Genomic DNA, 114,359 nt, shown 5'->3' on the forward strand with positions numbered 1-114,359 from the left:
TTCATGGTTCAGGCCCAAACCACTCAACGATCAGGCGGCGTTTTCTGCTCATCGGCTATGCCGCGGCTGATGCCTGGCCACTTCTGGGCTGTGGCAACTATGGGGATTATGAAAGCCTCATGGTCTCTGGCCGATCCACCGTATTCCCGCGCATGGTGGAACTCCCTTTGACTGTCCCGTATCCGTTGTCGATGTACGGTGATCGCATCTTTGAAAGTCAACGAGCTTTGACTCAAAAGTACTACTGAAGTCTTTAACTCACTGAGCTCATAATGCAAGTTTTTACTCTGTTTTCGAAATTCAAGAAGGCGTTAACGCGCGCCATTCTTGCCTTTATCGCCACAATCATAGTGTGCACACCCGCGCAGGCAGCTGAGGTTGTCAATGGTAAACTTCACCTGCGTTTTGCAATTGCGCCGGTGCGTCCAACGCCTAGCCAGACCATCAAAGAGTTTGAGCCGATATTCAAGTATCTCGCCGACCAGCTCGGCGCGACCTATGAAATCGTCTCCCCGGAAAGCTGGGCGGCAATATCTGTGGCAATGACAAATGGCCATGTCGATGTGGGCTGGCTCGGACCCTGGGGCTATGTCTTGTCGAATAAAAAGGCCGGCACCGAAGTGCTTGCAACGGCCAAGTACCGCGGGGAGCCGTTCTACAAAGCCCTCATTGTCGGTCGCGCCGATCTGCCGATCAAAAAATGGCCCGAGGACGCGAAGGGTTTGAAGCTGTCACTCAGTGATCAGGGCAACACTTCTGGCTGGCTCATCCCGATGGCGTACTTCAAGAGCATCGGCATCGACCCTGCGAGCTATTTTGAATATCGTGAAGGTGCCACGTTTGGCCAGAACGAATCACAGATTCAGCACGGACTGATCGACCTCGGATCCGATATGGATCGGGGCCGGAACGGGATGATCGAAGCGGGTCAAATCGATCCTTCGAAGTCCAAGATCGTGTGGGAATCCAGCAAGCTGCCGAACGACGCGATATCCGTGCCGAAGGATTTTGATCCTGCTCTGAAAGCGCGCATCACGGAAATACTGACGTCCTTGTCCGAAGAGAAAGCACAGTCGCTGATGGGCTCGGGCTATAACGGCTTCGTGAAGGCAAAGCACAGCGATTACAAGGTAATCGAAGACGCCGGCCGCATCCTGGGAAAACTATAAAGCACGAGGGGTCCGTTCTTGGATGAGGGCAGCGGACGACAAGGTGGACTGACGCACGCCAGCTCCTTGTCTCCGCTGCACGAACATACGGGCGCGCATCGCGATACCACAGAGGATGAACCAATGAATCAGCGAATCGAAGAAGTCATGCTGGCTAATGTCAAGAGGGACGTAGCCAGGAGAAAGCAGCATTTTGCAACGTCGGTCGTAGTACTCAGTTTGCTGGCAGTGGCCTGGTACGTGTGTCAGATAGAATTCCAGAAGCTAGGCGCCGGTTTACCGAGACTATGGTCATTCGTCGTGCAGATGTTTCCACCCGACCTGAGCGACCTGGACGTCATTCTAAAAGGGGCTGGCGAGACGCTCGCCATGGCGACGATTGGCACGATATTCGCCACAATCATGGCATTTCCGCTGGCACTCATGGCTGCGCGTAATACCTGTCCGAACAAGTGGACCTATCGGGTATCCCGCGCCATCTTGAACGCCAGCCGCGGCACGGAGACATTTGTCTATGCACTTGTATTTGTAGCAGCAGTGGGCTTCGGTCCGTTCTCCGGCGTACTGGCCATTACTTTCCACATGGTAGGGGCAATCGGCAAAATGTTTGCTGAAGCCATCGAGCCCGTTGACCAAGGGCCATTGGATGCGCTCGCCTTGACCGGTGCCAGCAGGGCAAAGATTATCCGCTACGGTCTGATCCCGGATGTTATGCCGCACCTGATCGCGAGCGTTCTATACATTTGGGAATTCAGTGTCAGAACGTCCACAGTACTGGGCATCGTAGGCGCAGGTGGAATTGGGCAGACCCTGAAAGATACTGTGGACTTGTTGGAATTCAACAAGATGATTACGGTACTGGCGGTTGTATTGCTGATGGTGTCGGCAATCGATTTCATCAGTGACCGGCTCAGGTACTTGATATTGGACACAAAACGCGAGGGATTCGAAACTCTCCCTGCGAATAACTGATTGCTTCACGTATTACTGGAAGGGCGGTTCGCAATGAAAGATGTAGCGTTGCAGTTAAAGAATGTCGGTAAGTCATACGGCAATAAAGTTGTCCTGGAATCGATTGACTTCGAAGTACGTCACGGCTCAATGGTTGCCTTGCTCGGCACAAGCGGGGCAGGGAAGTCGACGCTTTTCCGATGTCTCACTGGCCTTGAGCCGATTGACTCCGGTTCTATCGTGGCGCTCGGAGAATCCATACATGAACTGTCTCCGGCGCGTCTGCGGGCAGTACGTGGCCAGATCGGGTTCGTGTTCCAACAACTGCACCTGGTGAAAAGGTTCTCAGCACTCGAGAATGTATTGGGTGCGCGTCTGGCAGAGATGCCCATTTGGCGCGTCACATTGAAAAGCTTCAGCCGGGCTGACAAAGTGCTCGCGTTCGAATGTCTGGACCGGGTCGGCATGCTCGATTATGCAAACACGCCTACGCAACTGCTGTCAGGCGGTCAGCAACAGCGTATTGCGATAGCGCGAGCCTTGGCGCAGAAGCCCAAGATTATTATTGCGGACGAACCCGTCTCCAGCCTCGATCCGCTGACGGCGCGCTCGGTTCTGCAAACGCTGAAAGCCGCGGCTACAGATCTTAATGTCGCGGTCCTGTGCAGCCTGCACCAGGTAGACCTGGCACTTGAAGTGTCTGATCGAGTCGTGGGATTGCGGGATGGGCGAATCAGTTTGAATATGGCTAACCAACCGAATAATCAAGGCATGATGCAAAAGATACGATCCATTTATCAGCAGCGTGCCGTACACAGCGACAGAGACGAGCCGTTGCAGCGGCATGTCGCGTAGTTCGTTCCTCAGAGGTCCCATGAAACCAAGAATCGTAACAACGCATCGAATCCACCCTGACACGCTGGCCCTCCTTGAGACCGCCGCTGAAGTAATTTCCAATCAGTCCGATTCAACCATGTCGCGGGAAGAGGTACTGTTGCGCACCAATGATGCGGACGGGATGATGGTGTTTATGCCGGATAGCATAGATGCGGATTTTCTATCCGCGTGCCCCAATCTGAAGGTCATCGGCGCCGCGCTTAAAGGATATGACAACTTTGATGTCGAGGCATGTACCCGCCATGGGATTTGGTTTACGATTGTTCCTGATTTGCTTACGAGTCCCACAGCTGAACTAACGATTGGCCTGTTGCTGAGCATCACACGGAATATGCTGCAAGGTGATAATTACATTCGATCACGCCAGTTCAATGGTTGGACCCCGCGGTTTTATGGCACAGGTTTGACGGGTAAAACCGCCGGCATCATTGGGACGGGAGCGGTCGGGCGGGCGGTCGCAAAGCGGCTGGCCGCCTTCGATATGCAAATTCAGTACACGGATCCGCAGCCTTTGCCGCAAGAGTCGGAAAGGGCATGGAATGCGAGCAGAACATCGCTGGACCAGCTATTGGCGACAAGCGATTTCATCATTCCCATGCTGCCGATGTCGTCAGATACCCACCACACCATAAATGCTCGGGCATTAGACCGCATGAAGCCCGGTGCGTACCTCGTCAATGCCTGTCGCGGCTCCATCGTAGATGAGCGGGCCGTGGTGCATGCGCTTCGGACGGGGCATCTGGGCGGTTACGCCGCAGACGTCTTCGAGATGGAGGAATGGGCGCGTCCCGACAGGCCGCATTCTATTCCTGACGAATTGCTTGATCCTGCTTTACCCACATTCTTTACGCCTCACCTGGGTTCGGCGGTCAAATCGGTACGGATGGAAATCGAGCGTGAAGCCGCCCTCAGTATCCTCGAAGCGTTGCAAGGGCGCATTCCACGCGGAGCGGTCAACCATGTTGGAGCGGGGAGATGACTGAGTGATTAATCTCGATCACGTTGAGAGTTTTCTGGCCGTAGTCGCAGCCGGGGGCTTCCGCGACGCCGCAAAACAACTCGACATTTCGCAGTCGACGGTGACGCAGCATATCAAGAAGCTTGAAGAGTCGCTTAAGATGGAAGTGATCGTGCGAAGCAATGCCGGTTGCAGCTTGACAGCCGAGGGTGAAACTTTTTTGCCGTATGCGCAACAGCTCGTCAACCTGGCGTGTAAAGCCGGAACTCTATTTGAAAAGAAAGATGAAATCACGATTGGTGCGAGTTCTAACACGGGCATATACTTGCTTCAGCCATATATAAAAGAGTTTGAAGAGCGAACGCCATTTTCAGTCAAGGTGGTCATCGATAGAAACGAGGCGATAGCGCGGACCATAGAGAATTACGACCTGGACATCGCTGTCGTCGAAAGATGGGACGAGCGCCCGGGATTCGCTGCCAAGCTGTGGCGACGAGAAGAGCTGGTACTTATCGTACCGCTGGGGCATCCGTGGGCGGGCATGCGGAGTGTTGGGCCGAACCAGCTTGAAAACCAAGTCTTGATCGGAGGCGAGGCGGGCTCGGGCACCGGACGGGTCCTTCGGCAGTATCTCGGTACACGGGCAAATACGCTGAGTGTTTCCTTGCAACTGGGCAGTACCGCCGCTGTAAAAAGTGCTGTGCAGGCAGGACTGGGGATATCAGTCGTGATGAAAGCGTCCGTCGAGAACGAGTCCCGACTTGTCTTGTTTTCAACGGTTCCCTTTGAGGGCGATCCGCCCCGGAAGGAGATCTACATCGTGTTTCGGAATGGCATGCTGAAGCATCCGTCCATCGCTGCTTTCGTCGACATACTTTTGAGCCGTCCGCACTAAATCGGCTTGTGAGCTCGGCTTGTAATGCCGCCGCCGACCCTGGGCGCCGAAGTTCGGGCTGTGGCGTCGCCACACCGATTCTTTCCACGGCAGCTTCGGCTACGACGGAGTGAAAGATATGGGCAAGGGCAACAAACAAAATAGCCAGTCAAACGACTGGCTCTTGAAATTTTGAGGACAAAACCTTTGAAGTCTAGCCTCTCATCCCGATAAAGTGACCTGCTCCGTTTTTTCATACCACCGCCATTTGGGAAATGGCATGGATTGATAAACAGTTCCTCAAGCTTTGGGCCATTTGCAACGGCGTCAGGTAGCCCAAGCTGGAATGCGGTCGTACCTCGTTGTAATGGCGCCGCCAATCCGCGATGACGATTCTGGCCTCGATCCGGTTGCGAAACCATTCCAGACTGAAGCACTCGTCACGCAGTTTGCCATTGAAACTTTCGGTGGTGCCGTGCTGCCATGGCTTGCCCATAGCGGGGATACCGAAAAGCTAACTCCTTCAGCAGAAGTTTGCCTGCCGGAGCCTCTCTTCGCTGTGAGATGGTATCGGTTGCGCAGGTACAGATTAGACGGTATTGAGCTGGTACTGTGCAGGGCCATAGACCGACGCCCGCATCGCCCCATACAAGCTTATTAATAACTCGTAATCTCGCAGTAAGGTCAACTACAACTTGGCAGCCTTTCGGACAACTCCGAGTTTAGTTTGATCTCGGTGAACTCTTGGCGGCGGTTGGCTCAGCAACTGGGCATCCAGGCCCCGGTTGCTAGCGTTGTAAGCCCACACAACAAACTGCTCCAGCAGTCTTTCGTTCTCGACCTTAAGCCGGGCATTTTCGGCCTCAATACGCTCAAGACGTTCTAAAAGCGCCTGTGCTTCTGTAGCTCCCAAGCCAAGGGAGCTTTTTGACCGAGCATTTGGAAGCCCTGCAACGCGGCTCTTCGTTAATTGGAAGGCCTGCTTTATGCGAACCCGCTGATTTAGGGCTTGTCTTGTGTATCGGGCGTTAAGTCGTTGCTCGACAATCTCAATGAGTAATTCCCAAGTAAGCTTCCCCTCCCAGCCGTCGAGAATGCTAACTATGGCTTCTATATCCTGGTCTTCCAAGTTACGTGCTCGAACTTTCGGCCTATTTCTAGCCATCATTTTTCTCCATCGCGAGCATCAGGTTGCGCATGGTTTCAGTCGATATAATCGCACTAGGAGAGGGCTCCGGCCGGTGCGTTAAAGCGGCCCGAGCTACTTTGGCTTGCTCGATTCTTGACGGGACAGGAAGGTTTGACAGTTGGATGACCGCACCATGAGGAATACTGGGGTCATCAAGAAGGGCACACAATTGAGCCAGCCTTTTTACCGTCAGCTCGTGATGGTCTACCCACCGACTAGCTCCAAAGTAACCGTCAGCATGAGCCTGCTTGGCTGCCTCTAGATTCTCTCTAGCAGTCACCAGCTCATCCCGAATCCTGGCTGACCGAACCTCATCGCCTTTTACGCAGACCTGCTCAGAACAATTGAGGCAGTCAGCATGTAGCTGGCAGGGAGCCATGGTGTAATCATGGATACACACACCGAATTCGGTAGTATGAGCAGTCGGAACTTTAAGGCGGGCGAATTCATCTCGGTGAATTACGATGCGCTTGGGAAGATTGGCCAACGGGCCAAACATCTGGCTGTCATCCCCTAATGCACCACGAATCTTTAATACTAGCTCATCAGCGGACACATGGTCATACGTCGCATTTTCGCGAATGTCCTTCCGTCCGGACCATTTGGCAACATCGAGCTGGCTCAACCCCCCCGCTTGTGCCAGTGTATTTAGATAGTGCCGGAACTGGTGTGTCGTAACCTTGATCGGGCTACCGTCAGGCTCTGTAAATCCGTAACGACTAAAGATGGTTTCATGGTGACTGCCTGTTTTCGGGCCCAGCCTGTTGTTCACCTGGTTGATGCTTACTGTCGCAACAACCCCAGGCCAAGTAGCCTTATCCGCCGCTAGGTCATTTCTACATACAGTGAAGAGTGCGTCGCTATACTTCAGACCGAGATCCTTGTTTAGCCAAGGAGCGTGCAATGGGAGCATGGATAGTACATTGCGCTCAATATCAACGAAGCGATAGCACCGTACCCCGCCAATAGTGGCTGTCTTTATGTTTTTGTTCCGGTACCACAAATTTATGATGCTCCGGTCCACGTCCTTTCCGAAGAGAACCCGTCCGACTTCAATGTTCTTAAGGTACTCTTGCCCTCTCAAGTATTCAAACTCGGTCGATAAATAAACTTGATTCGGATTTTCTTCGTACCATCGCGCTACATTACGAGCGTGATCTGTGCGTTTGCGTATCTTCGCAATCGCGTCTACCACCACATCGACCATGGACGGAACGATCCATTTCACCATTGGGTCAGCGCCCTTGGCAGGCCACCACCGAAGACCATAGGCCTCCGATCCATCCGATTGCTTTTGCCGTACCTCACAGTCAACGGACAAAAGGAGGACCTCATTAATTCGGTCAGGAGCAGCGCACAGGATTGCAGCAATAGATGACACCAGCACGTAGGGAGTTTCATCTGCAAGCCGGAAGACTTTCGGAAGCGCTTCTAACGCCGCTTCCGAAGGCAACTTTGCGGCGCGCTCCTCATCAAATTGCTTACCGACTCTGCCCCTATCCCGTTGTCGTTTTATAGGATTCTGCCAGTTATTGGATGGAATCATGACAAGGCGGTGCCTTTCTAAGAAAGACGCAATTCGCTCAATTTGGTTTCCAGTACCAAAAGCGCTACCCTGGAAACATTCGCCCGCCATCTGAACCGCCCCGGGTTTTGTAGAGGCTCCAACATCTGAGAAAATGGAGCTATGAAGAAGCAAAACAAATTTTCCCCTGAGGTGCGCGAGCGTGCCGTACGTATGGTTCTGGAGCACCGGGGCGAGTATCCATCGCTGTGGGTGACCATCGAATCGATTGCGCCTAAGATTGGCTGTGTGGCGCAAACGCTGAACGAATGGGTGCGCAAGCATGAGATCGATTCCGGCGTGCGCGACGGGGTGCCTAGCGCCGAGCGCGAGCGTGTCAAAGAACTGGAGCGCGAGGTCAAGGAGTTGCGCCGAGCCAATGAAATCTTGAAACTGGCGAGGGTGGGTTCAAGGGGTCATTGCAACACCTTCCTATTAATATGGAATGATGGAGGGTTCACCAATGGCACAAATGGGACGGCCGGGGCTTACACCGGAAGGCAAGGCTGAGGTTTGGCGACGGTGGCGGGCAGGAGAATCGTTTCTTGGCATCGGTAAGGCTTTAGGCAAAGCGGCAGGGTCGATCTATGGCGTGATTCGGCTATGCGGAGGGTATACCCCGGTAGCCCGGAAGCGGTCGCCGCGGGCATTGACTTTGAGAGAACGCGAAGAGATCTCCCGTGGTGTCTGCGCGGGACTTTCGATTCGAGCCATTGCCCGACAATTAAATCGCGCGCCTTCGACGATTTCTCGTGAGATTGAGCGTAACGGCGGAACAGGCCGGTATCGAGCGCTCGACGCCGATGAGAGAGCCTTACAATCCGCTCTACGCCCCAAGCGCTGTTTACTGGAACAGAACCGGCGATTGCGTTACGAGGTCGAGCGCAAACTTTACCGGGACTGGTCTCCGCAGCAGGTGAGTGGCTGGCTTAAAATCCGATATTCTGATGACAAGGCGATGCGCGTGTCTCACGAGACGATCTATCGCAGCTTGTTTGTGCAAGCCCGTGGCGTCCTGAAGAAGGAGCTGCAATACCATTTGCGGACTCAGCGGAAGATGCGTCATTCGCGTTTTTCCAGCACAAAGGGCGCTCGCAGTAAGATTTCTGACGCGGTCTCGATTCACGAGCGACCACCTGAGGCGGCTGATCGAGCAATACCGGGCCATTGGGAGGGAGATCTGGTCAGCGGCGCCAATAATACCCATATTGCCACCTTGGTCGAACGGCGTTCGCGATTTACGATTCTCGTCAAGGTGAAGGGAAAAGATACGGTGAGCGTTGTGGCGGGCCTGAAGCGCGAAGTGAAACGGCTTCCGCAGCACCTGCGCAAGTCGCTTACCTGGGATCGGGGCATGGAATTGGCAAACCACAAGGACTTCACCATTGCCACGGACGTAAAGGTCTACTTTTGCGATCCGCGAAGTCCTTGGCAACGGGGTACCAACGAAAACACGAACCGACTTGTCCGTCAGTACTTGCCGCACGGCACGCAGCTCGATCAATACTCGCAAGCCGAACTGAACAGAATCGCAGCATTGCTCAATGAGAGGCCTAGAAAGACCTTGGGCTTCAGGTCCCCGGCCGATAAACTAAGAGAGGCTGTTGCAACCACCAATTGAACCTACCAGCGCTTTTTTTGCCCAGGCGGAGCTCGACCGCCGATTGAAGTAATCCGACGGTTTATTGACGAGCATCGGGAAACTTACGGGGTCGAGCCACTTTGCAAGGTCTTGCAGATTGCCCCGTCAGGCTACCGACGTTATGCCGCACAAAAAAGGAATCCGCAGCTACTGTGTGCACGCGCCAAGCGAGATGCGGTTCTGATGCCTGAGATTCAGCGGGTTTGGGAGAGGAACATGAGGGTCTACGGGGCCGATAAGGTCTGGCGTCAGTTGCACCGTGAAGAGCACGCCGTGGCACGCTGCACGGTGGCGCGGTTGATGCAACGTATGGGCATCCAGGGAGCCAGGCGCGGCAAGTCGGTTCGCACCACCGTAGCCGACACGTCGGCACCATGCCCACTGGACCACGTGAATCGGCAGTTCAAAGCCGACCGTCCTAATCAGCTGTGGGTATCGGACTTCACGTACGTATCGACCTGGCAAGGCTGGTTGTACGTGGCCTTCGTGATTGACGTGTTTGCCCGCCGTATCGTGGGCTGGCGTGTCAGCAGTTCCATGCATACCGACTTCGTGCTCGATGCGTTGGAGCAGGCGTTGTACGACCGTCAACCGGCGCAGACCGATGGTCTGGTGCATCACAGTGACCGGGGTTCCCAATACGTCTCTATCCGGTACACAGAGCGACTCGCTGAGGTCGGTATCGAGCCCTCGGTGGGTAGTCGTGGAGACAGCTACGACAACGCCTTGGCAGAGACTATTAACGGCTTATACAAGGCCGAAGTGATCCACCGTCGAGGCCCTTGGAAAACCAAGGCATCGGTCGAACTGGCTACTCTGGAATGGGTGTCATGGTTCAATCATCACCGACTGCTGGAGCCAATCGGGTATATTCCACCGGCAGAAGCCGAAGAAAATTATTATCGGCAACTGACTAAAAAGGTCGCCCTCAAGGTCTAACTTAAACCAACCAGCCTCCACGGAACCCGGGGCGGTTCATGTACCGACTGCGAGGGTTGCTCCCTAAGCCAGTCAAAACAGTCTGCGTGGTACAGCGTTGCAAGTCCATGCCGAAAAATCGGAATGTCGGACACGTCGGCCGTAGGCTGGCTCACTTGACCAGTCAGCCGGTAGGTCCCTCTACCCACGCGCTCGAAAACCCCAGGCACATTGAGATTAAGGTAGGAGCGCACCGAGGATGCTGAGACATTACCAATCCGAGACTCGACGGCTTCCTGAATGTCGTGAATTGATGCGCTCGTCGTTGTGGACAGAAACTCCACGATCGAATCTCGTACACTCCCAGGGGCATTACGCAACATACCTTCCTCCATAGCGCTTAAGCATAGCAATTTGACGTCCAGACGTCAAATTGCCAGGGTCTGATCTATAGATGCGTTGCAGCTCACAAACACAGGCCTATAATACTGTATATTTATACAGTATTATAGGCCTGTAAGCAACCTGCGGCATCCCTAAGCTCTCCCGTCAAGTAATCAACGGTCGATAGCGCCTCAAAATCGACAAATACTGAGGATTAAGCGTCAAAAGGGCTCACATCAGACACTCAAAGCGATCCCCCCAAGTCTCGGTTGAACGCGAATTCGTACGGCATTTCTGCAATATATCGAGGATCATTGGGTGCTTTTCGCCATTCTCACGTAGCCTCAGTGCCGCTACATCAATGGTCATACCTGCCCCCGCAATCGACGCAAAGCTACTGAAAAATACTCCGATTTATCGCGTTGTTTGACCTCGGTTAACCGGGGGCAGATCTCGATTTAACTGCGCCTCGCTTATCCCAGCCTGATATGCGTTATATGCCCAGCGTGCGAACTGTTCCAAAAGCTGCTGGTTTTCCTCTTCCAATCTCCGGTTCTGTGCAGTTAATTTTTCTATTTGCTCAAGCGCCACCCTGAGTTCGGGATGCAACAACTCATTTTCATATGCCTGAGGCAGGTGACGTTCTTTGCTTACTGCATATGCCAATTTAATCCTATGGTAGCGATTTAATGCCTGCCTAGTGTAGCGCCGAAATAGTTTCCGCTCGATTTCGTCAATTAAAAAGCTCCAAGTTAGGGGAGTGCCACTCCAACCATCAAGAATATCTACGATCCTGTCGATATCCGATTCCGAAAGGTTTTTAGCTCGCTTCTTTTCTGCCATATCAATCGCTCGTCAGACGTTTTCCCTATCAATTAGCTAGCGCGATTTAGGAGAAAAGGAGATCCGAGAAACAGACGTACCTTCCTTTTCAATTAGCACTTTCTTCTGCATCAGGGAAAGTGGCAATACTGCCCCCTGTCTGATTTTTGGGTTTTCCACCAAAGCGCATAGCATCGAAAGACGCTCAACTGTGGATTTTTGATGCTCTATCCAGCGATTGCTACCTGCATAGCCCTCGCTCTCCCCTTCTTGAGCTATCTTAAGAAGGGCACGAGACTCATCCAGCATTTTTCGTACACGCATGCCCTGACTCTCATCGCCCTTAATACAGACTAAATCTTCGCAATGAATGCAATCTCGATGCAGCGAACAGGGACTCATCGTGAAATCATGTACGCAAAAGCCGAGATCAGTCGTATGTGCGGTGGGAAACCTTAACTTCACAAAGTCTTCTCGTGAAACAGGCATGTTAGGGGAGATTTTAGCTAGCGACCCACTTATATTTTTCTCGTTTCCAGCCGCCTCACGTATCTGAGCCAACATATCTTGAGCCGACATGTGGTCATACACCTCGTTTTGTCGGATATCAATTCGGCCCGACCACTTTGCAATATCGAGCTGACTCATGCCGCCGCTTTGGGCTAATGTATTCAAATAATGCCTAAACTGATGACTGGTAACCTTTAGAGGGGAGCCATCCAGCGCAGCAAATCCCAGTCGAGTAAAAATTGACGGAAAGCCATGCCTAACTCTTGAGCCAAATCCTGAATTAATTTGATCTATCGTGACAGGTTCAATCATGCAACGATACGTCCCCCGCTGCATGTGCATTCCATTACGCTGAACAACGAATAGCGCGTCACTAAACCTCAAGGAATGCCCATGATCTACATAAGGAAATGAAGCCGGCAGATATCTCAATATCGCCCTCTCAACATCAGAAAACCGCGCTACATATCCTGTACCCATACTGATAAGGGACACTTTATTATTTTTGCACCATTGACGCGACGAACTCTCAGCACCGGACAACCCGATTATATCGGCCACTTCGAGCATGGATAAATCTTTGTTTCGTAAATATTCCATCTCGTCTGGCAAATATAAGCCGTGAGGATTCTCTTCGTACCATATCGCAATGGTTCGTGCTTCTGATGTAACACGGCGAATTTTCTCAATCGCCTCTTGCACTACGGAAGCCATAGAGGGAATTAGCCACTTAGTTATCTCCCCAGTTCCCTTGCTGCCACTCCACCTCAAGCCATACACAAGATCATCGTCACCCGTTCCCTTCTCCCACACCTCACAATCATGCGCTAAAGACAACACTTCATTAACGCGATCTGGAGCTGCACATAGGATTGCAGCCACGGACGAAAACAGCACATCTGGAGGGCTCAACGCCATCCGAAAAATTTTCGGTAATGCATCCAACGCCTCCTGCGACGGTATTTTCTGCAGCCTCTTGACTTCAAACTCTTTACCAATCCTAACAGCATCACCAGGCCGAGGAAGACTGTTCCTCCAGGAAAACCTGACTGAGGTTAGTGTATTTTCTGACAGGAAATCTGCGGCCATTTCCAGTTGACCGGCAATTCTGTATGCCGTGGTCATCTTGTATCTCTCGCTAATCATTTGACCTGCACGATTAAAATGTATCGGCTTAAGGTGCACAGGATTGCAACTGCTAGACTCGTTCAATGCAGAATGCAAAGCACGCAAAGCTGCCAAACGGAAGGCAATATTTTTTGTCGGCCTGACTCCGTGCATATAGCGGATATACGACTTAGAAAAAGACAGAAATGGCTCACTAAAAGGTTGAGGATCTGACTGTTCCATAGTTTCCAATGTCGAGAATATCAATCGATGCCTTTTCTTTCCGCGTCCCTTAATTTCCAGATACTCCGTCACGTCCCAAACCAAAGCATCAAAATCCAAATCCGTGCCAAACACCGTCAACAGGTCTCGACAGGAAGTTATAAATCCTCGCATATTCTGAGCGGCATCCAATTCAGGGCGAGGTTGAAAAACGATAATCTCAGCCATTTCTATCACCCTGCAACTGCTTACGACACAATAGGATCACCTCAGCCACCGCATAAATGGTTTGATCCTCAACTGCAGCTATACGCATATCTGCTGACTTGCCCAAACGCTCTCGTTCGGCCAACAAATAGTCTAAGACGGCTTCGTGAGGCCCCTCCCGCCAAGGTTGAAAGTCGCCGCAGGTGTAACAAGCCAGGGGAGCCAACGCCTTGCAGAATCCGTAGCTACCGCAGCTCCCCATGGGTTTGGCGTCGATAACCGGACTCGTAATTCTGCTGCTGGGGTCACCGCCACGCTCAGCGTCCTGTTCTCGATCCACAAGTTTCCCAGCAAACGCTTGTGCCAGAGGCGCGATATACAACGCTATTGCTTTGTCAATGCGCTTAACGATATCGGGCAGCGCTTCAATATACACACCAACATTCTGTGTATCTGTGTGATCCAACAGTGCGGCAATCGCTAACTCGCCATAGCCCTCCTGCGCAGCTCGCGTCCCTGTTGTGCGACGGAAACGGTACGTCGTTAGATTTATGAATTTTCCGGTACGTGGCGAAATCACCCGCAGACGATTTGCTATTTTCGTGAGGTGTGCACCTAGTTCCTGTGATGTCTGATGAAGCTCAAAACCAGGCAAATAATTATGCCGTGCATGCAATGGATCGGGAAAGAGAGGACACTCTTCTACATCACTGATAAAAATAGAATATTTTTTCCTCACCTCCTCAGCATGAGCCCACACATACCCTCCCAACTCGGGATTGAGCAGCTTATTTGTGAACTGCGACCTCGCCAATTGCAATCTCTGTTTTGCACGAGGCATTCTCAGCAGGTAGCTTATTAGTCCATGCTCGGTCTCAATACGACAAACATCGCAAACCTTGAGAGAGGCATACTGGACAGGCCTTTGCCCTAACCCCATTACCAGCAGAAGCAGGGCATAGTCGGATAGCTGTAGGGTTTTATCTTCGTATGTCTTCTTCATGGCAGAGGACACCATCTGAAACTCTATGTCATTCAAAGGGCCATGGATAGGATCAGAATTAAGGATAGATTTCCCCTTCTGCATTCCTGGATTCCTTAAATCGGACAGCAGTTTAGCGGCAACCTCCGTCACACCAGGAAGGTTCAAGCCCACCCATTTCCTAAGCAATGTCGACAGCACCCCAAACTGCCATTTCTTGCTTACAGGCAAGCTTGCTCGATAGCTAATCAATGCATTCTCATCAATCGACTCCAGTATCGAGCTTGTATTTTCTCTAACAAATATACAAAATTTACGAAACCCACCTAAATGCGACATTGCTGATGATGAGGCTCGGTCTTGCATATACCAAAGCAACGTTTTCTTTAAGCTCGTCTTTAGTAAATCAGATATTGGAAGATCGTCGAAGTTCAGACGAACATCATTCACGGCATCCCTGAATTTCCACACTCCCTCTCGCGGATTAAACGCAACACCGGAACGCGAATACGCAATCTCGGGAAGAAGGCCAGAATCCACATTGTTAACGTGAGATATGGCTGTACTATGCATCACGGCCTCCACCGATTACACGAGCCTGCATCGACAGGGATATTTTTTCTGCTACCTTTCTCGTATGCCGTCTCGTATACGTAGCGGCTGTTCCAGAGGTTTCAGACCATCCCATGAGGTAGGATCGATATTTTCTCTCTTTGTCCTCGGGCACTTCATTTTTATCCATTTGCCGTGAAAAATTGTCATTCCATGTGTGACGAAGAAGATGAGCAAATAGCAGTACAGGCAGATCATTTCCGCTGCTTCTAAGCACCTTGAAAATTTTGTCGAACGCGGGGATGGAAATTGGCTTTCCGGTATCCACTGTGACAAATAAGAAATCATGCCTTCGAGCGCCCTCCAATCTGCGCCTAAAGTTCATGATATATTCCTGCGTTTTTTTCAATAAATCTTGATCAACGCTCAGCACCCGAGCCTTTGTTTTTACATTTGGCTGATTTTTCCTGGGGTCCTGTTTGTCATCGGCCCTCCTGTGAATCGTGACCTGCCCCTTTCGAAAATCTATATCACCAATGCGAATTCCCAGCAACTCTCCTCTGCGCACCCCCAGGCGATACAACCACTCGATGATTAGTTGATTGCGTACTTTTGCACCCCAGTTGCGCCAAGGATTTCCCGGAAACCAAGGATCAATAACTTCCAATAATCGCCTCTGTGCCTCAAGGCTAAGCCCTTCTCGCTCTAGGACCTTCCCACGCAGATCAATTCTGGGACTCCGTGCTCTCAGCGCATTTAAGGTACGCTGAAAGGATGTTTCTAGCATCTGACGTAAATTTGGATTAGCCCTAATTCGGTCTATCCTGTCGAGCATCAGCCACTCAAAATAGTTACAGATTGCCTGTATGCGCGTAGCCGCCAAATGTGGAACAACGCTTTTCTGCCGACGCATATCGGGGCTTTTTCTAAACCGTTCCAAATTGCCTATTCGAAACCCCGGAGACAAAGAATCTGCAGCAGCGTTGTTTTGATAGGCCTCGCGCATTTGCAGCCTGCAATTTTGAATCAGCTCATCCACCTCATGCATGTGAAGCGTCTCGCCTTCAGAAATTCTGTAATCAAGATCAATCCCGTGCTGATCAAGGAATACATAGAAGAGCGCCAGAGCCCGCAGATGCGCCTCAAGCGTTTTGGTTGCTCTATTCTTTGCGCGCAGCTCCGTCAGGCTATACAGCGTGGTAGCCCACAAGGGCATGCCATCACGTGTCAGCAGGGGGAAGCGCTCCCCATCTGCTTTAACCACCATTACGACACGATAAGACCTTGCTTGCATATGTTTAAGAGGTTGTCCTTTCGATAAGACAGAACACTAAACATATGTTGTTTACACTGCAAATACAGTACGCCTTACTAAGACTTGAGAGATGTGGGCAATTTACCTGCCAAAAAGAAAAAACCCAGTAGCTTCAACGAGCTACTGGGTTTTGTTGACACTCAAGAGAGTGGTAAGCCTTAGAACGGAATATCATCATCGTCATCGCCAGCGGCGGTGTCAGTATCTTCGTCTTGATCCAACGGAGTCTCATTGGCTTCAGCAGCACCGGTTTGTTGCCAATCAGCCACGATACTCTGCCAATCCACACTGCGCTCAATTTTTTGGCCATGCTTATCTTCCTCCAGCCCCTCACCAGACCAAACAGCCCAGAAGTCGGGATCATCCGATTTAGGCCGTTGCTCCTTGGGCAAGCTATTCATCTGCACCAGCACGGGAAGTTCAGATGCCCATCCCAAAAGAATGGCGTTGCGAGAGGGTAACGATGGCAAGTCGCGCAGCAGGCCACGCAAGTTGTCGGGCACAAGTTTGTGAACCAGCTCCTGATCACGGTCGTTACTGATACGGTGAAGCAGATAGCTGTTGCACTGCGAAAGCACCGTCGGAGACAGCTCACTGGGACGCTGCGACGAAAGCACAAGACCTAGCCCAAATTTGCGTCCTTCACGGGCGATCTTCTCGAAAACCTGGCAGCATATGGCTGCGGAGTTCTGATTTTCAGCGTCATCCGAGTAGCGACGGATAAAGGTATGCGCCTCTTCCATGACCAGTACAGTGGGTAACGTCTTACCGGCATTGAGCTTGCGATAACGTTGCAACGATTCGAGTGTCATGCGGGCAATGACCGCAGTGATGATATGGACAACTTCGGCTGGAACCAGCGAAAGGTCAATGACTGTCACCGAGCCGTTCGAAGCTTCACTGCCTCCTACATAGTCGGTCAACCATTCATAAAGCTTCAGGTCATTAGTGCCACTAATGATGTTCCGCATACGACTGTCTGAAAGGATTGTTCTAATCCGCATCAACATCGTCTCTACATACTCGGAGACACCCATCAATTCGGCATTGGCTTCGACACTGCGTAACAGTTGATCACCGGTAAACGGACGCGGTACATCTGCATCAATAGGTAGAGCATCGGCTTTTCCCCCACCGAACGCTGAATGAGCCTGACTCAGTTCCTGCAACAGGGTATCAACCTCCTGCCTGCTGAACACCGAGGGCCAATCCCCTTGGTGGGCATCGAGGAGCTGAGCAACATGCTGGACAAGCTGTGCCAGTGCAGCGCTTTCAGGCTGGGTAAAAGAAGCATCCGCAAGAAGCCCTTCACTCCATCGCTGTAGGCGATCACGGAACCCCTTGGCTGGCCCCGCTCCTCTCCAAGGATTTCCTGCATTCCGCTCGACTTGAACAGCACCTACCAGTGTTCGTAAATAACGTCGTGTATCACTGCTTAGTGTAGAGGCGGCATCAATCGAACCATCCCTCACTGATCGAAGCGCCTGCACCAAAGTCGGCCTTTGTGTCTTGGCACTTGCTTGCGTGAAAGCACTCCACTCAGCACTATTCCAAAACCAGAGTGGAATCTGAAGTTTCTCAACGTCTTCAGAGTCTTCAGGTGGATCGACCGCAAATACCCGTACCCTTCCCATGCCTTTGAAGGTATTCGCGTATTCGCCATTGGGGTCGAGCACGATGAATCGGGCATTTGGATCAGCGTTATTACGTGCTTTCCTGGCCGCATCCATCGACCAACGAATCAGCCCCGCAACAGAGCACGACTTACCGCTACCCGTGTTGCCCAGGACAGCCAAATGGCGACCGAAGAGACGATCAGGGTCGATCTTCACCTCTGCATTGGCAGCCAGAGGGCTGACACCAATCTTGACGCGGCGATTCTCCCCCGACTCGACAATTGCACGCAGCTGATCTTGTGTGGGCAGGAGTACCGGGTCACCCACCGAGGGATAAGCTTGTACACCGCGCTTGAACTCGTAACGATCCTTTTGATCGTCTCCGCCTGTGTAAGACAAGATACCCAGCGGATTCAGGCTCATCTTACGCAGTGGGTACGGCAGGTCCACCAAGCCAAAGTCCTGCATTCCCTTACGCTTGGGGTACTGGGAACGCTCGACCGTGATCCATTCCACTTGCGCAACCAGGTAACCTTGCTCACCAGGCGCAAGTACATAGCCATTGATGCGTGGGAACGGGCGCGGTGTGCCGGTATTGAGGGAAACACTGCCCGGCGCTTCTATGTCCAACAAGACTTTGATTTCATCGGGCGAGACGAAATCTATCGTACCTATGCGCAGAGCGTCAGCATGCGCCAGTGGAGACAGGCTCATAGCTGGTCGCTCCCGTCTTCGTCGGCTTGGTCTTTGGCCTTGGGAGTGCTTTTCTGGGTGGCGAATCGTTGCTTGAGCAGTTCGCTCATGCGGAATGTAGCCTTGTCAATCGCAGCCTTGGGCAGGTAGTTCTCCGTAAGGGTCGCCAAGTCAGCCAGGGCGGGGCCAATCAGCATACTAATTTGTGATGGCCTGCCGATCTGTTTATAGGTTTCCATGATGCGTTTAAGCGGATCATCGAACGAAATCACAACCAAATGCGTGGATGGAATAGTGAGCATGTCGCGGATCACCCGATTGATATGCTCATCACCAAAGCTATAACCGTAGGTAACGAGCGTACTGTTTGGGCGGCATACCGCCGAAGCCAAGTCACGGAACAATTCCACATAGGGGTAGTCGGCGGTTTCCCTGTCCTTGGCGGCGTTGGGATAGATCATCAACTTGTGGGCCGTTACTTCACCCAGGCCGGGAGCCTTCAAATACGGATCAACCGTCTCAGCCCCAAAAGATAGGCCGATGCGACGAATATCCTTGCCGGTCTGCACCCAGTCCACAGAACCATGCAGCTTGGTGAAGCGAGCCACGCCTTCCAGATACCGAGGTTCGCCACGGATACCAGGCGGGTTGTAATGCATGTCCAGATCAAGCCGTGAGGATCGAAAGATGGGCATTAGGTTGCCGAGAAAGCGATCCAGCAGATGCACGCCAGCCAGTTCTGCTCCAGCCTCGATCAGCCGGTCATAGTTAGTCGTAAAGATACTCAGACGGTCGCGTGTTCCAATCCGGCTAGCGAAGCTCATCAGGAACGTGACCAAAGTATTGAAGGCTTGTTCACGTTGAGTGTCTGGGGCAGTTGCAATCCCGGCTTCGCTTTTCAGAATGGACTCGGCGAACGTCTGCATTCCCGCTTCGAGTTCCCCGCGTAAAGTGGCTGCCTCGTCATCTTGAAGAATCTCCAGACCACGTAACAGCTCATTTGCCACCCGCAATTGATCCTCAACGTTCCCCGTCTTCCTCCCAGCCTGGTTTGCTGACACTTCGGCCGCTGCGTTGATCTTGTCTTGGCAAGTGGTGAGTGGGAGCCTTTCCATGCCGGCTGCTTTTTTCCCGGCAGCCAAATAATGCACCGCATGGGTAAGACCTGAGCCAGCCAACAGAGACAGGTGCTCAGACTGAAAGAGTGATGTCAGCCACGGCTCGATGTGTTCCCTCAGCTCCTTCTCGCTGAACCCTTCCGAACTAATCCAAGATGCTTCACTGCCTTCCCGGAGTTTAAATTTCTTACTCTCAGATTCAGCAAAGTACAGCGGCTTATCGTCATTTCTGACCTTGACGATGTTGGGGTACAGCTCTTCTGAGCTTGTCTGTTCGCTAGTGTTCGGCATGCCTTCAGGCTCCTCATCTTTCATCGGACCAATGCTGCATGGTCGTTCTTCAACTGCCGCAATTGAGCATTAATCTCCACCTTGCGGTTGAATTGCTTTTCCCTAGCCAGCCGGGCCGTAACTCTGTCCACTTCACGCTGTTTGGCCCGCACCTGCTCGATGCGTGCGACCAGCTCTGCCAGCGTTTCCTGTGGCCTCGCTTGCAACGGGATCAGCCGATGCAGCAATTGTTCGTACAGGCCACCCATATGCAGAGCGATTGGCATCTCGGCACGCTCACAACCAGCAGGGAACCACTCCGTCGCAAAGTAGTCCGACAGTACCCAGCGACTGGCGTCAGCCTCGTTCGGGCGTTTGTAGGCAGCAATCACCTGCGTTTTTCCCTCGAAGGCCAGTTCAAACACGATGGGGAAAGGTATGGCTCCGTCGATGCTGCGTAATACATCCCGCTGCAGTTCGGGTGTCTTGAGTTGGAGACTGAAAACCTGAATCTCTGGCACGCCGGGCCGCTCGGGCAGGTGGAGCGTTTCCGGGGCCAGTTTGAAGGCCCAGACGATCTGTTCCACCTGCTGGACGAACAGCTCTTTCAGCCGGGTATTGACCCCGCCGTGCTCGTAGATCTTGCTCTTGGGCAGAACGCGCCCAACGGCTGCCTGTTTCGGGTAGGCAATCAACGCGGGCTGTTGTGTGGTGACTTCCTGACTCACTCAGCCTCCTGAATCACGATAAAGCTAATGAGCTCGAAATCATCCAGGCCACTGATAGTGTCGGTCAGCGCCGTGGTCTTGCCACCGGTGAACAGGCTGTCCAGATCCTTTTCTTCCTTCACTTCGATCATTGATCGAATGGATTGGCCCAGAAGGTCGGAGTAAGTCTGCATCTGGCGACCGTCGAGCGTTTCCTGGTTGAAGTGCTGGCAGGCTTCGACAATGGGTGTGTCCTGCCCCTTGCAGCAGCTGCGCACCAGGTCAAGCAGACGCTTGACCTCAGTGTGGTCGTGAATGACCTCGCCTGCGCGGCTAATATAGATAAGGTAGTACGGATGCAGGCGGTTATGCTGATTGAGACTCACGCCCGAATTGCGGTTACGCAGCGTAAAGATCGCCCCTGGTTCCAGCCCCATCTCGGGCCTAGCAGGAACCACAGCGTGCATGCCATTGGGTACGTTGTTCAGTTCGCCGTGGGCCTTAACGTAGTTGAGCAAGTCCATGCGGAAGTCGTTCAGCCCCAGGTCGGTGATAGAGACGCCGGTTTTCAAGTCTTCCAGCTCGATGACCTCTTCCTGCAGGCGGCGCAGTTGCTCCTTACGGTACGACACGTCGTTAGCCTGCGCAGACAATACGTTGTCGTCGCCCGTGGCGGTAACGTCGGCGATCATCATCCGGCTCTCAACACGCTCTTTGAGGTTGATGTACTCATCGAGCGAGATGTCGGGCCAATAGTTGACCAGTTGGATGCTACTGTTGAGCGAACCGATACGATCCACCCGGCCAAAGCGCTGGATGATGCGCACCGGGTTCCAGTGGATGTCGTAGTTGATGAGGTAATCGCAATCCTGCAGGTTCTGGCCTTCAGAGATGCAATCGGTGCCGATCAGCAGGTCAATTTCATGGGGCTCATCCGGCAGCACCACGGCCTTCTCTTTTGAGCGCGGCGAGAACAGGGTCAACAGCTCCTGGAAATCATAGCTGCGCTTCTGAGTGCCGCTTTTTATGGTGGACTGCGGCGCGCCCTTGCCGGTGACCTTGGCGGTATGGATGGTGTGCGTGGCCAACAGCTCGGGTGCAAGATTGGCGTACAGGTAATCGGCGGTGTCGGCAAAGGCGGTGAAGATCAGGACCTTCTTGTTACCAGGATTGATCGGGTTTTCGATCTTGCCAAGCAAATGTGCCTTGAGGTGCTGCAACTTAGCATCGTCCTGCGGAGTGATCTTGTCCATCGAGGTCAGCAAGGCGTCGATAAGCTGCAAGTCCACCTTGAGTTCATGTTCCCAGGACGGCAAATCCATGTCGGCGAGACTGATCTTGATCTTGCTGCCGATCTCGCTACCCTCGTCTCCAGCCATTGGCAGATCGTCGTCCTCGGCATCCAGCCCCTCCAGGACTTCGGTGAGGTCGCCCACAGTGGCTGCGCCACCAGACTGATTAAACGCCGCGATTTTGGCGAGGGTAGCTTCGTTGTTGGTGCGCAGCGATTGCAGTGTGAGCCGGAACGATTGCACCGAGCTTTCGAGGCGCTTGAGGAGGTTGACCGTCATCAAGGCCTGCAGGCTCTTTTCGCGATCGGCTTGGCGCAGCGTACCTTTACCGCCGACCTTGGTGTCGTAGATGTCCTCGTACTTCTTCAATCGACTGGGCAGGATGTAGCTGATAGGTGCATACACCGCCAATTTGAGCTGGGAGAGTTGCTCGAAGATTTCGTTGAAACCCAGCACATCTGACCGCTCGGTTAAAGGGGAGTGGAAAGACAGCGGCTTGCGGCGTTCAGGAAATTGACCGATGTCCTTGGTGTCGTAGAAGGTCTGAATGTGCTTGCGCGAGCGGGCGATGGTCACGCTATCGAGCAGTTCGAAGAAATCGAAGTCCAGCGAATCCAGAATCGCACGTGCAGTGCGTTCCTCTGGGGGCAGCTTTGACCAGACGTTGAAGGCTGCCTGGGCATTGCGAAAGACCTCTTCCACCGACTTTCTGGTGCGCAGCTTTTTACTGAGGTTTTCCGAGTCGCCTTCGTATGCCAGGGCCAACTGGTTACGCAGGTCAGTGAAGCGGTTATTGACCGGCGTGGCCGAGAGCATCAGCACCTTGGTCTTGACCCCTTCCTGGATCACCTTGCGCATCAGCTTCTGGTAGCGTGTTTCCTTGTCTTTATAGGCATCGTTGTTGCGAAAGTTGTGCGACTCGTCGATGACGACCAGGTCGTAGTTGCCCCAATTGACGCGGTTCAGTGGCGTGCCAAAGGATTCGCCACTGGTACGGGACAGATCTGTATGGCACAGCACATCGTAGTTAAACCGGTCGCGGGCGAAGATGTTGGTCTTGAGATTGCGGTTGTAGTTGAGCCAGTTGTCGGCCAATTTTTTGGGACACAGCACCAGCACCGAGCGGTTGCGCAGCTCGTAGTACTTGACGACCGCGAGCGCGGTGAAGGTTTTACCCAGGCCAACGCTATCCGCGAGAATGCAGCCGCTGTAGGTTTCCAGCTTATTGATAATGCCGGTGGCCGCGTCCTTCTGGTAATTGAAGAGCTTGTTCCAGATCAACGTGTCCTGGTAGCCTGTACGATCGTTGGGCAACACGTCTTCGTCGATGTCATCGAGGAACTCGTTGAAGATGTTGTAGAGCATCAGGAAGTAGATGCTCTCGGGTGAGTTTTCCTGGTAAACCGAGGCGATGTGCTCACACAGCTGCGCAGTCACGTCTTCCAGCTTCTCGGGATCGTTCCAAATTTGGTCGAACAGACTCAGATAGGTGTTAGCAAACGGGGCATCATCCATCTTATTGACAAGATTGGACACTGCATCGCCTTGCTGATAGCCCAAATCGACAGCAGTGAAACCGTGCAACGGCATATAGGCGGTACTAGCGTCACCCGCCTGCACGCACGCGAACTGCTGCATGGGTGCTTTGGTGCAATTACTTTTGAACGTCGCCTTGCGCCGTACCCAGTCCGCACACTCCTTGGCCACCGCCCGCTGGGTAAGCTTGTTGCGCAGCTGGATTTCAAACTCGCTGCCGTAGAGGCTGCGCTCCCGGTCGAGCCTGGGGATGTGGAACTCTTTGCGCTCCTTGCGAATCTTGTCGGCGACTTGGTTGGCCACGAAAGTGGGAGAGGTAAAGATGAAGTGCAGCTCGTCGATCTTTTCCAACTCTGCTTTCAACGCCTCGAAAGCGTACATTGAAAAGCACGAGGCGGCGATCTTCAGGCGCGCTCCAGGTTTAATGGTTTGCTTGAGATCGTCGCCAAGCAGGCGGTTGATGTTGTCGATCAGCTCCATCAGTTGCCCATCCCCGAACTCTTGTTGGTCAGATTAGCGGCGATCCATTCATCTAGATCACTGCGACGGAAGCGCCACGTACCGCCCAACTTAAATGCCGGAAGCCTTCCTTCGGCCGCAAGGCGGTAGACGGTGCGCTTGCCAGCCTTCAAATAGGCAGCCACCTCGTCCAGAGTCAGAATTTCACCTTCCGCTTCAGCCATCGTCTCGCCTTTGTCGATGATAGGGATATATTGCCAAATGTTGCCAATTTTCCCACACAATATCGGTATAGGCCAAGGCCAACGGTTGAGGCCAAACGGAAATGGCCTGATCATGGAAACGACACCCCAAGGCAAAGGCTCCACGATCTGGCAGGAGCGAGAACTCGCAGTAGGTCAGTGGGCGCTGTTAGCTCTGCCGCCGGCTGCAGCATTCGATGCCATGCCGCTGGAACTGCCGCGGCATGGCAACCTGATTTAAATGGGGGGCGCAAATCCGCGCGGACGCCGAGGAACCACGCACGACAAAATGTCGCTGTATAACGACTGGCCATTGCGAGGCTAGAGTCAGGGCTAGAGTCAGGGCTAGAGTCACGGCTAGAGTAGCCATGATCATTACGGGATTTCCTGCATGAGGCACAAAAAGCAGATTTGATTTCTATCGTGTCAGATATTTGTCAGCAATTTCTAACAAGAAGACACTGATAAGCACTGCCCAAAACACCACATCGTGGCCTAGATGTTCAAAGAACGTTATTTTGATCTGTAGTAGTTCCGACTTGATCTGCATCGCACGACTTGGCAGATCTACTTCACAAACTGGCACTGTACCGCCGCGCCCTATTTCGGTACAGTACAGGTACACTCCCCAGTTCTACTTGTTTTCGCTAAACTACGCTAACCAACTGATTAACAATTACTTTTACCTATCTCAACCTACGCTCAGCTTCACCCCATTTCCCTAGACAGACACCTTCGAACGCCAACTCAAAATCCCCCGCCTAAACAAACACCCATCCCCTCCCACCCTCCCGGCAGTTAGTTTCCCTGACCCTTGAATTAGCCTCCCCTCAGCGATCTCCCCCTTCCAGGCCGGCTCTGTGAAAAAGTAATAATCTTTAAAAAAAGAGCAGTGGGTTGGGCTGATACGGTTTCGGTTATTTCTTATGCTGGCCTTCTCATCTCAATGAACCAGGAACTCGTACACTAGTGGTCTTTAGCGTCACAGGGTTTACTGCTTAAGACTGGCAATTCTCGTGTGTCTCTTTAGCCCGTCCTCTTATTTGGACACAGCGCATGGCCGGTCGTGACAGGAGAATAAAGCTGCAATGAACCGTTGGATTCCGCCGCGACAGGCGTCATTGGAGTCTGGGAATGGCTCCGCTCTGGAGGTGTTCTGGGCCTTCCTGAAATTAGGCCTGACTTCGTTCGGCGGCCCTATTGCCCATCTTGGGTATTTCCGTGCGGAGTTCGTCGAGCGCCGGCGCTGGCTGGACGATCGCAGCTACTCTGATCTGGTGGCCTTGTGTCAGTTTCTGCCGGGTCCGGCCAGCAGTCAGGTGGGGATGGCGATTGGCTTGGGGCGGGCTGGCTGGATGGGTTTGCTGGCTGCCTGGACGGGGTTTACCTTGCCGTCCGCGATTGCCTTGATTCTGTTCGCCTTGGGTTTGGCCGGGCAGCAGGGGATCGCGCAGTCCCCGTGGGTTCATGGGCTCAAAATTGTAGCGGTGGCCATTGTGGCTCAGGCGGTGCTGGGTATGGCCCGTTCCTTATGTCCTGATCGGGGCAGGGCGGGGTTGGCGATTCTGGCCGCTTTGCTCAGTCTCTTGCTGCCTTCTGCGTTCGGGCAGGTGCTGGCGATTGCGGTCACGGGCTTGTTGGCCTGGTGGAGGCTGGATTCTGTGCAGGCCGGTGCTATGCAGGCCCATTCGTATCCAGTGTCACGTACGGTCGGGACGGCGGCGTTGGTGCTCTTTGCGGGTCTGTTGATGGTTTTACCGGTGTGGGCAGCAGTCAGTGCTTCGTCCACGGCGCAACTACTGGAAGGGGTGTACCGTTCCGGGGCTTTGGTGTTTGGTGGTGGACACGTGGTGTTGCCTTTGCTGCAGGCTGCGGTCGTACCCAGTGGGCTCGTCAGTAATGCCGATTTGATGGTGGGGTATGGCGCTGCCCAAGCAGTTCCAGGGCCATTGTTTACCTTTGCGGCTTATATCGGCGCGATGGCTCAAGGCCCCTTGCACGGGTGGCTGGGCGGGCTGGTCTTGTTGGGGGTTATTTTTGTTCCGGCCTTGCTGATTCTGATCGGGGTCTTGCCTTTTTGGCAGGGTTTGCGACACAGGGCGGGGATTCGCACGGCGATGGCCGGGGTGAATGCGGGTGTAGTGGGCATTTTGGGCGTGGCTCTGTATGACCCGGTGTGGACCAGTGCCATTCATACTCGGGCGGATTTTGGGCTGGCTTTGCTCTTGTTTGGTTTGCTGACAGTAGGGCGTGTGCCGCCCGCCCTGGTCGTGCTTCTGGCGGGGCTGGGGGCATCGTTGCTGGCCGTGTTCTGATAGAGCTTAACTGGGGTCGCGGCAAGCTTGCTTCACACCCGCCTCGGGCGGGCCGAACGGGTTAAAAGTCGCCCTGCGGTCAGTCTTGTTCTGAGGGCAGGGACAACAATTTCGCGGTTTGGGAACGCTTTGTGCTGGGTATCCATCGCTTGTCGCCGTTGCGACAGGGTAAACCGACTGGAGGATCTCATGGACAGCACTCACTCACGCGCAAGCAAACATTTAATGGACTGGCTGCGGGACGCGCATGCGATGGAAGAACAAGCTGAAACAATGTTGAACAGCATGCTCTCGCGTGTCGAGCATTATCCCGAACTGCATCAGCGCATTCAGCAGCATATTGAAGAAACCCGGACTCAGCAGAGCTTGGTGCGTCAGTGCATTGAGCGGCGCGGTGGTGACACATCCCTGCTCAAGGATCTGGGCGGCAAGGTCATGGCAACCTTTCAGGGGTTTTCGGGGATGTTTGCGTCTGACGAGGTGGTCAAGGGCAGCATGTTCAGTTTTGCCTTTGAGAGTCTTGAAATTGCCGCCTACAGCCAGATCAAGGAAGCGGCTGACTATTTGGGGGACGTCGAGACGGCCGCCGTTTGCCAACAGATTCTGGAGCAGGAACGTGCCATGGCCCATTGGCTGGAAGTGCATTCCCCTGAGTTGGTACGGGTCTTTCTGGCTCGGGCCGATGAGGGCCACTCCCAGGCAAAGCGTTGACACACGACAAAGGAGGCGAGCGGCGTCCGGTTTGCTGGTCTGGCTGGGCGGGGGTGATGCAAATTTGTCATAGATACGCTGCTTGCCTGAATTTGCCTGCAAAACCTGATTATTGGAGGCTTATATGAATATATCACGCCAAGATCGCCGGGCATTGCCAACGCAACCCGAGGCCCCAGAACCCAGCCGTGAATCTCAAGCGGATATTGCGAGGCGGGTGCAGGAAGATTTGAAAGAAGTAAATAAGCAGAGTCAGGACAGGACGCCAAGCAAAACGGGTGATCAGAAGGCGACGCAGTTTGACGGCTCTCCCAAGCCAAAGCCTGACCCTAGCCCCAACTGGTTCAAACCAAAAGATGATACCCCTGTCATTTTGCCCAAGCGCCACGGGCCCAAGAACCCCGACTGAGCTTCTGGGCTAGCCCTTGACTGGATAAACGCAGCCTAGGGGGGCTGTAGGGCAAGGGGCAGGGTGACATTCCAAGCCGTGGCTGCACAGATAAGGCGAAATGCTGGAGCCTTCACTGTGCCGCTGTGGCCTGGCGTGTCGGTTGGCGGGCCTTGTTTCGTCGCCCCAAGTAAGCCTGGGCGTGAAATAATCTCTTGAAAAAACAGACATATTGCCGGGTTTGCGTGCAAACTTCCGGGAAAGTGTCATGTCACATACAACGATGAGACAGTCAGACCTTTCTGTGGTGCCAAGAAAGGGGCTGGAGTTGACCGCTATGCAGGGCCTGTGCGGCCATACTTGAAAGGGCAGCAATGAGCAGCAAAACCATTATCATCCGCCAGACCGGCACGCAGTTTGACGCTCAGGAAGGGCAAAACATTCTGCAGGCAGCGTTGGAGAACGGGATCGTCTATCCCTACGGCTGTCGTCAGGGCCGCTGCGGTGGCTGCAAGACCCGTTTGGTGCAGGGACAGGTGGACCTGCTGGATTACTCCCGTTTTGCCCTGACGGAAGCTCAAAGCGCGCGCGGCTTGATTCTGGCTTGCCGGGCCATCCCACGCAGCGATGTCACGCTGGACTGGATAGGGACCGATGACGTCCGGGGACGGGTCCCCCTGCGTCAGGTCGAGGGCACAGTCGTCACGCTGGAGGCGTTGACCCACGATATACGGCGTGTTCGCATTCGACTGGCCGACGAGCAGCCCCTGATGTTTTTTGCCGGTCAATATGCTGATATCAAGTTCGGGCAGGCGCCAGCGCGTAGTTACTGCATGGCTAATCGACCGGGGGAGGCGGAGCTGGAGTTTCATATCCGTCGTGTCCCCGGCGGGGTGGCCTCTGCGTATGTGCATACCGTGCTTGAGCCTGGCGAGCGGGTGACGCTGGAATTGCCCAAGGGAACGTCGTATTTGCGTGAGGGGCATGGTGGGCCCATGCTATGTATCGCAGGGGGAGCAGGTCTGGCTCCCATTAAATCGATTGTGGAGACAGCGCTGGCCAGTGGCATGAGCCAGGCGATTCATGTGTATTTTGGTGTCCGTGAAGGGCGGGATTTGTACGGGCTTGAGGAGTTCCGAGCCTTGGCGCGCGACTATCCCACGCTGCTTTTCACACCGGTCGTCTCGGGGATACCGGTCGCACACTGTAGTCGGGGCCTGGTGACCGATATTGCAGGCAGTGAACAAGCGGATTTGCGGGGTTGGAAGGTCTATGTGGCGGGCTCCCCGACGCTGGTCGACGCTACCATTGGCATGGCGCTCAAGCGTGGCCTGAAGATTCAGGATCTGCATGCGCAAATCTATGTGACCCCCTAGGAGATTTGCGTGTGAACCCGAGCATGGCGTTTCGTCTCGCAAGAGGAGGGAGGAACGCTATGATTCAAGCCTGGGCTTAACCTTCACTGTTGTAAAACCGTATTTTTCAAACCGATCATCATGTCCTATGTGCTTGCTGGCCTGACGCTGCGCCCCTTGAGTGAAACCGAATTGCATTGGGTGTGGTCCATTGATCGCAGCGAGCAAATTGAGGCCTTGTATGAATGGCGCGAAGGCGTGCTGCACAAACAAGAGGTGGCGATAGATCTGCGTGGCTGGCCAGAAGGTGATCCCGAGAAATACCATCCGGAACACGAGGAGGCCTTTCATCGCGGTGCCTGGGTTATGGGGGGCTTCAAGGATGACCGTCTGGTGGCCGCGGTGGGTTTGGACCGTTTGCCTCTGGGCCCGCAAGGCGATTGGCGTCAGCTTTTCTTCCTGCATGTCAGCCAGGCGCTGCGTGGGCAAGGCATGGGGGCCTGCTTGTTGGATCAGGCCAAGAAACAGGCGATCCTGTGGGGGGCGAAGGCGGTCTATGTCTCGGCCACGCCTTCAGTCAATACCGTGGACTTTTATAGGGCGCAGGGCTTTGTGATCGCACCCGAGCCGGACCCACGTTTGTTTGCGCTGGACCCCGAGGATATCCACCTGCTTTGCCATCTGGCTACCTGACGGAGCTCGACGGCGCGACCCCCGCCATCAAGCCCCGGCACACTCCTTCAGATAACCACGTTATAAGCAGCACGAACGCGTGTGCTGACTATAGCGCCACGTCCCGTGGGAGTGAGGCCTTCCAGAAGCGGGCATTTAGTCGTGTTTGCCGGCGCAGCATGCACTCCACCATTTACGGCGCGACGTATGACCGATACCGGGGTTGAACGTGTTGGTAGGGTCCAGTTCGCGGTAGAAACCCGCCAGTGCAGGTTTGGCGACGTACAGGTGGCCCACATTGTGCTCGGCTGGGTATTCAGCCTGACGCTCATCCAGTAGTTTCCACATACGGTGTTCCATCTCCAGAGGCGCCACGCCTTTTTTGATGATGTAGTCCTGATGGAACACGTGGCACAGGAAATGACCGTAATAGAGTTTGTGGACGATATCTTTCTCCATATCGTCGGGCAGTTGCTCTACCCATTCCCGGTCGTTGCGGCGCAAGGCAATATCCAGCGCCACAATGTCCTCCACGCTGTTGGGATGGGATTCGCGGTAGCGGATGGCGGCACCGGCGATCGCAAAGCGGTGCAAAAAGGCTTTGCGGCCTTCTTCGGCATCACATTCAAAATACGCGCCCTGCGTGCTGTCGCCAAATTGTTGCTGTAGATAATCGCGGGTGGCCTGGGCGGTGTCGTTGGAGACGCGTAGCAGCAGATGATGCTCGAAACGGTCACGCCATTGCCGCATCCGTGCGGGCAGGTGACTGGGCAGACGATTCATGACGGCCTGAATCACACGATCGGTGACGCCGCGCCAGCCAAAGCGTTCAAAAAAGCCGTCGATACGACTTTTCATCGCAAAGGCGGAGGGCACTTTGGCAGTCCCAAAGCGGTCGATGAGCAGGAACGTATCTTTACCGTACTGCTCACCAATATCGTAAGCGGTGCGATGGATGTATTCGCCCGCAATGGGCAGGCGTGGCAACTGGGTCAGCAGGTGTCGGCGGACAGCCGTCAGCTCATCCGGCTCATTGGTGCCAATGTAGAACACCGTACTGGCTTCTTTGGGAAAGGTATCCAGACGCACGGCAAAAATGCACAGCTTGCCCGCTGAGCCCGAGGCTTCGTACAGGCGGGAGGGGTCAGCATTGAAACGGGCAGGAGTTTGGGCATCCACGTCGCGTACGTCGTCGGCGTAACGGGGATCGCTGGCCTTGCGTTGCGGATCGTTGAGGATGTCGGCAGCACGGTAGTTGCCCTGTTCCAGGCGGCTCAGGATTTCTTCGGGCGTGTCGCCCAGATGGATACCCAGGTGATTGACCAGTTGCAGACTGCCATCGTCCCGCACTTGGGCGTACAGGGTCAATTCCGTGTAGGCGGGTCCACGGCGTACCAAGGCACCGCCGGAGTTGTTGCAGACCCCGCCCAGCACAGAGGCGCCAATACAGGAGGAACCAATGACCGAATGGGGCTCGCGCCCCAGGGGGGCCAGTGTCTGTTCCAGACGATCCAGCGTGGCACCGGGCAGGCACACAACCTGTTCGCCATCGTTAATGACCTGTATACCTTGCAGGCGCATGGTGTTCATCAGCACGATGTCGCGGTCGTAGTCGTCGCCGTCGGGGGTGGAGCCCCCGGTCAGGCCCGTGTTGGCCGCCTGCATGATCACGATGCAGTCCGCGGCGACGGCTGCTTGCAGGCTGCGCCACTGCTCCAGCAGCGTTCCGGGCCGAACCACGGCCAGTACCTTGCCTTCACCTGTGCGGTGGCCCTTGCGATAGCGGCGCGTGCTGCGATCGTCGGTCAGGACGTGTGCCTGGCCGACAATAGAGCGCAGTTGCTGCAGCAGATCCGTGCGGATGGAGGAAGCGGTCATTCTCAAGGCTCCCGGACAAGCAGCTCGGAGGTGATCTGAGAGATGCTGCTGACGCTGGTCAGCGTCATGGCGACGCGGATTTCTTTTTCAATCAGGCCCAGCAGGTGGTCGACGCCGGATTGTCCGGCGGCGGCCAGTGCATAAATGTAGGCGCGTCCCAGCATGGCGGCATCGGCACCCAGGGCAATCATGCGCACTACGTCCAGACCACTGCGGATACCGGAGTCCGCCAGAATCTTGATCTGGCCTTTGACAGCATCGGCAATGGCCGGCAGGGCGCGGGCCGAGGACAGGACGCCGTCAAGCTGGCGGCCACCGTGGTTCGAGACGATGATTCCATCCGCTCCAAAGCGCACGGCGTCGCGGGCATCATCCGGGTCCAGGATGCCTTTGATCAGCATGGGGCCTTTCCAGAATTCACGGATCCACTCCAGGTCCTTCCAGGAGATGGATGGGTCAAAGTTGGCGCCCAAGTAACCCATATAGTCTTCCAGGCCCGTGGGTTTGCCCAGGTAACGCGAGATATTGCCCAAATCGTGCGGACGACCCAGCAAACCTACATCCCAGGCCCAGCGCGGATGCATGACGGCCTGAGCGTAGCGGCGCAGGGCGGCGTTGGGGCCGCTCATGCCCGAGTGTGCGTCACGGTAGCGCGCGCCGGGTACGGGCATATCCACGGTAAAGACCAAGGTGCTGCAACCGGCAGCCTGGGCGCGTTCCAGTGCATTGCGCATGAAGCCACGGTCTTTCAGCACGTAGAGCTGAAACCACATGGGTCGGCTAAGACGAGGCGCCACTTCTTCGATCGGGCACACGGATACGCTGGACATGGTAAAGGGAATACCGCGTGCATCGGCGGCCCGGGCAGCCTGAACTTCTCCCCGGCGTGCGTACATACCCGTCAGTCCGACCGGAGACAGAGCCACCGGCATGGACAATTTTTCGCCAAACAGATCAATGCTGGTGTCCAGCTGGCTCATGTCTTTGAGGACGCGCTGGCGTAGGGCGACCTCCGCCAGATCGTCCACATTGCGGCGCAGGGTGTGCTCGGCATAGGCGCCGCCATCGATGTAGTGGAACAAAAAGGGAGGCAGCCGTTTTTGGGCGGCACGCCGGTAGTCGGTCGAGGAGGAAATAATCATGGCAAGATGGGGTCGGGTAAGACGGAGGGAGAGGTCTGCAAGCGCGCGGCACGTTCGCGGCGGGCGAGGTTTTCGTCCGCCTGAAGAAGCGTGTTGCGTACGTAGCCTAGATGTTCGTTCACGACATGGCGCGCATGGGCCGCGTCGCCATCGATAATGGCCTTGACCAGGGCTTCGTGCTGGGCGGTCAGGTGGGTGAGGGTTTCGGGACTGTCATGGACGAACATGATGATGTCGCGGTTTTGTGTCACGCTGCTCAGCACCAGATCGAACAGTCCGCGCATGACCTGAACCAGAACCAGATTGTGCGAGGCTTCGGCGACGGCCAGATGGAATTGGGCATCGGCCCGGGCCGACAGATCGGTATCGCCGCTTTGCTGGTAGCGGATCATCTGCTCAAAACATTGCAGGATCTTGCTCTTGTCCTCGGGCGAGGCGCGCAAGGCAGCGTGCCAGGTCGTGCTGCTCTCCAGTGCGATACGGGCTTCCAGTACGTCGTATCGGTATTGCGGATCGGACAGCATCAAGGCGGCCAGCGGGTCCACCGAACGCTGGGTCCACTGCGGCGTTTGAGAGGTCAGGTAAGTACCTGATCCGACCTGACTGCGCAAAATGCCTTGGCTGGTCAGTTGCTGAATGGCCTCGCGCAAGGAGGCGCGAGATACGTTCAATTGGGCTGCCAACGTGCGTTCGGCGGGCAAACGTTGCCCCGCTTTGAAATCGCTGGACTGAATGAGCGCCAGCAATTGTTGGGCAACGTGATCAGAGAGGCGCATAGTTCTTGAGGTACCGAAAAGATAAATCTGCAAGGCACGAGTCTACGGCCTTGCAGATGAAGGATGAGGGCGGGCCCTTAGGGGATCATCCAAGGTAACACATAGGCTTGCAGGGTGGTCAGCAGGCCAATCAGAACGGCGAAGATCAGGCTGTGTTTGACGGTGAAGCGGAACAGGTCGGACTCCTTGCCAGCCAGGCCGACGGCGGCGCAGGCAATGGCAATGGACTGGGGAGAAATCATCTTGCCGGTCACGCCACCCGTGGTATTGGCCGCAACCATCAGCACTTCAGGCAAACCCAGTTGCTGGGCCGTGGTGGCTTGCAAAGCACCAAACAGGGCGTTGGCCGAGGTATCGGAACCGGTCAGAAACACGCCAATCCAGCCCAGGAAAGGGGAGAAGAAGGTGAAGGCTTTGCCGGTGTGGGCCAGGGCCAGGGCCAAAGTAGCCGACAAGCCGGAATAGTTGGCGATAAAAGCAAAGGCCAGCACCATGCCGATCGAGTAAATGGGAACGGCCAGTTCCTTGAAGGTTTCACCCAGTGTTTCCACTGCTTTGGCGGGCTTCATGCGCAGAAAAAGAATGGTCAGCAAGGCGGCAATCAAAATGGCTGTGCCGGTAGCCGAGAGCCAGTTAAAGGCATAGACCGCGCCATAAGGAGTAGCCGAGGCGACGACGGGAGGGGCTTTTTCGACCAGATTGTGCAGGAAAGGCACAGGAATGTTCACAATGGTCGAGGCCAGCGGACCGTTGGCGGCAAACAGTACTTTAAAAGGCTGCACGCTCCAGATCGTGACCATGACGGTCAGGATGATGAAGGGCGACCAGGCTTTGATGATGCGACCGGTGGTCAGCGGCAGAGTAGCTTGTTGGGCCACATCGCTCTGGACCGGTGTAGCTTCTTGCTCGTCAAAGCGGAAGATGCGCTTGGGCTGCCATACCTTCAGGAACAAGGTCAGGGCTACCAGGGAAACCAGGGCCGAGGTAATGTCGGGCAGTTCGGGGCCAATGTAGTTGGCCGTCAGGAACTGCACCAAGGCAAAGGAGCCGCCGCCGACCAGCACGGCAGGCCAGGTTTCTTTGATGCCGCGCCAGCCGTCCATGATGGCCATCAGCCAGAACAGCACAATGATGGTCATAAAGGGCAGTTGGCGACCGGCCATTTGTCCAATATGGAAGGGATCAATGCCCGAGACCTGGCCAGCCACAATGATGGGAATGCCCATGGCGCCAAAGGCTACGGGAGCCGTATTGGCAATCAGACAAAGACCAGCAGCGTACAAGGGGCGGAAACCCAGACCGGCCAACAGGGCTGCGGTAATGGCGACGGGAGCGCCGAAGCCGGCCGCGCCTTCCAGAAACGCCCCGAAGCAAAAACCGACCAGAATCAGCTGCAGGCGCTGGTCAGGGGTGATGGACAGGATAGAGGCACGAATAATGTCGAACTGTCCGGTTTTTACCGAAATCTTGTACAGGAATACGGCTGCCACAATGATCCACGCGATGGGCCACAGTCCGTAAAAAAAGCCATAGACCACCGAAGCGAAGGCGGTGGAGACGGGCATGCGATAGAAAAACAGGGCTACGCCCAGTGCCAGCAGCACGGTAATGGTGCCTGCCTGATAGCCCTTCATGCGCAACTTGGTCAGGGCCAGGAAAAAAAAGATGATGGGAATAAGGGCGATCAGGGCCGACAGCCAGATATTGCCGGTGGGATCGTATTGCTGCAGCCACGCTTGTTGCATGTTCTTCTATCTCCGCAGGAGCAAAGGGGGGGGGCGCTTGTAGAGGAAGCGTACCAGTAGGTCGCCAAATTGGTCTGACCATTAAAGATGTGGTCAAGAGTAGAACGCATTGTATCCAAAGGGTAATTTGATTGAACGTCAGTGTTTACCCTAATAATTTAAAACTCAATGTCTTTTTCTATCAATAATTGGTCTGACCAATTTAAGGGCGGCAGTGGTGTGTGAAGGAGGTCAACGCTAGCGTTCCTAGCGTGGCTTCATAGGGGAAAAAGGGCGTTTTGTGCAGAAGAAGACACTGGTCGCCATACTGGACTACCAGGGACACTATCGTCTGTTTGCGTTGGGAGGGGCCGGAGTCTGCGTGTCCTTTTGACCGTGGCTAATACGTGTTTTCCCGTCTAGTGGGAGTGGGGTTTTGATATGACAATGTTTTTATTGTCATAACAATAACGACGGAACAGGAGCCAGTCAGTGAAAGACCCACATTGTCATTCCAGCAGCATCTTGGTGGAGCGCCCGGCACAGGTCGCTTTTGAAATCATGTCCGATGGCCTCCTGCAAGGTCAGTGGGCTTGGGGCAGTGCGAATCGTAGCGAAGTGGAACCGGGCTTGTTCAAGGGAACCTCGGTCTTTAGCGGTCAGGAAACCTATGTGCGTCTGAATGTGGATGCAGCGCGTTTGCAGGTGGATTACGACGTGGGGGCCAGCAAAGAGGCGATGCAGTTTCGCAATATGTCGCGTGTCATTCCCGGCGAGGTGCTCAAGCTGGGGGCGGATAAATGTGTAGTGAGCTTGCTCACCTGGCGCCTGGCCACGCAAAGCGATGCCGCCTGGGAGCAGATCTGTTGCGTCCACGAAGCCGAGATGTTTCTGATTAAAGGGCTCTTGGAGCGCGAGTAACAAGGTGCTTTGCAGGCAGGGAAAGCCAGGAGAGACGGCTGAACACAGCAGGGTGAATACCGCAGGTGGGTGGGGCCAGCCGCACATGGCCATCAATGGGGATGAAATTACGCAGTGAGTACAAAACCGCTCTACGAACAGCTTGCTGACAAGCTGACCCGCTATATCCAGGACGGTCGTTTAAAGCCGGGCGACCGTTTGCCCACGGAAGCCGAGCTGGGGGAAATGTTTGGTGTCAGCCGCATTACGGTACGGCAGGGTCTGGCAATCCTGACCCGTAATGGCCTGATCGAGCGCTTTCCCAGCCGTGGCTCCTTTGTGCTGGAGCGCAAGAATACAGGTTCCTGGGAGCTGAACTCCCTCAATGATCTGGTCCAGCTGGGCAAGGACACCAGTACCAAGGTTGCCCGGTGGGAATTGGTCGCCCCTCCGGCGGAGATTGCCGAATTCTTTGCGTCCGACGAGCCGGTGTATAAGCTGCAAGCGGTGCGCTACAAGTCTGCCGTGCCGCTTTATTTTGCAGAAAACTACGTGCTGCGCTCGATTGGCGAACGTCTTGGGCAACAGGATCTGGAAACCCGCACCATGGTGGAGATGCTGACCTCTGTGCTGAATGTGCCCATCAAGCATGCGCAAGAAGAGATCAGCATGGCCGATGCCTCAGCGGAGATGGCCAAGCAGTTGTGGATCAAGGAAAACCAGGCAGTGATCGTGCAGCGTATCGACTTGTTCGATGTCGATGACAAACCGGTACAAAGTGGCAAGGGCTGGTGGCGCAGCGAGCATTTCAAACGCCGCTTCACGCTCAATTACCTCTGAGTGCAAGCGTTGGCCTTATGCCAGCCCGTGCCGCGAAGGCGGTTACACCGGCAAGCGTTGCCCCTTGGCTTTGATGCAGGACAGCACAATCTGTGAATGGATTTTGGTGACACCGCGCAGGGTATTGAGCTTGTGAACGACAAAGTTGGAGAAAGTCTCGAAATTGCGCGTGCGGATGTGCAGCATGTAGTTGGCCTGACCCGTCACGATGTAGGCATGCAGGACTTCATCCATGGTGGCCAGTGCTTTGCTCAGGTACTGGTGTTCGCTTTCATTGAGCTGGGCGATATTCACTTCTACAAAGGCTTCAATGGCAAAACCCAGTTTGCTGGCGCTCAAGTTGGCGCTGTAGTTTTCAATGAGTCCTTCCTGCTCCAGGATTTTCACGCGTCGGTGGCAGGAGGAAGGGGAAAGGGCCACCAGATCAGCCAGTTCTTGGTTGCTGAGTCTGCCGTTATCCTGCAAAAGACGCAGGATTTTAAGGTCTGTCTCGTCTAGTCTCATGTTTTAGAATTATCTTCGAAAAGAGTTTTTAAAAAACGATTTTTCTTCCAAATTTAATCACAATGTTCGTCACTTTGGAATAATTTGCCAGAGCCTCGATGCTAGACTAAATGACGTAAAAAGCAGAATCGAGGAGCATGAACATGATTACCTTGCAGCAATGCGAGCAGTGGGATCAGGCCGACGAACTGGCTGGCTTCAAAGCCAGGTTTGATCTGCCACCCAACACGATTTATCTGGATGGAAATTCCTTGGGCGCCATGCCCCGACACGCGATGGAGCGTGCGCAGCAAGTGATTGCCCAGGAATGGCGTACCGACTTGATCAACAGCTGGAACAAGGCAGGCTGGTGGACCTTGCCTGTGCGCCTGGGCGATCAGATGTCTTCGCTGATCGGTGCTGGTCAGGGCGAAACCATCGTGAGTGACAGTACCTCGGCCAATCTGTTCAAGGTTCTGGCTGCGGCTGTCAATTTGCAAAAAGAGCGTCATCCGCAAAAGAAAGTCATCCTGGCCGAGCGCGACTCTTTTCCAACGGATCTGTACATCATTGAAGGGTTTAACGCCTTTTTTGGTAAAGACTATAGGCTGGAACTGATTGATGAGCCGGCCGACCTGAAAACCGCCATCAATGACGAAACTGCCGTGGTGGTCTTGTCCCATGTGAATTATCGTACCGGCTATCTGCACGATATGCAGGCCACTAACCGTCTGGCACATGAGCACCATGCGCTGGTGATCTGGGACTTGTGCCACTCGGCGGGCGCCTTGCCCATCGAGCTCAAAGCCAGCGGCTCTGATTTTGCCATTGGCTGCACCTACAAGTATCTGAACGCCGGTCCTGGCGCACCGGCCCTGTTGTGGGTGAATCCCGAGCTGCTTGACAAGATCAGTCAGCCTTTGTCGGGTTGGTGGGGGCACAAGCATCCTTTTGCCATGAGCCCCTCTTATGAGGCGGCCAGCGGAATCGAGCGTTTCTTGTGCGGTACCCAGCCTATTGTGTCCCTGAGCCTGGTTGCCTGTGGCGTGGACGTTTTCTTGCAAACCGATTTGCAGGCCGTGCGTCGTAAATCCCTGGCCTTGACTGACCTGTTCATCCGTCTGGTCGAGCAGGAATGTGCCGAGTTTGGCTTGCGCCTGATCACGCCCCGCGATCATCATTTCCGCGGCAGTCATGTCAGTTTTGCGCATGAGCAAGGTTACGCCGTTGTTCAGGCCCTGATTGCACGGGGTGTGATTGGCGACTATCGCGAACCTGAAGTGATGCGATTTGGCATTACCCCTTTGTATCTGTCTTTTGTGGATATCTGGCAGGCCGTCCAGCATCTCAAGGCGGTGCTGACGGACAGGGAATGGGACAAGCCGGCCTACAAAACCCGCTCCAAGGTGACTTGATCGCACTCATTAAAAAAACAATCATAAGGAGGAGACATGAGCCGATTTGAACAGATTCAATCGCGCGAGGCCGGACTGCACAAGAGGCTGAATGCCCGTCAGATGAGCATGATTGCGATCGGGGGGGCCATTGGTACCGGCCTGTTCCTGGGCAGCAAGTTTGCTATTGGCTTTGCGGGACCCGGGGTGGTGCTGAGCTACGTCATTGGTGGTTTTATTGCCCTGGTGCTGATGGGGTGCCTGGCAGAGATGACGGTAGAGCATCCTACCTCGGGCTCCTTTGGCGCGTATGCCGAGTTTTATATTCATCCGCTGGCCGGTTTTCTGGTGCGCTACAGCTATTGGGCCTGCATTGTGCTGGCTGTCGGCACTGAGGTGACGGCGGTGGCCGACTACATGAAGTTCTGGTTTCCGGAGGTGTCACCGTGGATCTGGATCGTCTTTTTCTCGGCCGTGCTGATTGCGGTCAATGCCTATAGCGTTAAAGCATTCGGCTCGGTGGAGTATTGGTTTGCCCTGATCAAGGTATTTGCCATTATTGCTTTTATCGTCTTGGCCATTGGCATGTTGACGGGTTATTACCAGCCCGCACAGGTGCAGGAAAACCTGTTGGGCCAGGGTGGCTTCATGCCCAATGGCTGGTATGGAGTCTGGGTGGGCGTGATTATTTCCATCTTCAGTTATCTGAGTATCGAGATGATTGCGGTTGCGGCGGGCGAGGCAGAAAACCCTGAGCAGGCGGTGCGCCAGGCGTTCAAGGCAACCATCTGGCGCTTGATCATTTTCTACCTCTTGTCTCTGTCCCTGATTGTGATGCTGGTGCCCTGGCAGGTGCTGATTGCAGATGGCACAAGCAGCCCCTTCATTACGGTGATGCAGTCGGTGGGCATTCCTTATGCAGACAGCATTTTGAATTTCATCGTGATTATTGCTGCTTTGTCGGCCATGAACAGCATGCTCTACATTTCTACACGCATGATGTTCAGCCTGTCGCGTGCGGGGGATGCGCCACTGGTACTGGGTAAGGTGGCACGCAATGGAGTGCCGTTAAATGCCCTGGCTTTGTCGGCCAGCGGGGTGGGTGTGGCGGCCGTGGTGTATGCCTACAATCCGGAAACGGCGTTCCCGGTGATGATTGCCTTGTCCATGTTCGGTGCCCTGTTTACCTGGGGCATGATTTTCCTGACCCATTTGTTTTTCCGCCGCCGCGTGGCGCAGGAAGGGGTGCAGCTGCGTTTCCGGATGCCGGCCTATCCCATCGGCACCTTGCTGGGTCTGATCGGTATTGTGGCGATTCTGATTACCACCTGGTTCATCAATATCTTCCATTACACCCTTTTGTTTGGTGTGCCGTTCTTGCTGACCTTGATCGTGATTTATTTTGTACGCTCAAAAAGCCGGGTCGCGTAACCGTGTAGCCGCATAGCGTGGTCCCGTTCATTCGGGCTCAGTCTGGGGCTTGGCACGAATGAGCGGCAGCATGGCCAGCAAACCGATACAGACAGCAGGACAGAGCCGGTCTCCTTGTGGCACAGTAAACGAGTTGGCCACTTTTTTCTGAGCAGAAAGGGGAGCATATGTGGTTCAAAAACATTCTGAAAGTGTCTGTGCTGGCGGGCAGTCTGGTGATGGCTGGCTCGGCCTGGACAGCGGAAACGGCCGATCAGATCTGGATGGGCGGGCCGGTCTTGACGATGAGTGACAGCCAGACTGCTGCCGAAGCGGTCGCGGTCAAGGAGGGGCGGATTCTGGATGTGGGTACCTTGCAGGCGATGCAAGCCTATAAAGGTCCAAACACCTCTGTGATCGACCTGCAGGGCAAGGCTTTGCTGCCGGGGTTTGTGGATGCGCACAGCCACGCCTTCATGATTGGTGTGCAGGCCATGTCCGCCAATCTGCTATCGCCCCCGGATGGGGCGGTCAAAGACATCGCCAGTTTGCAGGAGACGCTCCGGCAATGGCTGGATGAGCAAGGTAAAACCAGGCAGGTGGGCTTGATCCTGGGCTTTGGGTATGACGACGCCCAACTGGCAGAGCAGCGCCACCCCACGCGACAGGAATTGGATGCAGTGTCCGAGTCCGTGCCGATCATCATCATTCATCAGTCCAGCCACATTGGCGTGCTCAACAGCAAGGCGCTGGAGATGGCGGGCATTTCCGCCCAGACCCCGGATCCGGCAGGCGGTGTCATTCGGCGGGAAGAGGGTAGCACCCAACCCAATGGGGTGCTCGAAGAGATGGCCTTTTTTTCAAGCGTGGCCAGCCAGATGGGCAAACTCACACCCGAGCAGGTTCAGGCCCTGTTTGTGGCCGGGACCGATCTGTTAAAGCGTTACGGCTACACGACCGGACAGGAAGGGCGGGCCACGTCCGATACGGTGCCTTTGATGCAGGCCGCGGCGTCGGCGGGCAAGATCGATATTGATGTCGCTGCCTACGTCGATGTGCTCCAGGACCGGGACTTTATCGCGCGTCATGTATCGCGGCGCTACACCGATGGTTTTCGGGTGGCCGGTGCCAAGCTCACGATTGATGGCTCCCCTCAGGGGTTTACGGCCTATCGCGACCGCCCCTATTACAAGCCACCAGCAGGTTACCGCGCCGATTACCGGGGGTACGCAGCGGTCACGCCCGACCAGGTGTTTGATTCGGTGGACTGGGCCTTCAAGAACGATATACAGCTGCTGACTCACGCGAATGGGGAGGCCGCCTCGGATCTGCTGTTGGCTGCGATTAAAACAGCACGTGAAAAGTATGGTCCCCGGGATCGGCGGGCCGTCTTGATTCACGGGCAGTTTCTGCGCCGGGACCAGATAGTGTCCATAGCAGACCTGGATGTCTTTCCGTCCTTGTTCCCCATGCACACCTTTTATTGGGGAGACTGGCACCGTGACCGTACGGTGGGGCCGGTCAATGCCGACAATATTTCTCCCACTGGCTGGGTGCGTGAGCATGGCTTGATGTTTTCAACCCACCACGATGCGCCCGTGGCCTTCCCGGATTCCATGCGGGTGTTGTCGGCGACCGTCACGCGTCGCACCCGATCGGGCGATATTTTGGGGCCGGATCAGAGGGTAGATGTCATGACGGCCCTGAAGGCAATGACGATCTGGCCGGCTTTCCAGCATTTTGAGGAGAAGGAAAAAGGGTCGATTGAGCCGGGCAAACTGGCGGACTTTGTTGTCCTGTCGCAAGATCCGACAGCGGTCGATCCCGAGCAATTGGCCAGCTTGCGCGTGGTTCAGACCATCAAGCGAGGCAAGCTCATTTATGAACAGGACGATGCATCGGAGACCGAGCAACTCAGCCAGGCGCAGACTGGGCAGATGCTTTCCCGTTTTCTGAATGAGTGGCAACACCAGGCATCTGAAACAGGCGCTGCAGAGCACGCGCATGGGCCTGAGTTGCTGATGGGGGCTCTGTTGCGAGGTTTTGAGTAAGGCCAGTCCGTCACTGACACCAGGCGGCCGGCGCGAATGCTGTCTGGATTGAGCGCCGACATGTTCATATGAACATGTCGGCGTCATAAAACTTTCATCTGAGCGTCACTGAGTCGTCATGTCGCGTTCCTACACTGCCAGGTATTCAAACGAAACCTGTATGCCGTGTTATGAACCTATCCGTCAGGCAAAGCATTATTGTGGATTTGCTCGCCGCCCAGGGGGCGGTGTCCGTTGATGGCCTGGCCGCGTATTTCGGGGTGACGCCCCAGACGATACGGCGCGACCTGAACCACCTGTATGAGGCCGATCTGGTGCGTCGTCGTCATGGCGGCGCCGAGCTGAACGTGGTCGAGCGCAATGCGCCTTTTCAAACGCGCCGCATTACCCACTTGCAAGCCAAGGCCCGTATTGGTCGAGCCGTTGCCAAGCTGATCCCTGCCGGTGCCAGCCTGCTGCTGGGTTTTGGCACCACTCCCGAACAAGTTGCCTTGGCGTTGGCAGATCACCGAGATCTTACGGTGGTGACCAACAACATCAGTGCCGCCTTGGCCCTGTCGCACAATATGAGCCATCGCGTGGTGCTGACGGGGGGCGAGCTGCGACAACCCAATCCTGAAATTCTGGGCCCCGGTGCCGAACGGCTGTTCAACAGCTTCAAGGCAGACTTCGGGGTGTCCGGGGTTGGGGGCTTTGATTCGGATGGTGCCTTGCTGGACTTTGATATGGCCGAGTCCGACTGCCACAAGGCGCTGCGGGGCAATTGCCGGGTGCGGATTCTGGTGCTGGACCATACCAAGTTCGGTCGGCGCGCCCCGGTGCGCAGCGGCTCCTTGGACGATGTGGATATTCTGGTCAGCGATCAGCCCATTCCCGAACCTTACCGCGATCAGATTCCTGCGCGTGTTCAGCTTGTGATTGCGGATGAGGTGCAGGTATGAGCCGCAGCGCGATCGAGTTGCAGGGCATAGTCAAATCCTGGGGCGAGCAGGCTGTGCTCAAGCAGATGGATCTGACCATTCAGGAAGGAAAATTCACGGCCTTGCTGGGCCCATCGGGCTGTGGCAAATCGACCTTGCTGCGCATTATTGCCGGGCTGGAAGCGCCCGATCAGGGCCGTTTGCTGATTAATGGGCACGATGCCACCCATATGGAACCCGCCAAGCGCGGCTTGAGCATGGTGTTCCAGTCCTACGCCCTGTTTCCCCATTTAAATGTGGCCGACAACATCTTGTTCGGCTTGCAGGTGCGCCGTGCGGACCGCCGGCAGCAACAAGAGCGTCTGCGCGAGGCCTTGGCCCTGACCAATCTGGAAGGGCTGCAAGAGCGCAGACCCGGCCAGCTCTCGGGAGGGCAGCGACAGCGGGTGGCCCTGGCGCGCAGCATTGTCTCAGGGCATCGCATTTGCTTGATGGACGAGCCCTTGTCGAATCTGGACGCCAAGCTGCGTCACACCGTGCGCCACGAAATTCGCTCCCTGCAACAGCGTCTCGGACTGACAGTGGTCTATGTCACTCACGACCAGACCGAGGCGATGGGGATGGCGGATCACGTGGTGTTGCTCAATGCCGGGCGTATTGAACAGCAGGGCCGTGCCCAGGACCTGTATGGCCAGCCTATGAGTGTCTTTACCGCCAGTTTCATCGGCAGCCCGCCCATGATGATGATTCACAGTGACCAAGTGCCCCTGGGACTGTGGCCTTCACGTCGGCAGTACGACCAGCCGCATCGTGTACTGGTGGGCGTGCGCCCCGAAAACCTGAACCTGCACGAGGCGGGCGAGCAGTTTGTGGCGGCCACCGTGGTGCATCAGGAATTTCAGGGGGCAGATGCTTATGTGTACGTGCGACTTGATGATGGGCATACCTTGATCGTGCGTGCCCCGCACAGCCACCGTTTCGAGGCGGGTACACGTTGTGGTCTGAGCTGGCATCCCGCTGACGCTTTTTACTTTAATCACGACAGCGGCGCTCGCCTGCCGACACCGTCTGCCGATGCGCTGACCGCTGCTTCTTTTGCTGTTGTTCCCTAAACGTACTGCGAGTCTACTCATGTTGAAGAATTGTCTGCTTGCCACTTCCAGCGCTTTATTGATGGGCCTGGGCACCAGTGCCCACAGCGCGGTGGAATTGACCATGTATTACCCGATTGCCGTGGGTGGTCCGCTGACCGAGGTGGTCGATGGAATGATCAAGGACTATCAGGCCCAGAACCCGGAAGTGACCGTGAAGGCCGTCTATTCCGGCAACTACGATGAAACGCGGGTGCGTGCCTTGTCGGCCCTGCGTGCGGGCGAGCCGGTGCAGCTTTCTGTGCTGGGCGCACTGGATACGCATGATCTGGTGGAGCAGGGCCTGGTCGAGGCTTTTAGCGATGTGGCTCAGGATGCCCCCAGCCAGGACTGGCTCAAGAGCTTTTACCCTGCGTTGATGGCTAACGGCACCTTGGAGGGCAAGGTCTGGGGCATTCCCTTTCAGCGTTCGACCATCGTCATGTTCTACAACAAGGATATGTTCCGCGAAGCGGGTCTGAACCCCGATCAAGCTCCCAAGACGTGGGACGAGCTGGTGCAAACTGCCCAGAAACTGACTAATGACAAGCATCACGGCTTGATGATTCCATCGACGGGCTATCCCTACTGGATGTTCCAGGCCATGGCCTTGCAAAACGGCCGTCAGTTGATGAATGAAGAAGGTACGCAGGTCTACTTCAATGATCCCAAGTCGGTGCAAGCGCTGCAGTTCTTCCACGATCTGGCCTACAAGCACAAGGTCAGCCCCGCGGGCACGATTGAATGGGGTACCTTGCGCCAGGCCTTCGTGCAGGGCAAGACCGCCATGATGTGGCACACCACGGGCAACCTGACGGCCGTCAAGAACGAAGCGAAGTTCGACTTTGGCGTGGCCATGCTGCCCGCCAAGGAAAAAGCGGCTTCTCCTACCGGCGGTGGCAACTTCTACCTGTTCAAGGGCGCTAATGACGAGCAGAAAAAAGCCGCATTGGATTTCGTGCGCTGGATGACGGCCCCCGAGCGTGCCGCCAAGTGGTCCATGGCCACGGGCTATGTGGGTGTCAGCCCTGCTGCCTACGAAACACAGGCGCTGCTTGACTACGCCAAGACCTTTCCACAGGCCGTGGTAGCGCGTGATCAACTGGCCGTGGCCTCGCCCGAGTTTGCCACGTACGAAACAGCGCGTGTGCGTGAATTGTTGTCCAACGCCGTGCAGGCCGTGCTGACCAATGCCAAGACGCCTCAAGCCGCCCTGGATGAGGCCCAGGCCGCCGCGGATCGCTTGCTGCGTCCTTTCAACTAAGCAGGTGCAGGAATGGCTGAACCATTGCGTGTGCTGCGTAAAGAGTGGGTATTTGCCTACCTCTTGCTGACGCCGCTGTTTGTGCTGCTAAGCGTGTTTGCCTTTATCCCGGCGCTGCACACGTTTTGGTCCAGCCTGTTAAGTAAAGGCACGGCTCGTCGTCCGGCCCAGTTTGTGGGCATGGACAACTACGATGCCATGCTGGCTGACCCGACTTTCTGGCTGGTTCTGAAGAATAATCTTTGGTACGCCGCCATTGTGATTCCGGTGTCCATGGCACTGGCCTTGCTGATGGCCTTGTGGGCCAACCGGGCCATGAGCATGCGTGCCTGGGTGCGCTGCGCTTACTTCACGCCCACCATGTTGCCCATGATCGCCGCCGCGAACCTCTGGCTGTTTTTTTACACGCCGGATCTGGGTTTGCTGGATCAGATTGCCAAGCTGTTTGGCGCCGGGGCCACCAATTGGTTAGGTCAGCCTCAAACTGCCCTGGGCGCAGTCATGGTGGTGACCATCTGGAAAGAGGCCGGATTTTTCATGATTTTTTATCTGGCCGCCTTGCAAACCATCCCGCCCGAACTGCGTGATGCTGCCCGTCTGGAAGGCGCAAGCCGCTGGCAATATGGGCGCCGTGTACTGCTGCCCTTGCTGGCTCCCACCACCTTATTCATTCTGATCAATGCATTGATCAACTCGGTCAAACTGGTTGACCACCTCTTTATCCTGACCAAGGGCGGCCCCAATAACGCTTCCAAGCTGATGTTGTACTGGATCTGGGAAACGGCTTTTGCTTACATGGATACGCCCGCGGCTGCCGTACTGACGGTGGTGCTCTTGTTGGGGCTGGGCGCCGTCGCTATTTTTCAATTCCGCTACGCCGAACGACGCGTGCACTACCAGTGATGAACATGGACACTGTTTTGACTGCCCCCAGCCGCCCGCTGCGTTTGCCCTCACTGGATACGGTAGGAGCGCACGTTTTGGCCCTGCTGTGGATCGCGCCTTTGCTCTACGCGTGCTGGGCTGCTTTTCGTGACCCGTCAGCGGCCTTGCGTTTTGACTGGAGCGCAGGTTGGACCTTTGATAACTTTGCCGCGGCCTGGGATCGTGCGCCCTGGCTGCGCTACATCTTCAATACGACCGCGTTGGTGCTGACGATTCTGATCGGTCAGTTTGTTCTGTGTACGCTGGCTGCCTACGCCTTTGCCCGCTTTCGTTTCTTTGGCAGCCAGTTTCTGTTCATGCTGCTGCTGTTGCAATTGTTCATTTTGCCCGAAGTGCTGATTGTGGAAAATTACCGCATGGTGGCCTGGCTGGGCTGGACCGATACGGTATGGGGCATGGGTGTGCCTTATATGGCCAGTGCGTTTGGGGTATTCCTGCTGCGTCAGGCCTTCAAGCAGGTGCCGCGTGAGCTGGAAGAGGCGGCGCGTCTGGAGGGCTGTAGCCGTCTGGGGGTGTTGTGGCGTGTGTATGTACCCTTGGTCAAGCCTGTTTACCTGGCTTATGCCCTGGTGTCGGTGTCAACGCACTGGAACAATTTTTTATGGCCATTGGTGATCAGCAGCTCGGATCACACACGGCCTTTGACTGTGGGCTTGTCCCTGTTTGGCGCGCCTGAAAGTGGTGTCAGCATTTCCCTGATCAGCGCCGCTACCATCATGACGATCCTGCCGCTATTGCTGGGCTTTCTGCTGTTTCAAAAGCAGTTCATGCAGGCTTTTTTGCGCGCCGGCATTCGTTAAGGAATTCTGATGAAGATTATCCAGTTTTCGGATTTGCACATTACCCCGCCCGATGGCCTGTTGTTTGGTTCGGACCCTCTGGATCGCTTGCGTCACTGTGTGCAGCACATTAATCGCCATCATGCCGATGCGGATCTGTGCGTGCTGACGGGCGATCTGACCCATGCCGGTCACCCACGCGCGTACGAGCGCCTGCGTGAAGGCTTGCTAGACTTGATTCCGCCCGTGCGCTTGTTGATGGGCAATCACGATAGCCGCAGTGCGTTTCAGCGGGTATTTCCAGACGCCAGGACCGATTTGCCCGGGTTTGTGCAATATGCCGAAACCAGGGGCGATTGGCGTCTGATTTATCTGGATACCTTGGAGGACAGCTACACCAACGGTTATCTGTGCGCGCGGCGTTTGCAGTGGTTGCAGCAGGAACTGGCCTCGCATAACGGGCCGGTGATGCTGTTCTCGCACCATCCTTTGCCCGCCTTGCAGTATCCCTCCATGGATTGGCTGCGTTTGAGCAATGCCCTGGAGCTACTGCCTGCGTTGAAGGCGCACCCAGCACCCGTACATTTGTTTTCCGGTCATGTGCATCGCTGTGCCAGCGGCGTGTGGAACGGTCTGCACTTTGTAACGGTCAGTGGCACCAACCATCAGCATGAACTGGATCTGGAGCGCGAGGGAGCGGCAACGTCCACTTTTGAACCGGCCAGCTACGCGGTGATCCTGCCCAATGCAGACGGTCTGACCGTGCATTTTCAGCCCTTTGCTTACGAAGAGCTGCGCTTTCCGTACACGGGAGACCTGAACGCGTTGAAGTGTCTGTAAATGCGGGGCGGTCGATTTTGAGGTTGGCATGCAACGCGGTCTTCGAACGTGTACTGAAAAACCGCCATGTTCGGCGAAACGCTTTGTTGTTTGCCACAAGATCGCTATACTTGCGAACTATCAGGGGGAGTAGCTTACTTTCCGGCGCATCGTCATCACGGCAATTTGTGTTTTTCACCGATTCCCGGTGCCCGGGCAGCCTTAGGGTTGCAAGCGAGACCTTGCCATTCATGGGCAAGGTGCATCCTCAAAAAAGATGGCCTGTGTCCTTAATGGATCAGGCCATTTTTGTTTTGTACAACAGCGGTCATTTTCTCGTTGTACAGTCATGCAAGATGGTCGTCGGGTTTCAATTAAACAATATGAAAAGGCGGTCTTATAAATGATTGAATTTTTGCAGACAATGAGTTGGGCGGCGGTATTTCAGATCATCCTGATCGATATATTGCTGGGGGGCGATAATGCTGTGGTGATTGCCCTGGCATGTCGCAACTTGCCTGCACAGCAGCGCGTAAAAGGTATTTTGTGGGGAACGGCAGGGGCGATTGGTCTGCGCGTTGTCCTGATCGCGTTTGCTCTGACCTTGCTGTCCGTTCCATTCCTGAAAGTGGTGGGTGCCTTGTTGCTGGTCTGGATTGGCGTCAAGCTGCTGATCCCCGAGGAAGATGGTCACGGCAATGTGGAAGGGGGGGCAACCTTGTGGAAGGCCATCAAGACCATTATTATCGCGGACTTTGTGATGAGTCTGGATAACGTGATCGCGATTGCGGGTGCCGCTCAGACGGCGGACCCGGATCATCAGATTGGTCTGGTGGTCTTTGGTCTGGTGGTGAGCGTGCCCATCATTATCTGGGGCAGCACACTGGTTCTGAAGCTGATCGACCGTTTCCCCATTGTGGTAACGCTGGGCGCCGCGTTGCTGGGCTGGATTGCCGGCGGCATGCTGGTGACGGACGTTAAATACATCGAGTACTTCGGCGAGCCTAGCACCACCATCAAGCTGGCTGCGGAAGTGGCTGGTGCCTTGCTGATTGTCGCGTTGGGTCACGGTATTGCGGCCTACAAGCGCAAGCAGGCTGCCTGAGTCTGAAATTGAAACAGCCCGTATAAAGCCATGCCGGAGACTTCGCTTCCGGCATGGTTCTGGGTTAAGCTCAAACGATTTTCTAAAAAAGGAGTACACCATGGCACAAGCCTCCGCACGCCACATTCTGGTCAGCACCGAAGAGAAAGCGAATGAACTGAAAGCCGCTATCGAAGGTGGTTCTGACTTCGCTCAGGTGGCCAAGGACAATTCCAGCTGCCCATCGGCCCGCATGGGCGGTGAGCTGGGAACTTTTGGTCGTGGCCAAATGGTGCCCGAGTTCGATCAGGTTGTGTTCAGCGCCCCCGTGGGCGTTGTGCAAGGCCCCGTCAAGACCCAGTTCGGCTACCATCTGGTAGAAGTGACTGCACGTCAGGACTGATACGATCAGGCCAGAAAAACCCGCTTCGGCGGGTTTTTTTGCGCCTGCTGCGCCTGTGCATGCTGGGCAGGGCTTGAACTGTTTTGGCAAGCGCAATCCCGTCTTTTCGCGACGGCGATGTCAGTAGGCTCTTGTTCAATAGGCCTGGCTCTGGAGTGGCTTCATGCTGGTATTTGCCAGACATATACATAAAAAGTCTGGACATTTATCCACAAGCTGCGCAGTATGCCAGCCATGCCGGCTCGTGGGGCCTTGCCCACGCCTTGCTCGCTTGTTTCGAGCAATTCAGCCCATTCTTATAAAGAAATCCCATGAAACGCACCGATATGGAAAAACTCAGCGCCGTCAAATTGCTGGGAAATGTAAAAAAGGCGGGCACGCCACAACGCTTTGCAGCTGATTCCGCCGTGGCCGATCGGCGCGAACAACGTCGTCTGGATCAGGCTGCTGGCCTGGTGTCCTTTCCCATTAAGCTGACGCAGCCTGTTATTGATGCCGTGCGCGCTCGCGCTACCGAGCAAGGTGTCTCGACCAATGAGGTCATTGATCGCCTACTGGCCCAAGCCTTGGACCTGTAATTTATGCAGATCTGGGTAGATGCAGACGCTTGTCCGGTCGTCATCAAAGAAATTTTGTATCGCGCCGGGCAGCGCTGGAGTCGCCATGTGATCCTGGTGGCCAACCAGATGCTGCGCACTCCCCCTTCACCCTGGCTGCGGGCCGTGCAGGTGGCGCGTGGCTTTGATGTGGCGGATGACTATATTGTTCAGCACGCCAGTGTGGGAGATCTGGTGATTACCGCCGATATCCCGTTAGCGGCGCAGGTTCTGGAACGTCGGGCTCTGGTCCTGACCCCCAGAGGTGAGCGTTTGGATGTCAATAGCATAGGCGAGCGTCTGGCCATGCGCGACATGATGGAAGAGCTGCGCAGCACCGGCGTGGACATAGGCGGTCCGGCGCCCTTCAGCCAGGCTGACCGGCGCGAGTTTGCCAATGCGCTGGATCGTCTGATGATGAGTCTGAATAGCGCAGCCCGACGATGAGCAGACTTGCCTTGGCGGCCACCTTTGTGTGAGTCTGTGGTCGGATTGAATTTTTTTAAGTGAAGTACGCAATGACAGACTCAAACCGTCCTTTGATGAATTTATCCGGTCTGAATGAGGCCGTCGCCCAGTTTGCGCGCGAGCGTGAGTGGGACCAGTTTCACAGCCCTAAAAACCTGGCCATGGCCTTGACCAATGAAGTGGGCGAACTGATCGAAATTTTCCAATGGCTGACAGAGGCGCAATCGCACGAGGTGGCTAGGGACCCGAAAACTGCCGAAGCCGTGCGTGACGAACTGGCGGATGTGCAGATCTATTTGAGCCGTCTGGCGTTCGTGTTGGGCGTGGACATGAACGACGCGGTCACCTGCAAACTGGCGAAAAATGCGCAGAAGTATCCCGCCGACAAGGTGCGCGGGACGAACAAGAAATATACGGAACTGTAAGAACGTCGCGGCAAACGCGCTGCCTTACAGCTCCCTCAGCAGATCCTGCACAAACTGCTCCATCCGCTCGTGTCTTTCGCGGGCGATTTCCTGTCCTCGTTTAGTCTGAAAGCCTTCAGCCAGTTTCAACAGCTTGGCCGCAAAGTGGTCCAGCGCGTAGCGCTTGTCATCCAGGGGGCGGTGTTGTGCCTGCGGGTCGCAGGGATCATACAGGCCCGAGCCCATGCGCCCGGCGGTATAGAAGCAGCGAGCTATCCCTAAGGCACCAATGGCATCCAGCCGGTCGGCGTCCTGCAAAATGCGGGCCTCCAGGCTGACCGGCCTAATGTTGGCTGAAAAGCTGTGGCTTTGGATAACCTTGCCCACGGCCTCGCAGTCCTGCCCGGACCAGCCTATCTTGGCCAGAATGTGTTGTGCCTGTTCCGCTGACAGGGTGGAAGCGCGCGAACGCAGCGGCGAGTTCTTTTCTACCGCAACGCAGTCGTGCAGCACCGTTGCTGCCAGCAAAATCCGCAGATCCCCACCTTCTTTTTCCTGAATCGCACAGACATTCTTCCAGACACGCTGCAGGTGTGACTGGTCGTGAGAGCCATCGTTATGGCTGGTGCTGCTATGGGGCAGGAGTTGAGTGGCAAGCGCCTCAAAGGGATGAAAAGGACGGGTCATGGTCATGGTCTGCAATCGTCAGGCACACAGCATACCGCGAAGCAGTCCAGGACAAAGAAAAGGAGCTGCACCAGGCAGCTCCTTTCTGGCCTGAGGCCAGCGATTTAAAAGTCGCTCAGGCCCAGATCACTGACAGCATCGGCCCAATAGTTCAGTTCCTGATCCACATATTGTGTGAACTCGGCAGGGCTATTGGTAAGCAGGGTGGCCCCGTTGCCTTGCCAGATCTCCTTGATCTTCTCAGTGTCCAAGGCTCGATGAATGCTGTCCGCGACGGCTTGTACCGTGGCATCAGGCACGTCACCCTGCATGAAGATGCCATACCAGGTCTGGGCGGTGATCTCATCCATACCCAGTTCTTTGAGCGTCGGCACATCAGGCAGGGCAGCCGCGCGCTCCGGGCTGGAGACGGCCAGAGCGCGCAAGCGGCCATTGCGGATCTGTGCGACAGCCGAAGGCATGGTCTCGAACATGAAGTCCACCTGATCGCCACTGATCAGCGCCATGACGGCCGGGCCGCTGCCTTTGTAATGCACGGCAGTCATGGTGGTGCCAGAGCGTTTCTCCAGCTTGCCCGCCATCAAATGCAGCATCGTGGCCACGCCGCTCGTGCCATAGTTCACGCCTGCGCCTTGCTTGGCCGCAGCCAAGAGGTCATCCACGCTCTTGTAGGGCGAGTTGGCATTGACCACCAGCACGTTGGGCATGGCAGCAATCAAGGTGACCGCTTTCAAGTCTTTGCGGGTGTCGTAGGGGAAGTTCTTCAACACGGCAGGCGCAATCATGTGATGCACGGCACCAAACAAGAGCTGATTGTCTGCGGGGCTGGAGTTGGCGACCATGCTGGCACCCAGCACACCACCGACACCACCTTTATTTTCTACGACAACGGTTTGACCGATTTCATTACCCAGTGCTTCGGCCAGAGGGCGAGCCAGGGTGTCGCCCGAACCACCTGCGGCAGAAGGGACGATCAAGCGCACCGGGCGCTCGGCCCAGGCGGGGGGAGCTGCCCAGCTTTGGGGTGCGGCAGCGACGATAAAACTGAGGGCAAGTACAACACGGGACCAGGGTTTCATGTTTTTTTACCTCCTCGGTAGTCGGTGGTTTCAGCCTTTGCCGGAGCCCAGGCTGCCAGGGTTGCTGCGCAGCTTGTCGATCTGATCTTGCCGGGGACTCAGACCCAGCCCGGGGGCGTCTGGCATGTGTAGCCAGCCTTGTTCGGGCTGGGGCAGGCCGGTGTAGATCTCGGCCATCATGGCGCTGGCGGCCAGATGCCATTCCACATCACCGCCATTGAGCAAGCCGCAGTGCAAGTGACCGTTGTGGGAGGGGAATGCCCCGCCATTGGCTACCGAAGCATTAAAGCTTTCAGCCAGGGCAAAGATCTTGCGGGACTGGGTAAAACCGCCGGATATCAGTACGTTAGGCTGCACAATGTCCACCGCCTGCTGCATCAGCAGATCGCGGAACCGATAGGCCTGGCCTTCGTTCTGGCCGGCCGCCACAGTGATGCCCGTGCTCTGGCGCAGTTCACGCATACGCCCGGTGTCATTTTGTGTGATGGGTTCTTCAAAGAAACCTACATCCAGGTCACGGGCGTGGCGCGCAATGGTCTTGGCGTGCACATAGTCCAGACTACAGTTGCCATCGATATACAAGGGCATCTCGGCAGGAATGGATTCTCGTACCAGGCTCATGCGGCGCATGTCCTGACGAATCAGCTCGGCTAAGGGGCGTGGTTCATCTCGGCGTTGCAGGCCGTGATGGCCCACGACCATCTTCAAGCCTTTGAAGCCTTGGTTGACGCAGTCCTGGGCGACCTTGACCAGTTCCTCCTCGTTCAGGAAGGCAAAGCCAAACGTGGCATAAGCGGGCACTTTCTCACGGGCGCCACCCAGCAGTTTCCAGACAGGCAAACCCAGGGCCTTGCCCTTGATATCCCACAAGGCAATGTCCAATGCAGAGATCGCATGCATGGCATAGCCGGTCTGGCCGCGAGGGCATACGTTCCAGTACATGCGATCCCACAGACGCTCCGTGTTCAAGGGGTCTTGTCCGACCAAATCACTGGCCAGGATGTCGTTGATGGTGCTGGCCACGGGGTGCTCTTCGGTAATGGCACTCAGGCCATAACCGGTAATGCCTTCATCCGTTTCGATTTCCACATGACAGATGGCCAGATTGCTGGGTTTTTTGATGCCCGCGCTATGGAACTGAAAAGGTACGTTCAAGGGAATTGCGCGTACTGCCGTGATTCTCATTCTCCGTTCTCCTCACATTTTTTAAATGCGTTTGCATGTAATTGTTTTAGGTTTATAGCGTTTTGGAGAATAGGTGGGCAATGGTGTAAACCCTTGATTTTATTGATATATAAAAGCCATTTCTGATATATCAAAAGGGCGGGTTCAGGGGCGAAGAGCGGCGCATGCGGCGGGAAAAAGATGCAGGAGAGTGGTGATGTACGCCGCTAGGCGCTCTTGGCCCTTGTGCATGCAAAAGGCCCTGCCAGGCAAGGCCTGGCAGGGCCGGTGAACTCTCGGGATGTATGAGCAGTGAGTGGCTTATTTACCGCGCAGTAGCTGCATCTGACGACGATCTTTTTTAGTCGGGCGTCCCGCGTCAAAATCCATGGCAGGCTCAGGCGCCAGACGGCGCTGTTCCGCGGCCTGCGCGCGTCGTGCACTGCTTTGCTCGGTTTCTTGATAGAGAGTGCGCGCCACGGGAGCGGGGCCACGTACCCCACTCAAGGCTTGAACGTGAACTTCCATGGCTGGCGTTTCCTTGCGCAGGGTGATCAGATCCCCTACCGATACCTCGCGGGCCGGCTTGGTGCTTTGCTGATTGAGCAAAACCCGTCCTTTAGTGATCTCTTCACTGGCCAGGCTGCGCGTTTTGTAAAAGCGCGCCGCCCAGAGCCATTTGTCCAGTCGTAATTTGTCCATGCCGTATTGTAAATCCAGGCCGGGCCCCCGTGAAAGGCGGAACCCGGTGTGACGAGCTTGCTGGTGGCCAGCCCGGTTCTAGCGGAACTGAAAGTGTTCCTTATGCAAGGTCCAGGACTTAGCGGGCAAGGCACGCTTGAGCTCCCGCTGCAGCTGCTTGCCCATCCCGGCAGGGCCACAGAACCAGATATGTAATGGTCTGCCCGCCTGATAGTGCTGCACCACCTCTTGGGGACTCCAGCGGCGGCCATCGGCATAAATATCCAGCTTGACATCCGGGTGCTCTTTGGCGGCGTTGCTCAAGGCCTGGGCGAGTGGGTCGGAACTGTGCTGACAGGCATATTGCAGATAGGCGTAAGGAGCATGGCCCTCCTCATGCTCCTGGCTTAACCAGGACAGAAAGGGGGTCGCTCCCACTCCTGCGCCGACCCAGATATAAACCCCCTTGTCGTCGCGGCCCGGTTGAGTGAAACGGCCATACGGGCCATCCAGCTCGATGTTCTGTCCGATATGCAGGCGCTCTGGCAGGCGGCGCGTCCAGTCGCCCAGTTGCTTGATGTGAAAACGCACAATCTGGTCATCCTGATCCGCGTCGGACAGGGTGAAGGGATGAGACTCGGTTTCGCCTTTCAAACGCAGGAAGGCAAACTGGCCCGCCTGATGACCCGGCCAGGATTGATCCATGCGGCATTGCACTTCTAGGACATCGCCTTGCGGGGTACAGGAAATGACGGTACCGGTGTACGGGTAAGCCGAACTGAGATTGCGTAACAGCTGAATGCTGGCGGCTACTGTTCCGATCACCAGGCTGACGGCCAGCAGCCAGCCACCTATCCCGCTCCAGTAGGCAGGTGGGGTCAAGACTACGCCATGAAAGACCAGAATCAGATAGGCAACCGGCATTAGCCGATGCAGGCTGTACCATTTTTTATAGGAAATCGTGCGGTGCGCCAGGGTAATGATCAACATCACAATCAGCGCGTAGAACGTCCATTCCCCCAGCGTCTTGGCATAGGGCTTGAAGAGGCTGACCCATTCGGGGACGGGCACTTTGGCCAATTTGCCGCTGGTGCCGATGGCGGCGGCTATCAGGTCTTTGGATTGTTTGCTTAGCCAATGCGCCAGGCTGAGCAAAATCGCCAGGATGCCCAGGTACTTGTGTAGCTTGTAGGCTTTGTCCATGCCACCGAGCCACGGTTCCAGGCGACGGGGGCGTAAGGCCAGGACCATAATGGCCGTCATGGTGCCCAGCGCCAGAATGCCGGTGAGCAGCATGCCTTCCTGCCGGATTACCCACAGCGTGTCGCCTGGGGGCGAGGGAGAGAGCCACAAGGCTTGTACAGCCCAGATCAGAAAGAAGGTGGAGAGCAGCAGAAATAGAGGGCGACGCATGGCCTTTTCCGAATGATGGGTGGGCCGGGAGCTGGCAAGTCGCACCATGCAAAAGTACCGACGCAGCGCACCGGGGACATCTGCCCATCTTAGTAGGTAGCGTGGTGGTCTGGGGTGTTTGTATTCAGGCGTGAATTGAGAAAACTCAAAATACCTCTAAATAGTTTTTATTTAAAGTATTTGTTAATGATTCTGGTTGCTGTTTATCGTGTTGACCCTGCCGGGGGCGGTTTCGGAGGGACACCGCCTGGCAGGGCGTTTTTCAGCGGGCCTGTTCAGGGCTGAGCAGTACGGCCAGATCCAGCAAGGCCGCGTCCTGATGGGCTTGTCCGATCAGTTGCAGTCCCAGGGGCAGCGGGGAGTCCTGAGCGGGCGCGGGCAGGCTTAAGGTCGGCCAGCCTAACAAGGACCACGGGCGGTTCAGAATCGAGGAGCCTGTGCTGTCCAGCCCATAGGGCGCGGGGCCAGGGGCCGCCGGAGTTAGCAAGGCATCGAAATGAGCATATCGGTCCTGCCATTCTGTCTGGAGCTGGCGACGGCGTGCCTGCCAGGCGTGGTAGTCCGCCGGGGGCAATTCCAGGCCTTGCTTGATCGCTTGCACGGTAATGGGTCGCAAGGCATTGGGGCTGGCTTGCCAGACGGGCAGCAGGCTGCGGGCCATTTCGTAAGCCATGATCTGGCCTTGCAGGATCAGCAGCTCTTTCAGTTGCGGGTCCGCGGGCAGACGCTCCAGTTGGGCACCTTGTTGTTCCAGGTGCAGGCAACCTTGCTCCAGAGCAGCAAGGGCAGCGGGGGTAATTGGGCCCAGATCTTTGCCATCCAGCACGCCGATGCGGGGACAGGTGGGCACCTTAACATCGGGCAAACCTTGCAGAACCGTCGCCACACGGCGCAATACGGACAAGTCGCGGCTGAAGTAGCCGATGGTGTCCAGACTGTCGCATAGCAGGAAAAGACCGCTGCGATGAATGGCACCAAAACTAGGTTTGAAGCCGACAATGCCGGTAAAGGCAGCAGGGCGCATCATGGAGCCGCCCGTTTGGGTTCCCAAAGCGAAATCGACCATGCCCGCGGCCACGGCAGCCGCAGACCCACTGGAGGAGCCACCGGGAGTGTGCTCCAGATTCAGCGGGTTACGGGTCGGGCCGGGCGCCGCATAGGCAAACTCTGCCGTCACGGTCTTGCCGACTGGAATGGCACCGGCCCGGCGCAGCACGGCCACACAGGCCGCATCATGCTGCGCGGGCAGCGCGTCGGGGAAATGGGCCCCGTAACGCGTGGGCATGCCTTGCACATCCAGCACGTCCTTGACGCCGAAGCTCAGGCCCGCCAAGGGGCCCTCGGGGTGGGTGCTGATACAGGTAAGCGGGTCCGCCAGCCAGGACCAGGCCTGAATGGACTGGTCCTGCACAGCGAGAGGAGAGGGATGGGCAGTCATAGCGCAGGGTCGCAATTACTGAATCGAGATGTTTTGTGCCTTGATCAGTGCCGTCCAGCGCTTTGCTTCTTCCTTGATGAAAGCAGAGAACTCTGCAGGCGTGCCGCCCACCACTTCTGCGCCCTGGGATTCCACAATCTTGCGGTACTCGGGGTCTTGCAGTGCATCGTTGACGGCTTTATTCAGTTTTTCCAGCACATCGGCTGGAATGCCTGCGGGAGCAATCACGCCAAACCAGTTGGAGGCGACCAGATCCACGCCTTGCTCTTTGAAGGTGGGAACATCAGGCATGGCCTTGACACGCTCTTCAGAGGTCACACCCAGAATGCGCAAACGTGGATTGTCGATTTGCATGTGCGGCAAGAACAGGCTGGCCAATTCCAGGTAGAAGGAGATATTGCCGGCCAGCAGATCGTTGGATGCCGGTGCGCCACCGCGGTAAGGAACGTGTACCGCGTCAAAACCCGACGTGGCTTTGAACTGCTCGGTCAGCAGGTGCGAGGCGCCGCCCGCTCCGGTCGAGGCATAGTCCAGTTTTTGTGGGTTCTTCTTGCCGTCGTTCACCAGGTCGGCCAACGACTGGTAGGGCGAGTTGCTGTTTACACCCAAAGCCATGGCGCCACGCTCAATCAGGGCGACGGGCTGCAGATCCTGTTCGGGATCAAAGGGCAGGTTGCTGCCGTACAGGGCTTTGTTCACGGACATTGGACCAAAGTTGCCCAGACCGATGGTGTATCCGTTGGGCTTGGCACGGGCAATCATGCTGGTGCCGATATTGCCGCTGGCGCCAGGCTTGTTCTCCACCACAATCGTCACGCCCAGACTGTCGCTCATTTTCTGAGCCAGCATCCGCGAACGGGTGTCCGAGCTGCCGCCGGCCGCATAAGGCACAACAAAAGTAATGGCTTGCGAAGGGTAGGGGGCGTCGGCCAGTGCCGAGCCGGAACCCAGCAAAGTCAGTGTGAGTAGGCCGCCCAGCAATGAGGCACGATGCTTGAATACCGTCATGTTCATCTCCTGCAATGGGCCAAGATTCGCCGTGGCGTGCAGTATGGCCCTGTTTTTTTGATAGAAGTCAGAACGGATAGTAGAGAGAGCTTATTATGTTGTCTAATATTAAAAATAGTCATTATTAATCTTTTTAAAAACCTAATTGGTGGGTATATGCTGGACTCCAAATTAAGTGAAATGTTTTTGGTTCTGGCCGAAGAGTTGCACTTTGGTCGTGCGGCACAGCGTCTGTTCATGACCCAGCCTCCCTTGAGTCAGGCCATACGCAGGCTGGAGGAGCAGGTCGGGGCCACCTTGTTCATCCGCACGACGCGCACGGTGCAACTGACTGCGGCCGGCGCGGAGCTGCAGCGCCGCCTGCGCCTTATCGGCAATGAGATGGAGCAGACTTTGCAAGCGGTGCAGCAGGTTCACCGCGGGGAAACCGGTATGTTGCGTATCGCCCTGACGCCCAGCAGTGCCTATGCGGGCGTATCACGGCATTTGTACCGGTTTCGTCAGGACTTCCCGCAGGTGGATATGCAGGTTTACGAGATGAACTCCAGTGACATGCCTGCCGCCTTGTATGAGCGCCGGGTGGATGTGGCGTTGATCCGCCCCTCTTTTGCGGTGCCCGATCTGAATCCGCAATTGGTGGAGTCCGAACCCATGATGTTCGTGCTCAGACGCGATGATCCCCGTGCGCAGGAACATAGCCAGGGGCTGACGCTACATCAGGCGTTTTCTTACGAAATGGTGGCCTATTCACGTCAGCAATCGCGCTACTTCCATCTGCTTCAACAACGTTTGCTGCAGCGTTCGGGCTGCCTGCCGCGCTTTGTCCAGGAGAGCATGGTGCCCACGGTGTTGATTATGGTGGAGGCGGGGATCGCACCGGCTATCGTGCCGGCCTCCCTGGCTCGGCTGCGCACGGATACGCTGGTGTATCTGCCCTTGCTCGATGCTGCCGATATTGCGGCCGAGCTGATGAGCGCCTACATTTCCGACAATACCAATCCCGCGCTCCAGAATTTTCTTGCGGTGCTGGAACAGGATCGTTCAGTCTGACTGGCGGGCAGCCAGCCATTGGCGCATGGATTGACCGGTGCGCTGTCGAAACAGGCGTGACAGGGCCGAGGGATTGGCGTAGCCCAGATCCAGTGCGATGCGTTTGGCGGACTGGCCCTGGGTCAAGCGCTGGCAGGCCAGCGACAGACGCCATTGGGCCAGATAGTCGGCCGGCGTGTCACCCACCCACTGCTTGAACTGGACGGCAAACGTGCTGCGCGAGAGCTTGGCTTGTTCAGCCAGCGATTGCACAGTCCAGTCTCGTCCCGGGTCGGCCTGGATGGCCAGCAAGGCGCGGGCGACGGGAGGATGGGACAGCCCCCGGAACAGGCCCACGGGAATATCGCAGCGGTCGGGATGGTCAAACAACCAGCGCAGCAGTTGCAAGAGCACGATTTCAAACAGACGATCGGCCAGCAAACGATGGCCGCAACGTACTGATTCTGTTTCTGCAAATAACAGGCTCAATGCTTGCTCCAGACCTGCCGCCTCCTCCAGGGGAACAATGATCAGGTCCGGCAGCGACCGGGCCAGCGGGTGATGTTCACCACCGTCAAAATCCAGGGTGGCGCAGGTAAAGTCCGAGCCCTCCTCGGGCATATCGTAGAAAGTATGGTCCAGCGGACGTGGATAGAACAGCAGGCTGGGACGATCAATCGTCAGGATTTCCGGCACTGGATCGCGCGGATCGTGACGCACCCCCAGCTGACCCCGTCTGAGGATGTGCAAAAAGGCCCGCCCGGGCTGAGCCGCAAAGCGGGTCATGCCGCATAAGGAGCCGTTGTAAAACAAATGGGCCCGGACACGGAATTGTTCCAGCAAAAGAGAGAGGCGATCCAGATTCATGAAATCATCCCTTTCTGGATGAAAAGATAAGTTGTCGGGACTAATCTTATCCAATGATCTTGATTCTGGCGAGATACTATCCCTGTCAGATTCATTTTGGCCCTCAGGGCCTACTTCACCAGGAGATCACCATGTCCCGTCTTACGTTGCCTGATGTTGCTCAAGCTCCCGCCGCCAGCCAACCTGCTTTGCAGGAAATTCAAAAGGCTTTTGGCGGCAATGTGCCTGCCATGTTCCGAATGGTGTCCAACTCGCCCGCCGCTTTGCGCAGCATGTGGGGGTCTTTCGGTGCTTTTGCGGGTGGCAAGCTGGGTGCAAAACTGGGCGAGCAACTGGCAGTGGCTATTGCTGACCGCAATCGTTGCGAGTATTGCCTGGCTGCCCACAATGTGCTCGGTGCCAATGCTGGTTTGAGCTCGGAGACTCTGGCCCAGGCCCAACGTGGTCAGTCTGATGATCCACGCACGGCGGCCGCCCTGAAGTTTGTGCTCAAGCTGGTCGATCAGCGGGGTCAAGTGTCGGCGGCGGATGTGCAAGCCGTGCGCGACGCAGGTTTTTCCGAGGGTGAGGTGGTGGAGCTGGTCGGTGTCACGGCCTTGAATCTGTTCACCAATTACATCAACAATGCGCTGGATGTTCCGGTCGATTTCAACGCGGTTGAGCTGACGGCTTAAACAAGGTTTGATGACCCGCTTGCTGGAGAGGCAGGCGGGTTTTACTGCGTCGGTACGGCCGGCGCTAGTTGCCGGACAACGGGCCGGCGTTAATTTCGCTCAGTGCCGGATTTACATCAAAAAAGCGGGCGTCGATGCCGGTGATACCAACGCTGTTGAGCCGCTTGCTGTGCATGTCCAGATAGGCCTGTGCGCTTGCCTTGTCACTGAACAAATACACCCCGCCAGCCTTGGACTGCTCCTGATTTTCCGTCCAGAGTTTCCAGATCAATCCCGGTTCCTGCGAAATGGATTGCGCCAGTTCTTTCATGGCGATGGCCATGTCCTCGCCCCAGGGGCCGGAGTAGGGAAAATCAACATACAGCAAGGTGCTCATGGTCGGCTCCAAATCAAAATACGTGACGATCATCATACCCTGATGATGAAATGCTCCCGTATTGTCTCTTATTTGTCATGGGACGTTGAAAGCGGCGTGATTGGCTGGCCTCGCCCCTGAAGGGGGCGTATAGTTTTTGTTTTGCGATTTGCCGGTGGAAGCCCTCATGTCCTGGACCGCTGTGTTGTTGGTGGTGTGTGCTGCGTTCATTCATGCGGGCTGGAATCTGCTCTCCAAACGAGCGGCGATGGCAGGAGCCCATTTTGTATTTGCGTACTCCTTTTTTGCCATCCTGTTTTATTTTCCCATCATGTTGTGGGTGGTGTTTACCGAAGGCAATATGCCTTGGACCACCGAGACCGTGACTTGTCTGGTGTTAAGCGCGTTGCTGCATATGGGCTATAGCCTGAGTCTGCAAAAAGGCTACCAGGTGGCGGATTTGTCGGTGGTCTATCCGATTGCACGCGGCACCGGTCCCATGCTCTCTTCCGTGGGCGCCTTCATTCTGCTCGGTGAGCCGGTACGGCCTGTGGGGGTGCTTGGTATCTTGCTGGTGGTGATGGGAATCTTGCTGATTGCCACGCAAGGTCATTTGCGGCGTTTCTTCAACCCCGCTGCGCTAACCGGCGTGCGCTGGGGCATGCAGACGGGGATTTTGATTGCGGCCTATACCGTGGTGGATGCCTACGGCGTCAAAGTATTACTGATCTCGCCGTTCTTGTTGGACTGGTTCAGCAATGTGCTACGTCTGGGCATGCTGGCCCCCTTCATTGCCAAGCGTGGACGGGAAGGCTTTATCAAACTGAAGCCTTATTGGAAGCTGGCGGCAGCCGTGGGCCTGCTCTCGCCCCTGTCTTACATACTGGTTTTGCAGGCGCTGCGCCTGGGAGCCCCCCTGTCCATGGTGGCACCAGCTCGTGAAATGTCCATGATGGCGGGCACGCTGCTGGGCATGGTGGTCCTGCGCGAGAAAGCCAATGCCTGGAGTTTGCTGGGCTGTGCCGTCATGATCGCCGGGGTGATCGCCCTGACTGCCGGACCGTCTGCCTGATTACTCTCTTGAAATATGCGGGGCCGACCCTATCTGTCTGCAATAGGGCGCGCACCTGCGCGTGGCCATCAACCCATTTTTTGCTTTTTCACCATGAGCCAGACTGACACTGCGAATACGTCCGAAACCTTGGGTTTTCAGGCTGAAGTCAAACAATTACTGCATTTGATGATTCACTCCTTGTACAGCAACAAGGAGATTTTCCTGCGTGAGCTGGTATCCAATGCGTCGGATGCCTGTGACAAACTGCGCTTTGAGGCCATCGACAATCCTGCCTTGCTTGAGGGCGACCCGGAACTGCGCATTCGTGTGGACTTTGACAAGGAAGCACGCACGATCACTATTTCCGACAATGGCATTGGCATGTCGCGTGATGAAGCCATTGCCAACCTGGGCACGATCGCCCGGTCCGGCACCAAGGAGTTCTTCTCTCAGCTGACAGGCGACAAGCAAAAAGACACCCAACTGATTGGTCAGTTCGGGGTGGGCTTTTATTCCTCGTTTATCGTCGCCGATAAAGTGTCGGTACTGACACGTCGTGCCGGCGAGGACCAGGAAGCCGTCTTGTGGGAGTCCACCGGCGAGGGCGAATTTACCATCGCGTCTGCCGAGAAAGCCGAGCGCGGCACCAGCATCACCTTGCATCTGCGCGAAGGCGAGGATGAGTTCCTGGATGGCTGGCGTTTGCGCAATGTGCTGCGCCGCTACTCGGATCACATTTCTTTGCCGGTACAAATGCGCAAAGAGGACTGGGACGAAGACAAGCAGCAGCAGGTCAAACAAGATGAATGGGAAAGCGTGAACCAGGCCAGTGCCTTGTGGACGCGCTCCAAGTCGGAAATTAGCGACGAGCAGTACCAGGAATTCTACAAACACATCGCTCACGATTACGAGAACCCCTTGGCCTGGACACACAACCGGGTGGAAGGTCGCAGCGAATACACCCAACTGTTGTATGTGCCCAAGCAGGCTCCTTTTGATCTGTGGGATCGTGACGCTCGCCGCGGCGTGAAGCTGTACGTCAAACGCGTGTTCATCATGGACGACGCTGAGCAGTTGTTGCCGGCCTATCTGCGGTTTGTGCGTGGCGTGATCGACTCGGCGGATCTGCCCTTGAACGTCTCGCGCGAAATTTTGCAGGAAAGCCGCGACGTACGCGCCATCCGCGAAGGCAGCGCCAAGCGCATCCTGTCCTTGCTGGAAGATCTGGCGGAGAACCAGCCCGAGCAATATGCTGAGTTCTGGAATCAGTTCGGTCAGGTGCTCAAAGAGGGCACGGGCGAAGATATGGGCAACCAGGCCCGGATTGCGGCCTTGCTGCGCTTTGCGTCCACGCATCAGGAGGGCTCGGCCCAGACGGTGTCCTTGAACGACTATATCGGTCGCATGAAGGAAGGCCAGGACAAGATTTACTATGTGACGGCAGATACCTTCGCCGCCGCCTCCAACAGCCCGCATCTGGAAGTGTTCCGCAAGAAAGGGATCGAGGTGCTGCTGATGTCTGATCGCGTGGACGAGTGGATGTTGTCTTATCTGCGCGAATTTGAAGGCAAGCAACTGGTTTCCGTGGCCAAAGGGGGGCTGGACCTGGACTCGCTGGCTGACGAAGAGGAAAAGAAACATCAGGCTGAAGTCGCCGAGACCTTCAAGCCTTTGGTGGAGCGTCTGAAAACCACGTTGGGCGACAAGGTCAAAGAGGTGCGTATTACGGCCCGTCTGGTCGACTCCCCGGCCTGCGTGGTGGTGGACGCCAACGAACTGAGTCCGCACCTGCTGCGCATGTTGCAGGCGGCGGGGCAGGAAGCGCCGGAGGTCAAGCCGATTCTGGAAATCAATCCAGAGCATGCTTTGATTGCCAAGGTGCAAGCCGCTGACGATGAAGCCTTTGGGGAGTGGGCGCAACTGCTGCTGGAACAAGCCATGCTGGCTGAAGGTGCCGCATTGCAAGATCCCGCCAGTTTCGTAAAACGGGTGAATCGTTTGTTGTTGAATCTCTAACCTTGTATGGACTGTGCGTAAAGCGCAGTCCGGGACTTCTTGGAAAAGCCCTGATCCTCTGTACGAGGATCAGGGCTTTTTTGTGTTTGTCAGTCGGCTAACGCGGCGCAAAAGCCCAGAATCCTCATCAGGAAGCGATAGGTATTAAGCGATTTTTCACTTTTTGTCTATCTTAATGAGAATTGATCTCAGTACGATGCGGGTACGCCACACTCTGGTACTGATCCTGCTTTTTTTCAGCAGAATTTAAGGAAAAGGCCTGTTTTGGATGGACTTAGTAATAAGAATGATTAATATTACGTTTCCTTTATTAAAAGAACTTATCAAGCAGTGAGAAGCCGCCGACGCAAGCGATTGGCCTGGCTCCCTTAGTCCTGTCTTGAAAAAGTGATACCTACCATTTGGAGCTGGTATGTTGTTTGTTTCTTCCGTACCGCCTCGCCGCTTTGCCGAGACGGTTTTGTCTGCTGCCTTGTTTGCTGCCCTGACCGCGCCTGCGATGGCGCAAACCGCTGATCCGGGTGTGACCGAGTTGCAGTCGATTAAAGTGCAGGGTTCGGCAGACGCCAATGGCATAGATGGCTTTCAGGCCCACAAAGCGCAGTCGGTCAAATTCTCTGAGAGCTTGTTGAACACACCGCGTTCCATCACCGTGATTCCAGAGGAGGTGATCCGGGACCGTGGCGCGACCTCGCTGCAAGACGTGCTGCGCACGACCCCTGGCATTACGCTGGGATCGGGTGAAGGCGGCACGCCCGTGGGGGACCGTCCTTTTATCCGTGGTTATGAAGCCAGTACCGATATTTTTATCGATGGTGTGCGCGATTACTCTCGTGGCTCGCATGAGACCTTCAATCTGGAATCGGTTGAGGTTCTGAAAGGCCCCAGCTCGGCCTATACCGGCCGTGGCGGCACGGGCGGCAGCTTGAACCTGGTGACCAAGTCGCCCAAGCTCAAGGACTTTTTCCAGGTGGAAGCGGGTTACGGCACGTCGGACCAGTATCGTCTGACTGCCGACGGCAACTATGTGTTTTCGGATACGGGGGCAATTCGCTTGAACCTGATGCGTATGGGCGGCGATGTCCCGGGTCGCGATGGGGTAAAAATCGACCGGTGGGGAATCGCTCCTTCGATTGCCTTTGGCTTGGGCACGCCCACGCGTGTTACGTTGTCCTACTCCCGGCTTGAAAACAAGGATATGCCCGATCTGGGCTTCCCCTTCAAGAATGCCGCCAACCCGGGCCGTGTCACGCCTTTGGAAGCGGATCGTGACAATTTCTACGGTCGTCACAATGTAGATTTCCGCAAATACATTGCCGATACCGCCTCAGCCAATATTGAGCATGATCTCAATGATCGTTTCACGGTGCGTAACGTTACCCGTTACAGCAAGACGCTGAACCATTACCTGATGACCCGTCCGTCCTTTGACAATTGCGTGGCAGGGGCGGGTGGTGCTTGCGCGTCGGAGGGACCTGGTCTGCAGTTTCGTCGCGATGACCGGACGAATTACCGGGTGGCTGAGTCCTTGCTGAACCAGACTGATGTGTATGGCAGCTTCAATACCGGTTCGATCAAGCACGATATTGTGGCGGGTGTGGAGATCAGCAAAGAGGAAATTCACAACAAAGCCATGACGGGCGGGCCAGGCCGTGACACGGACTCGTTCTACAACCCCGACCCCAATCGTCAGTACAACTATTCCTTGCAGTACGGTCCCAAGACCAAGACAGGCGACATCAATACCCGTTCCGCGTATCTCTTTGACACTTTGACATTGAACGAGCAATGGATGGTGAATGGCGGCCTGCGCTTTGATCGCTTTGAGGCCGACAATACCAAGGACTCCCGCACCGACGATATGTGGAACTATCAGCTGGGCGTAGTCTATAAGCCCGCTCAGAACGGTTCCATCTACTTGAGTTACGGTACGTCCTCCAACCCGACAGGCGAAAATCTGGGGCAGGCTGGGGGAGCAGATGGCCCGGCAGGCGGCGCGGCCATCCGTGATCTGAAGCCCGAGCGCAGTTACAGCTGGGAGCTGGGTACCAAGTGGGATGTGGCCGACGAAAAATTGTCGCTGACCGCTGCCGTATTCCAGACCGACAAGAAAGATGCCCGTTCTACCGACCCGCTGACCGGTGATGTGTCGTTAAGCGGCAGCAATCGTGTGCGGGGCCTGGAGCTGGGTGCGGCTGGCGCGATCACGCCGAACTGGAATCTGTGGGCAGGCTATACCTACCTGGACCCCAAGATCAAGAAGTACCGCAATGGCAGCAACGTCTTTGACGGCAATCAGATGAAATTCATCGCCAAACAAAGCTTCAATATCTGGACGACTTACAAAGTGATGCCCGAGCTGACCTTGGGTGCAGGCGCCACCTTTGTGGGCAAGCGGTTTGTGGATGATGCCAATCAGCTGAAGCTGCCGTCGTACTGGCGTTACGATGCGATGGCGCGCTACGAGCTGAACAAGAACGTGTCCTTCCAGTTCAACGTCAACAACATCAGCAATGTACGCATGTATGATGCTTCCCACGTGGGGATTTTTGCCAACGTGGGCCCCGGCCGCTCTTACATGTTCAATGCGTCTTACCGTTTCGAGTAAATTGCCTCGGGTAGGCTGATGGCAGATGGGCCGCCCGCGGGGGCGGCTCATCTGCTTTTTCCGCGTTCCGATGTGTGTCTTTGTTCTCGCAGGTCTCTCATGCTGATTACTATTCCCGACGTTCTCGATGCCGAGCAATTGCGCGATTGTCGCCAGGCCCTGGAGCAGGCGCAGTGGGAGGACGGACGCACGACGGCAGGCTATCTGGCCCAGCACAGCAAGCGCAATTTGCAGTTGCCTCTGGATGCGCCTCTTGCCCGTCAGATGGGCGAGTTTCTGATGCACGTACTGGGGCAGCACAGCGGCTTTATTGCCGCTGCCTTGCCACTGCGCATGCTGCCGCCACGCTTTAATCGTTACGAGGGTGGCGGGGAATATGGCAACCACATTGATAACGCGATTTTTACCGTTCCTGGCACGCCCCAGCGCCTGCGTACCGATGTGTCCACAACCTTGTTTTTCAGTGATCCCGACGAGTACGAGGGGGGCGAGCTGATCATCGAGGATGTGTACGGCACTCAATCCATCAAGCTGCCTGCAGGACATATGGTGGTGTATCCCGGTACCAGCTTGCATCGCGTAGAGCCGGTAACGAAAGGAACGCGCTATGCCTCCTTTTTCTGGACGCAAAGCATGGTGCGCCACGCGCATCAACGCAAATTGCTGTGGGAGCTGGATCAGAGCATTCAGCAACTGGCCAGGCAGAATGCGGATGCCCAGGAGCTGTCACGCCTGACGGGGATTTACCACAATTTGTTGCGTGAATGGAGCGATGTCTGATCGCCTGGAGCTTGATTGACCATGTCCCACGAACGACTGCCCCCACTCACTCACATCCCGGCCCAGATTAGCTGCCTGAGGGATTATGAATCCTATGCCCGTCAGCGTATGCGTACGCAGGACTGGGCTTACTTCAGCACGGGGGCAGCCGATGAGCTTACTTTGCAAGACAATCTGGCCAGCTTCGGGCGTTGGGGCCTATGGCCTGCTGCTCTCAGCGAATTTGATCAGCCCTCGACCCGCTTGACGCTGCACGGGCAGTCCATGGATTACCCGATTCTTCTGGCTCCCGTGGCTTATCAGCGCCTGGCTCACCCTGACGGTGAATTGGCCAGTGTGTTGGGCGCGGGTGCGATGGGGGCGACTAGCGTAATCAGCATGCAGGCCAGTCATTCCTTTGAAGAGATCGCCGCACGGGCGCACGCCCCTTTGTGGGCCCAGTGGTACTGGCAAACGGATCGCGCCTTTACTGTGGATTTATTGAGGCGGCTCGAAGCGGCCGGTTATGCCGCGCTGATGTTGACGGTAGATGCTGCGGTTAATGGTGTGCGTAATCAGGAGCAACGTGCCGGCTTTAGCCTGCCTGAGGGGGTGGACGCCGTGAATCTGCGGGGGGCGCCCAAGCAACAGGTGGTTTTGGGTGCAGCAGGAACCAGTCCTTTGTTTGCTAGTGGTTTGTTGGATACGGCGCCGACCTGGGAGGATCTGGCCTGGTTGGTGCAGAACAGTCCTTTACCAGTATGGGTGAAGGGTGTGATGCGACCCCGAGACGCTCAGCGAGCCCTGGATAGGGGGGTCGCCGGAATTGTGGTGTCCAATCACGGAGGGCGAACGTTGGATGGTGCTCCCGCCTCTGTGGACGTCTTGGCACAGGTTTGTCAGGTCGTGCAGGGCAGGGTGCCGGTCTTGATGGATGGCGGTATTCGACGCGGAACCGATGTGCTCAAGGCATTGGCGCTGGGTGCAACAGCCGTGATGATTGGCCGTCCTTATATTTATGGTCTAGCCGCCGCAGGAGCGGCCGGCGTGGCGCACGTCCTGCATATTTTGCGGGCGGAACTGGAAGTGGCAATGGCTCTGACGGGTTGCAACACCTTGGCTGATATTGGCCCTGAACTGCTTTATCGATCCTGAGCGGGCACTGGTTGCGGCTTGGGTTCCAGCTCTTGCTCCGGCAAGCTTTCTTTGGGCCAGCCATGTTCCCGCTTCACCCTTTCCCAATCAAAGCATGGCCCCGGATCGGTCTTGCGCCCCGGGGCGATATGCTCGTGTCCACGTACTGCGGTCAAGTTATGACGCATACGCAGGGCGCGGCTCAGACGGGACAGTTCCCGGTACTGCGCTTCTGTAAAAGGCTCGAAATCGCTGCCTTCCAGCTCGATGCCAATAGAGAAGTCATTGCAGCGCTCACGGTCTTCAAAGCGTGACACACCCGCATGCCAGGCACGGCGGGTAGTGGGCACAAACTGGATGATATGGCCCGTGCGCTGAATCAGAAAGTGCGCTGATACTTTCAGGTCCCGGATATTCTCGAACCAGGGATGAGCACTGATATCCAGCTGGTTCTGGAAGAAATCCCGAATATAGGGTCCGCCAAACTCCCCGGGGGGCAGGCTGATGTTGTGCAGCACCAGCAAGGTCGGGGTGTCGCCCTCGGGGCGCTCATCCTGATTGGGAGACAGGGCCCGCAGGACATTGGCATGAGGTTTGAGCCAGCCCTGGCGATCCAGGTCGTAGGCGTGGTGCATGCGAGCCATAGCTTCAATTGCGCGGGCCGCGCTTGGCGTGTTCCAGGCTGCACCAGGTGTGATGATTGCTCATCAGGGCTTCAGAGCGCGGCAGGTAAATGCCACAGTGCGCACAACGAACCATCTCTTCGGCACCGCCTTTCTTGCGTGGGGGGCGCGTGGTCGGGTTGGGTGGAGTGCGCTTGCGGGCCTTGTTTTGTGACACGATGCGGGCAATGATCATGGCCCCCAGAATGACCACAACCCAGAATAAGACTTTACCCAATTTTCCCTCGTTGCAAGATGACGTCCAGTACAAAGTGGCTGCCTGTATAGGCGAGCAGCAGGAAGGCAAAGCCGGCCAAGGTCCAGCGCAAGGCTACCCGACCGCGCCATCCATACTGTTTTCGACCCCATAATAAGCCACCAAATGTAACCCAGGACAGCAAGGTAAAGACAGTTTTATGGTCCGCTGGCAGAAATTTACCATCTATGGCCATGGAGACAGCGGCTCCGCTCAAAATCGTGAGGGTCAGAATAAGGAAAGAGACGCGGATCAGACGAAACAGCAGCTCTTCCTGGACCAGCAGGGGCGGCATGGTGTCCAGCACCCGGCTGAACAGGCCGCGTTGCTCCTGATGAGCCACAGGGCGGTGCAGTTGACGGTCCAGCGCGGTCATCAGGACGGCATGCAAGGCAGCCACTGTGCTGAGACCATAAGCGACCAGGGCGATCATCAGGTGGATGCGCAACCATTCATTGCCCACATGGTTGACGATATGGCCCTGGGGAAAAGCCATGGCCAGCAGGCTGACGATTGTGGCTGCAGGCAGTAGAATGAGCAGCAGGCTGTCCAGACGCAGATACAGGCTTTGGAACCAGAACACCACCATACCCAGCCAGATTGCCGCCGATAGGGCCAATGCCCAGCTCAGATGCAGCCCCTGGGGCTGCACAATCGTCAGCAACAGGCCCGCTCCATGCACAATGATGGCGCATAGCAAGGCTACCCGGCTGGGGGCGTTCAGTACGGTTCGGGTGCTGCCGCGAGTCAATGGACGCCAGAGCGAGATCGACAGCACGATGTACGCCAGTGCGGCGAGCAAGTGAAATACAATACTTGCAGACATAAGTCCCGGTTTTCCTGAAAAACGGTACGGGGCGTACCTCAAGTGGCCATTTTATTCTTATTCGTAGACCACACGATAACCTAGTTTAAGCGAACCCAGTCCTATGTTTGAAAATCTGACCCAGCGTATGTCACGTGTGGTGAAAACCATGCGCGGCCAGGCTCGTCTGACCGAATCCAATACTCAGGATATGTTGAGGGAAGTGCGTCTGGCGCTGCTGGAGGCGGACGTGGCCTTGCCGGTCGTGCGCGATTTTGTGGCACGGGTCAAGGAAAAGGCACTTGGTGTTGAAGTTGCCGACAGCCTCAATCCGGGGCAGGCGCTGGTAGGGGTTGTTCACCAGGAGCTGACCAACTTGATGGGGGCAGACCTGGGCGACAACGCCAGCGAGCTGTCCTTGGCTGCCCAGCCTCCTGCTGTGATTCTGATGGCGGGTTTGCAAGGGGCCGGTAAGACCACGACCACTGGTAAGCTGGCCAAATGGCTTAGCGAAGGCGGCCATATCCAGCATGGCCGCAAGACAGGCAAGAAAAAAGTGCTGGTGGTCAGTGCCGACGTCTACCGTCCTGCCGCTATCGAGCAGTTGAAAACCGTTGCCGCGCAGGTCGGTGTGGAGTTTCTGCCTTCCGATCCCAGCCAAAAGCCTGCAGACATTGCCCGTCATGCCTTGGATCATGCCAAACGTCATCACTTCGATGTGTTGATTGTCGACACGGCCGGTCGTCTGGGCATTGATGAAGAGATGATGCGCGAGATACGCGCGCTGTACGATTTGCTGAACCCGATCGAAACCTTGTTTGTGGTCGATGCGATGCAGGGCCAGGACGCGGTCAATGTTGCCAAGGCTTTCGCCGACGCTCTGCCCCTGACCGGTGTGGTCTTGACCAAGCTCGACGGTGATGCCCGAGGTGGTGCAGCCTTGTCGGTACGCCATGTCACCGGCAAACCGTTGAAGTTCGTGGGTGTATCGGAAAAACTGGACGGTCTGGAGCCTTTCCACCCCGAGCGCATGGCTCAGCGGGTGTTGGGGATGGGCGATATTGTCTCTCTGGTCGAGCAGGCTCAGCGCAACATCGACATTGCCGACGCGCAAAAGATTACCGACAAGATCAAGGCCGGCGACAAGTTCGACCTGAACGACTTTCGCGATCAGTTACAGCAAGTCAAAAAGCTGGGCGATATGGGCTCTTTGCTGGAAAAACTGCCTGCCCAGTTTTCTCAGGCGGCGTCCCAGCTGCAAGGCGGTCAGGCTGAGCAGCAATTGCGTCGTACTGAAGGCATCTTGAATTCCATGACTCCTGCCGAGCGTGCCAAGCCTGAGTTGCTGAAGGCGTCGCGCAAGCGTCGCATTGCGGCTGGTTCGGGCGTGTCGGTGCAAGAGGTCAACCGTCTGCTTAATCAGTTCGAGCAGATGCAGGGCATGATGAAACAGATGAAAAAGGGCGGCATGGCCAAAATGATGCGGGGCCTGGGCGGCATGGGAGCCTTGAAAGGTCTGGCCGGTAAAGGTTTCAAGGGTTTTCGCTAGGCAGCCGTTAAAGTCGGCGGGAGTGGCGTGATCCGCTTCTCCTGGAGGCTTGAGTCAATAAAAAAACGCCCGATGCACTGCATCGGGCGTTTTGTTGTGGCTTGAGCGAAAATCCAGGCCTGTCACCGATGGACAAAGACCGGTACAAGCCCGTTTTACAGGGCAGGAATACGCAGTACCTGACCGGGATAGATCTTGTCAGGATGGCTGAGCATGGGTTTGTTGGCCTCAAAAATGACCGTGTACTTGGCCCCATGGGTTGTGCCGTAATGGACTTCGGCAATTTTCCACAAGGTATCGCCTTTTTGGACGGTGTACATGGTGGCCTCGATGGACGGCTGTGCCACCGTCAACTGGTTATCGACTTGTGCCACACCCAAGGTATTACCCAGTGCCAGTACGATTTTTTCCGCCTGTTCGGTGGAGGCAACCTGACCGCTGACCGTGACCTTATCGCCTTCTACCGTCAGATTCAGACCGTCAGCGGACAGCTGGTGTTTGGCCAGTTCTTTCTGCAGTTCGTCTGCGGTGGCTGCTTTGGCCTCATTGGCGCCAAAGAGTTTTTCGCCGACATCTTTAAGAAAACTGAATACGCCCATCGCTTTGCTCCTGAAGTTAGGGTTCTATGGCAGCCTGCTCGCTGGCAGGCCAATCCACCCATTATGACCGCATTTCTAACGGTGAAGCGGTACCGGAATGTCAGCAATTGTGCATTTTAGGAAGGGGCGTCAGCCGCCTCCGACCGCAACCACGATTTCAATCGTGTCGCCGTCCTTGATAGGGGTATTGGCATGCTGGCTTTTGGGCACGATATCGCCGTTAAGCTCTACAGCAATGCGCTTGTTCTCGTAGCCTAGCTCGCGGATCAGGGAGCCAATCGTATCGGAGTTTGCCAAAGTCTTGCTCTGGCCATTCAAGGTAATGTTCATTCTTGTCTCTGGATAGGGCCCGACAAGGGTCGGACGCGTGATTCAGATGGCAAATTTCCGGGTGGCAGCCAACAAACGGGCCAAAATACCCGGTTCGTCATAAGCGTGACCCGCGTCGGCCACCATATGGAATTCTGCCTGGGGCCAGGCGCGATGCAGTTGCCAGGCTGTATGCGCCGGAGTGCACACATCATAGCGCCCCTGGACGATTACCCCGGGAATGCCGTGCAGGCGGTGGGCATTTTTGAGCAGTTGATCCGGCTCCAGAAAGCCCTGATTCATGAAATAGTGGTTTTCAATACGAGCAAAAGCCAAGGCCGCCTTATCACTGGATTTGGCGTCCAGGTGATTCTGGCTGGGCAACAGTGTAATGGTGTTGCTTTCCCACTGTGACCAGGCATGCGCGGCCCGCAGCTGTACAGCAGGGTCGTCACCTGTCAGACGCTTGTGGTAGGCCGTGATCAAATCATGGCGCTCGTTCTCGGGAATGGGGGCCAGGTACTGTTCCCACATATCGGGGAACAGGCGCGAGGCACCGTCCTGATAAAACCAGTGCAGCTCTTGCGGGCGCGCCATGAAGATGCCCCGCACGATCAGTTCGCTGACGTGCGCGGGGTGAGTCTGGGCATAGGCCAGCGCCAGAGTCGAACCCCAGGAACCGCCAAAGACCAGCATCTTGTCCGCTTTGAGCTTTTCCCTGCGCAAGCGCTCCATATCCTCAACCAGATGCCAGGTGGTGTTGTTCTCCAGGCTGGCATGAGGGTATGAGCGCCCGCAACCGCGCTGATCGAACAACAGCACATTGTATTTTTGCGGGTCGAACAGGCGTCGATGATCGGTAGAGCATCCTGATCCTGGTCCACCATGCAGGAAGATGGCTGGCTTTCCGGCCGGGTTGCCGCAGCATTCCCAGTAGATATGGTGGCCATCATCGGTATGCAAGGTGCCTTGTGCGTAAGGCTCGATCGGCGGGAACAGGGTTGCGCTCATTGTTCTTTCTTGGGCCAGTTCAGTTCAGGGGTAGGGGTGTCATTGCGCGTGAAGATCAGATCCCATACGCCATGGCCCAGACGCAGTCCGCGATTCTCAAATTTGGTTAGCGGCCGAAAGTCGGGACGAGGTGCGTAGCCCTCGTGCGTGTTGGTCAGCATGGGTTCAGCCGACAGCACTTCCAGCATCTGCTCCGCATAATTTTCCCAATCGGTTGCGCAGTGAATATAGCCACCGGGCTTGAGGCGGCTGCTGAGCAACTGAATAAAGGGCGACTGGACCAGTCGGCGCTTGTGGTGGCGTTTTTTGGGCCAGGGATCGGGGAAGTAGATGTGAATGCCAGCCAGCGAAGCAGGCGCGATCATGTCGCGCACCACTTCCACTGCGTCATGCTGAATGATGCGGATATTGCTGATCTGATTGTCATCAATACGCTTGAGCAAAGCGCCGACACCGGCGTTAAACACTTCCACACCCAGGAAATTGTCATCGGGTCGGGCCTGGGCAATTTTCTGGGTGGTTTCACCCATGCCGAAACCAATTTCCAGAATCACGGGCCTGTCGTTGCCGAACACCGTTTCCGGTTTCAGGATGTTGTCGCGGTAGCTGATCGACCACAGCGGCAAGAGGCGCGCCAAGGCTTGCTCCTGGCTGGGCGTGATGTGCGCGCGCCGATGAACAAAGCTACGGATATGGGTCTCGCCGGAATTGCTGTTGGCGACAGTGGGCGACAACAGGGATTGTTTTTCGTTGCTGGAGGTCATGGTTGGGGCGCGGGCATCGGAAACGGCTCGCGTATCAGCTAAAAGCGGGAAAGCTCTATTGTAGTGAGTCTTGCCGCCAAATTCATGTGGTGGTGGGTGAAAAAGATAGGGCGGGTGTGACGCACAGCCACCAGATCGCGCTATAATTTTCGCTTCCCCTTTCGCGGGACCGGCTGCGTTTGACGCAGACCTCTCCAACAGGGCGGGTGTAGTTTAATGGTAAAACTGATGCTTCCCAAGCATCCGTCGTGGGTTCGATTCCCATCACCCGCTCCAGTTCTGCTTTGTTTCCAACTCCCCCGTTTTTCTGCAACGTTTTCCCAAGCCAGGCTTTGCCGCTCTCGGGATTCGGGTGTGTTGGGCTGCAAAACGACTGCATTTCTACTTCTTAGGCTGTGGTAGCCGCTGATTCTTTCAGCGAAACTGGATGCACGTCGTTATGTATTGAAAATAAGTACACCTTTTATCGACGTGTCACTGGTGACGACATAAGGTGGCAACCTGTCGACGAAATCGAGATTTGGCATCATGATGCTTGATGCTGTGTGGAATCCGAGCCAGCCTTATATCCAGCTACCTACTTGGCTGCCCAAGCATGCACTGGACAGTCGTGTTGTTCTAAAAGCCCGCATTGAGGCGCGCACAGCATGGGCGGAGCTTAAGCAAGCTGCGCAGCTGATTCCTCATCAAACGATGCTGATCACGTTGCTCATTGGCGACCAGCTCCTTCCCATGGCACTATATTTGGCATGCAAGAAGATCTTTTCGGCGATGCCATTCCTCAGCCACCCGCCTCAAAGCCCGCCGCCCTCTCGCGACGCAAAATCACCAAAGTCAGCCTTGCTGCTTCCGCCCTGGAGCTAAGCGAGCTGGCAGCTCAGCTGCCTGAAACCCTGCGTTTCGGTGTCTCCACCTGGTCTTACCCCGGTTGGCAAGGTTTGGTCTGGGATGGCGAGTACGAGCCAAGTACCTTGTCCAAGCACGGCCTGGAGGCCTACCACCAACACCCCTTAATGCGCACGGTGTGCATTGATCGGACTTTCTGGCGTCCTTTGACGGTCACGCAGTATGGCGCCTACGCCGCGCAGGTCGATAAGGATTTTCGCTTCGTGGTGAAGTGTCCATCCCTGATTACGGACGCGCAAGTGCGCGATGAGCAGGGCAAGGTGCGCAAGTCCAATCCCGACTTTTTGAACCCGCGTCTGGCGGTGGAGCAGTTTGTGCAGCCTGCCGTGGAGGGCTTGGGGGCCAGCCTGGGGGTACTGGTCTTCCAGTTAAGCCCACTGTCCTGGGCTTGGTTGCATCGGCCCGCCGACTTGTTCCATAAATTGGGGCACATGCTGGCGGCGGCACGCGAGGCTTTGCCTCAAGGCTCCTCAGTGGTGCTTGCCGTAGAAGTGCGAGACCCCGAGCTGCTGAGTCAAAATCTGGTCGATACGCTCAAGGCCAATGGAGCAACGTTTTGTCTGGGCCTGCATGGCAAGATGCCGCCCATCGAGGAGCAGTTGCCGATATTGCGCGCCTTATGGCCCGGTCCTTTGGTGTGTCGCTGGAATCTGAATCGGGAGTTTGGGGCCTACGGTTATGCCGATGCTCAGAAAAAACACACCCCTTTTAATGCCATTGTCAGCGAGGACTTGCCTACGCGTACCGTGCTGGCACGCACGATTGGCGGCATCACGGGGGCGGGCCAAGCTGCTTATGTGACGATCAGCAATGATGCAGAAGGCTGCGCACCGCTGTCCATTCAGCGGCTGGCGCAGCTTATTACGGCGCAGAAAAAGTAAAGGCGAGGCGGGCGGGCCCGTTTGTCTGCGTCAAGAGGGGGCCTTTTGGTGCCTAATCAGGGATAAAACAGCAGCAGTCCGAACACGGCAAAAACCATCAGGTGCATATAGCCGTGAATGGGAGAGGTACGTGGGCCGCCAAAGCTCAGCATGCTCAGCATGACGGTAAGCAGAAACAGCACCATGTCGGTATTGCTGATACCCATAACGACCTGTTTACCGCTTATCAAGCCGATAAGCAGGACCACGGGTACGGTCAGCCCAACGGTAGAGACAAAGGCCCCCAGACAAAGATTGATGGCGCGTTGCATTTCATTGTTCATGGCAGCCTTGATGGCGGTAATGGACTCGGGGGTGAACACGATAATGGCAATCAGCACCCCCCCGACGGCGACGGGCGCGCCGGAGGCGGCAATCCCGTAATCGGTCACGATGGCCAAATCATGCGCCAGCAAGACAATCGGCAAAATCAGGGCGATCAGCACCAGGCTGCTTATCAGCATGGCGCGGGTAGCCTGGGGATCACGCGGTGGGGGCGTTGCGTTCTTGGCGCCTGGCACAGTGTCATGGGGTTGCATATAGTCATGACGACGGCTACCCATTTGCAGAGACAGGAACAGGGCATAGATCAGGCCCGTCAGTATCGAAATGCCGATGGCCTGTGTCGTGCTGAACTCGCCCGCAGTGCGGGTGTAGTTGGGCAGTATCAGCGCCATACTGGTCAGCAAGACGATCATAGACAGGTAGGTGCGGGTACCTTGACGGTTGAACGCCTGATCGCCATTGCGCGCCGCGCCGGCAATCAGGCACAGCCCAGTGATCAGATTCAGAATAATCATCATCACCGCATAGATCGAATCTCTGCCTATGGTGGGAAAGTCGCCCGGCCCCAGCAGCACCGAGGCAATCAGAATGACCTCGATCAGCACAATGGATAAAGTCAGGATCAGGGTGCCGTAAGGTTCGCCCAGTTGATGGGCCAGATGGTCTGCCTCACGAACGACGCCAAAGGAGGCGGCCAGAATGGTGATGAACAGAACCAGAAAGGCGAGGGTTGCCGTAGTGCCGTTCAGGGAGTCACCCAGCCATTGACTGCCAAAAACCGTGAACAGACCCACAATGGACCAGGAGCCGAACAGGCGTAACCAGGTGACAGGTGCAAGCAGAGGGGAGGAGCCGGTGTGTTTCATGGTTGTTGTTTCCCGCGCGCAACGCTGAAGATGGCCAGGCGACGCGATGCGTCGTGCTCAAAAAACAGGCAGGAATGGGAAGCAGGAACATGCGCCAGGGCATGTGAGGGTGAGGCAGGGTGGACCATCGTGGATGCTCCTTTTGAAGGAGTAGGGCCGTCCCTGTATTGAAAAGGCAGATCCAGGTCGTCCCGGATCTGTTTTGAATTGAGCTATTCAAGCCCACGATTTTATCATCCTGTGCCCATACGGCAAGTCGGGGGCTTCCCAAGTGGTGCTTTCGCGGACGGGAATCTTCTTTTGCGCACCTGCGTGCCGCTTTATTCCCTCCTATTTAAGGTGGGCACCATTCTGATGAAAAAGAGGGAGAACCCAGGGATCGAAGAGCTGGTGTTTTTTCTGTGGGGAGTTTGTTTTTTTCAATGGCCTGTCTGAATTTGCCAGGCGCCACACCTGCATAGGTTTTGAATGCGGTCGAGAAATTGGCCGGGCTGGAAAACCCCAAGTCGGTTGCGATGACATCAATTTTCAAGGCGGTCGTTCGTAGCAGATACTCAGCCCGATACATACGCTGCAGTCGGATATAGTTGCTGACGCTCAAGCCGAAATTGCGCTGAAATATATTCATGATTTTTCGTCTTGAGATCTTGAACATATCGCACAGTTCTTTCTGGCTGGGCGGTGAGCCCAGATTGGCATCGATTGTTTTTTGAATGGCGTAGATCAGCATGCTGGTTTCAGCAGTGGTGCTGGGCCGTTGGGTCAGAGGCTTGCCGGCAGAGAGGTGGGAGAGCGCCTGTTTGGGATTACGTAAAGGAACGTTGATGCGCTCTTTGACTTCGTCAACGGCATAGGGATTGCCAATGTAATCAACGGCTCCTGCCTTCAGGAAATTGACGCATTCTTCACTGCTGCTTTCGCTGCGTGAATCCAGAATGATGATGGGAATGTGAGCGGTTGCTTTTAGCCCTTGCAGCATGTGTGTCAGCGATAAGGCATCAATCCCGCCTACTTGTTTATCCATCAGGATAAGTTCGGGTAGCGTTAGCTGGGCCTTGGTGTAGCCTTGCACTCCATCAGCGGCAACAGAAACCCGAAACGCTCCAGCCAGCAGAGATTGCAGAAGGTGTTCGTGCTGTCGAGTGTTATTGGAGATCAGCAAAATCCTGGTTTTTTGATCCGGCTGACACTTTATAGTGGCGTATTTGTTCAATATAAAGCCCCGCGCCCTTCTTCTGTCGAAGACGGCTACCTTTACTGGCATTGCTCAAGTAGCCAATTCCTTCAGAATACAGACTCTATGAATAGATAAAATCTATCGATATGATTCGTACGGCAGACATAACATTTTGTATCAACGGAAAAAGTAAATTTTCAAAATTGCTCATTGCATTTTATTTTTGGCAGGCGGCGTGCTGAAAGCCGGAATCCCGGGCTTTAGGCCGAACCCAGAAGTCGATTCTCAGCAATGCTACGTTGACGTATGGGTGAATTTTCCTGGCAGGAACAAGCGTGATTCTACGGCTTTTAAGACCGAACGAATGAGGGGGCTTTGGCAGGTCTGCCGTTGCTTTTCAGGTCTGCGCGTGTAGCCGTTCGCAGGTGTTTCACCCGAGCCTCCCCGTTTTTTTGTGAGGACTCATCCGCGGCGCTCAGTCAGTCAGTGAACGAGCATCGACGTGAACCCTGGGGGGGCTGAGTGTTGAGCTTTCTCAAGCGCCGGGCTTCGGTGTTGGGATGGTTTTTAGACCGTTTTGGGGTCCCCGCTCTTGAATGACATTGAGCAGGATGGAGACGGGGCGCAGCCAGTCTCTGACGCGACTATCGCTAAGGGCAGAACAAGCTTGGTAGCCTTGTTCTGCCCTTGCTGTAAAACCCGTTGAACACTAGTCGGAACGTCGACTTAAGCCGGGGCAGGATGCATGTGGATGGCCTCGTCCAGCATGTCCAGCCTGTCTTGCCCCCAAAATAGCTCGCCCTGATACACATAGGAGGGTGAGCCGAATACACCGGCTGCAATCGCTTCGTCGGTATAAGCCTGATAGCGTTGTTGCATGTGCGGCGCCTGTTCAAACCAGTAGTCAGCGTCCAGGTGCTGTGACTGCATGATTCGAGCCAGTACTGCTGGATCGGCAATATTGCGCTCTTCACACCATTGCGCCCGCAGTATGGCCTTGTACAGCTCTAGGACGGGCAAGCCGGCCTGATTGATGGCGATGACCACGGTCGAGGCCAGCGTGGCATCCGGGCACATGAAGCGGGGCGTGGGGTTGATGGGGGTGCCCAGCTTGCGGCACCAGCGCTGCAGTTCAGTGATCCGATAGGCCTGGCGTTCGGGGGAGCGTTGTCCGAGCAGCACACCCCCTGTACGGGCATACACCTGCGGCAAATCGACGGGCTTGTAATGGATGGGGACACCCTGTTTGCGGGCGATCGCCTCCAGACGGTCGGCTCCCAGGTAAGCCCAATCCGAGTTCATCCAGAAGTAGTAGTGAATGCCGGCCGTGCTCATGTGCGCACCTTGGGACGGGAAAGATTGGGCAGGGAGAAGTGGGCCGGTCCGTGCATGAACCAACTGCTGGCAAAAGCGATCAAGCCCAGCGCACTCAGATACCAGACGATGTAGTCAGGTTGTCCGTCTCCATAGGCCAGTAAGGAAGTCGCCACCAAAGGGGCCAGACCGCCACCGATGGCGCCAGAGACCTGGACAGCGATTGAGATCCCGCTGTAGCGTACCTCGGGGGGGAACTGCGTGGAAAACAGACCGCCCTGCGGGCCATAGAGTGCTGCATAGACCAGACCAATGGCAATGACCAGCGCCAAGGTGATGGTGCCGGTGTCCAGGCTGCCCAGCATGGAGAAGAAAGGCGAGGAGAATGCCAGCATGCAAAGCGTACCCGCCATAAAGACCCATTTAAAGCCGAGACGGTCGCCCAGTACGCCAAACAGGGGCATGGTGAACAGGGCGGCAAAGGCGCCCCATACCGTGGCATTGAGCATCACACTACGCTCTACCCCGAGGGTGGTGGTGGCATAAGCCAGGGCGAAGGTCACCACCGTGTAAAACCAGGTGACTTCAGCCAGGCGGCCGCCGACCACCAGCAGAACTTCACGGGGGTAGTGACGCAGCACTTCCAGGGCGGGAATAGCGACCTGCTTGCCCTTTTTGCTCATCTGCTCAAAGTCTGGAGATTCGGCCACTTTGGCTCGAATCCACCAGCCTACCAACAGCAGCGCGACACTGGCCAGAAAGGGCAGGCGCCAGCCCCAGGTCAACATGTCTTCTTCGGGCAGGCTGGCAACGGCTCCCATCGCCAAAGAGGACAAAATAAGGCCCGGCGCGACCCCGGTCTGGGGCAGACTGCCAAAAAAACCTTTTTTACCATCCGGGGCGTGTTCCACCGCCATCAGGACAGCGCCACCCCATTCACCTCCCACGGCAACCCCTTGCAAAAAACGCATCAGGACCAGCAGGACGGCCGCCCAATAGCCAATACTGTCGTAGGAGGGAATCAGTCCGATCAGGATGGTAGGAATACCCATCAGAAACAGCGTAATTAACAGCATGGATTTTCGGCCCAGCTTGTCCCCGAAATGGCCGAACACAAAACCGCCCAGGGGACGGGCAAAAAAGCCTACGGAATAGGTGGCAAAGGCCGCCAGAGTGCCCGTAATCGGGTCGAAGGCGGGAAAAAAGATCTTGTTGAAGATCAGTGCGGCAGCAGTGCCGTAGAGGAAAAAGTCATACCACTCTATGGTGGTTCCCATCATGCTGGCCAAGCCAGCAGTGACGTACTGGCGCGACGAACGCGCCTGTCCGGTGTGAGGCATCGTCATAGCGACCTCCTGGTGGAAGCGGGGTGTTGAGTGTGGGCGTCAGCGAGTCGTTGTTAAGGGCGCAATGCCTTGGGTCTGACGGGACCAGTAATCGAAGGTCGCGTTCACAATGGAGGGCTTGAGCAGGTAGTCGTGGGCCTCGGCCGCCAGAGTGTCATCGACGGGAGTCAGCGGGCCAAACGCCGCTTGCGCACGCACCTGCAGGCGTGCCGCACGCTCCAGGTAGACCGACAGGTAGGTCGCCTCCTGGCAGCTTTTTCCCGCAGTCAGGTAACCGTGGTGAGCCAGGATGATGGCGCGCTTGTCGCCCAGCGCTTCGGAAATGATAACGCCCTCCTGGTCGGCAATGGGTACACCGGGCCATTCGCCCAGAAACGCACAGTCATTGTGCAACGGCGTCATGTCCATTTGCGAAATCACCAAAGGCTGGCGGGCGGTCGCCAGCACGGTCGCCCAGGGTGAGTGCGTGTGAATGATGGAGTTGACGTCGGGGCGGGCTTCGTACACCCACAGGTGAAAGCGGGTGGCGGGGTTGGCCATGCCCTGGCCGCTCAGGGTGTTCAGGTCGCGATCAACTTCAATGAAGTCATCGGGTGTGGCTTCATCAAAACCCAGACCAAAGCGCAGGGTCCAGTAGGCCCCGGGACGCTCGGACCGGACACTGATCTGGCCGGCCAGACCGGCCTCCTGTTCGGTCATGGCCAGAATGCGACAGGCAAACGCCATGGTTTCGCGGGTGTCGCGCTGGACTTGGGGTAGATGCGTGGCCATCTCTTTGGTGGCACGTTCATCGAAATAGGATTTGTCTCTGAGGGGGGTATCCATGCGATTTGTCTCCTTTAGCATGCTTCGCCGGTCTATGCGCCGACGATGGGGTCATTGTCTTGATTTAAATCAAAAGGAGCTATGTGCCTTGGCTCATAGCTCCTATTCCATTTGGCATGAAGAGGGATCGCATATGCCGGCCCGGCATGAGCCGGGCGCGGCGACTTTTCTCCTTTGCGCTTACGCCTGACGCCATCGGGAGCGCTCGCGTCGTCGCGAGCGGGACCAGGGGTGTTGCACCTTATGCGGCTGTGGCCGGGGATCGGGTGGATGTCGCGTGTCATTATTTTCCACGGGATTGGAGTCCGGTTTGGGCGAGTCCAGAAAGACATCAATGGAACAATCGCAGTCGAGGTACATGGACAGTCCTTTGTCAGCGTGAAGAAAGGGGAGGTAGTAGCGCAGCTCGGTTGCGGGCTTGCGTCTCTCCTGAAAAAAACGTGTCATAGCGCTCTAGCAAGGCTTGCAGAATCAACTCAGGGTAGTTGTCCTGCTCAACCGGCAGGCGCGCCTGCAGGTGCGCCAGATGTTCATTATCTTGTTGCCCGCCCCAGTGCTTGTGGTAGTGGCCTTGTTGATAGCCACGTAGCTGGCGCAATCGGTTCAGGGCATTTTTGCCGACGTAGGCATGGTAGAGCGTATCCAGCGTCAGACCGCACAGGCCTGCCAGCAAGGCAAAGCCCTCAAAATCAAAGTGACGGGTTTGCAGCACTCGCAAGGTAAAGCGTTCCAGGGCATGCATGAGCGTGGTGGAATCACTGGCGGCTGTGTCTTGGGCGTGTTGGAGTTGTTCCAGCGCGGCAGCGGCCTCTTGTTCGCGCAAGGCATCGTTAGCGTGAAGCACATCACACAGTCCGAAATGCAGAATATCGATTAACTCCAGCTGTAGTTGCGGCAGATTTCGTTCGGACTGTTGCCACCACTTCCAGTCCAGGTAAGCAGCCAGCTCCGCGCATTCCACCCAGATTGCGCGGTAGTAGTCCTGTTTGGCTACTCGCCAGTTCGGGTCAATCAATTGATTCAGCTCGGATTGCAATGCGAGCATCTGCTGGAGTCGGCGCACGCCCGCAGCGGTGGGGGTGGGCGTTACATGCTGACCCAAACGGTGCTTTTGTTGACCCTGCCCGTCAAAGTTTTCCGGGGCCAGCCACGTCTGGAAATTTGTTTTCAGGGCAGGCCATTCTTTATCGGTGATGGAGAACCAGGCTGTGTCGCGTGAACGGCCCTTATAGACAACGGCCTGACGGAACACCCCCTCGTAACGAAAGCCTAGACGCCGTGCTGCTGCTTGTGAGGGGGCGTTGTGCGTGTCGCATTTCCATTCGTAGCGACGGTAGCCCAACTTCTCAATGGCGTAGGCCATCAACAGATAGTGGGCTTCGGTGGCCAGGCGGGTTTGTTTCAAGGCGGGTGACCAGGCGACAAAACCTACCTCGATACAGCCGTTTTGCGCGTCAATCCGCATGAGGGCCAGGGTGCCCAACGCCTGTCCGGTCGTCTGGTCTACGACGGCGTAATGCACGGCATGGCTGGCCTGGCTGATGGCGTGCAGGTGCTGATCGAACTGTATCCGGTTGCTGAAGGGCCCGACTGACAGATAGGTCCAGTCGCGCCCGTCGCGGGCGCGGCTGTAGGCCTGATACAAGCTGTCGCCATGCTTGTCGGGGTCCACGGCTTCCAGGCGACAGTATGTGCCCTGAAGAACGCAGCGTGCAGGTTGGGGGCGGGCTTGCCAGTGGGCAAGCGCGGGGCCAATAGGCTGATGATAAGCGTTTAGCTGAACCATAGGTCATCTGCAATAGAAAACGCTCCAGAGATGCCTGTGTGGGGCATCTCTGGAGGCGGAAAAGGCATGGACTTGGCCGGGAATCGGCAGGCGTCTTGCTAGGTCACTAATTGATTCTATTGATCAAGTGGCAGGTTGCAGCAATCCGCTTTTGGTCTGGTTTCCAGACCGCTTTGTGTCAAGGGGAGTGACATGCGTCGGGCGCACCCCGAGGTTGACCTGGAAAGAGGGTAGGAGCCAGGGGCAAAACCAGGCTGGATGCGAGGCTCAGAAGGGGTTACGCGGGTGGGCGGACCCCAGAGTGAGGTAAAAAAAGCCGGCTTGGCACAGTGGACAAACCAGGCTTTGGGATGGGTATCAGACCGCAGGTTTAGAGTTGGTTCAGGTTCAGACGCAGCACGCTATCCTTGGCCCCTTTCAGGTAATGGGGGCTCTTGTCGCCATGCGGAGCCTTGATGGTCACAAAAGCGGTCTGGCCGTCTGCGCTCAAGGTGACGCTGTTGGGGTGAATGGGGGCGCTGAGGCGATGTTTCACGGCCAGAGTTCGGGCATCCAGAATGTTGATGGCGCCGGTGCCAGCAGGCGAGTCACGATCCACGCCGCGGTTGGTGGCGATCAACTCCTGGCGAGCCGGGTTATAGACGATATCGAGCAGCCCTGGGCCGACGTCAACCGAGTTTTCCACTTTCCCTGAGGTGGTATCAAAGACGTAGATCTTGCCGGTATTGGCATCGGCGCCGAACAACTGCTTGCCATCCGCACTCAGGGCCACATTCACAAAGAAGTGACGCGAGTCCTCACGCTTGTCGCTTTTGGCATCGCCCGTGCTAAAGCGCTGCTCGATCGTGCCGGTGGCGGGGTTGATGACCGCAATCTCTTCCTTGCCGCCCTGACCCACGAACAGGCGCTTGGTGTTGGCGTCATACGCGGCACCCGCAGGCCACAGTCCCACATTGTCGATATTGTGCAAAATACGGCCTTGGGTGCCGTCCACAATCCACACACGCCCCCCTTCAGCGGGGTTGGTCACAAAGATGCGGTTGTCTTGTTCATCAATGATGACCTTGCGGGTATGTTCCCAGCCTCCCTTGTCCTCTTTCTGGCCCAGCTGAATCAATTGTTTGACCGTACCGTTCAGGCTATTGAGGGCCAGTAAGGAGCCATCCAAGGTATTGCCCACGTACAGGGTGTGTGTTTTCTGGTTCAGCCCCAAGGCAAATGCCCGTCGTGGCAGTTGGATCAACTGTGTTGGTTGCAAGGTGTCCTGGTCCAGAACATGCACAAAGCCGGCGGTGCGATCCTCAAACAAAGGGGTGGCAGCCACGAACAATTGATTGCTGTCCTTGGCGGCCAGCACTTCGTAAGCCCCTTCGATTGAGTCCTGGCGAAAGCTCACCTGCGCCTGCGGGGCTGTGCTGGCACGAGACGCGTTCAGGCCCGACTGTTGAGATTGCGGTGTGCTTTGGCAGGCGCTCAGCAGCAAGGCCCCCATGACAGAGGCAACAATCATTTTCAAGGAGACGGGGCGGCACACAATCATGGATTTCCTTTGGACGTGAACAACAACAAACTGACTGCAGAACGGGCGTGAGGCTGCCGTCAGCCCCAATGCGTCAGAGCCACAGTGCTTACGGCCATAACCACATTGCGGACCTGTACAGTCGCCTGTTCTGATTCGGTAATAAATTAATAAATGAGAATCGTTACTATAAACAATTCGATTTATAAGCTTTTCTTGTCATTCTGTCCATGCCAATACGCAAGACCCTGCGCGAACGCAGGGTCTTGAAGGTGCTGGGCTAATCCTGGGCGGGGCCTTGACCAAAACGGGCTTGCCAGTCTTCGTAGACTTGGCGTTTTTCAGCCAAGGGCAAATGTTCCACTTTCACACCCTGTTGTCCGAAGTCCTGGCGCATTTTTTGATAGAAGGCTTGGGTGGACCAGCCAAAAGGAGCCCCTTCCTTATCATCGGCGCAGTACACCACGCGCTCTACGCCTGCCGCGATCATGGCAGCCATGCACATGGGGCAGGGGATGCCGCTGGCATACATGGTACTGCCGGTGTGCTGGCTGCTTTTGAAGGTTTGGCTGGCATTGCGCAGGGCCTGGATTTCCGCATGCGCGGTAGGATCATGGGCGATATAGGTTTCATTCACCCCTTCGGCCAGCACTTGGTCGTTACGTACCAACACCGCACCAAAGGGCTGACCGCCACGGTCAACGTTCTCTTTCGCAATCTGGATGGACCGCAGCAGATAGTGTTTATCGTTCATGTTTTTCTCCCTGAGAGAGCAAAGCTTGGAATAAGTCCTGACACGCGGGGCTGTGTCGTGTTCGGTGTGCCGACTCTACCTTAAAGAGGTTAAAGGCGGGCAGTTCAGATTGGGCCTGTCTGCAACGCAAAACAGCCGCTGGCAGGCAGCGGCTGTTCGGGTTCAGGCCATATTAGCGTTTGCCGCCAATGGTCAGGTTGGCATGACGGTTAACGTCTTTGTACAACAGGTAGCGGAAACGGCCAGGGCCGCCGGCATAGCAGGCCTGTGGGCAAAAGGCGCGCAGCCACATAAAGTCGCCGGCTTCCACTTCAACCCAATCCTGGTTCAGGCGGTAAACCGCCTTGCCTTCCAGAACGTACAGGCCATGTTCCATGACGTGCGTTTCTGCAAAGGGAATCACGCCACCGGGTTCAAAGTTCACGATATTCACATGCATATCGTGGCGCATGTCGGACATATCGGCAAATCGGGTGGTGCTCCAACGACCATCGGTGTCAGGCATGACGCGGGGTTCAACGTCTTTCTCGTTGGTCACGAAAGCCTCGGGCGCATCCAGACCTTCGACACGCTGGTAACGCTTGCGGATCCAGTGGAAGTTGGCCAGTTCGTTGCTGCGGTTGTGCAAGGACCAGTTGGTAGACGGAGGAATAAAGGCATAGCCGCCTTCTTCCATGATGTGTTTGGTGCCTTCCAGAACCAGTTCGAGCTGGCCCTTGACGACAAAAATCACGCCTTCGGCCTCGGGGTCATCCTCAGGGTGGTCGCTGCCACCTTGCGGGCCGACTTCCATGATGTATTGCGAGAAGGTCTCGGCAAAGCCGGACAAAGGCCGTGCCAGTACCCACAGACGGGTGTTTTCCCAACCGGGCAGGTAGCTGGTCACGATGTCCTGCAGCACGCCTTTGGGCAGCACGGCATAGGCTTCGGTGAACATGGCGCGATCCGTCAGCAGCTGTGTCTGTGGCGGATGCCCGCCTGGCGGGGCGTAGTAATTGACTTTGGACATGTTGATTCCCAATGAAATTCAGTAAGGAAAAATCTGTCGAACGGCACGGCGCAATCCCTGCGGCGGCCCAAAGGCAGAGGCGGGATGTCGTTGTAATGCGCGGGACCAATACACATTAACGAGAGCTGGTGATATTTACAAATTAAATGTATAAATCTCTTGTATTTGTTTTTTGAATAGCTGGAAGCGTGGGCTCGGATTTGAAACCTGGCGCGCAGTGGGCCAGACAGGCGCCCTCAGGATCTGCATTCGTCTCCCACCATGCTCTGACGCGGCAGCGCGGTCAATTCACAGGCAGACTCCGTTTGCCACACCGCAAGATGCGTCTTAACGGCCGGTGTGGCAGCTTGAAAAAATCGTTCTGCCACGCCCCGGGCGCTCATCGAGAATAGAGAAAAGGGGGTGAACACATGGATCATCAACTATCCAGCAGTCCCAGTCTGAACCGGCCTTTGTATGACCTGGATCTGCTATTGGCCTTGTTGACGGTTGTTGACTGCGGCAGTTTTACAGCGGCAGCCAGTCGTTTGCACTCAACACAGTCCACGATCAGTCAGAAGGTGCGTCGTCTGGAGGAATTGGCAGGACTGCGTTTGCTGGACCGGGCCAGTCGTGGTGTCAGCACGACAGAGGCGGGGCAGACCTTGCTGGCTTACGCGCGTCAGATGCTGGCCTTGAACCATCAGCTCTCTGAAGCCTTGTCGGGTTCTTTGGTAACCATCTCCGTGCGTCTGGGTGTGCCGGAGGACTTCACCAATGGCCAGACCATGCGGGCGTTGGCTGGTTTCAATCGCCGGTTTCCACAAGTGCGCCTGGAGGTCAGCAGTGGTTTGAGCAGTGATTTGCTGGCGGCCTATGATCAGGGTGAGCTGGATCTGGTCTTGGTCAAGCAGCGGCATAATGCCCGCGAGGCGGTGGCTTGTCTGCCCGAGCAGACGGCGTGGGTCGACAGTGCCACTGATCCTGTCTTTCATCTGGACCCTATTCCTTTGGTCACCTTCCCGCGTCGCGGTGTTTACCGCGAAGAGATTATCAGTGCCGTGGAATCCTTGGGGCGGCGCTGGCGCATCAGCTTCACCAGTTCCAGCTTGAGCGGGATTCAGGGGGCTGTGGCCGATGGAATGGGTATCAGCCTGCTGCCGCGGCGTGCGGTACGTCAGGATCATATTGAATTGGGACAGGCTCAGGGACTACCGCGCATTGACGCTTTTGAGCTGGCGATATTGCATCGGCCTCACGCCAATGAGATGGTGACCGCCTTGTCCCGGGTGCTGGTCGAGATGCTGGCCCCCGAGAGCGCCCGCCGCACGTCATAGCCGGGCGGGCTGCCTGGGCCAGTGATCAAGGTAAGTGCAATCTTACTGTTTGGGGGTGACCGGATCAAAGTGCGTCATTACATCCAGTACCGGCTCTTCAGCCATGACGCGATCTCTTGCCGCCACAGCGATGGCATGGCCTTGGGCAATCGTTAAGGTGCCGTCCATTTCCAGATCGACTTCCACCCAGATCATGTCGCCCAGTTTGCGGGTGCGCAACTGGTGTATCCCTTCCACCCCGGGTGTCTCGCGTAACAGCTTGGCGATGCGCTCCTCGGTTTCCTGATCAACGGCTTTGTCGGTCAGGTCATGAAACGCGCCGATAGAAAATTTCCAGCCCATGCGCACAATCATCAAGCCCACGATACTGGCGGCCAAAGGGTCGCCCAAGGGCAAGCCTGCCAGGTTGGCCAGGACGCCGAGGCTGACAACCAGGGAGGAGGCCGCATCGGAGCGGGCGTGCCAGGCATTGGCAACCAGCAAGGTTGAGCGCAGACGTTTTGCCACGCGCAGCATGTAGCGAAACAGGAGCTCCTTGCTACACAGAGCGGTAAAGGCAACGAGTAGGGCAACGGGATGGACGGCCTCGATGCTGCTGGGGTCCCGCAATGAAGAGATGGCATTCCAGAGCATGCCGGCGCCTACGGCCAGCAACAAACCGCCGATCGCCAAGGTGGCAGCGGTCTCGTAACGCAAATGTCCGTAGGGGTGGTCGGCATCGGGGCCGCGACGGCTATGGTGATTGGCAATCAGCACCACAAAGTCTGAGAACAGGTCTGACAGGGAGTGGATGGCGTCGGCAATCAGGGCCTGGGAATGGGCGAAGATACCCACCACAATTTGCAGCAGGCTCAAGCTGATATTGACCAGAACACTGACCCAGGTTGAACGCTGGGCACCATGGTGCCGATCCAGATCAGAGGGGGTGAGATTTTCCATGCCAGAAGGTCCTTGCAGCCAGAGCGTCAGGCTGTGTATCAATACAGCGCTTTCAAGGTAGAGAGTGTATCGGCTTTCCTGCAGGCAGGGGCGCCCCAAGGGCTTGAACCGCTTGTTTTGAACAGATTCTTTGGTTTATAGATACAAAAAAGCCTCGCTTTGGGACGAGGCTTTTTTGCGTATCAGGAATGCGTCTTAATTGATGCGCATACCGGGCTGAGCGCCGGGGAATGGCTCCAGAATATAAATACCTTGATCGACGGCCTCATCCGCGTGGCTGGCTGCCAGAACCATACCTTCGGATACGCCAAACCGCATCTTGCGAGGAGCCAGGTTAGCCACCAGCACCGTCAGCTTGCCGATCAGATCCTCGGGCTGGTAGGCCGATTTGATGCCGGAGAACACTTGGCGCAAACGACCTTCGCCCGCGTCCAGGCTCAGACGCAGCAGTTTGTCCGAACCGTCTACGGCCTCACAGCTGACGATTTTGGCAATGCGCAGGTCCACCTTGATGAAGTCCTTGATGTCGATGGTGTCGGCAATGGCTTCACCACCGGGCAGCACGACAGGGGCGGGTGGGGGAGCCAGCAGCTCATCGACCATGGCGCTGTCGACGCGTTGCATCAGGTGTTTGAAGGGAGCGATGTGATCGGGCAGGGCGGCCACGTCATCCCATACAAAACTGCGGTCCAGGCCGAACAGTTCACGCGCCACGCGATCGGTCAGGGTAGGCAAAATGGCGGTCAGCATGACGGACAAGCCCTTGAAGCCAGCCAGGGTGCGCGAGCAAATGTCTTGCAGCGCATCTTTCTGGGCTTGTTCGGCAGTCGCAATGCCTTTAGCCATGACCCAGGGCTGCGCCGTATCAAAAGCCTGGTTGATGAGGTCGGCCTGAGCCATGATCTGGCGTACGGCACGGCCGTACTCACGGCTTTCCAGATCGGCGCGGACTTTCTCGGCAACGTCCTTGAGCTGGTTTTGCAGCTCGGAGGTGTCACCCTGGTAAGCCAGCTTGCCATCAAAATGCTTGCTGATGAAGTTGGCGGCACGGCTGGCGATGTTGACGTATTTGCCAATCAGGTCGCTATTGACGCGGGCGATGAAGTCGTCAGGGTTGAAGTCCATGTCTTCAACGTGCGAGTTCAGCTTGGCGGCCATGTAATAGCGCATCCACTCGGCATCCATGCCCAGTTCCAGGTAGCGCAGGGGCGAAATGCCCGTGCCACGGCTCTTGGACATTTTTTCGCCGCTAACCGTGATGAAACCGTGCACGTTCAGTGCGTCAGGCACTTTACGGCCGGAGAACTTCAGCATGGCAGGCCAGAACAGGGCGTGGAAGTACACGATGTCCTTGCCGATGAAGTGGACTTGCTCCGTGTTGCCTTCCGGGTCCAGCAAGGCATCAAAGTCCAGACCTGCCTTGGCACAGTAGGCTTTCAGGGAAGCCAGGTAGCCAACAGGCGCGTCCAGCCAGACGTAGAAATATTTGCCGGGTGCATCCGGAATCGGGATGCCGTAATAGGGTTCGTCGCGGGAGATGTCCCAGTCGTTCAGGGAGGCCTCAGCACCTTCACCGGTACCCAGCCATTCGCGGGTCTTGCCTAATACTTCCGATTGCAGGCGTGGCTTGCCCTGGGCGTTCTTGCCCGTGGTCCACTCTTGCAGGAAGGCCACGCAGCGCGGGTCGGACAGGCGAAAGAAGAAGTGTTCCGAGCTCTTTAGCACCGGACGCGCATTGGTCAGGGTGGAGTAAGGCTCGATCAGTTCGGTAGGGGCGTAGACCGCGCTACAGACTTCACAACTGTCGCCGTACTGGTCCTTGGCGTGACACTTGGGGCATTCGCCCTTGATGTAACGATCGGGCAGGAACATGCCTTTGACTGGGTCATAGAACTGTTCGATGGTGCGTGTATCGATGAAACCGGCGCTTTTGAGCGTACGGTAGATATCCTGGGCCAGCTCGACGTTGTCTGGCGAGTCGGTACGGTGCCAGTGGTCAAACTTGATGTGAAAACCGTTCAAATAGCTGGGGCGTTCCGCCGCAATCTTGTCAACCAGTTGCGCTGGGGTGATGCCCGCACTTTCTGCTTTAAGCATGATGGGAGCGCCATGAGCGTCATCCGCACATACAAAATGTACCGTATGTCCCGACATTCGCATGGACCGAACCCAGATGTCGGCCTGGATATATTCCATGATGTGGCCGATGTGAAACGAGCCGTTGGCGTACGGCAGGGCAGTCGTAACAAATATCGTTCGTGACATGACTTAACACAATAAAAGAGAAAGGGAACAAGGATTCTACGGTCTATTGCCCACTTGTGCTGCGCAAGACAGAGAAACGTACACGGGTCAAGCCCGATCAGGCAGTGTGAATCACACAAATGCACACACCCTGAGCCTTTGCGGACTCAGGGTGTTCGAAAGCCTACCTGTTCAGTGTTGCTGTTCGTCCAATACAGGATAAACAGTCAAGAACTGTTAAGGGATCTCGCGCATCTCTATGTCGGTCACATCACGCGAACGGGGTGAGGACGACTGTCTGCTGGCAGTAGCGGGGCGGCGGCGCTGATCCCAATAGGCTTTGACACCGAAAGGACGGCCACTAATACGCGCCACAATGTATAAAATGCCGATCGCAATAGCAGTGGAAACCATGAAGATAAACGCCATGATTGCACCGAAAATTGTCAGCAAGACAAAGAGGGCTGTGCGGATAATCTGGTTAAATGTGTTCATAGGGTTAGTATGACATCATAAGTGTAAAAAAATTCCCCTTGAACCGCTAATTTTCTGGTTTAAAGGTATGGTGATGTTTCTTTATATCAAGGTTTTGGATAAATGACAGTGAGTTCTGAGCGCGTGTTGCAAGCCCTGGCGAGTGTGACCGATCCCAACACGTTAAAGAAGTTATCGGTCGATGCGGGTCGATGCGAACTGAGCATTGACCAGAATCAGGTTGAACTGACCTTGCATCTGCCCTACACGGCTTATGACATACAGGGTCAACTGCGTGAACGCATTGAGCAGGCCTTGGCAGGCGTGGGTGCCACCCTGTCCAAGTTGCACCTGAATCCGCGCATTGGCGTGCATGCTGTGCAGGAGGGCCTGCGCCCCATGCCCAATATCCGCAACATTATTGCGGTGTCATCGGGCAAGGGCGGCGTGGGTAAAAGCACCACCTCGGTGAACTTGGCCTTGGCCCTGCATATGCAAGGTGCCCGGGTCGGACTGCTCGATGCGGATATTTATGGCCCCAGCGTGCCCACGATGCTCGGTTTGCACGAGCGTCCCCGTAGCGCAGACGGCAAGATGATGGAGCCGCTGATCGGCCATGGTCTGCAGGCGAACTCCATCGGCTTTCTGCTGGACGAAGACGCTCCTGCAATCTGGCGGGGCCCGATGGCCACTCAAGCCTTGACCCAATTGCTGACACAGACGCGCTGGGACAACCTGGATTACCTGATTATCGACATGCCTCCCGGGACCGGTGACATTGCCCTGACCCTGTCTCAGAAAGTACCGTTGACTGGTGCGGTCATTGTCACCACGCCTCAGGATCTGGCGCTGGTGGATGCCAAACGAGGCTTGAAGATGTTCCAGAAGGTCAATGTGCCTGTGCTGGGCATTGTGGAGAACATGTCGGTTCATATCTGCTCGAACTGTGGTCACGCTGACCCGGTATTCGGTCAGCATGGTGGCCGCGATATGGCCAGCCAGTACAACGTGCCCTGGCTGGGTGCCTTGCCCTTGGCAATGAGTATTCGTGCGCAGACCGACTCCGGAACACCTACCGTCATTGCCAATGCGGACAGCCCCGAGGCCCGCCTGTATCACGAGATTGCCAATCGCGTGTCGGCCAACGTGTCTCAGTTGCCACCTGATACGTCGGGGCAGCGCCCCAAGGTTGTTCCCCGTCCTCTTTGAGCACGTATGCGCAAATCCGGCTTTTGCCTGCTGTTCTCAATGGTCCTGAGCCCTGGTGCCTGGGCGCAATCGTCTGTCCCTGAGGTCATTATTGATCCAGGGGGCGTGCCGCCCCAGGCCCTCAAGGAAATCCAGCGTGCAGTCGGTGCGATCACACGGCTGGCTGAGGACCAGGATCTTGGGGAGGTCACGCGCTTGCGTCGCCGGGCGCATGACGCGACTGTTTCTGCCTTGCAGACGCAGGGCTACTTTGATTCCGTGGTCACCCTGGAAGTGGGGGAGGACGCGGGCGGAGAATACTGGGACATCATTATCCGTCCCGGGGAGCTCACGCGGGTGCGTGATGTCAATCTGGATTTCAAAGGCAAGATTCAGGAGCCGGAGTATGAGGTGCGCCTTGAAGGCATCAAGGCCAGCTTCCCCCTGAAAAAAAACGATCCGTTTCTCAATTCGGTCTGGTCGTCGGCCAAGGCTGATTTGCTTGAAAGCGTGCAGCGCCAGGATTTTTATTACGCGCGTTATGTGGACACGCGGGCCACTGTCTACGCCGATGAAAGTGTGGCCGATCTGTCCTTGAAGGTGGACAGTGGGCCGCGGGTTCGCATGGGGCCGCTGGAGATGACGGGGCTAAAACGGGTACCGCAGTCCCTGGTGGATCGGTATGTGCGTTACACCCCCGGCGACCCCTACGATCAGGACAAGCTCGATGAGTGGCAGCAGTCCCTGGCTTCCACCACGTTTTTCCGGGGGGCTTTTGTTACCTTGAATCAGGATGCCAGCAAGAAAAAAGAGCTGCCTGATGGGGACGTGGAATTGCCCGTTCAGGTGCGGGTCACGGAGGCGCCTTCCAAGCAGTTTACGGGCTCTTTGGGGGTGGACAGTGACCACGGTTTGCGAGTTGAAGGCCTGTATCGGAAAAATATTGTGTTTGGCCTGCCTGTTTGGACAGAGGCGGGCATTGGCGTGGATAAAAAGCGTCAGCGTGCTTTTTATGACGTCCATCTGCCGCCGACGCTGCGCGGCTATAAAAACAGTTTTGGGCTTTTGTACGACCGCTCTGACATTGAGGGTCTGGATACGCAGCGCGCCGCCGTGGGCTGGAAACTGCGGCAGGAGCGCAAGGCAGCAGGTAATAGTCGGGTCGAGTACGAGACCGAGTGGGGCTTGCTGGGGGCCTGGGATAAAACCCAGATCATCGGTTTGCCGACCCGTGAAACACCGTCTGCGATTGCAACCTGGCAGTGGCTGCGTCGTGACGTGGACAAGAAATACGATCCACGAGACGGTAATCTGATCGACTTTGGCCTGGGAGCCGGTATCACGCTGGATCGAGGCGAGCGCTTCTACCGCAGCAACTTGCGCTTGCAGCAATGGTGGCCCATCGGAGATCGGGATGTCTTGTCCATACGGGGCGAAGTCGGCAAAGTGTGGGGCATGACGGATCGGACGCCGCCGGATTTCGGTTATCGCACCGGGGGCGCACGCAGTATCCGGGGCTACAAATATCAAAGTATTGGTCTGCAACGCGGCGAGGCTGTGATTGGTGCGCCTGCCATGGCAGTTGCCAGTGTGGAATATACGCACTTTTTCACCAGCATGTATGGCATGCGGGCGTTTGTGGACGTGGGCGATGCCGCTCCCAGCTTTGGTGATATGAATTTAGCCTGGGGTTACGGTCTGGGGGCTGTGGTTCGTACTCCAGCCGGGCCCTTCAATCTTGATCTGGCCTATGGTCAGCGAGACAGGCGTGTCCGTTTGAGCTTTTCTTTGGGAATCGCATTTTAATGGCCTGGGTTCGGCGCTGGTTCCGGTATTTCGCCTTATGGGGCATCCCTTTCATTGTGGTTGCCCTGCTGTTGGTGTGCGGCTTTTTGTACTGGGTATTGGCCAGTCAGGTGGGGACACGCTGGGCGCTGCGCACGGCTTTGCCTTATGTACAAGGCAGCGCGCAAGGTGTGCGCGGAACCATCTGGGATGGGCTGAGCATCGATCATTTGGTGTTGGGCTTGCCCGATACTCATATCGATATCGAGCGTTTGCGCCTGGAGGCTAACTGGGACGAATTGTGGGACCGCCGCTTGCATGTGGTGGAGTTAAGTGCCCATAAAGTAGATGTGGCCTTGAGCACGTCGGATGCGCCCAAGTCTGATGAACCGTTCAAAATGCCGCAGCTGCCGGTCAGTATTGCGGTAGACAAGCTGGCACTTGGCCAGTTTTTGTTGTCCCAGGATGGCACCCCCTTGCCCGTGGCCCTAGCGGACTTGTCCTCGGCGCTGGCGCTGGAGTCGGACCGTGCGCAGCTACGCCTATACGATTTGATGGTGGCCAACGAGTCCATTCGTGCCGGCTTTCAAGGCGAGGTGGAGCTGGCGGGCTTGGAGGCGCCCTACCCGGCACGAGCTGATATACAAATTATTGCGCGTGGTTTAACTGCAGAGTCGCCCATTTGTGCCAAGCAGTATCTGCCCGCTTATGCGCAGCCTCACAAAACCAGCGCACCCGCGACAAAATCAGCCCCCGCTGATTCGTCCCGCAACGTGACTGGCTCTGCCAGCGCAGCGCCCGCTACCGCGCAAACCTCAGTCAAGGCGACGGAAACGTCCGCCAGCCCGTCTGTTGACTCAAAGGGAGCGTCAGCGGCTCAGGGTGCAGCCGCTCCCGAGCAGCACCATGATGCTCAGGGCGCTGCGGGGCTGATCCGTTCTGCACCGTCAAACGGTACAGGCGTGGTGCTTGACGAGCGTATCAAGGAGCCGGTTGCTGTTCCTGAGCCCGAGCCCTTGCCTGATTGTGTGGTGAATGCTCAGATCAAGCTGGATGGCTCTTTGGAGCAAGCGACCTTGTCCCTCACGGGGCAGGGTCAGGGCTACAGCCTGGATGTTCAGGCAGATTTGAGCCCCTTGGCTTCCGTGCCGGTCAGGCAGGCTCAGCTGGCGGTGAAGTTACCGGATGAATCCACGCTGGACGCGGACTTTACCTGGGACGCCACGCAGGACAGCGGGCACGTTCAGGACCATTTCAAAGGCCAGTTCCGCAGCGATAAGCTGGATTTACACGCCTTGTTGGGCGATGTTCTGCCCGATGCATTGATCAATACGCAAGGCCAGTTCGATGTGGTGCTGGCCGATAAAGAACAATTGCTCCGGGCAGATGTAGACATCCAGCTTTTGCAGGGTAGCCGTTGGAACAGGCAACCCGCTCTGGGACAGATCAAGGCCAAGGCGTCCGCGCCGGCTCAACCAGGTCAGCCCGACTGGTGGCGTTTGCTGAATGTCTCCGAGGTGCTTACGGATATGAAAGTGGGAGACAACCAGGTCCAGCTAAAAGGGGGGTTCGGCATGTCGGGTAAAGCCGAACTGGATTTGCTGGCCCGTATCCCACGCGCCGAGCAATTATGGCCTGGACTGGAGTTGGGCAAGGCGTCGGTACAAGGCCAATTGCGCGGGGACATCGCCCGTCATGTTTTGCAGTTAACTGCCCAGTACGATCTGGGCGGCAAGGCGAAAGGGCAGTTGGGTCAAGGTCTGGCCGAGGCGGATCTGGCCTTGGAAGGCGGCTGGCACTTTGCGGAACAGGGCCAGGCGGCATACTGGGACGGAAAAGTCAGTCGGCTGGTAGCCGATCATGCCGGTGTGGCACTGCGTTTGCAGTCCGCTCTTCCTGTACGCTTTACCGATGCGTTGCGGGCGCCCAAGACTCCCGCTCTGGAAACACAGGTTCGTTCTGGGGATCAAGACAGGACAGGCACCACCGCTCAGCAGGCGGCTGGGTTGGCGAAGAATGAGACGGCGTTGTCAACGTCGGATGAGGCGGCAGCACAGGCTGTCGCACAGCGAGAAGCCGGGTCACCAGCGCAAGCCAAACCCGGCCAGACGGATAAGGCGGGCACCCGCTCAGACAACGCCGGCAGGACATCGCAGGCTTCCGAGCCATTGGCTCCCTGGTCGGTTCGGGTTGGAGCTGCTACGGTGAGTACGTCTGTTGACGGAGAGTCGTGGATCAATCTACGGCACCAGGAATCCAGCTACCAGCCCGGCCAATGGGCCAGCCGCGGCGAGGTCCTGGACTTGGTGTTGTCCGAGCCCCGTATTGCCCGTTTGCTGCGCAAGGTGGGCATAGAGGAAAACACAGACAAAGACCAAGGGGGTGTCAGGATTGTCAAGCACAAGAAAACCCAGCCCCCGGAGATTGATCTTCAGGCGCGTTGGGATCTGAAGTTTGCCGGCGCTTTGTCGGGGCAGTTGCGTGTAGACCGTGTGGCCGGTGATGTGCAGGTCTTTGCTGATCCGCCCACCTCCCTGGGTCTGCAAGACCTGAGCGTTGTCGTCAACGCTAAGCCCGTCTCGGCCACCAGCAGTCGCCTGGATGCTCAACTGGACCTGCGTACCAAGGAAATGGGCTATTTGACCGCCAAGGCGCAGACGCAGATTCATGGGCTGGTCTTGAATGAAAACGATCGTAAAACCGTCAGCATTCAGGCCAATATTGATGATTTGAGCTGGACACGCCTGTTCCTGGGCGATGCCATGGAGTTGGGCGGGCGTTTGAATGCGGACGTCAATATTGATGTGGGCGCCAAATGGGCCTGGACCAGCCGGGGCACAGTAACGGGGCGCGAGCTGCGCTTTACCCGACTCGATGACGGTATTCGCCTGATTGACGGTGAGCTGGATGCCCGTTTTGATGGCGATGTCTTCAGGCTGGAGTCCTTGACCTTTCCCGCTCGTTTACGCGTGGAGCCCCAGGAGTGGCGTACGGCGACCTGGTTGAAAGAAAGCCCGGATGCCAAGGATGGCAAGCTGACTGTTGCGGGCCAGTGGAACCTGAGCACCCAGCAGGGAGCGTTTGATGTTGATATTTTCCGCTTCCCCATTTTGCAGCGTTCCGATCGTTACGCCATGATTTCCGGCAATATCAATCTGGACATGGAACTGCCCCGCATTGCCATTACTGGCAAGGTGGTGGCGGATGCTGGCTGGTTCAATCTGGACATGTTGGGCGGCATTCCCACCGTAGACAGCGATGTGGTGATTGTGCGGGCCGGTGATGAGCCTGCCGCTGAGCCATCTGCCGCCACGACGGACATGAGCCTGCAAATTGATGTCGATCTGGGACCCCGTTTTTACCTGACTGGTTATGGCGTGAACTCGGGTCTGGTGGGCAGTCTGAGAATCACCATGATGGACGGCAAACTGACGGGTATCGGGGCCTTGCGCACTCGGGGTGGGCGGATCGAACTGTATGGGCAGAAACTGTTGCTCAGACGCGGTACGGTGACGTTTCAGGGCGATATCACCTCTCCGATCCTGGACATTGAAGCCTTGCGTACCGGCCAGGCTGTAGAGGCAGGTGTTAAGGTAGTGGGGACGGCCCGCAAACCCCGAATCGACTTGGTGTCCTATCCAGAAGTCAGCGAGGTTGAAAAACTGTCCTGGTTGCTGCTGGGCCATGGCCCGGATGACTCCGGTGGTGATATGGCGTTGCTGCTCAGTGTAGGCACTTCCTTTCTGGGAGATGGCGAGCCTTTCTACCGCAAGTTCGGTATTGATGAGGTGTCCATGCGCTCGGGCGATCTGGGCAGTGCGGGCAGCATCTTGCCGGTGGAAAGTGTGGTCAAATCCCTGAACAGCGGCACCAGCAACGAAGAGCGCAAGTTCATTGCCATTACCAAGGCATTGACGGCTGATTTTTCGGTCAGCCTGGAGCAGGCCATGGCCGATACCGGCACCGTGGGTCGGGCCAGTTACCGCCTGGCACGGGGCCTGACCGCTGAAGTCAGTATCGGCACCGTCAATGGTCTGGCCCTGATTTACCGCTGGTTCTCGAAGGATTGAGGCGGACTTGTCTGGCGCAAAGCGGACAGGCAATTGTGGTGCAAAGACAAATTTGCATCGCAGTTGCCTTGTGCAAGTCTCTAAACGATAAAATAACCGGTTACTGATTTAAGGCGGCTAATTTCTTATGAGTATCAAAAGCGACCGTTGGATTCGGCGGGCTGCTGCCCAAGGCATGATCGAGCCTTTCGAGCCAGGCCAGGTGCGCAGTGTGGACGGTCAGCGCATCGTCAGCTACGGCACTAGCAGCTATGGTTACGATGTGCGCTGTGCCAACGAATTCAAGATTTTTACCAACATCAACTCGACCATCGTCGACCCCAAGGCGTTTGATGAAAAGTCCTTTGTGGATTTTGTCGGTGATGTGTGCATTATCCCGCCCAACTCCTTCGCTCTGGCCCGCACGGTTGAATACTTTCGTATTCCCCGCAGTGTGCTGACGATGTGTCTGGGCAAAAGCACCTATGCCCGTTGCGGCATCATTGTGAACGTGACCCCGCTGGAACCCGAATGGGAAGGCCATGTCACGCTGGAGTTTTCCAACACCACTCCGCTGCCCGCCAAGATTTACGCGGGGGAAGGGTGTGCCCAGATGCTGTTCTTTGAAAGCGATGAAGTGTGCGAAGTCTCGTACCGCGACCGTGGCGGTAAATATCAAGGTCAGCTGGGCGTCACCTTGCCCCGTACCTAGGAGTTCTGGATGAAGTTTCGTTTTCCTATCGTCATCATCGACGAAGACTACCGTTCCGAAAATACGTCGGGTCTGGGTATTCGAGCCCTGGCTGCGGCGATAGAGGCCGAAGGCGTGGAGGTTCTCGGGGTCACCAGCTATGGTGACCTTAGTTCTTTTGCGCAACAGCAAAGCCGCGCGAGCGCCTTCATTTTGTCGATTGATGATGAGGAATTCGATGTGGATTCCCCAGAAGATGTCGCCAATGCGATCAAGAACCTGCGCTCCTTTATTGGCGAGCTGCGGTTTCGCAACGAGGACATCCCCATCTATCTGTATGGCGAGACGCGAACTTCGCAGCATATCCCCAACGATATTTTGCGCGAATTGCACGGCTTTATTCACATGTTCGAGGACACGCCCGAGTTCGTGGCGCGTCACATTATCCGTGAAGCACGTTCCTACCTGGAAAGTCTGGCGCCGCCGTTTTTTCGCGAACTGGTCAAATATGCATCGGACGGTTCCTATTCCTGGCACTGCCCGGGGCACTCGGGTGGCGTGGCCTTTCTGAAAAGCCCGGTTGGGCAAATGTTTCACCAGTTCTTTGGTGAAAACATGCTGCGCGCGGACGTCTGTAATGCGGTGGACGAGCTGGGGCAGTTGCTGGACCATACCGGTCCGGTCGCGGATGCCGAGCGCAATGCCGCGCGCATTTTCCATGCTGATCACTGCTTTTTCGTCACGAACGGCACGTCCACGTCCAACAAGATCGTCTGGCATGCCAACGTCGCCAACAATGATGTGGTGGTGGTCGATCGCAACTGCCATAAGTCGATTCTGCACGCCATCACCATGACGGGCGCCATCCCGGTGTTCTTGCGCCCTACGCGCAATCACCTGGGGATTATTGGCCCCATCCCGCAAGAGGAGTTCTTGCCGGAAAACATTGCACGCAAGATCGAGGCGAACCCCTTTGCCAGCAAGGCCAAGAATAAGAAACCCCGTATTTTGACGCTGACGCAAAGTACCTATGACGGGGTGATCTACAACGTGGAAATGATCAAGGAAACACTGGATTCCAAGATCCCTACGCTGCACTTTGATGAGGCCTGGTTGCCGCATGCGGCCTTCCATGACTTCTATCACGACATGCATGCGATTGGGGCGGACCGTCCACGTACCAAAGACACCATGATTTACGCCACGCATTCCACGCACAAAATGCTGGCCGGCTTGTCGCAGGCGTCCCAGATTACGGTACAGGATGCGGAAAACCGACCGCTGGACCGTAACGTGTTCAATGAAGCCTATCTGATGCACACCAGCACCAGCCCGCAGTACGCCATTATTGCGTCCTGCGATGTGGCGGCAGCCATGATGGAGCCACCGGGTGGCACTGCTCTGGTTGAGGAAAGCATTTGCGAGGCCATGGACTTTCGCCGTGCCATGCGCAAGGTGTCCAAGGAGTACGGCGAGAACGACTGGTGGTTCAAGGTATGGGGCCCTGACACGCTGCCCGAGGAAGGCATAGGCGAGCGCGAGGACTGGATTTTGCGCTCCGATGCGGAATGGCATGGCTTTGGCAAGTTGTCCACCAACTTCAATATGCTGGACCCGGTCAAGGCGACAGTCGTCACACCCGGTCTGGATATTTCTGGCACCTTTGCCGAGCAGGGCATCCCGGCCGCTCTGGTGTCCAAATACCTGGCCGAGCATGGCGTGGTGGTGGAAAAAACCGGCCTGTATTCCTTTTTTATCCTGTTCACCATTGGCATCACCAAAGGTCGCTGGAATACCTTGCTGACCGCCTTGCAACAGTTCAAGGACGACTACGATCGCAACCAGCCCATGTGGCGCATCTTGCCGGATTTTTGCAAGGCTCAGCCCACCTATGAACGCATGGGCTTGCGTGACCTGTGTCAGCAGATTCACCAGGCTTACCGCAAGTACGATCTGGCCCGCCTGACTACCGAGGTTTACCTGAGCGATATGATTCCTGCTCTGAAACCGTCGGATGCGTATGCCAAGATGGCGCATGGCGATATCGAGCGCGTGGGCATTGATGAGCTCGAGGGCCGGGTGACCGGTGTGTTGCTGACTCCTTATCCTCCCGGTATTCCTTTGCTGATACCTGGCGAACGCTTTAACTCCCGCATTGTGGAGTACCTGCAGTTTGCGCGCGAGTTCAATGCGCGTTTTCCCGGCTTTGAAACCTATGTGCATGGACTGGCGCAGGATATTGGCCCCGATGGACTGCCGCGCTACTACGTAGATTGCGTGCTTGAGTCTGAACCCAACGAGTAAATTTGCGTGATCCCTTTTTTTGATGTGGCCGTCATAGGCGCAGGTGCAGCCGGCATGATGGCTGCCAGTATCGCAGGCCAGCGCGGCCTGCGAGTGGTATTGATTGATCACGCTGAAAAGCTGGCCGAGAAAATCCGTATTTCCGGTGGAGGACGTTGCAACTTCACCAATACGGGCACGTCGCCCGAGAACTTCCTGTCCAAAAACCCGCACTTTTGCCGTTCAGCGCTGGCCGGTTATACCCCGCAGGATTTCTTGCAGCTGGTGCGCGACTATCGCATTGGCTTTCATGAGAAGCACAAAGGTCAGCTGTTTTGTGATGACTCCAGCGAGTCCATTATCCAGATGCTGCGTCAGGAATGTCTGAAAGGGCAGGTGTCCTGGCGCATGCCTTGTTCCGTTCAGTCCATCGGTCGTACTGAGCAAGGCTTTGTGTTGCGCACCAGTCAGGGTGAGCTCAATGCCCTGCAAGTCGTTATTGCGACAGGGGGCATGGCCATTCCGCAGTTGGGTTCTACGGACTATGCCCTGCGTGTGGCGCGTCACTTCGGTCTGAAAGTAATTGAGCCCCATCCCGCACTGGTGCCCCTGACTTTCGACGGTCGTGACTGGAAGCCATTTTCTGCCCTGAGTGGCGTGGCGTTGGAAGTGGAAGTCAGTACCGGGCAGGGTAAGCAGCGCCAGGCTTTTCTGGAAGACCTGTTGTTTACGCATCGCGGCTTGTCAGGGCCGGGTATTTTGCAGATTTCCAGCTACTGGCAGCCAGGTGAGAGCATTTGTGTGGATCTGGCACCGGGCCAGGACATTGCCCAGCAGTTGCTGGACTTGAAGGCGGGGAATCGCCAGCAGTTGGTGACGGTGTTGTCGACATTGTGGCCGCGTCGTTTGGTGGAGCAGTGGCTCGATACCTCGGAGCTGTTGCCCAAGGGCGTAGGCCAACAACGTCTGGCCGATTTGCCGGATCGCGTCTTGCGTTCCGTGGGGCAAGTGATTAATGCCTGGGCGTTGAAGCCCAGTGGCACTGCAGGCTATAAAAAGGCGGAAGTGATGAGCGGCGGCGTGGATACCCGTGAGCTCAATCAGAAAAGCATGGAAGCACGCAAGGTTCCTGGCCTGTTCTTTATTGGCGAAGCGGTGGATGTTACCGGTTGGCTGGGCGGGTACAACTTTCAATGGGCTTGGGCTTCGGCAGCGGCTTGTGCGCGGGCACTGAAGGCGCAGGCGGCTTAATGTTAAGCAAGCGGGTGAAGACGGCAGGGCCCCGATTGGGTGGCCGTTTTTGAAATCAACACAGGTGTTGGCTGGTTAGTCAGGGAGGCAATATGCAACTGCCAGTAGATAGAAAGTACGTAGCAAGTCATGAGTGGGCCAAGGAGGAAGGCGGAGTTGTGCTGGTAGGCATTACTGACTTTGCGCAGGACCAGTTGGGTGATTTGGTTTTTGTCGGGGACTTCACTCCTGGGACCCGGCTGGCCGCCGGTCAGACGGCAGGGGTGGTGGAATCGGTGAAAGCTGCTTCCGATATTTATGCGCCGGTTTCGGGTGAGTTGGTGGAGTTCAACCAAGCCTTGTCGGATGCGCCGCACCTGTTGAATGAAGCCCCGTTCGATACCTGGATTTTCAAGCTCAAGGCTGATAATCCGGCGGATCTGGACGGTTTGCTGGATGGTCCGGCTTACGCGGCGGTCGCGGAGTAAGCCAGACGTAGAGCCCGTACGAATGCAGTTTGGCCTTGCCTGATGCAGGCGGACTGATCGGAAAAAAGCCTGAATCCGTTTGACGGGTTCAGGCTTTTTATTTGGCTTCGGGCGTCAGCAGGGGGGTGCGCAGAGGCCCCGGTGCTTGCTTGAAGCCCGTGCCTGACGCCTGTCCCGACAACTGAAGCGATGCGAAGCCCGAGCCAGGGTTTTTGGGCTTTGGTGACTGTCAGCTCGATAGAGCGGTGGTGGTCAAAGGCTTGCAAGGCATGAAAAACAACGCCTTGACCTCATTGCCAGGAAGTCACGCGCCGCATAGTGACTAAGCGCCCCGCTCGTTGCTCTACGGCTTTCTTAGCGGCGACGATAGGTGACATAGTCGTAAGTAAAGCCATTTTCCTCAGGCTGGGGAAGGCGTTCAATTTCTTCCCACTCACCTTCCGGCAGTATCGGGAAGAAGGTGTCGCCGTCCACCTCTGCCTTGATTTCAGTGGCAATCAGCTCCTGAGCGATGGGCAGGGCCAGACGGAAAAGCTGTTCGCCGCCAATCACGCAAACGGTGTCATAACCGGGGCAGGCCGCCAGAGCATCGTCCAGATTGCTGAAAACCTGCGCGCCCTGGGCCTGATAGTCCGCATTGCGGCTGATCACCAGATTCGGGCGACCCGGCAAGGGCCGGCCCAGCGACTCCCAGGTCTTGCGGCCCATGATGATGGGCAAACCCATGGTCACACGCTTGAAGTGCTGCAGGTCGGACGGCAGACGCCAGGGCAGGTCCTGATCTTTGCCAATGCAACGGTTGGCCGCATACGCGACAACCAGACGGATAAGTGGGAGGGTGCTCATACGGCAACGGGCGCCTTGATATGGGGGTGAGGATCGTAATCGGTGATCTCGAAGTCTTCGTACTCGTACTCAAACAGGCTGGCCGGCTTGCGCTTGATGGTCAGCTTGGGGTAGGGGCGCGGGTCGCGTGAGAGCTGCAGTTCAGCCTGCTCGAAGTGGTTCGAGTACAGGTGGCAGTCGCCTCCGGTCCAGATGAAATCGCCGACCTCCAGATCACATTGCTGGGCCACCATGTGGGTCAGCAAGGCGTAGCTGGCAATGTTGAATGGCACACCCAGGAAAATATCCGCGCTGCGCTGGTAGAGCTGGCAGGAGAGCTTGCCGTTGGCAACGTAGAACTGGAACAGGGCATGGCAAGGGGGCAGGGCCATCTGATTGACATCGGCCACATTCCAGGCAGAAACGATCAGGCGGCGCGAGTCGGGATTGTTGCGAATCTGCTCTACCACCTGGCTGATCTGGTCAATATGACGCCCATCGGGAGTGGGCCAGGAGCGCCATTGCACGCCGTAGACGGGGCCCAGATTGCCGTTCTCGTCAGCCCACTCGTCCCAGATAGAGACGCCACGCTCTTGCAGCCACCGCACGTTGGAGTCGCCGCGCAAAAACCATAGCAACTCGATAAAGATGCTGCGGGTGTGCAGCTTCTTGGTGGTGATCAGTGGAAAGCCCTGCGACAGATCGAAGCGCATTTGGTGGCCAAATACCGAGTTCGTACCGGTGCCGGTGCGATCCCCTTTGGGAGTGCCTTGGGTGTAGACCAGGCGCAGCAGGTCTTCGTAGGGATAAAGGGACATGGCGAACTCAGGCTTGCTCAATAGCGACGGAATAAGTGATCTCGGCGGTCTTGCCCAACATGGCCGAGGCTGAACAGTACTTGTCATGCGACAGCTGCACGGCACGCTCGACGGCGGCTTGAGGCAGGTCCTTGCCGGTCACCACAAAAGTGAAATGAATCTTGGTAAAGACTTTGGGATCGGTGTTGGCGCGTTCAGCCGTCAGTTTGACCTGACAGCCGGTAATGGCATGACGACCTCGCTTGAGAATCAGCACCACGTCGTACGCTGCGCAGCCGCCTGCGCCGGTCAGCAACATTTCCATGGGTCGGGGAGCCAGATTATTGCCGCCTCCTTCGGGAGCGCCGTCCATGGCCGTCACATGACCGCTGCCCGTACGGGCAACAAACAGCATGCCGTCCTTGCCGCCCCAGTCGATTGTGCATTCCATATGAATTCCTTTGTTGTCAGTGCGAGCCAAGACTCGTCAGTAGATTGTCAGGGGTGATTGTACTTTTTGACGCGCTCGCGTGCAGCGTCCGCATCTGACCTGTGGGGCGATGGCTACTGCCACTGAACGGCATGCCGGTGCTTGTCGTCCTGTTCCAGGCCCATATAAGAAAAACCGTATGGACAAATCGGGGCAGAACCACGCTCTTTGTAAGATTTAGACTGGTTTTGTTGATTGTCCTAGGATAAACTTCGGAGCGGTACACGGCATTTTGAAACAGATATGTCACACGGGTTTACCCTCGCCTATAATGACAGTCGCCCGTATACCAAAAAATGTCGTGCTCGTATTTGTCCTGTCTCAATAAACCTTGCTTTCAATGGGGGCTTTATTCAGACGTCACAGACGGGTGTTTTAACATGACGGCTCTCGCGACCTAGGCAGTCGCAGATTTTTTGCGTCCATGCTCTTTCGATCTGCGACGCGTCAAGTGCCGCCGAGCTGCTTGGCAGCTTCACATTAACCAGGCCTGGATCATTGTGAATACCGTTTCAATACTGCTACTAGCTTTCATATTGTCCGTTACCGGACTTTTTGTCTTCATCTGGTCGTTACGTCGTAACTTCTTTGACCACAGTCCCGCCGCCTCGCGAGAAATTTTCTCCAAAGGCGAGATCGGGCAGGTAGATGACCCTTCCGCCACCCCTGAACAACGTCAGGCACTTCAAGATGAAATGGGCCACAAGACCATTTCTGCTGAGGATCGTCAGGCGCTGAGCGTTGAACTGGCAGAACGTGTGGAAGCCGACCGCTCCACCGCGTCGGTCACCTTCATTTTGCTGGCCTGTTCGGTGTTCTGGCTGATTGTGGCCTCGACCGCGGGTCTGATCAGCTCGATCAAGCTGCATGAGCCCGAGTTCTTGACGCAACACGCCTGGATGACGTTCGGCCGTATGCGCACCCTGCACCTGAATGCGGTCGCTTATGGTTGGGCCCCGATGGCCGCCTTTGGCGTTGCCATGTGGATGCTGCCCCGTCTGCTCAAGACCCCCCTGATTGGTGCCCGATACGCCATCACCGGCGGTGTCTTGTGGAACCTGGGTCTGGTCGGTGGGCTGACCTGTATTGCGATGGGTATTACTGACGGCATGGAATGGCTGGAAATGCCCTGGCAGGTTGATATCCTGATGGTTATTGGCGGCGCGCTGGCAGCCATGCCTTTGATCTTCACTTTGCAAAACCGTCGTGCCCACCATCTGTATGTGTCGGTGTGGTACATGGGCGCGGCGCTGTTCTGGTTCCCCATCCTGTTCCTGGTCGGCAACCTGCCAGCCGTACACGTGGGTGTTGAGCAGGCAACCATGAACTGGTGGTTTGGTCACAACGTGCTGGGTCTGTTCTACACTCCGATGGCCCTGGCGTCGGTGTACTACTTCCTGCCCAAGATCATCGGTCAGCCCATCAGCTCCTACAACCTGTCTCTGGTGGGTTTCTGGGGTCTGGCGTTTTTCTACGGTCAGGTCGGTGGTCACCACCTGGTTGGCGGCCCTGTGCCGCAGTGGATGGTGACGCTGTCGATTGTGCAAAGCATGATGATGATCATTCCCGTGCTGGCTTTCTCGATTAACCAGCACTACACCATGAAAGGTCACTTCCGCACCCTGATTCACTCGCCCACCCTGCGCTTTATCGTGCTGGGCGGCATGATGTACACCGTCAGCTCCATTCAAGGTTCCTTTGAGGCGCTGCGCAGCATCAACACAATCACCCACTTCACGCACTTCACGGTGGCCCACGCCCATATCGGCTTGTACGGCTTCTTTACGATCGTGATGTTCGGCGCCATTTACTACGTGATGCCGCGCGTGATGTCCTGGGAATGGCCTTACCCTAAACTGATCTCCCTGCACTTCTGGCTGGTGGTGATCGGTTTTGCCATCTACGCAATCGGCCTGAGCATTGGCGGCTGGCTGCAAGGTCTGGCGATGCTGGACCCTGCCAAAGCCTTCATGGAATCGGTCTTTGTCACGATGCCTTATCTGAAGTCGCGCTCGATTGGTGGTGGTTTGATGACTTTGGGTCACCTTGTGTTTGCCTTCCACTTTGTGGCAATGGCTTTGCGCTATGGCAGCCGTCGTATTGGTCCAGCCCTGTTTCACCAGCGCTCGGCAACTCGCAATGTAGTGGAGGCATGATTTAGTCATGGAAAGCGAATACAAACTATTGGGCGGCGCCATGGTGACGCTGGCCCTGGCCACATCGGCTCTGGTCGTTGTTCCTTACCTGCAGGTTGAGAAGGTGGAGCCCTCTCCGGGGCTCAAGCCCTACACCGAGGTGGAACTGCGCGGCCGTCAGCAGTACATCGACATGGGCTGTGTGTACTGTCACTCGCAGCAGCCACGCAGCCAGAACCAGGCTCCTGACTTTCAGCGCGGCTGGGGTCGTGCCTCGGTGGCCGGTGACTACTACTACGACACGCCGCACCTGCTCGGTACCATGCGTACCGGTCCCGATTTGCTCAATATCGGCGCCCGTCAGCCTAGCGTGGACTGGCACCTGGGGCACTTGTACCAGCCTCGCGCTTATACCCCTGGCAGCAATATGCCGTCCTATCCTTTCATGTTCGAGCTCAAGGACAAGGCTGACGAGGGCGATAAAGTTGTGAATCTGCCTGGCGATTTTGCCCCTGAAGGCAAGGTGGTGGTAGCCAAGCAAGAAGCCCTGGACCTGGTTCAATACCTGTTGGCGCTGGATCGTACGTATCCCGTATCGCCCGCCAGCGTTATCAAATAAGCAGGCATTGTTGAGCTAGTGCGCCCCGCAAGGCGGGGCGCCTCGGAGAATTAGAATGAGCGACAATCGTAAATATGACGCGCAGTTGCGCGAAAATGCGGATCCGGAAGAAAACGCGGCGCCTATCCCCTGGGTCGTCCTGGTGATTATTGCCGGTCTGTTCCTGTGGGGCATCTACTACATTTTCAGCAGCGATCTGAGTCACGACGCCACAGTGGGCGACAACCGTATCGTTGCCGATTTCGAGCTGCCAGAAGGCGCCGTGGATGGTCAGCAATTGTTTGTGGCCCAATGTGCGGCCTGTCACCAGGCAACCGGTGCTGGTGTGCCGGGCGTATTCCCGCCCCTGGTTGGTTCGGAGTGGGTGCTGCGCAAGCCAGAAGTTTTGGTCCAGATCATGCTGCACGGTATTGTTGGCGAACTTACGGTCAAGGGTAATAAGTACAATGGAGCGATGCCCGAGTTCCGCGAGAAGTTCAATGACGAGGAATTGACGGCAGTGGTCAATTACCTGCGTACTGAATTAGGTGGCAACAGTGCTGATCCTGTGGATGTGGCCTTTGTCAAAGCCGAACGTGAAAAAACTGCTGATAAAACTGATCCCTGGAATGGGGATGCCGACCTGGCTCCCATGGAAGAGTAGGACTGAAATGATGGGCCAGAGATGAGACTGTTTCTAAGTATTCTCCTGGTTGTTGCCCTGGGTATCGGGGCTCTGGCCCACCTGACACAAGGCTTTACTGCCTTGACCGCCGAGACAGCCCGTCGCAATGACGTGGCTGCCTCCCCGCGCTTGATATCCGATGTAGAGGTACTGCTTCCGACCGGGGGTAGTACGCCGCTAAGTTCCTTGTTGCAAAACGATGGTCGCATCACCATCGTCAACTTCATCTACACCCGTTGCGTCACGCTTTGTCTGGCGATGGGCTCGGAGTATCAGCAGCTGCAAAAAGCAATTCTGGACGAAGGCCTGCAGGACCGTGTGCGCCTGTTGAGTATCAGCTTCGATCCTACCGATTCGCCCGATCATTTGCGCCGTTACAGCAAAACCATGAAAGCCGATCCGGCTGTCTGGCAGTTCGTGACCATGATGCCAGGGGAACAGCGCCAGCGTGTACTGGATGATTTTGGCATCATCGTGATTCCCGCTCCCTTCGACGAGTACGAGCATAATGCGGCCTACCACGTCGTCAGCCCCGAGCCGCGCCTGGGGCGAATCGTGGACTATGGCGAACCCATGCTGGCCCTGGCCTATGCTAAACGGGCCTTAGAGGACCTGGACAAGAAGGAGGACCGGTAATGTCGTTGAAACGTGTTGTTGCGCCCTCCACGATACGTCCCTATTTGGGCAGCGCACTGGCGTTGCTGGCCGCCGTGCTGTTTGCTGCTGCTGCATACTGGGACCGCCCCCTGACTGCCTCCATGAGCCTGCATATGCTGGTTCATATCCCGCTACTGGTCCTGTCCGGTGTCGCCTTGCAGTCGGCCTTGCGTTACCAGGGTGTGGGCCGCTCGGCCTTTGTGCAGTCCTTGCTGCGTCCCTACTACGCCCTGAATGAATACGGTTTGCCCGGTTTGATCCTGGTCAGCTTTGCTGCGGCTTACTGGATGGTCCCCAAAGCGCTGGACGATGTTCTGGTGTCGCCTCTCATGGCAACGGCCAAGTATATTGGCCTGGTGCTGATGGGCATGGTGTTCATGGAATCCTGGCGTCGCGCCCATCTGGTGTTTCGCTTGTTCTTTTTTGGTAACTTCAGCTGGATGATGGCGATTGTAGGTTTGTTGTATTACGACAATCCGGTTCGCCTGTGTAATTTCTATCTGCAGTCCGATCAGGAAATTGCCGGCATAGGTCTGGTCATCATGGCATGTGTCTTGCCTTTGCTGTGGCTCTTGTCCGAAAGCAAGGCTGTGATCGCCTTTTTGCGGCAATAATACCCCTCTATTTTGTTTTGCAGGTGTCCCTATGAGCCATACTGTTTCCAACAGCGATACCCGCTTGTACCGGCGCAATAACTTTTTTGATCAGATTCTCGGCGAGACCAATCGGGCTCTGGAAGTCCTTGGGCGTTCGGTCCGAGCATCACGTCCCAATCCGGCAGGCAAGGAAGTGTCCGAGATCAGTGTCGACGAGGCTCGTCATGCTGCTGGACTAATGCGTGTTAACCATGTGGGCGAAATTTGCGCTCAAGCCTTGTATCGCAGTCAGGCCATGTTGTGCAAAGATCCCCAGGCAACTGATGTGCTGCTGCAAGCCGCGCAGGAAGAGGTAGATCACCTGGCCTGGTGCGATGACCGTCTGCGTGAACTGGAGAGCCGCCCCAGCGTGTTCAACCCCTTGTGGTATGCCGGCTCTTTTGCCTTGGGCTTGCTCGCCAGCCGTGCGGGTGTGCCGTATAACCTGGGTTTCATGGCCGAAACCGAACGTCAGGTGGAAGAGCATCTGGAAAGTCACCTGGAGTCTTTGCCCGTCAATGATCATCGTTCCCGCCGCATCGTAGAGAAAATGCGGGATGACGAGATCGAACATCGGCGTACGGCAGAAAATCACGGTGCAGTGGGTCTGCCACCTCCGGTGAAGACCCTGATGCGCATGATGTCTAAAGTGATGACGACCACGGCGTATCGTTTGTAATGCTTGTGCCGGGAGCGTGGCAAAAGCAGATTTTCAGTCTGATTCTCTGGCGGTAGAGGCGGGCCCATGACGGGCCCGCTTTTCAATGCAGGTGCAGGGCACGCAGAAATTCCAGGCGCAGGGGGAGCCAGGCAAGCAGCCTGGACCGGGTCCGGTGCATCAACGGCCTAGAAGGGACTTCAGCGCCCGAAACGCTCAGTATCGATACTATGGCTGGCGGGCCACCGCGATGAGGGGCTCCAGACGCTCGCGCTGCGCTTTTTCTTGTTTGTGAAGCTCGACAAACTTGTCACTGTCTCGATAGTACAGACCGCTGACGGGCTGTACTTTCTCCAATGCGGCACGCAATTCCCTGATGTAGTCATTGTCTGTGTGAATTTCGCCAGTCAGGCGGGCAATTCCACGGTCGCGCTCTTCAAACATGGGATTGCATTGCACAACAGTGGCACTCCATCCTTCATTGAAGTCGGCCTGTATGCCCGCTGTGAGTCCGCGAGCGTGTCCCATAGCCTAACCCAGTGATTTGGCGAGGTATTCATTTCCGAAGCGACCTGTCCTGTCAGCGTTTCACTTGTTGTGCGCATGGGCAGTGAGGCACGGGAGAGGTGCACGATTGCGGTTTTATGAGAGGGCAAAATGCAGGCATTATGCTGATTTGCCTGATGTCGGACTGCCGCTCTTGAACCCTGTTTCGGCGGCTTAGGGTTAACGACTAGATACCCGATCAAGAATTTGCGCTAGGAAATTGATGTATTAAAGCGACAAGATCAGCGTCTAAGGGTTTTCCACGGTATTTATCTTGCATTGCACCATTTTTGTAGGTAGACTTTAGTTATTGGATGTTGAAAAGAAAGCAGGAAAAACAAGCGTAATAACCCTTAGCTTTCTGGCTCGATATTGTATCTGGTAGCCCAACTTGCCACGATTGTCTCCTCCACCCTCCTCCTTTGGTGGATTTGCCCGAGATCTTTAGATCTCGGGTTTTTTTTTGTCCGTATCCGTGCAACTTTGTTCTTAGGGCTTGTTATGTCCATGCATGATGCTGGCGCCTGACGGTAAAAAAACCTTGTCCAGCATAGTGATGGACAAGGTTTTTTTGACCTGCTTTGGACGAACTTACTTTTGTGGGACGGTCGCCACGTGCAGCAAGTTAGTGCGTCCACTGGTGCCAAAGGGGACACCGGCAATCATCACGATCGTATCGCCGCCCTGGGCGAACTCGTGTTGCGCTGCCATATCAGTCGCATGATCGATCATTTCGCCCAGATCACTGACATCCTCGCAGGGAATGGCATGCACGCCCCAGGCAAGGCTTAGACGGCGTGCGGTTTCCACACGGGGCGTCAGTGCCAGGATAGGGGCGATGGGCCGTTCACGACTGGCGCGCAAGGCGCTAAAGCCGGTGGTGGTGTAGGCCACATTCGTTGCGGGTTCCAGAATGCTGGCCACACGACGCAGGGCGCAGCAGATCGCGTCTGCGGTGCTGGCTTCTGCCGTGCTGTGGTTGGCTTCCAGAATGGTGCGCCAGCTGGGATCGTTTTCGATCTCCTTGATGATGCTGTCCATGATGGATACCGCTTCCAACGGAAACTGGCCGGAGGCCGATTCGGCGGACAGCATGACGGCGTCAGCACCCGAGTAGATGGCGGTAGCCACGTCGGAGGCTTCGGCGCGTGTGGGAACCGGCGAGGTGATCATGGATTCCAGCATCTGTGTGGCGACGACTACCGGACGGCCTGCCGCGCGGGCAGTACGCACGATTTGGCGCTGCAACACAGGTACGCGCTGGGGTGGAACTTCCACGCCCAGGTCGCCACGTGCCACCATCACGCCATCGCACAGCTGGACGATTTCCTCCAGGTGTTCGAGTGCCTGTGGCTTTTCCAATTTGGCCATGATCCAGGCCTTGTCGCCGATCAGCTCGCGGGCTTCACGAATGTCGCCAGGACGTTGTACAAAGGACAGGGCAACCCAGTCTACGCCCAGTTCAAGACCAAATTTCAGATCGATCAGGTCTTTTTCGGTCAAAGGCGAGATAGGCAGTACCACGCCGGGTACGTTCACGCCCTTGCGGTCGGACAGCGGGCCGCCGACCATGACCGTGGTTTCTGCAAAATCCGGACCAAAGCTGTCCACACGCAGACGCAGCTTGCCGTCATCGAGCAGCAGGTCTGTCCCGTCTTCCAGAGCCGCGAAGATCTCGGGGTGAGGCAGGTAGGCACGCTGGCTGGTTCCCTCGGCGGGGTCCAGATCCAGGCGGAATTTCTGGCCGGTTTCCAGTGTCACGCGGCCATCTTTCATTTTGCCAACGCGCAGCTTGGGACCTTGCAGGTCCATCAGAATACCGATACTGCGACCGGTTTCCTTTTCAATCTGACGAATGGTGTGATAGCGCGCGGCATGGTCTTCATGTGTGCCGTGGCTGAAGTTCAGGCGGAACACATCAGCGCCGGCCTCGAACAGTTCACGAATGCGTTCTGGCGTAGAACTGGCAGG

101 protein-coding genes, 1 tRNA gene, 3 pseudogenes and 1 other annotated feature (2 of these 106 only partly in view) are annotated in these 114,359 nt (G+C 56.2%); of the genes and pseudogenes, 54 read left to right on the forward strand and 51 right to left on the reverse strand.

The features are described from left to right. The 6 genes from FE795_RS02065 to FE795_RS02090 form a co-directional block, all read left to right on the forward strand. On the forward strand, positions 1-248 hold the end of the coding sequence (locus FE795_RS02065; RefSeq protein WP_003118418.1) for a phytanoyl-CoA dioxygenase family protein. It extends 613 nt beyond the left edge of the window; the window shows 248 of its 861 coding nt (coding positions 614-861); its start codon lies beyond the left edge, outside the window; the stop codon is at positions 246-248. Positions 249-272: 24 nt separating this feature from the next. Then, positions 273-1,169 (forward strand): phosphate/phosphite/phosphonate ABC transporter substrate-binding protein, encoded by an 897-nt coding sequence (locus FE795_RS02070; RefSeq protein WP_013743894.1) that lies wholly within the window; start codon positions 273-275, stop codon positions 1,167-1,169. A 123-nt stretch (positions 1,170-1,292) separates the two neighbouring features. After that, positions 1,293-2,141, forward strand: a complete 849-nt coding sequence (gene phnE / locus FE795_RS02075; protein ID WP_219235560.1) for a phosphonate ABC transporter, permease protein PhnE — start codon at positions 1,293-1,295, stop codon at positions 2,139-2,141. Between the two features lie 33 nt (positions 2,142-2,174). Beyond that, a complete protein-coding gene (gene phnC / locus FE795_RS02080; RefSeq protein ID WP_086069209.1) occupies positions 2,175-2,975 on the forward strand; it encodes a phosphonate ABC transporter ATP-binding protein in 801 nt (266 codons plus the stop codon). Positions 2,976-2,994: 19 nt separating this feature from the next. Continuing rightward, positions 2,995-3,996: a phosphonate dehydrogenase gene (locus tag FE795_RS02085; RefSeq protein ID WP_026485313.1), complete on the forward strand. Its 1,002-nt coding sequence runs from the start codon at positions 2,995-2,997 to the stop codon at positions 3,994-3,996. Between the two features lie 4 nt (positions 3,997-4,000). After that, the gene (locus tag FE795_RS02090; RefSeq protein ID WP_013743899.1) at positions 4,001-4,870 is read left to right on the forward strand and encodes a LysR family transcriptional regulator; all 870 of its coding nucleotides are present in this window, start codon (positions 4,001-4,003) and stop codon (positions 4,868-4,870) included. 232 nt (positions 4,871-5,102) lie between these two features. Here FE795_RS02090 and FE795_RS02095 read toward each other — a convergent pair. The 3 genes and pseudogenes from FE795_RS02095 to FE795_RS02105 form a co-directional block, all read right to left on the reverse strand. Then, positions 5,103-5,342, reverse strand: a pseudogene (locus tag FE795_RS02095) (integrase core domain-containing protein); the annotation flags it as partial. 195 nt (positions 5,343-5,537) lie between these two features. Further along, positions 5,538-6,017, reverse strand: coding sequence for a hypothetical protein (locus FE795_RS02100; protein ID WP_228129189.1), 480 nt, complete (start codon positions 6,015-6,017; stop codon positions 5,538-5,540). Further along, positions 6,007-7,584, reverse strand: a complete 1,578-nt coding sequence (locus tag FE795_RS02105; RefSeq protein WP_228129190.1) for an integrase — start codon at positions 7,582-7,584, stop codon at positions 6,007-6,009. Before FE795_RS02105 ends, FE795_RS02100 begins: the two co-directional genes overlap by 11 nt. Positions 7,585-7,725: 141 nt before the next feature. Here FE795_RS02105 and FE795_RS02110 point away from each other — a divergent pair. The 3 genes and pseudogenes from FE795_RS02110 to FE795_RS17435 all read left to right on the forward strand — a co-directional run. Beyond that, a pseudogene (locus tag FE795_RS02110) lies at positions 7,726-8,001 on the forward strand (transposase); the annotation flags it as partial. Between the two features lie 64 nt (positions 8,002-8,065). Then, positions 8,066-9,223: an IS30 family transposase gene (locus tag FE795_RS17430; protein WP_219235562.1), complete on the forward strand. Its 1,158-nt coding sequence runs from the start codon at positions 8,066-8,068 to the stop codon at positions 9,221-9,223. Between the two features lie 9 nt (positions 9,224-9,232). Continuing rightward, positions 9,233-9,349, forward strand: a sequence feature (AL1L pseudoknot). After that, positions 9,236-10,183: pseudogene (locus tag FE795_RS17435) on the forward strand (IS3 family transposase); the annotation flags it as partial. Its footprint overlaps the feature before it by 114 nt. Before the next feature lie 777 nt (positions 10,184-10,960). Here FE795_RS17435 and FE795_RS02125 read toward each other — a convergent pair. The 9 genes from FE795_RS02125 to mads1 form a co-directional block, all read right to left on the reverse strand. Beyond that, the gene (locus tag FE795_RS02125) at positions 10,961-11,389 is read right to left on the reverse strand and encodes a hypothetical protein (RefSeq protein WP_041682769.1); all 429 of its coding nucleotides are present in this window, start codon (positions 11,387-11,389) and stop codon (positions 10,961-10,963) included. Between the two features lie 36 nt (positions 11,390-11,425). Beyond that, complete coding sequence (locus FE795_RS02130; protein WP_013743910.1) at positions 11,426-13,435, reverse strand: integrase; 2,010 nt, start codon at positions 13,433-13,435, stop codon at positions 11,426-11,428. After that, complete coding sequence (locus FE795_RS02135; RefSeq protein WP_013743911.1) at positions 13,428-14,969, reverse strand: site-specific integrase; 1,542 nt, start codon at positions 14,967-14,969, stop codon at positions 13,428-13,430. The genes FE795_RS02130 and FE795_RS02135 overlap by 8 nt, the downstream gene beginning before the upstream one ends. Continuing rightward, positions 14,962-16,242, reverse strand: a complete 1,281-nt coding sequence (locus FE795_RS02140; RefSeq protein WP_013743912.1) for a tyrosine-type recombinase/integrase — start codon at positions 16,240-16,242, stop codon at positions 14,962-14,964. The genes FE795_RS02135 and FE795_RS02140 overlap by 8 nt, the downstream gene beginning before the upstream one ends. A gap of 179 nt (positions 16,243-16,421) precedes the next feature. Further along, positions 16,422-18,593, reverse strand: a complete 2,172-nt coding sequence (locus tag FE795_RS02145; protein WP_219235564.1) for an ATP-binding protein — start codon at positions 18,591-18,593, stop codon at positions 16,422-16,424. After that, complete coding sequence (locus tag FE795_RS02150; RefSeq protein ID WP_230406240.1) at positions 18,590-20,005, reverse strand: SIR2 family protein; 1,416 nt, start codon at positions 20,003-20,005, stop codon at positions 18,590-18,592. Before FE795_RS02150 ends, FE795_RS02145 begins: the two co-directional genes overlap by 4 nt. Continuing rightward, complete coding sequence (locus tag FE795_RS02155; protein WP_219235565.1) at positions 20,002-20,688, reverse strand: DUF4391 domain-containing protein; 687 nt, start codon at positions 20,686-20,688, stop codon at positions 20,002-20,004. Before FE795_RS02155 ends, FE795_RS02150 begins: the two co-directional genes overlap by 4 nt. Beyond that, a complete protein-coding gene (locus FE795_RS02160) occupies positions 20,685-23,975 on the reverse strand; it encodes a helicase-related protein (protein WP_219235567.1) in 3,291 nt (1,096 codons plus the stop codon). Before FE795_RS02160 ends, FE795_RS02155 begins: the two co-directional genes overlap by 4 nt. Beyond that, a complete protein-coding gene (gene mads1, locus FE795_RS02165) occupies positions 23,975-24,178 on the reverse strand; it encodes a methylation-associated defense system helix-turn-helix domain-containing protein MAD1 (RefSeq protein WP_219235568.1) in 204 nt (67 codons plus the stop codon). Before mads1 ends, FE795_RS02160 begins: the two co-directional genes overlap by 1 nt. Positions 24,179-24,290: 112 nt before the next feature. On the opposite strand from mads1, the gene FE795_RS02170 reads away from it, so the two are divergent. The 5 genes from FE795_RS02170 (at position 24,291) to FE795_RS02190 (ending at position 29,658) form a co-directional block, all read left to right on the forward strand. Further along, positions 24,291-24,437: a hypothetical protein gene (locus FE795_RS02170; protein WP_219235571.1), complete on the forward strand. Its 147-nt coding sequence runs from the start codon at positions 24,291-24,293 to the stop codon at positions 24,435-24,437. 847 nt (positions 24,438-25,284) lie between these two features. Next, positions 25,285-26,511 carry a chromate efflux transporter gene (gene chrA, locus FE795_RS02175; protein ID WP_219235573.1) on the forward strand — a complete coding sequence of 409 codons (1,227 nt, stop codon included), beginning with the start codon at positions 25,285-25,287 and terminating at the stop codon, positions 26,509-26,511. A gap of 189 nt (positions 26,512-26,700) precedes the next feature. After that, positions 26,701-27,222, forward strand: coding sequence for a ferritin-like domain-containing protein (locus FE795_RS02180; RefSeq protein ID WP_219235575.1), 522 nt, complete (start codon positions 26,701-26,703; stop codon positions 27,220-27,222). Positions 27,223-27,984: 762 nt separating this feature from the next. After that, a complete protein-coding gene (locus tag FE795_RS02185) occupies positions 27,985-28,986 on the forward strand; it encodes a 2Fe-2S iron-sulfur cluster-binding protein (protein ID WP_003804033.1) in 1,002 nt (333 codons plus the stop codon). A gap of 120 nt (positions 28,987-29,106) precedes the next feature. Next, positions 29,107-29,658, forward strand: a complete 552-nt coding sequence (locus FE795_RS02190) for a GNAT family N-acetyltransferase (RefSeq protein WP_219235577.1) — start codon at positions 29,107-29,109, stop codon at positions 29,656-29,658. Positions 29,659-29,793: 135 nt separating this feature from the next. Here the strand turns inward: FE795_RS02190 and dld are convergent, their stop codons facing one another. From dld to lldP, 4 genes are all read right to left on the reverse strand, one after another. Further along, a complete protein-coding gene (gene dld / locus FE795_RS02195) occupies positions 29,794-31,515 on the reverse strand; it encodes a D-lactate dehydrogenase (protein WP_059318532.1) in 1,722 nt (573 codons plus the stop codon). 2 nt (positions 31,516-31,517) lie between these two features. Continuing rightward, on the reverse strand, positions 31,518-32,657 hold the full coding sequence (lldD, locus tag FE795_RS02200) for an FMN-dependent L-lactate dehydrogenase LldD (protein WP_003804027.1): 1,140 nt from the start codon (positions 32,655-32,657) through the stop codon (positions 31,518-31,520). Beyond that, entirely contained in the window at positions 32,654-33,433 is a 780-nt protein-coding gene (lldR, locus tag FE795_RS02205; RefSeq protein ID WP_059318533.1) for a transcriptional regulator LldR, read from the reverse strand. Before lldR ends, lldD begins: the two co-directional genes overlap by 4 nt. Before the next feature lie 77 nt (positions 33,434-33,510). Beyond that, positions 33,511-35,178: an L-lactate permease gene (gene lldP, locus FE795_RS02210; RefSeq protein ID WP_003804023.1), complete on the reverse strand. Its 1,668-nt coding sequence runs from the start codon at positions 35,176-35,178 to the stop codon at positions 33,511-33,513. 471 nt (positions 35,179-35,649) lie between these two features. Between lldP and FE795_RS02215 the strand changes: the two genes are divergently transcribed. After that, a complete protein-coding gene (locus FE795_RS02215; protein ID WP_059318534.1) occupies positions 35,650-36,078 on the forward strand; it encodes a hypothetical protein in 429 nt (142 codons plus the stop codon). 114 nt (positions 36,079-36,192) lie between these two features. Next, complete coding sequence (locus tag FE795_RS02220; RefSeq protein WP_219235580.1) at positions 36,193-36,897, forward strand: GntR family transcriptional regulator; 705 nt, start codon at positions 36,193-36,195, stop codon at positions 36,895-36,897. A gap of 42 nt (positions 36,898-36,939) precedes the next feature. Here FE795_RS02220 and FE795_RS02225 read toward each other — a convergent pair whose 3' ends face one another. After that, positions 36,940-37,401 (reverse strand): Lrp/AsnC family transcriptional regulator, encoded by a 462-nt coding sequence (locus FE795_RS02225; protein ID WP_003804018.1) that lies wholly within the window; start codon positions 37,399-37,401, stop codon positions 36,940-36,942. Positions 37,402-37,544: 143 nt separating this feature from the next. On the opposite strand from FE795_RS02225, the gene kynU reads away from it, so the two are divergent. The 14 genes from kynU to FE795_RS02295 all read left to right on the forward strand — a co-directional run bounded on the left by kynU (position 37,545) and on the right by FE795_RS02295 (position 51,068). Beyond that, on the forward strand, positions 37,545-38,795 hold the full coding sequence (kynU, locus tag FE795_RS02230; protein ID WP_219235581.1) for a kynureninase: 1,251 nt from the start codon (positions 37,545-37,547) through the stop codon (positions 38,793-38,795). Positions 38,796-38,831: 36 nt separating this feature from the next. Continuing rightward, positions 38,832-40,205, forward strand: a complete 1,374-nt coding sequence (locus FE795_RS02235) for an amino acid permease (RefSeq protein WP_003804014.1) — start codon at positions 38,832-38,834, stop codon at positions 40,203-40,205. 167 nt (positions 40,206-40,372) lie between these two features. Further along, on the forward strand, positions 40,373-42,235 hold the full coding sequence (locus FE795_RS02240; RefSeq protein WP_219235583.1) for an amidohydrolase: 1,863 nt from the start codon (positions 40,373-40,375) through the stop codon (positions 42,233-42,235). Positions 42,236-42,405: 170 nt separating this feature from the next. Continuing rightward, entirely contained in the window at positions 42,406-43,176 is a 771-nt protein-coding gene (locus FE795_RS02245; RefSeq protein WP_131071251.1) for a DeoR/GlpR family DNA-binding transcription regulator, read from the forward strand. Further along, positions 43,173-44,267, forward strand: a complete 1,095-nt coding sequence (locus FE795_RS02250) for an ABC transporter ATP-binding protein (protein WP_131071252.1) — start codon at positions 43,173-43,175, stop codon at positions 44,265-44,267. The genes FE795_RS02245 and FE795_RS02250 overlap by 4 nt, the downstream gene beginning before the upstream one ends. Positions 44,268-44,286: 19 nt before the next feature. Then, positions 44,287-45,549, forward strand: a complete 1,263-nt coding sequence (locus FE795_RS02255) for an ABC transporter substrate-binding protein (RefSeq protein ID WP_003804003.1) — start codon at positions 44,287-44,289, stop codon at positions 45,547-45,549. 12 nt (positions 45,550-45,561) lie between these two features. Then, the gene (locus FE795_RS02260; RefSeq protein ID WP_003804001.1) at positions 45,562-46,452 is read left to right on the forward strand and encodes a carbohydrate ABC transporter permease; all 891 of its coding nucleotides are present in this window, start codon (positions 45,562-45,564) and stop codon (positions 46,450-46,452) included. Further along, entirely contained in the window at positions 46,452-47,294 is an 843-nt protein-coding gene (locus tag FE795_RS02265) for a carbohydrate ABC transporter permease (RefSeq protein WP_059318538.1), read from the forward strand. The genes FE795_RS02260 and FE795_RS02265 overlap by 1 nt, the downstream gene beginning before the upstream one ends. Before the next feature lie 9 nt (positions 47,295-47,303). Beyond that, positions 47,304-48,113, forward strand: coding sequence for a phosphodiesterase (locus tag FE795_RS02270; protein ID WP_131071253.1), 810 nt, complete (start codon positions 47,304-47,306; stop codon positions 48,111-48,113). A 382-nt stretch (positions 48,114-48,495) separates the two neighbouring features. Further along, positions 48,496-49,197, forward strand: a complete 702-nt coding sequence (locus FE795_RS02275; protein WP_059318540.1) for a TerC family protein — start codon at positions 48,496-48,498, stop codon at positions 49,195-49,197. 100 nt (positions 49,198-49,297) lie between these two features. After that, on the forward strand, positions 49,298-49,579 hold the full coding sequence (locus FE795_RS02280) for a peptidylprolyl isomerase (protein WP_003803993.1): 282 nt from the start codon (positions 49,298-49,300) through the stop codon (positions 49,577-49,579). A gap of 311 nt (positions 49,580-49,890) precedes the next feature. Continuing rightward, complete coding sequence (locus FE795_RS02285) at positions 49,891-50,157, forward strand: hypothetical protein (protein ID WP_219235585.1); 267 nt, start codon at positions 49,891-49,893, stop codon at positions 50,155-50,157. A gap of 3 nt (positions 50,158-50,160) precedes the next feature. Further along, the gene (locus FE795_RS02290) at positions 50,161-50,622 is read left to right on the forward strand and encodes a YaiI/YqxD family protein (protein ID WP_003803990.1); all 462 of its coding nucleotides are present in this window, start codon (positions 50,161-50,163) and stop codon (positions 50,620-50,622) included. Between the two features lie 71 nt (positions 50,623-50,693). Then, positions 50,694-51,068: a nucleotide pyrophosphohydrolase gene (locus FE795_RS02295; RefSeq protein WP_219235587.1), complete on the forward strand. Its 375-nt coding sequence runs from the start codon at positions 50,694-50,696 to the stop codon at positions 51,066-51,068. A 24-nt stretch (positions 51,069-51,092) separates the two neighbouring features. Here the strand turns inward: FE795_RS02295 and FE795_RS02300 are convergent, their stop codons facing one another. The 7 genes from FE795_RS02300 to FE795_RS02330 all read right to left on the reverse strand — a co-directional run bounded on the left by FE795_RS02300 (position 51,093) and on the right by FE795_RS02330 (position 58,517). Next, a complete protein-coding gene (locus FE795_RS02300) occupies positions 51,093-51,734 on the reverse strand; it encodes an HD domain-containing protein (protein ID WP_039943889.1) in 642 nt (213 codons plus the stop codon). Between the two features lie 104 nt (positions 51,735-51,838). Continuing rightward, on the reverse strand, positions 51,839-52,813 hold the full coding sequence (locus FE795_RS02305; protein ID WP_003803983.1) for a Bug family tripartite tricarboxylate transporter substrate binding protein: 975 nt from the start codon (positions 52,811-52,813) through the stop codon (positions 51,839-51,841). Between the two features lie 30 nt (positions 52,814-52,843). Next, complete coding sequence (locus FE795_RS02310; protein ID WP_131071254.1) at positions 52,844-53,998, reverse strand: mandelate racemase/muconate lactonizing enzyme family protein; 1,155 nt, start codon at positions 53,996-53,998, stop codon at positions 52,844-52,846. A 300-nt stretch (positions 53,999-54,298) separates the two neighbouring features. Next, positions 54,299-54,679 (reverse strand): RNA-binding S4 domain-containing protein, encoded by a 381-nt coding sequence (locus FE795_RS02315; RefSeq protein WP_219235589.1) that lies wholly within the window; start codon positions 54,677-54,679, stop codon positions 54,299-54,301. Between the two features lie 78 nt (positions 54,680-54,757). Further along, entirely contained in the window at positions 54,758-56,071 is a 1,314-nt protein-coding gene (locus FE795_RS02320) for a ferredoxin reductase family protein (RefSeq protein WP_131071255.1), read from the reverse strand. A gap of 262 nt (positions 56,072-56,333) precedes the next feature. Next, positions 56,334-57,509, reverse strand: coding sequence for an amidase (locus tag FE795_RS02325; protein WP_131071256.1), 1,176 nt, complete (start codon positions 57,507-57,509; stop codon positions 56,334-56,336). A 15-nt stretch (positions 57,510-57,524) separates the two neighbouring features. Then, the gene (locus tag FE795_RS02330; RefSeq protein WP_131071257.1) at positions 57,525-58,517 is read right to left on the reverse strand and encodes a Bug family tripartite tricarboxylate transporter substrate binding protein; all 993 of its coding nucleotides are present in this window, start codon (positions 58,515-58,517) and stop codon (positions 57,525-57,527) included. A gap of 156 nt (positions 58,518-58,673) precedes the next feature. Here FE795_RS02330 and FE795_RS02335 point away from each other — a divergent pair, with 156 nt between their 5' ends. Next, entirely contained in the window at positions 58,674-59,567 is an 894-nt protein-coding gene (locus FE795_RS02335) for a LysR substrate-binding domain-containing protein (protein WP_003803971.1), read from the forward strand. On the opposite strand, the gene FE795_RS02340 is transcribed toward FE795_RS02335, so the two are convergent. Continuing rightward, entirely contained in the window at positions 59,559-60,413 is an 855-nt protein-coding gene (locus FE795_RS02340; RefSeq protein ID WP_131071258.1) for an AraC family transcriptional regulator, read from the reverse strand. The genes FE795_RS02335 and FE795_RS02340 overlap by 9 nt on opposite strands. A gap of 131 nt (positions 60,414-60,544) precedes the next feature. Here FE795_RS02340 and FE795_RS02345 point away from each other — a divergent pair, with 131 nt between their 5' ends. Beyond that, on the forward strand, positions 60,545-61,087 hold the full coding sequence (locus tag FE795_RS02345; RefSeq protein ID WP_131071259.1) for a carboxymuconolactone decarboxylase family protein: 543 nt from the start codon (positions 60,545-60,547) through the stop codon (positions 61,085-61,087). Between the two features lie 64 nt (positions 61,088-61,151). Here FE795_RS02345 and FE795_RS02350 read toward each other — a convergent pair whose 3' ends face one another. Beyond that, the gene (locus FE795_RS02350; RefSeq protein WP_131071260.1) at positions 61,152-61,463 is read right to left on the reverse strand and encodes a monooxygenase; all 312 of its coding nucleotides are present in this window, start codon (positions 61,461-61,463) and stop codon (positions 61,152-61,154) included. A 166-nt stretch (positions 61,464-61,629) separates the two neighbouring features. On the opposite strand from FE795_RS02350, the gene FE795_RS02355 reads away from it, so the two are divergent. From FE795_RS02355 to FE795_RS02375, 5 genes are all read left to right on the forward strand, one after another. Beyond that, positions 61,630-62,514 carry an EamA family transporter gene (locus FE795_RS02355; RefSeq protein ID WP_003803963.1) on the forward strand — a complete coding sequence of 295 codons (885 nt, stop codon included), beginning with the start codon at positions 61,630-61,632 and terminating at the stop codon, positions 62,512-62,514. 93 nt (positions 62,515-62,607) lie between these two features. Continuing rightward, positions 62,608-64,512 (forward strand): molecular chaperone HtpG, encoded by a 1,905-nt coding sequence (gene htpG, locus FE795_RS02360; protein WP_003803961.1) that lies wholly within the window; start codon positions 62,608-62,610, stop codon positions 64,510-64,512. A gap of 412 nt (positions 64,513-64,924) precedes the next feature. Further along, on the forward strand, positions 64,925-67,120 hold the full coding sequence (locus FE795_RS02365) for a TonB-dependent receptor (RefSeq protein WP_131071261.1): 2,196 nt from the start codon (positions 64,925-64,927) through the stop codon (positions 67,118-67,120). A gap of 99 nt (positions 67,121-67,219) precedes the next feature. Continuing rightward, a complete protein-coding gene (locus tag FE795_RS02370; protein ID WP_003803959.1) occupies positions 67,220-67,900 on the forward strand; it encodes a Fe2+-dependent dioxygenase in 681 nt (226 codons plus the stop codon). Positions 67,901-67,921: 21 nt separating this feature from the next. Beyond that, positions 67,922-69,034, forward strand: coding sequence for an alpha-hydroxy acid oxidase (locus tag FE795_RS02375; protein ID WP_131071262.1), 1,113 nt, complete (start codon positions 67,922-67,924; stop codon positions 69,032-69,034). On the opposite strand, the gene ampD is transcribed toward FE795_RS02375, so the two are convergent. From ampD to FE795_RS02390, 3 genes are read right to left on the reverse strand one after another with little or no spacing between them, the layout of a single operon-like run. Then, positions 69,022-69,657 carry a 1,6-anhydro-N-acetylmuramyl-L-alanine amidase AmpD gene (ampD, locus tag FE795_RS02380; RefSeq protein WP_131071263.1) on the reverse strand — a complete coding sequence of 212 codons (636 nt, stop codon included), beginning with the start codon at positions 69,655-69,657 and terminating at the stop codon, positions 69,022-69,024. The two genes, FE795_RS02375 and ampD, sit on opposite strands and share 13 nt — an antisense overlap. A 4-nt stretch (positions 69,658-69,661) precedes the next feature. Beyond that, a complete protein-coding gene (locus FE795_RS02385) occupies positions 69,662-69,913 on the reverse strand; it encodes a PP0621 family protein (RefSeq protein WP_131071264.1) in 252 nt (83 codons plus the stop codon). Next, complete coding sequence (locus FE795_RS02390) at positions 69,906-70,757, reverse strand: cytochrome C assembly family protein (protein ID WP_003803955.1); 852 nt, start codon at positions 70,755-70,757, stop codon at positions 69,906-69,908. Before FE795_RS02390 ends, FE795_RS02385 begins: the two co-directional genes overlap by 8 nt. Before the next feature lie 103 nt (positions 70,758-70,860). Here FE795_RS02390 and ffh point away from each other — a divergent pair, with 103 nt between their 5' ends. Further along, entirely contained in the window at positions 70,861-72,285 is a 1,425-nt protein-coding gene (gene ffh, locus FE795_RS02395) for a signal recognition particle protein (RefSeq protein WP_003803954.1), read from the forward strand. 155 nt (positions 72,286-72,440) lie between these two features. Here the strand turns inward: ffh and lysM are convergent, their stop codons facing one another. The 4 genes from lysM to trmB all read right to left on the reverse strand — a co-directional run bounded on the left by lysM (position 72,441) and on the right by trmB (position 74,968). After that, entirely contained in the window at positions 72,441-72,884 is a 444-nt protein-coding gene (gene lysM / locus FE795_RS02400) for a peptidoglycan-binding protein LysM (protein WP_003803953.1), read from the reverse strand. A gap of 129 nt (positions 72,885-73,013) precedes the next feature. Then, positions 73,014-73,214 (reverse strand): sulfur carrier protein ThiS, encoded by a 201-nt coding sequence (gene thiS / locus FE795_RS02405; protein WP_003803952.1) that lies wholly within the window; start codon positions 73,212-73,214, stop codon positions 73,014-73,016. Between the two features lie 42 nt (positions 73,215-73,256). After that, the gene (gene pip / locus FE795_RS02410; RefSeq protein WP_131071265.1) at positions 73,257-74,204 is read right to left on the reverse strand and encodes a prolyl aminopeptidase; all 948 of its coding nucleotides are present in this window, start codon (positions 74,202-74,204) and stop codon (positions 73,257-73,259) included. Then, positions 74,201-74,968, reverse strand: a complete 768-nt coding sequence (trmB, locus tag FE795_RS02415) for a tRNA (guanosine(46)-N7)-methyltransferase TrmB (protein ID WP_003803950.1) — start codon at positions 74,966-74,968, stop codon at positions 74,201-74,203. Before trmB ends, pip begins: the two co-directional genes overlap by 4 nt. Before the next feature lie 202 nt (positions 74,969-75,170). On the opposite strand from trmB, the gene FE795_RS02420 reads away from it, so the two are divergent. Together FE795_RS02420 and FE795_RS02425 are read left to right on the forward strand one after the other, a co-directional pair. Next, a tRNA-Gly gene (locus tag FE795_RS02420) sits at positions 75,171-75,244 on the forward strand. A 473-nt stretch (positions 75,245-75,717) separates the two neighbouring features. Next, complete coding sequence (locus tag FE795_RS02425) at positions 75,718-76,755, forward strand: DUF72 domain-containing protein (RefSeq protein WP_131071266.1); 1,038 nt, start codon at positions 75,718-75,720, stop codon at positions 76,753-76,755. A gap of 56 nt (positions 76,756-76,811) precedes the next feature. On the opposite strand, the gene FE795_RS02430 is transcribed toward FE795_RS02425, so the two are convergent. The 10 genes from FE795_RS02430 to FE795_RS02475 all read right to left on the reverse strand — a co-directional run bounded on the left by FE795_RS02430 (position 76,812) and on the right by FE795_RS02475 (position 87,675). Further along, positions 76,812-77,945, reverse strand: coding sequence for a calcium:proton antiporter (locus FE795_RS02430; RefSeq protein ID WP_131071267.1), 1,134 nt, complete (start codon positions 77,943-77,945; stop codon positions 76,812-76,814). A gap of 334 nt (positions 77,946-78,279) precedes the next feature. Further along, positions 78,280-79,209: a response regulator transcription factor gene (locus FE795_RS02435; protein WP_230406241.1), complete on the reverse strand. Its 930-nt coding sequence runs from the start codon at positions 79,207-79,209 to the stop codon at positions 78,280-78,282. A 639-nt stretch (positions 79,210-79,848) separates the two neighbouring features. Beyond that, entirely contained in the window at positions 79,849-80,457 is a 609-nt protein-coding gene (locus FE795_RS02440) for a 2-hydroxychromene-2-carboxylate isomerase (protein WP_131071268.1), read from the reverse strand. Then, positions 80,454-81,782, reverse strand: a complete 1,329-nt coding sequence (locus FE795_RS02445) for an MFS transporter (RefSeq protein ID WP_219235592.1) — start codon at positions 81,780-81,782, stop codon at positions 80,454-80,456. Before FE795_RS02445 ends, FE795_RS02440 begins: the two co-directional genes overlap by 4 nt. Positions 81,783-81,821: 39 nt before the next feature. After that, positions 81,822-82,607, reverse strand: a complete 786-nt coding sequence (locus FE795_RS02450; RefSeq protein ID WP_131071270.1) for an aldolase — start codon at positions 82,605-82,607, stop codon at positions 81,822-81,824. Positions 82,608-82,787: 180 nt separating this feature from the next. Next, positions 82,788-82,967: a hypothetical protein gene (locus tag FE795_RS02455; protein WP_131071271.1), complete on the reverse strand. Its 180-nt coding sequence runs from the start codon at positions 82,965-82,967 to the stop codon at positions 82,788-82,790. A 13-nt stretch (positions 82,968-82,980) separates the two neighbouring features. Continuing rightward, positions 82,981-84,393: a GNAT family N-acetyltransferase gene (locus tag FE795_RS02460; RefSeq protein ID WP_003803941.1), complete on the reverse strand. Its 1,413-nt coding sequence runs from the start codon at positions 84,391-84,393 to the stop codon at positions 82,981-82,983. A gap of 370 nt (positions 84,394-84,763) precedes the next feature. Next, a complete protein-coding gene (locus tag FE795_RS02465) occupies positions 84,764-85,933 on the reverse strand; it encodes a YncE family protein (RefSeq protein ID WP_131071272.1) in 1,170 nt (389 codons plus the stop codon). A 259-nt stretch (positions 85,934-86,192) separates the two neighbouring features. Next, entirely contained in the window at positions 86,193-86,666 is a 474-nt protein-coding gene (locus FE795_RS02470; protein ID WP_003803938.1) for a nucleoside deaminase, read from the reverse strand. Positions 86,667-86,838: 172 nt separating this feature from the next. Continuing rightward, a complete protein-coding gene (locus tag FE795_RS02475) occupies positions 86,839-87,675 on the reverse strand; it encodes a bifunctional allantoicase/(S)-ureidoglycine aminohydrolase (RefSeq protein WP_131071273.1) in 837 nt (278 codons plus the stop codon). A 410-nt stretch (positions 87,676-88,085) separates the two neighbouring features. On the opposite strand from FE795_RS02475, the gene FE795_RS02480 reads away from it, so the two are divergent. Continuing rightward, the gene (locus FE795_RS02480; protein WP_131071274.1) at positions 88,086-88,991 is read left to right on the forward strand and encodes a LysR family transcriptional regulator; all 906 of its coding nucleotides are present in this window, start codon (positions 88,086-88,088) and stop codon (positions 88,989-88,991) included. Between the two features lie 42 nt (positions 88,992-89,033). On the opposite strand, the gene FE795_RS02485 is transcribed toward FE795_RS02480, so the two are convergent. The 3 genes from FE795_RS02485 to FE795_RS02495 all read right to left on the reverse strand — a co-directional run bounded on the left by FE795_RS02485 (position 89,034) and on the right by FE795_RS02495 (position 92,669). Then, the gene (locus FE795_RS02485; RefSeq protein ID WP_003803929.1) at positions 89,034-89,930 is read right to left on the reverse strand and encodes a cation diffusion facilitator family transporter; all 897 of its coding nucleotides are present in this window, start codon (positions 89,928-89,930) and stop codon (positions 89,034-89,036) included. 195 nt (positions 89,931-90,125) lie between these two features. Then, entirely contained in the window at positions 90,126-92,195 is a 2,070-nt protein-coding gene (gene metG, locus FE795_RS02490) for a methionine--tRNA ligase (protein ID WP_003803928.1), read from the reverse strand. Between the two features lie 216 nt (positions 92,196-92,411). Then, complete coding sequence (locus FE795_RS02495; protein WP_003803926.1) at positions 92,412-92,669, reverse strand: hypothetical protein; 258 nt, start codon at positions 92,667-92,669, stop codon at positions 92,412-92,414. A 102-nt stretch (positions 92,670-92,771) separates the two neighbouring features. Between FE795_RS02495 and apbC the strand changes: the two genes are divergently transcribed. The 7 genes from apbC (at position 92,772) to gcvH (ending at position 104,362) form a co-directional block, all read left to right on the forward strand. After that, positions 92,772-93,857, forward strand: a complete 1,086-nt coding sequence (apbC, locus tag FE795_RS02500) for an iron-sulfur cluster carrier protein ApbC (protein WP_003803924.1) — start codon at positions 92,772-92,774, stop codon at positions 93,855-93,857. A gap of 6 nt (positions 93,858-93,863) precedes the next feature. Then, complete coding sequence (locus tag FE795_RS02505) at positions 93,864-95,642, forward strand: autotransporter assembly complex protein TamA (protein WP_003803922.1); 1,779 nt, start codon at positions 93,864-93,866, stop codon at positions 95,640-95,642. Then, positions 95,642-99,691, forward strand: coding sequence for a translocation/assembly module TamB domain-containing protein (locus tag FE795_RS02510; RefSeq protein WP_131071275.1), 4,050 nt, complete (start codon positions 95,642-95,644; stop codon positions 99,689-99,691). Before FE795_RS02505 ends, FE795_RS02510 begins: the two co-directional genes overlap by 1 nt. A 127-nt stretch (positions 99,692-99,818) precedes the next feature. Further along, positions 99,819-100,382: a dCTP deaminase gene (dcd, locus tag FE795_RS02515; protein WP_003803918.1), complete on the forward strand. Its 564-nt coding sequence runs from the start codon at positions 99,819-99,821 to the stop codon at positions 100,380-100,382. A gap of 9 nt (positions 100,383-100,391) precedes the next feature. Further along, positions 100,392-102,665 carry an arginine/lysine/ornithine decarboxylase gene (locus tag FE795_RS02520; protein WP_003803916.1) on the forward strand — a complete coding sequence of 758 codons (2,274 nt, stop codon included), beginning with the start codon at positions 100,392-100,394 and terminating at the stop codon, positions 102,663-102,665. Positions 102,666-102,671: 6 nt separating this feature from the next. Then, a complete protein-coding gene (locus tag FE795_RS02525) occupies positions 102,672-103,895 on the forward strand; it encodes a BaiN/RdsA family NAD(P)/FAD-dependent oxidoreductase (RefSeq protein WP_003803914.1) in 1,224 nt (407 codons plus the stop codon). 92 nt (positions 103,896-103,987) lie between these two features. After that, positions 103,988-104,362, forward strand: a complete 375-nt coding sequence (gene gcvH / locus FE795_RS02530) for a glycine cleavage system protein GcvH (protein ID WP_039943780.1) — start codon at positions 103,988-103,990, stop codon at positions 104,360-104,362. Between the two features lie 354 nt (positions 104,363-104,716). Here gcvH and FE795_RS02535 read toward each other — a convergent pair whose 3' ends face one another. The 3 genes from FE795_RS02535 to FE795_RS02545 are packed head-to-tail and all read right to left on the reverse strand — an operon-like array spanning position 104,717 to position 106,435. Next, positions 104,717-105,208 (reverse strand): dihydrofolate reductase, encoded by a 492-nt coding sequence (locus FE795_RS02535; protein ID WP_003803908.1) that lies wholly within the window; start codon positions 105,206-105,208, stop codon positions 104,717-104,719. Further along, on the reverse strand, positions 105,205-106,005 hold the full coding sequence (locus tag FE795_RS02540) for a thymidylate synthase (protein WP_003803907.1): 801 nt from the start codon (positions 106,003-106,005) through the stop codon (positions 105,205-105,207). Before FE795_RS02540 ends, FE795_RS02535 begins: the two co-directional genes overlap by 4 nt. A gap of 7 nt (positions 106,006-106,012) precedes the next feature. Beyond that, positions 106,013-106,435: an OsmC family protein gene (locus FE795_RS02545; RefSeq protein WP_165477535.1), complete on the reverse strand. Its 423-nt coding sequence runs from the start codon at positions 106,433-106,435 to the stop codon at positions 106,013-106,015. A 539-nt stretch (positions 106,436-106,974) separates the two neighbouring features. On the opposite strand from FE795_RS02545, the gene FE795_RS02550 reads away from it, so the two are divergent. Genes FE795_RS02550 through coq7 form a run of 6 tightly spaced genes read left to right on the forward strand, consistent with a single transcriptional unit; the run spans position 106,975 to position 111,863 of the window. Further along, positions 106,975-108,630 (forward strand): cbb3-type cytochrome c oxidase subunit I, encoded by a 1,656-nt coding sequence (locus FE795_RS02550; RefSeq protein WP_039943885.1) that lies wholly within the window; start codon positions 106,975-106,977, stop codon positions 108,628-108,630. Between the two features lie 7 nt (positions 108,631-108,637). Further along, positions 108,638-109,228: a cbb3-type cytochrome c oxidase subunit II gene (locus FE795_RS02555; protein WP_003803902.1), complete on the forward strand. Its 591-nt coding sequence runs from the start codon at positions 108,638-108,640 to the stop codon at positions 109,226-109,228. Positions 109,229-109,283: 55 nt separating this feature from the next. Further along, positions 109,284-109,871 (forward strand): c-type cytochrome, encoded by a 588-nt coding sequence (locus tag FE795_RS02560; RefSeq protein ID WP_003803899.1) that lies wholly within the window; start codon positions 109,284-109,286, stop codon positions 109,869-109,871. Positions 109,872-109,892: 21 nt separating this feature from the next. Then, a complete protein-coding gene (locus FE795_RS02565) occupies positions 109,893-110,528 on the forward strand; it encodes an SCO family protein (protein ID WP_003803897.1) in 636 nt (211 codons plus the stop codon). Then, the gene (locus FE795_RS02570) at positions 110,528-111,163 is read left to right on the forward strand and encodes a hypothetical protein (RefSeq protein WP_003803896.1); all 636 of its coding nucleotides are present in this window, start codon (positions 110,528-110,530) and stop codon (positions 111,161-111,163) included. Before FE795_RS02565 ends, FE795_RS02570 begins: the two co-directional genes overlap by 1 nt. 31 nt (positions 111,164-111,194) lie before the next feature. Next, positions 111,195-111,863, forward strand: coding sequence for a 2-polyprenyl-3-methyl-6-methoxy-1,4-benzoquinone monooxygenase (gene coq7, locus FE795_RS02575; protein ID WP_219235594.1), 669 nt, complete (start codon positions 111,195-111,197; stop codon positions 111,861-111,863). 207 nt (positions 111,864-112,070) lie between these two features. Here the strand turns inward: coq7 and FE795_RS02580 are convergent, their stop codons facing one another. Together FE795_RS02580 and pyk are read right to left on the reverse strand one after the other, a co-directional pair. Beyond that, on the reverse strand, positions 112,071-112,370 hold the full coding sequence (locus FE795_RS02580) for a hypothetical protein (protein ID WP_157784357.1): 300 nt from the start codon (positions 112,368-112,370) through the stop codon (positions 112,071-112,073). 609 nt (positions 112,371-112,979) lie between these two features. Continuing rightward, a protein-coding gene (gene pyk / locus FE795_RS02585) for a pyruvate kinase (protein ID WP_003803891.1) crosses the window boundary here: on the reverse strand, positions 112,980-114,359 show its 3' portion. Its footprint extends 42 nt past the window's final position; the window shows 1,380 of its 1,422 coding nt (coding positions 43-1,422); the start codon falls outside the window, past its right edge; the stop codon is at positions 112,980-112,982.

The sequence above is a fragment of the Alcaligenes ammonioxydans genome (assembly GCF_019343455.1).
Lineage (GTDB): Bacteria > Pseudomonadota > Gammaproteobacteria > Burkholderiales > Burkholderiaceae_B > Alcaligenes > Alcaligenes ammonioxydans.

What these genes read in the sequence shown, in the direction of transcription:
- FE795_RS02070 (WP_013743894.1), top strand. Translation starts at nt 273, where the DNA reads ATGCAAGTTTTTACTCTGTTTTCGAAATTCAAGAAGGCGTTAACGCGC.
- phnE (WP_219235560.1), top strand. Translation starts at nt 1,293, where the DNA reads ATGAATCAGCGAATCGAAGAAGTCATGCTGGCTAATGTCAAGAGGGAC.
- phnC (WP_086069209.1), top strand. Translation starts at nt 2,175, where the DNA reads ATGAAAGATGTAGCGTTGCAGTTAAAGAATGTCGGTAAGTCATACGGC.
- FE795_RS02085 (WP_026485313.1), top strand. Translation starts at nt 2,995, where the DNA reads ATGAAACCAAGAATCGTAACAACGCATCGAATCCACCCTGACACGCTG.
- FE795_RS02100 (WP_228129189.1), bottom strand. Translation starts at nt 6,017, where the DNA reads ATGATGGCTAGAAATAGGCCGAAAGTTCGAGCACGTAACTTGGAAGAC.
- FE795_RS02105 (WP_228129190.1), bottom strand. Translation starts at nt 7,584, where the DNA reads ATGATTCCATCCAATAACTGGCAGAATCCTATAAAACGACAACGGGAT.
- FE795_RS17430 (WP_219235562.1), top strand. Translation starts at nt 8,066, where the DNA reads ATGGCACAAATGGGACGGCCGGGGCTTACACCGGAAGGCAAGGCTGAG.
- FE795_RS02125 (WP_041682769.1), bottom strand. Translation starts at nt 11,389, where the DNA reads ATGGCAGAAAAGAAGCGAGCTAAAAACCTTTCGGAATCGGATATCGAC.
- FE795_RS02130 (WP_013743910.1), bottom strand. Translation starts at nt 13,435, where the DNA reads ATGGCTGAGATTATCGTTTTTCAACCTCGCCCTGAATTGGATGCCGCT.
- FE795_RS02135 (WP_013743911.1), bottom strand. Translation starts at nt 14,969, where the DNA reads ATGCATAGTACAGCCATATCTCACGTTAACAATGTGGATTCTGGCCTT.
- FE795_RS02140 (WP_013743912.1), bottom strand. Translation starts at nt 16,242, where the DNA reads ATGCAAGCAAGGTCTTATCGTGTCGTAATGGTGGTTAAAGCAGATGGG.
- FE795_RS02145 (WP_219235564.1), bottom strand. Translation starts at nt 18,593, where the DNA reads ATGAGCCTGTCTCCACTGGCGCATGCTGACGCTCTGCGCATAGGTACG.
- FE795_RS02150 (WP_230406240.1), bottom strand. Translation starts at nt 20,005, where the DNA reads ATGAAAGATGAGGAGCCTGAAGGCATGCCGAACACTAGCGAACAGACA.
- FE795_RS02160 (WP_219235567.1), bottom strand. Translation starts at nt 23,975, where the DNA reads ATGGAGCTGATCGACAACATCAACCGCCTGCTTGGCGACGATCTCAAG.
- mads1 (WP_219235568.1), bottom strand. Translation starts at nt 24,178, where the DNA reads ATGGCTGAAGCGGAAGGTGAAATTCTGACTCTGGACGAGGTGGCTGCC.
- FE795_RS02170 (WP_219235571.1), top strand. Translation starts at nt 24,291, where the DNA reads ATGGAAACGACACCCCAAGGCAAAGGCTCCACGATCTGGCAGGAGCGA.
- chrA (WP_219235573.1), top strand. Translation starts at nt 25,285, where the DNA reads ATGAACCGTTGGATTCCGCCGCGACAGGCGTCATTGGAGTCTGGGAAT.
- FE795_RS02180 (WP_219235575.1), top strand. Translation starts at nt 26,701, where the DNA reads ATGGACAGCACTCACTCACGCGCAAGCAAACATTTAATGGACTGGCTG.
- FE795_RS02185 (WP_003804033.1), top strand. Translation starts at nt 27,985, where the DNA reads ATGAGCAGCAAAACCATTATCATCCGCCAGACCGGCACGCAGTTTGAC.
- FE795_RS02190 (WP_219235577.1), top strand. Translation starts at nt 29,107, where the DNA reads ATGTCCTATGTGCTTGCTGGCCTGACGCTGCGCCCCTTGAGTGAAACC.
- dld (WP_059318532.1), bottom strand. Translation starts at nt 31,515, where the DNA reads ATGACCGCTTCCTCCATCCGCACGGATCTGCTGCAGCAACTGCGCTCT.
- lldD (WP_003804027.1), bottom strand. Translation starts at nt 32,657, where the DNA reads ATGATTATTTCCTCCTCGACCGACTACCGGCGTGCCGCCCAAAAACGG.
- lldR (WP_059318533.1), bottom strand. Translation starts at nt 33,433, where the DNA reads ATGCGCCTCTCTGATCACGTTGCCCAACAATTGCTGGCGCTCATTCAG.
- lldP (WP_003804023.1), bottom strand. Translation starts at nt 35,178, where the DNA reads ATGCAACAAGCGTGGCTGCAGCAATACGATCCCACCGGCAATATCTGG.
- FE795_RS02225 (WP_003804018.1), bottom strand. Translation starts at nt 37,401, where the DNA reads ATGAGACTAGACGAGACAGACCTTAAAATCCTGCGTCTTTTGCAGGAT.
- kynU (WP_219235581.1), top strand. Translation starts at nt 37,545, where the DNA reads ATGATTACCTTGCAGCAATGCGAGCAGTGGGATCAGGCCGACGAACTG.
- FE795_RS02235 (WP_003804014.1), top strand. Translation starts at nt 38,832, where the DNA reads ATGAGCCGATTTGAACAGATTCAATCGCGCGAGGCCGGACTGCACAAG.
- FE795_RS02240 (WP_219235583.1), top strand. Translation starts at nt 40,373, where the DNA reads ATGTGGTTCAAAAACATTCTGAAAGTGTCTGTGCTGGCGGGCAGTCTG.
- FE795_RS02245 (WP_131071251.1), top strand. Translation starts at nt 42,406, where the DNA reads ATGAACCTATCCGTCAGGCAAAGCATTATTGTGGATTTGCTCGCCGCC.
- FE795_RS02250 (WP_131071252.1), top strand. Translation starts at nt 43,173, where the DNA reads ATGAGCCGCAGCGCGATCGAGTTGCAGGGCATAGTCAAATCCTGGGGC.
- FE795_RS02255 (WP_003804003.1), top strand. Translation starts at nt 44,287, where the DNA reads ATGTTGAAGAATTGTCTGCTTGCCACTTCCAGCGCTTTATTGATGGGC.
- FE795_RS02260 (WP_003804001.1), top strand. Translation starts at nt 45,562, where the DNA reads ATGGCTGAACCATTGCGTGTGCTGCGTAAAGAGTGGGTATTTGCCTAC.
- FE795_RS02265 (WP_059318538.1), top strand. Translation starts at nt 46,452, where the DNA reads ATGAACATGGACACTGTTTTGACTGCCCCCAGCCGCCCGCTGCGTTTG.
- FE795_RS02270 (WP_131071253.1), top strand. Translation starts at nt 47,304, where the DNA reads ATGAAGATTATCCAGTTTTCGGATTTGCACATTACCCCGCCCGATGGC.
- FE795_RS02275 (WP_059318540.1), top strand. Translation starts at nt 48,496, where the DNA reads ATGATTGAATTTTTGCAGACAATGAGTTGGGCGGCGGTATTTCAGATC.
- FE795_RS02280 (WP_003803993.1), top strand. Translation starts at nt 49,298, where the DNA reads ATGGCACAAGCCTCCGCACGCCACATTCTGGTCAGCACCGAAGAGAAA.
- FE795_RS02285 (WP_219235585.1), top strand. Translation starts at nt 49,891, where the DNA reads ATGAAACGCACCGATATGGAAAAACTCAGCGCCGTCAAATTGCTGGGA.
- FE795_RS02290 (WP_003803990.1), top strand. Translation starts at nt 50,161, where the DNA reads ATGCAGATCTGGGTAGATGCAGACGCTTGTCCGGTCGTCATCAAAGAA.
- FE795_RS02295 (WP_219235587.1), top strand. Translation starts at nt 50,694, where the DNA reads ATGACAGACTCAAACCGTCCTTTGATGAATTTATCCGGTCTGAATGAG.
- FE795_RS02300 (WP_039943889.1), bottom strand. Translation starts at nt 51,734, where the DNA reads ATGACCCGTCCTTTTCATCCCTTTGAGGCGCTTGCCACTCAACTCCTG.
- FE795_RS02305 (WP_003803983.1), bottom strand. Translation starts at nt 52,813, where the DNA reads ATGAAACCCTGGTCCCGTGTTGTACTTGCCCTCAGTTTTATCGTCGCT.
- FE795_RS02310 (WP_131071254.1), bottom strand. Translation starts at nt 53,998, where the DNA reads ATGAGAATCACGGCAGTACGCGCAATTCCCTTGAACGTACCTTTTCAG.
- FE795_RS02315 (WP_219235589.1), bottom strand. Translation starts at nt 54,679, where the DNA reads ATGGACAAATTACGACTGGACAAATGGCTCTGGGCGGCGCGCTTTTAC.
- FE795_RS02320 (WP_131071255.1), bottom strand. Translation starts at nt 56,071, where the DNA reads ATGCGTCGCCCTCTATTTCTGCTGCTCTCCACCTTCTTTCTGATCTGG.
- FE795_RS02325 (WP_131071256.1), bottom strand. Translation starts at nt 57,509, where the DNA reads ATGACTGCCCATCCCTCTCCTCTCGCTGTGCAGGACCAGTCCATTCAG.
- FE795_RS02330 (WP_131071257.1), bottom strand. Translation starts at nt 58,517, where the DNA reads ATGACGGTATTCAAGCATCGTGCCTCATTGCTGGGCGGCCTACTCACA.
- FE795_RS02335 (WP_003803971.1), top strand. Translation starts at nt 58,674, where the DNA reads ATGCTGGACTCCAAATTAAGTGAAATGTTTTTGGTTCTGGCCGAAGAG.
- FE795_RS02340 (WP_131071258.1), bottom strand. Translation starts at nt 60,413, where the DNA reads ATGAATCTGGATCGCCTCTCTCTTTTGCTGGAACAATTCCGTGTCCGG.
- FE795_RS02345 (WP_131071259.1), top strand. Translation starts at nt 60,545, where the DNA reads ATGTCCCGTCTTACGTTGCCTGATGTTGCTCAAGCTCCCGCCGCCAGC.
- FE795_RS02350 (WP_131071260.1), bottom strand. Translation starts at nt 61,463, where the DNA reads ATGAGCACCTTGCTGTATGTTGATTTTCCCTACTCCGGCCCCTGGGGC.
- FE795_RS02355 (WP_003803963.1), top strand. Translation starts at nt 61,630, where the DNA reads ATGTCCTGGACCGCTGTGTTGTTGGTGGTGTGTGCTGCGTTCATTCAT.
- htpG (WP_003803961.1), top strand. Translation starts at nt 62,608, where the DNA reads ATGAGCCAGACTGACACTGCGAATACGTCCGAAACCTTGGGTTTTCAG.
- FE795_RS02365 (WP_131071261.1), top strand. Translation starts at nt 64,925, where the DNA reads ATGTTGTTTGTTTCTTCCGTACCGCCTCGCCGCTTTGCCGAGACGGTT.
- FE795_RS02370 (WP_003803959.1), top strand. Translation starts at nt 67,220, where the DNA reads ATGCTGATTACTATTCCCGACGTTCTCGATGCCGAGCAATTGCGCGAT.
- FE795_RS02375 (WP_131071262.1), top strand. Translation starts at nt 67,922, where the DNA reads ATGTCCCACGAACGACTGCCCCCACTCACTCACATCCCGGCCCAGATT.
- ampD (WP_131071263.1), bottom strand. Translation starts at nt 69,657, where the DNA reads ATGGCTCGCATGCACCACGCCTACGACCTGGATCGCCAGGGCTGGCTC.
- FE795_RS02390 (WP_003803955.1), bottom strand. Translation starts at nt 70,757, where the DNA reads ATGTCTGCAAGTATTGTATTTCACTTGCTCGCCGCACTGGCGTACATC.
- ffh (WP_003803954.1), top strand. Translation starts at nt 70,861, where the DNA reads ATGTTTGAAAATCTGACCCAGCGTATGTCACGTGTGGTGAAAACCATG.
- lysM (WP_003803953.1), bottom strand. Translation starts at nt 72,884, where the DNA reads ATGGGCGTATTCAGTTTTCTTAAAGATGTCGGCGAAAAACTCTTTGGC.
- thiS (WP_003803952.1), bottom strand. Translation starts at nt 73,214, where the DNA reads ATGAACATTACCTTGAATGGCCAGAGCAAGACTTTGGCAAACTCCGAT.
- pip (WP_131071265.1), bottom strand. Translation starts at nt 74,204, where the DNA reads ATGAGCGCAACCCTGTTCCCGCCGATCGAGCCTTACGCACAAGGCACC.
- trmB (WP_003803950.1), bottom strand. Translation starts at nt 74,968, where the DNA reads ATGACCTCCAGCAACGAAAAACAATCCCTGTTGTCGCCCACTGTCGCC.
- FE795_RS02425 (WP_131071266.1), top strand. Translation starts at nt 75,718, where the DNA reads ATGCAAGAAGATCTTTTCGGCGATGCCATTCCTCAGCCACCCGCCTCA.
- FE795_RS02430 (WP_131071267.1), bottom strand. Translation starts at nt 77,945, where the DNA reads ATGAAACACACCGGCTCCTCCCCTCTGCTTGCACCTGTCACCTGGTTA.
- FE795_RS02435 (WP_230406241.1), bottom strand. Translation starts at nt 79,209, where the DNA reads ATGCCAGTAAAGGTAGCCGTCTTCGACAGAAGAAGGGCGCGGGGCTTT.
- FE795_RS02440 (WP_131071268.1), bottom strand. Translation starts at nt 80,457, where the DNA reads ATGAGCACGGCCGGCATTCACTACTACTTCTGGATGAACTCGGATTGG.
- FE795_RS02445 (WP_219235592.1), bottom strand. Translation starts at nt 81,782, where the DNA reads ATGACGATGCCTCACACCGGACAGGCGCGTTCGTCGCGCCAGTACGTC.
- FE795_RS02450 (WP_131071270.1), bottom strand. Translation starts at nt 82,607, where the DNA reads ATGGATACCCCCCTCAGAGACAAATCCTATTTCGATGAACGTGCCACC.
- FE795_RS02455 (WP_131071271.1), bottom strand. Translation starts at nt 82,967, where the DNA reads ATGTACCTCGACTGCGATTGTTCCATTGATGTCTTTCTGGACTCGCCC.
- FE795_RS02460 (WP_003803941.1), bottom strand. Translation starts at nt 84,393, where the DNA reads ATGGTTCAGCTAAACGCTTATCATCAGCCTATTGGCCCCGCGCTTGCC.
- FE795_RS02465 (WP_131071272.1), bottom strand. Translation starts at nt 85,933, where the DNA reads ATGATTGTGTGCCGCCCCGTCTCCTTGAAAATGATTGTTGCCTCTGTC.
- FE795_RS02470 (WP_003803938.1), bottom strand. Translation starts at nt 86,666, where the DNA reads ATGAACGATAAACACTATCTGCTGCGGTCCATCCAGATTGCGAAAGAG.
- FE795_RS02475 (WP_131071273.1), bottom strand. Translation starts at nt 87,675, where the DNA reads ATGTCCAAAGTCAATTACTACGCCCCGCCAGGCGGGCATCCGCCACAG.
- FE795_RS02480 (WP_131071274.1), top strand. Translation starts at nt 88,086, where the DNA reads ATGGATCATCAACTATCCAGCAGTCCCAGTCTGAACCGGCCTTTGTAT.
- FE795_RS02485 (WP_003803929.1), bottom strand. Translation starts at nt 89,930, where the DNA reads ATGGAAAATCTCACCCCCTCTGATCTGGATCGGCACCATGGTGCCCAG.
- metG (WP_003803928.1), bottom strand. Translation starts at nt 92,195, where the DNA reads ATGTCACGAACGATATTTGTTACGACTGCCCTGCCGTACGCCAACGGC.
- FE795_RS02495 (WP_003803926.1), bottom strand. Translation starts at nt 92,669, where the DNA reads ATGAACACATTTAACCAGATTATCCGCACAGCCCTCTTTGTCTTGCTG.
- apbC (WP_003803924.1), top strand. Translation starts at nt 92,772, where the DNA reads ATGACAGTGAGTTCTGAGCGCGTGTTGCAAGCCCTGGCGAGTGTGACC.
- FE795_RS02505 (WP_003803922.1), top strand. Translation starts at nt 93,864, where the DNA reads ATGCGCAAATCCGGCTTTTGCCTGCTGTTCTCAATGGTCCTGAGCCCT.
- FE795_RS02510 (WP_131071275.1), top strand. Translation starts at nt 95,642, where the DNA reads ATGGCCTGGGTTCGGCGCTGGTTCCGGTATTTCGCCTTATGGGGCATC.
- dcd (WP_003803918.1), top strand. Translation starts at nt 99,819, where the DNA reads ATGAGTATCAAAAGCGACCGTTGGATTCGGCGGGCTGCTGCCCAAGGC.
- FE795_RS02520 (WP_003803916.1), top strand. Translation starts at nt 100,392, where the DNA reads ATGAAGTTTCGTTTTCCTATCGTCATCATCGACGAAGACTACCGTTCC.
- gcvH (WP_039943780.1), top strand. Translation starts at nt 103,988, where the DNA reads ATGCAACTGCCAGTAGATAGAAAGTACGTAGCAAGTCATGAGTGGGCC.
- FE795_RS02535 (WP_003803908.1), bottom strand. Translation starts at nt 105,208, where the DNA reads ATGAGCACCCTCCCACTTATCCGTCTGGTTGTCGCGTATGCGGCCAAC.
- FE795_RS02540 (WP_003803907.1), bottom strand. Translation starts at nt 106,005, where the DNA reads ATGTCCCTTTATCCCTACGAAGACCTGCTGCGCCTGGTCTACACCCAA.
- FE795_RS02545 (WP_165477535.1), bottom strand. Translation starts at nt 106,435, where the DNA reads ATGGAATGCACAATCGACTGGGGCGGCAAGGACGGCATGCTGTTTGTT.
- FE795_RS02555 (WP_003803902.1), top strand. Translation starts at nt 108,638, where the DNA reads ATGGAAAGCGAATACAAACTATTGGGCGGCGCCATGGTGACGCTGGCC.
- FE795_RS02560 (WP_003803899.1), top strand. Translation starts at nt 109,284, where the DNA reads ATGAGCGACAATCGTAAATATGACGCGCAGTTGCGCGAAAATGCGGAT.
- FE795_RS02565 (WP_003803897.1), top strand. Translation starts at nt 109,893, where the DNA reads ATGAGACTGTTTCTAAGTATTCTCCTGGTTGTTGCCCTGGGTATCGGG.
- FE795_RS02570 (WP_003803896.1), top strand. Translation starts at nt 110,528, where the DNA reads ATGTCGTTGAAACGTGTTGTTGCGCCCTCCACGATACGTCCCTATTTG.
- coq7 (WP_219235594.1), top strand. Translation starts at nt 111,195, where the DNA reads ATGAGCCATACTGTTTCCAACAGCGATACCCGCTTGTACCGGCGCAAT.
- FE795_RS02580 (WP_157784357.1), bottom strand. Translation starts at nt 112,370, where the DNA reads ATGGGACACGCTCGCGGACTCACAGCGGGCATACAGGCCGACTTCAAT.